The organism is Quatrionicoccus australiensis, from assembly GCF_020510425.1.
GTDB lineage: Bacteria > Pseudomonadota > Gammaproteobacteria > Burkholderiales > Rhodocyclaceae > Azonexus > Azonexus australiensis_A.
The window spans coordinates 2,277,149-2,392,491 of sequence record NZ_JAHBAH010000001.1 but is presented as its reverse complement, the minus strand read 5'-3'; the positions used below and the strand labels follow the sequence as shown (position 1 = coordinate 2,392,491).

98 protein-coding genes and 1 riboswitch (2 of these 99 running past the window's edge) are annotated in these 115,343 nt (G+C 62.3%); of the genes, 34 read left to right on the top strand and 64 right to left on the bottom strand.

The features are described from left to right. A protein-coding gene (gene lipA, locus KIG99_RS11460; RefSeq protein WP_226460288.1) for a lipoyl synthase crosses the window boundary here: on the top strand, positions 1-896 show its 3' portion. It extends 76 nt beyond the left edge of the window; 896 of the gene's 972 nt are visible here — the last part of the coding sequence; its start codon lies off the left edge, out of view; it ends in the stop codon at positions 894-896. A 22-nt stretch (positions 897-918) separates the two neighbouring features. Here the strand turns inward: lipA and KIG99_RS11455 are convergent, their stop codons facing one another. The 7 genes from KIG99_RS11455 to KIG99_RS11425 all read right to left on the bottom strand — a co-directional run bounded on the left by KIG99_RS11455 (position 919) and on the right by KIG99_RS11425 (position 6,126). Beyond that, positions 919-1,455, bottom strand: a complete 537-nt coding sequence (locus tag KIG99_RS11455; protein WP_226460287.1) for a YMGG-like glycine zipper-containing protein — start codon at positions 1,453-1,455, stop codon at positions 919-921. A gap of 28 nt (positions 1,456-1,483) precedes the next feature. Continuing rightward, positions 1,484-1,831 (bottom strand): hypothetical protein, encoded by a 348-nt coding sequence (locus KIG99_RS11450; RefSeq protein ID WP_226460286.1) that lies wholly within the window; start codon positions 1,829-1,831, stop codon positions 1,484-1,486. 112 nt (positions 1,832-1,943) lie between these two features. Further along, positions 1,944-2,270, bottom strand: coding sequence for a hypothetical protein (locus tag KIG99_RS11445; protein ID WP_226460285.1), 327 nt, complete (start codon positions 2,268-2,270; stop codon positions 1,944-1,946). A 16-nt stretch (positions 2,271-2,286) separates the two neighbouring features. Then, positions 2,287-3,582 (bottom strand): acetyl-CoA hydrolase/transferase family protein, encoded by a 1,296-nt coding sequence (locus tag KIG99_RS11440; protein WP_226460284.1) that lies wholly within the window; start codon positions 3,580-3,582, stop codon positions 2,287-2,289. 104 nt (positions 3,583-3,686) lie between these two features. After that, on the bottom strand, positions 3,687-4,835 hold the full coding sequence (locus KIG99_RS11435) for a THUMP domain-containing class I SAM-dependent RNA methyltransferase (RefSeq protein WP_226461822.1): 1,149 nt from the start codon (positions 4,833-4,835) through the stop codon (positions 3,687-3,689). Beyond that, complete coding sequence (locus KIG99_RS11430; RefSeq protein WP_226442068.1) at positions 4,832-5,248, bottom strand: CopD family protein; 417 nt, start codon at positions 5,246-5,248, stop codon at positions 4,832-4,834. Before KIG99_RS11430 ends, KIG99_RS11435 begins: the two co-directional genes overlap by 4 nt. Beyond that, positions 5,242-6,126: an SDR family oxidoreductase gene (locus KIG99_RS11425; RefSeq protein WP_226461821.1), complete on the bottom strand. Its 885-nt coding sequence runs from the start codon at positions 6,124-6,126 to the stop codon at positions 5,242-5,244. The genes KIG99_RS11430 and KIG99_RS11425 overlap by 7 nt, the downstream gene beginning before the upstream one ends. A 33-nt stretch (positions 6,127-6,159) precedes the next feature. Between KIG99_RS11425 and KIG99_RS11420 the strand changes: the two genes are divergently transcribed. Beyond that, positions 6,160-7,176, top strand: coding sequence for a CDP-6-deoxy-delta-3,4-glucoseen reductase (locus KIG99_RS11420; RefSeq protein WP_226460283.1), 1,017 nt, complete (start codon positions 6,160-6,162; stop codon positions 7,174-7,176). A gap of 21 nt (positions 7,177-7,197) precedes the next feature. Here KIG99_RS11420 and KIG99_RS11415 read toward each other — a convergent pair whose 3' ends face one another. Both KIG99_RS11415 and KIG99_RS11410 read right to left on the bottom strand, forming a co-directional pair. Next, positions 7,198-9,189 carry a sensor histidine kinase gene (locus KIG99_RS11415; protein ID WP_226460282.1) on the bottom strand — a complete coding sequence of 664 codons (1,992 nt, stop codon included), beginning with the start codon at positions 9,187-9,189 and terminating at the stop codon, positions 7,198-7,200. Next, a complete protein-coding gene (locus tag KIG99_RS11410) occupies positions 9,189-10,547 on the bottom strand; it encodes a sigma-54-dependent transcriptional regulator (RefSeq protein ID WP_226461820.1) in 1,359 nt (452 codons plus the stop codon). The genes KIG99_RS11415 and KIG99_RS11410 overlap by 1 nt, the downstream gene beginning before the upstream one ends. Positions 10,548-10,934: 387 nt before the next feature. Between KIG99_RS11410 and fdnG the strand changes: the two genes are divergently transcribed. From fdnG to KIG99_RS11385, 5 genes are all read left to right on the top strand, one after another. Beyond that, positions 10,935-13,991, top strand: a complete 3,057-nt coding sequence (gene fdnG / locus KIG99_RS11405; RefSeq protein ID WP_226461819.1) for a formate dehydrogenase-N subunit alpha — start codon at positions 10,935-10,937, stop codon at positions 13,989-13,991. A gap of 12 nt (positions 13,992-14,003) precedes the next feature. Continuing rightward, entirely contained in the window at positions 14,004-14,906 is a 903-nt protein-coding gene (gene fdxH, locus KIG99_RS11400; RefSeq protein ID WP_226460281.1) for a formate dehydrogenase subunit beta, read from the top strand. Continuing rightward, on the top strand, positions 14,903-15,523 hold the full coding sequence (locus tag KIG99_RS11395) for a formate dehydrogenase subunit gamma (RefSeq protein WP_226460280.1): 621 nt from the start codon (positions 14,903-14,905) through the stop codon (positions 15,521-15,523). Before fdxH ends, KIG99_RS11395 begins: the two co-directional genes overlap by 4 nt. A 73-nt stretch (positions 15,524-15,596) precedes the next feature. Beyond that, positions 15,597-16,478, top strand: coding sequence for a formate dehydrogenase accessory sulfurtransferase FdhD (fdhD, locus tag KIG99_RS11390; RefSeq protein WP_226460279.1), 882 nt, complete (start codon positions 15,597-15,599; stop codon positions 16,476-16,478). Between the two features lie 20 nt (positions 16,479-16,498). Next, entirely contained in the window at positions 16,499-17,389 is an 891-nt protein-coding gene (locus KIG99_RS11385) for a formate dehydrogenase accessory protein FdhE (RefSeq protein WP_226460278.1), read from the top strand. A 77-nt stretch (positions 17,390-17,466) separates the two neighbouring features. On the opposite strand, the gene KIG99_RS11380 is transcribed toward KIG99_RS11385, so the two are convergent. The 5 genes from KIG99_RS11380 to KIG99_RS11360 all read right to left on the bottom strand — a co-directional run bounded on the left by KIG99_RS11380 (position 17,467) and on the right by KIG99_RS11360 (position 22,483). Further along, positions 17,467-18,171: an ABC transporter ATP-binding protein gene (locus tag KIG99_RS11380; RefSeq protein ID WP_226460277.1), complete on the bottom strand. Its 705-nt coding sequence runs from the start codon at positions 18,169-18,171 to the stop codon at positions 17,467-17,469. After that, entirely contained in the window at positions 18,164-18,925 is a 762-nt protein-coding gene (locus KIG99_RS11375) for an ABC transporter ATP-binding protein (RefSeq protein ID WP_226460276.1), read from the bottom strand. Before KIG99_RS11375 ends, KIG99_RS11380 begins: the two co-directional genes overlap by 8 nt. Continuing rightward, positions 18,922-19,983 (bottom strand): ABC transporter permease subunit, encoded by a 1,062-nt coding sequence (locus tag KIG99_RS11370; RefSeq protein WP_226460275.1) that lies wholly within the window; start codon positions 19,981-19,983, stop codon positions 18,922-18,924. The genes KIG99_RS11375 and KIG99_RS11370 overlap by 4 nt, the downstream gene beginning before the upstream one ends. 121 nt (positions 19,984-20,104) lie before the next feature. Next, a complete protein-coding gene (locus tag KIG99_RS11365) occupies positions 20,105-21,028 on the bottom strand; it encodes a branched-chain amino acid ABC transporter permease (protein ID WP_226460274.1) in 924 nt (307 codons plus the stop codon). Between the two features lie 69 nt (positions 21,029-21,097). Further along, entirely contained in the window at positions 21,098-22,483 is a 1,386-nt protein-coding gene (locus tag KIG99_RS11360) for a branched-chain amino acid ABC transporter substrate-binding protein (protein WP_226460273.1), read from the bottom strand. A gap of 121 nt (positions 22,484-22,604) precedes the next feature. Here KIG99_RS11360 and KIG99_RS11355 point away from each other — a divergent pair, with 121 nt between their 5' ends. From KIG99_RS11355 to KIG99_RS11335, 5 genes are all read left to right on the top strand, one after another. Next, positions 22,605-23,993 (top strand): FAD-binding oxidoreductase, encoded by a 1,389-nt coding sequence (locus KIG99_RS11355; RefSeq protein WP_226460272.1) that lies wholly within the window; start codon positions 22,605-22,607, stop codon positions 23,991-23,993. Positions 23,994-24,014: 21 nt separating this feature from the next. Continuing rightward, positions 24,015-25,880, top strand: coding sequence for a HAMP domain-containing sensor histidine kinase (locus KIG99_RS11350; RefSeq protein ID WP_226460271.1), 1,866 nt, complete (start codon positions 24,015-24,017; stop codon positions 25,878-25,880). A 121-nt stretch (positions 25,881-26,001) separates the two neighbouring features. Then, entirely contained in the window at positions 26,002-29,502 is a 3,501-nt protein-coding gene (locus KIG99_RS11345; RefSeq protein WP_226460270.1) for an indolepyruvate ferredoxin oxidoreductase family protein, read from the top strand. An 88-nt stretch (positions 29,503-29,590) separates the two neighbouring features. Then, positions 29,591-30,391: an autotransporter outer membrane beta-barrel domain-containing protein gene (locus tag KIG99_RS11340; protein WP_226460269.1), complete on the top strand. Its 801-nt coding sequence runs from the start codon at positions 29,591-29,593 to the stop codon at positions 30,389-30,391. Positions 30,392-30,413: 22 nt separating this feature from the next. Further along, positions 30,414-30,905 (top strand): hypothetical protein, encoded by a 492-nt coding sequence (locus tag KIG99_RS11335; protein ID WP_226460268.1) that lies wholly within the window; start codon positions 30,414-30,416, stop codon positions 30,903-30,905. A 266-nt stretch (positions 30,906-31,171) separates the two neighbouring features. Here the strand turns inward: KIG99_RS11335 and KIG99_RS11330 are convergent, their stop codons facing one another. Next, positions 31,172-32,821: a methyl-accepting chemotaxis protein gene (locus tag KIG99_RS11330; RefSeq protein ID WP_226460267.1), complete on the bottom strand. Its 1,650-nt coding sequence runs from the start codon at positions 32,819-32,821 to the stop codon at positions 31,172-31,174. On the opposite strand from KIG99_RS11330, the gene KIG99_RS11325 reads away from it, so the two are divergent. After that, positions 32,820-33,005 (top strand): hypothetical protein, encoded by a 186-nt coding sequence (locus KIG99_RS11325; protein ID WP_226460266.1) that lies wholly within the window; start codon positions 32,820-32,822, stop codon positions 33,003-33,005. The genes KIG99_RS11330 and KIG99_RS11325 overlap by 2 nt on opposite strands. A gap of 51 nt (positions 33,006-33,056) precedes the next feature. Here the strand turns inward: KIG99_RS11325 and KIG99_RS11320 are convergent, their stop codons facing one another. The 3 genes from KIG99_RS11320 to KIG99_RS11310 form a co-directional block, all read right to left on the bottom strand. After that, on the bottom strand, positions 33,057-33,974 hold the full coding sequence (locus tag KIG99_RS11320; RefSeq protein ID WP_226460265.1) for a VTT domain-containing protein: 918 nt from the start codon (positions 33,972-33,974) through the stop codon (positions 33,057-33,059). Positions 33,975-34,044: 70 nt separating this feature from the next. Further along, positions 34,045-34,923, bottom strand: coding sequence for a pirin family protein (locus KIG99_RS11315; RefSeq protein WP_226460264.1), 879 nt, complete (start codon positions 34,921-34,923; stop codon positions 34,045-34,047). Between the two features lie 58 nt (positions 34,924-34,981). Beyond that, positions 34,982-35,581: an FMN-dependent NADH-azoreductase gene (locus KIG99_RS11310; protein WP_226460263.1), complete on the bottom strand. Its 600-nt coding sequence runs from the start codon at positions 35,579-35,581 to the stop codon at positions 34,982-34,984. Positions 35,582-35,714: 133 nt separating this feature from the next. Here KIG99_RS11310 and KIG99_RS11305 point away from each other — a divergent pair, with 133 nt between their 5' ends. The 3 genes from KIG99_RS11305 to KIG99_RS11295 all read left to right on the top strand — a co-directional run bounded on the left by KIG99_RS11305 (position 35,715) and on the right by KIG99_RS11295 (position 39,551). Beyond that, on the top strand, positions 35,715-36,617 hold the full coding sequence (locus KIG99_RS11305) for a LysR family transcriptional regulator (RefSeq protein WP_226460262.1): 903 nt from the start codon (positions 35,715-35,717) through the stop codon (positions 36,615-36,617). A gap of 97 nt (positions 36,618-36,714) precedes the next feature. Further along, positions 36,715-37,464, top strand: a complete 750-nt coding sequence (locus KIG99_RS11300; protein WP_226460261.1) for a class I SAM-dependent methyltransferase — start codon at positions 36,715-36,717, stop codon at positions 37,462-37,464. After that, positions 37,464-39,551, top strand: a complete 2,088-nt coding sequence (locus KIG99_RS11295) for a sensor histidine kinase (RefSeq protein WP_226460260.1) — start codon at positions 37,464-37,466, stop codon at positions 39,549-39,551. The genes KIG99_RS11300 and KIG99_RS11295 overlap by 1 nt, the downstream gene beginning before the upstream one ends. On the opposite strand, the gene KIG99_RS11290 is transcribed toward KIG99_RS11295, so the two are convergent. Further along, on the bottom strand, positions 39,521-40,183 hold the full coding sequence (locus KIG99_RS11290; RefSeq protein ID WP_226460259.1) for a response regulator transcription factor: 663 nt from the start codon (positions 40,181-40,183) through the stop codon (positions 39,521-39,523). The genes KIG99_RS11295 and KIG99_RS11290 overlap by 31 nt on opposite strands. Before the next feature lie 87 nt (positions 40,184-40,270). Here KIG99_RS11290 and KIG99_RS11285 point away from each other — a divergent pair, with 87 nt between their 5' ends. Continuing rightward, positions 40,271-40,732 (top strand): PhaM family polyhydroxyalkanoate granule multifunctional regulatory protein, encoded by a 462-nt coding sequence (locus KIG99_RS11285; RefSeq protein WP_226460258.1) that lies wholly within the window; start codon positions 40,271-40,273, stop codon positions 40,730-40,732. Here the strand turns inward: KIG99_RS11285 and KIG99_RS11280 are convergent, their stop codons facing one another. After that, positions 40,733-41,629 carry an AEC family transporter gene (locus KIG99_RS11280; RefSeq protein WP_226460257.1) on the bottom strand — a complete coding sequence of 299 codons (897 nt, stop codon included), beginning with the start codon at positions 41,627-41,629 and terminating at the stop codon, positions 40,733-40,735. A gap of 97 nt (positions 41,630-41,726) precedes the next feature. Between KIG99_RS11280 and KIG99_RS11275 the strand changes: the two genes are divergently transcribed. Both KIG99_RS11275 and KIG99_RS11270 read left to right on the top strand, forming a co-directional pair. Continuing rightward, positions 41,727-42,170, top strand: a complete 444-nt coding sequence (locus KIG99_RS11275) for an NfeD family protein (RefSeq protein WP_226460256.1) — start codon at positions 41,727-41,729, stop codon at positions 42,168-42,170. A gap of 12 nt (positions 42,171-42,182) precedes the next feature. Then, a complete protein-coding gene (locus KIG99_RS11270) occupies positions 42,183-43,043 on the top strand; it encodes an SPFH domain-containing protein (RefSeq protein ID WP_226460255.1) in 861 nt (286 codons plus the stop codon). 29 nt (positions 43,044-43,072) lie between these two features. On the opposite strand, the gene KIG99_RS11265 is transcribed toward KIG99_RS11270, so the two are convergent. The 12 genes from KIG99_RS11265 to KIG99_RS11210 all read right to left on the bottom strand — a co-directional run bounded on the left by KIG99_RS11265 (position 43,073) and on the right by KIG99_RS11210 (position 54,090). Then, on the bottom strand, positions 43,073-43,402 hold the full coding sequence (locus KIG99_RS11265; RefSeq protein ID WP_226460254.1) for a DUF4124 domain-containing protein: 330 nt from the start codon (positions 43,400-43,402) through the stop codon (positions 43,073-43,075). A 127-nt stretch (positions 43,403-43,529) separates the two neighbouring features. After that, positions 43,530-43,793 (bottom strand): hypothetical protein, encoded by a 264-nt coding sequence (locus tag KIG99_RS11260; RefSeq protein ID WP_226460253.1) that lies wholly within the window; start codon positions 43,791-43,793, stop codon positions 43,530-43,532. A gap of 6 nt (positions 43,794-43,799) precedes the next feature. Beyond that, the gene (locus KIG99_RS11255; protein ID WP_319002374.1) at positions 43,800-44,957 is read right to left on the bottom strand and encodes a CaiB/BaiF CoA transferase family protein; all 1,158 of its coding nucleotides are present in this window, start codon (positions 44,955-44,957) and stop codon (positions 43,800-43,802) included. Next, entirely contained in the window at positions 44,954-45,454 is a 501-nt protein-coding gene (locus KIG99_RS11250) for a hypothetical protein (protein ID WP_226460251.1), read from the bottom strand. The genes KIG99_RS11255 and KIG99_RS11250 overlap by 4 nt, the downstream gene beginning before the upstream one ends. Positions 45,455-45,467: 13 nt before the next feature. Then, on the bottom strand, positions 45,468-46,697 hold the full coding sequence (locus tag KIG99_RS11245) for a phenylacetate--CoA ligase family protein (RefSeq protein WP_226460250.1): 1,230 nt from the start codon (positions 46,695-46,697) through the stop codon (positions 45,468-45,470). 157 nt (positions 46,698-46,854) lie between these two features. After that, positions 46,855-47,682, bottom strand: coding sequence for an ABC transporter ATP-binding protein (locus KIG99_RS11240; RefSeq protein WP_226442030.1), 828 nt, complete (start codon positions 47,680-47,682; stop codon positions 46,855-46,857). 112 nt (positions 47,683-47,794) lie between these two features. Further along, positions 47,795-49,117 carry an ABC transporter substrate-binding protein gene (locus KIG99_RS11235; protein WP_226460249.1) on the bottom strand — a complete coding sequence of 441 codons (1,323 nt, stop codon included), beginning with the start codon at positions 49,115-49,117 and terminating at the stop codon, positions 47,795-47,797. Between the two features lie 42 nt (positions 49,118-49,159). Continuing rightward, the gene (locus KIG99_RS11230; RefSeq protein WP_226460248.1) at positions 49,160-50,236 is read right to left on the bottom strand and encodes a branched-chain amino acid ABC transporter permease; all 1,077 of its coding nucleotides are present in this window, start codon (positions 50,234-50,236) and stop codon (positions 49,160-49,162) included. A gap of 29 nt (positions 50,237-50,265) precedes the next feature. Then, positions 50,266-51,180, bottom strand: coding sequence for a branched-chain amino acid ABC transporter permease (locus KIG99_RS11225; RefSeq protein WP_226442027.1), 915 nt, complete (start codon positions 51,178-51,180; stop codon positions 50,266-50,268). A gap of 12 nt (positions 51,181-51,192) precedes the next feature. After that, the gene (locus KIG99_RS11220; protein WP_226460247.1) at positions 51,193-51,975 is read right to left on the bottom strand and encodes an ABC transporter ATP-binding protein; all 783 of its coding nucleotides are present in this window, start codon (positions 51,973-51,975) and stop codon (positions 51,193-51,195) included. Continuing rightward, entirely contained in the window at positions 51,972-52,121 is a 150-nt protein-coding gene (locus tag KIG99_RS11215) for a hypothetical protein (RefSeq protein WP_226460246.1), read from the bottom strand. The genes KIG99_RS11220 and KIG99_RS11215 overlap by 4 nt, the downstream gene beginning before the upstream one ends. Position 52,122: 1 nt before the next feature. After that, the gene (locus KIG99_RS11210) at positions 52,123-54,090 is read right to left on the bottom strand and encodes an AMP-dependent synthetase/ligase (RefSeq protein WP_226460245.1); all 1,968 of its coding nucleotides are present in this window, start codon (positions 54,088-54,090) and stop codon (positions 52,123-52,125) included. Positions 54,091-54,267: 177 nt separating this feature from the next. Here KIG99_RS11210 and KIG99_RS11205 point away from each other — a divergent pair, with 177 nt between their 5' ends. Beyond that, on the top strand, positions 54,268-54,942 hold the full coding sequence (locus tag KIG99_RS11205; protein ID WP_226460244.1) for a Crp/Fnr family transcriptional regulator: 675 nt from the start codon (positions 54,268-54,270) through the stop codon (positions 54,940-54,942). 34 nt (positions 54,943-54,976) lie between these two features. On the opposite strand, the gene KIG99_RS11200 is transcribed toward KIG99_RS11205, so the two are convergent. After that, positions 54,977-57,763, bottom strand: a complete 2,787-nt coding sequence (locus tag KIG99_RS11200) for a cache domain-containing protein (RefSeq protein WP_226460243.1) — start codon at positions 57,761-57,763, stop codon at positions 54,977-54,979. 248 nt (positions 57,764-58,011) lie between these two features. Between KIG99_RS11200 and KIG99_RS11195 the strand changes: the two genes are divergently transcribed. Continuing rightward, a complete protein-coding gene (locus tag KIG99_RS11195) occupies positions 58,012-59,130 on the top strand; it encodes an extracellular catalytic domain type 2 short-chain-length polyhydroxyalkanoate depolymerase (protein ID WP_226460242.1) in 1,119 nt (372 codons plus the stop codon). A gap of 25 nt (positions 59,131-59,155) precedes the next feature. Here the strand turns inward: KIG99_RS11195 and KIG99_RS11190 are convergent, their stop codons facing one another. Together KIG99_RS11190 and icmF are read right to left on the bottom strand one after the other, a co-directional pair. Then, positions 59,156-60,481: a M48 family metalloprotease gene (locus KIG99_RS11190; RefSeq protein ID WP_226460241.1), complete on the bottom strand. Its 1,326-nt coding sequence runs from the start codon at positions 60,479-60,481 to the stop codon at positions 59,156-59,158. 152 nt (positions 60,482-60,633) lie between these two features. Continuing rightward, positions 60,634-63,897, bottom strand: coding sequence for a fused isobutyryl-CoA mutase/GTPase IcmF (gene icmF / locus KIG99_RS11185; RefSeq protein ID WP_226460240.1), 3,264 nt, complete (start codon positions 63,895-63,897; stop codon positions 60,634-60,636). A 194-nt stretch (positions 63,898-64,091) separates the two neighbouring features. Here icmF and KIG99_RS11180 point away from each other — a divergent pair, with 194 nt between their 5' ends. Together KIG99_RS11180 and KIG99_RS11175 are read left to right on the top strand one after the other, a co-directional pair. Further along, entirely contained in the window at positions 64,092-65,105 is a 1,014-nt protein-coding gene (locus KIG99_RS11180) for an AraC family transcriptional regulator (RefSeq protein WP_226460239.1), read from the top strand. Positions 65,106-65,208: 103 nt separating this feature from the next. Further along, a complete protein-coding gene (locus tag KIG99_RS11175) occupies positions 65,209-66,552 on the top strand; it encodes an NAD(P)H-dependent oxidoreductase (RefSeq protein WP_226460238.1) in 1,344 nt (447 codons plus the stop codon). 13 nt (positions 66,553-66,565) lie between these two features. On the opposite strand, the gene KIG99_RS11170 is transcribed toward KIG99_RS11175, so the two are convergent. The 3 genes from KIG99_RS11170 to KIG99_RS11160 all read right to left on the bottom strand — a co-directional run bounded on the left by KIG99_RS11170 (position 66,566) and on the right by KIG99_RS11160 (position 72,168). Then, positions 66,566-67,453 (bottom strand): YihY/virulence factor BrkB family protein, encoded by an 888-nt coding sequence (locus KIG99_RS11170; protein WP_226460237.1) that lies wholly within the window; start codon positions 67,451-67,453, stop codon positions 66,566-66,568. A 154-nt stretch (positions 67,454-67,607) separates the two neighbouring features. Next, a complete protein-coding gene (gene gpmI, locus KIG99_RS11165) occupies positions 67,608-69,248 on the bottom strand; it encodes a 2,3-bisphosphoglycerate-independent phosphoglycerate mutase (RefSeq protein WP_226460236.1) in 1,641 nt (546 codons plus the stop codon). Between the two features lie 85 nt (positions 69,249-69,333). Beyond that, the gene (locus tag KIG99_RS11160; RefSeq protein WP_226460235.1) at positions 69,334-72,168 is read right to left on the bottom strand and encodes a response regulator; all 2,835 of its coding nucleotides are present in this window, start codon (positions 72,166-72,168) and stop codon (positions 69,334-69,336) included. A 184-nt stretch (positions 72,169-72,352) separates the two neighbouring features. Between KIG99_RS11160 and minC the strand changes: the two genes are divergently transcribed. The 5 genes from minC to KIG99_RS11135 are packed head-to-tail and all read left to right on the top strand — an operon-like array spanning position 72,353 to position 76,165. Continuing rightward, complete coding sequence (gene minC, locus KIG99_RS11155) at positions 72,353-73,144, top strand: septum site-determining protein MinC (protein ID WP_226460234.1); 792 nt, start codon at positions 72,353-72,355, stop codon at positions 73,142-73,144. A 33-nt stretch (positions 73,145-73,177) separates the two neighbouring features. Continuing rightward, positions 73,178-73,993, top strand: coding sequence for a septum site-determining protein MinD (gene minD, locus KIG99_RS11150; protein ID WP_226460233.1), 816 nt, complete (start codon positions 73,178-73,180; stop codon positions 73,991-73,993). Position 73,994: 1 nt separating this feature from the next. Continuing rightward, entirely contained in the window at positions 73,995-74,252 is a 258-nt protein-coding gene (gene minE, locus KIG99_RS11145) for a cell division topological specificity factor MinE (protein ID WP_226441999.1), read from the top strand. Between the two features lie 42 nt (positions 74,253-74,294). Then, a complete protein-coding gene (gene clpX, locus KIG99_RS11140; RefSeq protein WP_226460232.1) occupies positions 74,295-75,290 on the top strand; it encodes an ATP-dependent Clp protease ATP-binding subunit ClpX in 996 nt (331 codons plus the stop codon). Then, complete coding sequence (locus KIG99_RS11135) at positions 75,287-76,165, top strand: alpha/beta fold hydrolase (RefSeq protein ID WP_226460231.1); 879 nt, start codon at positions 75,287-75,289, stop codon at positions 76,163-76,165. Before clpX ends, KIG99_RS11135 begins: the two co-directional genes overlap by 4 nt. A 2-nt stretch (positions 76,166-76,167) precedes the next feature. Here KIG99_RS11135 and KIG99_RS11130 read toward each other — a convergent pair whose 3' ends face one another. The 8 genes from KIG99_RS11130 to KIG99_RS11095 all read right to left on the bottom strand — a co-directional run bounded on the left by KIG99_RS11130 (position 76,168) and on the right by KIG99_RS11095 (position 86,797). Then, the gene (locus KIG99_RS11130) at positions 76,168-77,367 is read right to left on the bottom strand and encodes a methyl-accepting chemotaxis protein (RefSeq protein WP_226460230.1); all 1,200 of its coding nucleotides are present in this window, start codon (positions 77,365-77,367) and stop codon (positions 76,168-76,170) included. Between the two features lie 53 nt (positions 77,368-77,420). Continuing rightward, positions 77,421-77,511, bottom strand: a riboswitch (cyclic di-GMP riboswitch). 154 nt (positions 77,512-77,665) lie between these two features. Then, the gene (locus tag KIG99_RS11125; RefSeq protein WP_226460229.1) at positions 77,666-79,339 is read right to left on the bottom strand and encodes a cation acetate symporter; all 1,674 of its coding nucleotides are present in this window, start codon (positions 79,337-79,339) and stop codon (positions 77,666-77,668) included. After that, entirely contained in the window at positions 79,336-79,650 is a 315-nt protein-coding gene (locus KIG99_RS11120) for a DUF485 domain-containing protein (protein WP_226460228.1), read from the bottom strand. The genes KIG99_RS11125 and KIG99_RS11120 overlap by 4 nt, the downstream gene beginning before the upstream one ends. A 120-nt stretch (positions 79,651-79,770) precedes the next feature. Next, positions 79,771-81,408 carry an electron transfer flavoprotein-ubiquinone oxidoreductase gene (locus tag KIG99_RS11115; protein ID WP_226460227.1) on the bottom strand — a complete coding sequence of 546 codons (1,638 nt, stop codon included), beginning with the start codon at positions 81,406-81,408 and terminating at the stop codon, positions 79,771-79,773. Positions 81,409-81,477: 69 nt separating this feature from the next. Beyond that, positions 81,478-83,256 (bottom strand): acyl-CoA dehydrogenase C-terminal domain-containing protein, encoded by a 1,779-nt coding sequence (locus tag KIG99_RS11110; RefSeq protein ID WP_226460226.1) that lies wholly within the window; start codon positions 83,254-83,256, stop codon positions 81,478-81,480. 27 nt (positions 83,257-83,283) lie between these two features. After that, on the bottom strand, positions 83,284-84,213 hold the full coding sequence (locus tag KIG99_RS11105) for an electron transfer flavoprotein subunit alpha/FixB family protein (RefSeq protein WP_226460225.1): 930 nt from the start codon (positions 84,211-84,213) through the stop codon (positions 83,284-83,286). Positions 84,214-84,331: 118 nt separating this feature from the next. Beyond that, positions 84,332-85,087, bottom strand: a complete 756-nt coding sequence (locus tag KIG99_RS11100) for an electron transfer flavoprotein subunit beta/FixA family protein (RefSeq protein WP_226460224.1) — start codon at positions 85,085-85,087, stop codon at positions 84,332-84,334. A 69-nt stretch (positions 85,088-85,156) separates the two neighbouring features. Then, positions 85,157-86,797, bottom strand: coding sequence for an acyl-CoA synthetase (locus tag KIG99_RS11095; protein WP_226460223.1), 1,641 nt, complete (start codon positions 86,795-86,797; stop codon positions 85,157-85,159). 158 nt (positions 86,798-86,955) lie between these two features. On the opposite strand from KIG99_RS11095, the gene KIG99_RS11090 reads away from it, so the two are divergent. Next, the gene (locus KIG99_RS11090) at positions 86,956-88,974 is read left to right on the top strand and encodes a PAS-domain containing protein (protein ID WP_226460222.1); all 2,019 of its coding nucleotides are present in this window, start codon (positions 86,956-86,958) and stop codon (positions 88,972-88,974) included. Further along, on the top strand, positions 88,971-89,726 hold the full coding sequence (locus KIG99_RS11085) for a response regulator (protein WP_226460221.1): 756 nt from the start codon (positions 88,971-88,973) through the stop codon (positions 89,724-89,726). The genes KIG99_RS11090 and KIG99_RS11085 overlap by 4 nt, the downstream gene beginning before the upstream one ends. Before the next feature lie 71 nt (positions 89,727-89,797). Here the strand turns inward: KIG99_RS11085 and fusA are convergent, their stop codons facing one another. From fusA to KIG99_RS11055, 6 genes are all read right to left on the bottom strand, one after another. Further along, positions 89,798-91,849 (bottom strand): elongation factor G, encoded by a 2,052-nt coding sequence (fusA, locus tag KIG99_RS11080; RefSeq protein WP_226460220.1) that lies wholly within the window; start codon positions 91,847-91,849, stop codon positions 89,798-89,800. Positions 91,850-91,887: 38 nt separating this feature from the next. Continuing rightward, positions 91,888-92,190, bottom strand: a complete 303-nt coding sequence (locus tag KIG99_RS11075) for a hypothetical protein (protein ID WP_226460219.1) — start codon at positions 92,188-92,190, stop codon at positions 91,888-91,890. Then, positions 92,190-93,548, bottom strand: a complete 1,359-nt coding sequence (gene glmU, locus KIG99_RS11070) for a bifunctional UDP-N-acetylglucosamine diphosphorylase/glucosamine-1-phosphate N-acetyltransferase GlmU (protein WP_226460218.1) — start codon at positions 93,546-93,548, stop codon at positions 92,190-92,192. The genes KIG99_RS11075 and glmU overlap by 1 nt, the downstream gene beginning before the upstream one ends. Before the next feature lie 42 nt (positions 93,549-93,590). Beyond that, the gene (locus tag KIG99_RS11065; protein ID WP_226460217.1) at positions 93,591-94,325 is read right to left on the bottom strand and encodes a YEATS-associated helix-containing protein; all 735 of its coding nucleotides are present in this window, start codon (positions 94,323-94,325) and stop codon (positions 93,591-93,593) included. Between the two features lie 110 nt (positions 94,326-94,435). Continuing rightward, a complete protein-coding gene (locus KIG99_RS11060; protein ID WP_226460216.1) occupies positions 94,436-95,902 on the bottom strand; it encodes a glutamate synthase subunit beta in 1,467 nt (488 codons plus the stop codon). Then, complete coding sequence (locus KIG99_RS11055; protein WP_226461818.1) at positions 95,902-100,470, bottom strand: glutamate synthase-related protein; 4,569 nt, start codon at positions 100,468-100,470, stop codon at positions 95,902-95,904. Before KIG99_RS11055 ends, KIG99_RS11060 begins: the two co-directional genes overlap by 1 nt. Here KIG99_RS11055 and KIG99_RS20760 point away from each other — a divergent pair. Beyond that, positions 100,387-100,707, top strand: coding sequence for a hypothetical protein (locus KIG99_RS20760; RefSeq protein ID WP_226461865.1), 321 nt, complete (start codon positions 100,387-100,389; stop codon positions 100,705-100,707). The two genes, KIG99_RS11055 and KIG99_RS20760, sit on opposite strands and share 84 nt — an antisense overlap. 15 nt (positions 100,708-100,722) lie before the next feature. Here the strand turns inward: KIG99_RS20760 and aroB are convergent, their stop codons facing one another. From aroB to KIG99_RS11015, 7 genes are all read right to left on the bottom strand, one after another. After that, positions 100,723-101,805 (bottom strand): 3-dehydroquinate synthase, encoded by a 1,083-nt coding sequence (aroB, locus tag KIG99_RS11045; RefSeq protein WP_226461817.1) that lies wholly within the window; start codon positions 101,803-101,805, stop codon positions 100,723-100,725. After that, positions 101,805-102,332 (bottom strand): shikimate kinase, encoded by a 528-nt coding sequence (locus KIG99_RS11040; RefSeq protein ID WP_226460215.1) that lies wholly within the window; start codon positions 102,330-102,332, stop codon positions 101,805-101,807. Before KIG99_RS11040 ends, aroB begins: the two co-directional genes overlap by 1 nt. Before the next feature lie 76 nt (positions 102,333-102,408). Next, a complete protein-coding gene (gene pilQ, locus KIG99_RS11035; protein WP_226460214.1) occupies positions 102,409-104,586 on the bottom strand; it encodes a type IV pilus secretin PilQ in 2,178 nt (725 codons plus the stop codon). Beyond that, the gene (locus KIG99_RS11030) at positions 104,583-105,128 is read right to left on the bottom strand and encodes a pilus assembly protein PilP (RefSeq protein ID WP_226460213.1); all 546 of its coding nucleotides are present in this window, start codon (positions 105,126-105,128) and stop codon (positions 104,583-104,585) included. Before KIG99_RS11030 ends, pilQ begins: the two co-directional genes overlap by 4 nt. Next, entirely contained in the window at positions 105,125-105,790 is a 666-nt protein-coding gene (locus tag KIG99_RS11025) for a type IV pilus inner membrane component PilO (protein WP_226460212.1), read from the bottom strand. The genes KIG99_RS11030 and KIG99_RS11025 overlap by 4 nt, the downstream gene beginning before the upstream one ends. After that, positions 105,787-106,356 (bottom strand): PilN domain-containing protein, encoded by a 570-nt coding sequence (locus KIG99_RS11020; protein WP_226460211.1) that lies wholly within the window; start codon positions 106,354-106,356, stop codon positions 105,787-105,789. Before KIG99_RS11020 ends, KIG99_RS11025 begins: the two co-directional genes overlap by 4 nt. Further along, entirely contained in the window at positions 106,353-107,438 is a 1,086-nt protein-coding gene (locus KIG99_RS11015; protein WP_226460210.1) for a pilus assembly protein PilM, read from the bottom strand. The genes KIG99_RS11020 and KIG99_RS11015 overlap by 4 nt, the downstream gene beginning before the upstream one ends. A 227-nt stretch (positions 107,439-107,665) precedes the next feature. Here KIG99_RS11015 and KIG99_RS11010 point away from each other — a divergent pair, with 227 nt between their 5' ends. After that, positions 107,666-109,906: a penicillin-binding protein 1A gene (locus KIG99_RS11010; RefSeq protein ID WP_226460209.1), complete on the top strand. Its 2,241-nt coding sequence runs from the start codon at positions 107,666-107,668 to the stop codon at positions 109,904-109,906. Here the strand turns inward: KIG99_RS11010 and cyaY are convergent, their stop codons facing one another. After that, positions 109,907-110,224 (bottom strand): iron donor protein CyaY, encoded by a 318-nt coding sequence (gene cyaY, locus KIG99_RS11005; RefSeq protein WP_226460208.1) that lies wholly within the window; start codon positions 110,222-110,224, stop codon positions 109,907-109,909. 230 nt (positions 110,225-110,454) lie between these two features. Here cyaY and lysA point away from each other — a divergent pair, with 230 nt between their 5' ends. Further along, the gene (gene lysA, locus KIG99_RS11000) at positions 110,455-111,714 is read left to right on the top strand and encodes a diaminopimelate decarboxylase (RefSeq protein WP_226460207.1); all 1,260 of its coding nucleotides are present in this window, start codon (positions 110,455-110,457) and stop codon (positions 111,712-111,714) included. A 162-nt stretch (positions 111,715-111,876) separates the two neighbouring features. Next, positions 111,877-112,248 carry an RNA-binding S4 domain-containing protein gene (locus tag KIG99_RS10995; RefSeq protein ID WP_226460206.1) on the top strand — a complete coding sequence of 124 codons (372 nt, stop codon included), beginning with the start codon at positions 111,877-111,879 and terminating at the stop codon, positions 112,246-112,248. 39 nt (positions 112,249-112,287) lie between these two features. Here the strand turns inward: KIG99_RS10995 and KIG99_RS10990 are convergent, their stop codons facing one another. The 4 genes from KIG99_RS10990 to KIG99_RS10975 form a co-directional block, all read right to left on the bottom strand. Then, entirely contained in the window at positions 112,288-113,175 is an 888-nt protein-coding gene (locus tag KIG99_RS10990) for an AEC family transporter (RefSeq protein WP_226460205.1), read from the bottom strand. Positions 113,176-113,271: 96 nt separating this feature from the next. Beyond that, the gene (gene hslU / locus KIG99_RS10985) at positions 113,272-114,612 is read right to left on the bottom strand and encodes an ATP-dependent protease ATPase subunit HslU (RefSeq protein WP_226460204.1); all 1,341 of its coding nucleotides are present in this window, start codon (positions 114,610-114,612) and stop codon (positions 113,272-113,274) included. Next, positions 114,609-115,145, bottom strand: coding sequence for an ATP-dependent protease subunit HslV (gene hslV, locus KIG99_RS10980; RefSeq protein WP_226460203.1), 537 nt, complete (start codon positions 115,143-115,145; stop codon positions 114,609-114,611). Before hslV ends, hslU begins: the two co-directional genes overlap by 4 nt. Positions 115,146-115,156: 11 nt before the next feature. Beyond that, on the bottom strand, positions 115,157-115,343 hold the 3' end of the coding sequence (locus KIG99_RS10975; protein ID WP_226460202.1) for an STAS domain-containing protein. It continues 995 nt past the right edge of the window; the window shows 187 of its 1,182 coding nt (coding positions 996-1,182); its start codon lies off the right edge, out of view; its stop codon occupies positions 115,157-115,159.

Sequence of the window (115,343 nt, the reverse complement as noted above, 5' to 3'; positions counted from 1 at the left end):
TCCCGATCAAGATCGTGCCGGTCGACACCCCGCTCAAAAAACCGGACTGGATCCGCGTCAAGGCCGGCAACAGCGCCGGCCGCTTCGGCGAGATCAAGACCATGCTGCGCGAGAAGAAGCTGCACACCGTCTGCGAGGAAGCGACCTGCCCGAATATCGGCGAATGCTTCGGCCGCGGCACGGCGACCTTCATGATCCTCGGCGACATCTGCACGCGGCGCTGCCCGTTTTGCGACGTCGGTCACGGTCAACCGCTGCCGCCCAACCCGGACGAGCCGCGCGAACTGGCCGAATCGGTCGCCCTGCTCAAACTCAAATATGTCGTGATTACCAGCGTCGACCGTGACGACCTGCGTGACGGCGGCGCCCAGCATTTCGTCGATGTCATCCGTCACACGCGCGAACTGTCGCCGACCACGACCATCGAAACCCTGGTGCCCGATTTCCGCGGCCGCATGGACGTGGCGCTCGACGTGCTCGGCGGCGCCCTGCCCGACGTGCTCAATCACAACATGGAAACCGTGCCCCGCCTCTACAAGCAGTCACGCCCGGGCGCCGATTACCAGCACTCGCTGGACTTCCTCAAGCAATTCAAGGCGCGCTACCCGAAGGTGTCCACCAAGTCCGGCCTGATGGTCGGCCTTGGCGAAACCGACGAGGAAATTCTTGAAGTCATGCGCGACCTGCGCGCCCACGATGTCGAGATGCTGACCATCGGCCAGTATCTGGCGCCGTCCGGGCATCATCTGCCGGTGTCACGCTACGTGCATCCCGACACCTTCAAGATGTACGAGGAAGAAGCGAAAAAGATGGGCTTTACCGGCGCCGCCTGCGCCCCGATGGTCCGCTCCAGCTACTGGGCGGACCAGCAGGCACACAGCGCCGGCGTCGCCTGAGCGAAGCCCGGCTGCCGCCGACCTATCGGGCTGGCGGCGGCGGGGGCAAACCCGGCGGCGGCGGAGGAATGCCGGCATCGGCGGCACGCACCGCCGTGGGGGATGGCGCGGAAGCTGACGCACGCGGCGTCGCCATACTGGCCGGCACCGGGACACGATGTCCCTGGGCATACATGCACTGCACGTAGGCATTGTCGTACTGGCGCTGGGTACCGACGCCGGAAGCGCGCGCCGCATCGGAACCCGCCGCACTGCCGAGCAACAGGCCGGCACCGGCACCAATCGCCGCACCGCGCCCATCGCCGCCAATTGCCGCACCGGCCAGCGCGCCGACCGCCGTTCCGACCGCCGCACTGGTCACCGCCGACTTCTGCGCCGCCTCTTCGGCCGTCTTGCCGCCGATCTGGGTATGCGCAAACTGGCGGCAATAAACATCATCCGCACGGAAGCGCTCGATCGACTGACCACTGCCGGGCAGGGCCATCACACTCGGCCCGGTCGGCATGACGGTACAGGCACCGAGTGCCAGGAAACCGGCGAGCGGCAAAAGTCGCATCATGGAATTTTTCTGCATGTTCATGATTTGCTCACTTTTCCGGCTGCGGCAGAACCTTCTGCCAGCCACCCGGACATTCCTTGACGTAGGGGTAATAGCCCTTCTTGGCTGCGCAGTAATGCCAGTATTGCTGGGCAGGTGCCTGCGCCGGCTCGGGCGCAGCGGCTTCCTGCTTCTCGATGTAGACGGTTGGCTCCGGCGGCGGCGCCGGCTGCACGACAATCACTTCCTGCCGGTAATAAGGGGGATAGAACCAGGGCGACGGATAGCCCCAGTAAGGGCCGACATAAACGCCGACCCGACTGCCATGCGCCCAGGCACTGCCGGCTCCGGCGATGACCAGAAATGCCAGCAAGGACAGAGATTTCAGTAATTTCATGGGAACACCCGATCTTCCAGACTCACGCTTACAAGATAGCGAATTATCGGCAGATCGGGCGGACTCAATTGCAACAGTATGTAATGGCCGGCGGCTTGCACCGGCAGACCGCTCAGTCGTCGCGATCGAGCATTTCCGCACGCTTGCGGCGCAGGCCTTCGGGCATTTGCAGCGTCGTCCGGTCCCAGCCCTCGAGCTCGAGCACCTGATCAAGGCAATCCTCCATCAGCGCATAGGCCTCTGCCGTTGCGGCAGCGATGGCCTGGTGCACAGCCGGGATGTTGCCCGGCTCGATTTCGCAATTGCCCTGGTAGCGGAACAGTTCGCGCAGGCTCCGCAACTGCACTGCCACCTGACCAGGACAGGCGCACATGTAGATGGTCGCCTCCTCGATGATCTGCTCGAGTTCCTGGTCGGAAAAGCGGCGTTGCAATTGCATTGGAGCCCCCCGGAACTCAGAGCAGCTTCATCTTCTTGGCCGCTTCGCGCAGTTCGCCGCGGAAGTCCGGATGGGCAATGCCGATCAGGGCTTCGGTGCGCTGCTTGGCGGTCTTGCCGCGCAACTGGGCGACGCCGAACTCGGTGACGACGTAGTTGATGTCGTTCTTGCTGGTCGTCACGTGCGTACCGGCCGACAGGGTCGGCACGATGCGCGAGATGGTGTCGTCCTTGGCGGTCGACGGCAGCACGATGAAGGATTTGCCGCCGTTCGAACGATTCGCCGCGCGCACGAAGTCGGCCTGGCCGCCGGTGCCGGAATACGGCGCCGAACCGAGGCTTTCCGAGCCGCACTGGCCCATGAAGTCGATCTGCATGGTCGCGTTGATGGCGTGCAGGTTGTCGTTCTGGCCAGCCAGATACGGGTCGTTGGTGAAGTCGACCGGGTGCATTTCGAGCGCCGGGTTGCGGTTCATGAACTGGTACAGCTTCTTCGAACCGAGGGCAAAGGTGGCGAGGATCTTGCCGCGCCCGTAGTTCTTCTTGCTGTTGGTGATCACGCCGGCTTCGACCAGGGTCATGATGCCGTCGCCGACCATTTCGGTATGGATACCGAGATCGTGCTTGTGGGTCAGCTGCATGACCACCGCATCGGGAATGCCGCCGTAGCCGATCTGCAGGGTTGCACCATCCGGGATCATGTCGGCAACGTACTTGCCGATGGCCTGCTGGACCGGACCGATCTTGGGCAGACCGACTTCGAGGATGGGATCGTTGCTCTCGGTCAGCGCCGCCACCTGCGAGATGTGGATGTGGCAATTGCCGTTGGCGAAGGGCACGTTCGGATTGACTTCGAGTACCACGGCACGGGCCTTGGCGATCGCCGCCATGGTGTAGTCCGGGGCCAGCGACAGCGAGAAATAGCCGTGCTCGTCCATCGGCGAAACCATCGTGAACACGACATCGGCCGGGCTCAGGTTGTTGTTGATCAGCGACGGCAGCTCGGAGAAATAGGCCGGAATGAAGTCGATCCAGCCCTCCTGGCCGCCCTGACGCGAGGCGCCGCTGAAGAAGTAGGCGGTGTGGCGGATGTTCTCAACGGTTTCCGGATCGAAATAGGCGTACTTGCGCACCGGCAGGATCTGCGACACGGTGACATCGCGAAAATCGCGGCGCGCTTCGGACAAGGCCGTCAGCAGCGAAGGCGGTTCGCCGACCGCGGTCGGGACGACGATGGTGTCGCCATTCTTGACGACACGAATGGCATCGGCGGCCGACATGCGCTTTTGTTGGTATTGGGCCTGAACTGACATTGCTTTCTCCTCCGGATATTGTTTTAAAAAAGCTGATGCTCGCATATTGGTCGGACCAAAAGGCTGACCAGGATCAAAAAAAATCGATGCCTAAGGCATTCCTCTCACGCCGGCTTGCGGTTGCTGCCGGCCACCATGCGGATCTCGAACAGGCGACATTCGAGCGGTCCGTTGAACAGCGGCGTCTTGCGGCTGGGGCGCAGACCGACCAGCTTGGGCAAACGCAGGTCGGCGGTGAAGAAGAAACAGTTCCAGCCGGCCCAGTGCTTTTTCAGGGCCGAACCGAGTTGCGGGTACAAACAGGCGAGTTCGTCCTGCTCGCCGATCCGCTCGCCGTAAGGCGGGTTGGTCACCATGATGCCATTCTCGGTGAGCGGCTGGGTTTCGAGGATATCTGCACGGTCGACCGTCACGGCATTGGCAAAACCGGCTTCCTGCAGATTGCGCCGGGTGGCGCGCACGGCGGTTTCGTCGAGATCGTAACCGCGGATGTCCATCGGCTCGACCGGCTTGACGCGCGCCATGGCGGCCTGCCGGATGTTGGCCCAGTTCATCGCCTCGAAGCTCGACAACAGCTCAAAGGCAAAACCGCGATCCAGGCCGGGCGCGCGATCGAGCGCCATCTGCACGGCTTCGAGCAGGAAGGTGCCGCTACCGCACATCGGATCGACCAGGGCCATGCCGGGCTGCCAACCGGTCATTTTCAGGATGCCGGCGGCGAGATTTTCCTTCAGCGGCGCTTCCACGCTGGCCTTGCGGAAACCGCGCTGCCACAGCGGTTGGCCGGAGGTGTCGAGATACAGCGTGCATTCGTTCTCGGTCAGGAAGACGTGCACGCTGACATCGGGATGCCGCGTCTCGATATTCGGCCGCTCGCCCTTGTCCTCGCGGAAGCGGTCGCAGACGGCGTCCTTGACGCGCAGGGTGACGAAATCGAGCGACTTGAGCGGGCACTTGATCGCCGTCGTGACGACGCGCATGGTGCGGGTCACCGCGAAATGATTCGGCCACAACTGACGCACGGCGAGGCGGTAGATGTCCTCTTCGCTGGCGTACGGTCCCTTCACGACATGCTTGAGGATGCGCGTCGCCAGGCGCGACTCGAGATTGGCCCGGTAGCAGACGCTCCACTCGCCGGAGAAGAAGACGCCGCCATGAATCGCGTGCAGGTCCTCGCCGCCGACGGCGCGCAGTTCTTCAAGCAGCAGTTCTTCGAGGCCGCGCGGGCAGATTGCGAAATATTTATTCATCAGAAGGGCTTCAGGACGGCAAGAAAGACCACGGCAAACAGCACCAGCACGGGCATTTCGTTATAAAAGCGGAACCAGACGTGACTGCGGGTATTGCGCCCGAGGCGGAAAGCCTTGAGCGTCATGCCGCAATGCACGTGGTAGACGACGAGCAGGGCGACCAGGAAAGTCTTGGCATGCAGCCAGCCGCCGGAAAAATTATAGGCGAACCACAGCCACAGGCCGAGCAGTACGGCGAGGATGCCGAGCGGCGTCATGAACTTGAACAGCTTACCGGCCATCAGCAGCAGGCGGTCGCGCTCGGCCGGACTGTCGTCCGGCACCATCGCCAGGTTCACGAAAATGCGCGGCAGGTAGAACAGCCCGGCAAACCAGGCAACGACCAGCGATATATGCAGGGCCTTGACGATCAACATGCGTTTCTCCTTGCAAGCGCCTCTGCTATCCCGGCATCGACTGTCGGGTACGCGAGACGCAGTTTGAATTCTTTTTTGAGCCGCCGATTGCCGATCCGGCGCGATTCGCGCATGAAGGACATCTGCACCGGCGAGAGCTGGCGGGCGGCTTCGGCACGACTCAGACGCGGCGGCCGGGACAGCGCGAAGGCATCCGCCACCCGATCGAAATAGTCGGCCATTTTCAGGTCGGAATCATCGACGACATTGTAGGCGCGATTGGCCCGGCCGTGGCGCAGCGCGGCAACACAGGCGCTGGCCAGATCCTCGGCATGAATGTGGTTGGTATACACGTCGTCAGCGGTACACAGCGCCGGCAGGCCCTTTTTCAGGCGCTCGAACGGCAGGCGATCGGCGGCGTAGATGCCCGGAGCACGCAGGATGGAAACGCTCACGCCGTTGTGCCGCCCCCAGGCGCGCAGGCAGCGTTCGGCATCGACCCGGCGCGCGGCACGGCTGCTTTCCGGCTGCAGGCGACGCGTTTCGTCGATGACCTCGCCAGCGCAATCACCGTACACCCCGGTCGTACTAACGTAGATCAGGCGGCGTGGTAGACTTTTGCCCTTGCTCAAGGCAGCCAGCAAATGCCGGGTGCGCGAGTCGTGGAGGCCTTCGCCGGGCGGTGGTGCGAGATGCAGCACGGCATCGGCCAGACCGGCCAGGCGCTGCAGGCTGGCCGGCTGGTCAAGATCGGCCAGTAGCGGCCGGGCCCCGGCCAGGCGCCATTCGGCGGCACGACCGGGATCGCGCAACAAGGCATGGACGCAACTGCGCTGGGCAAGGCGGGAAAGAATGCGGCGGGCAATGTCTCCGCTGCCGACGATCAGTATTTTTTGCACGGCTGCATTGTAGCCGACCAACAAGGGGAACCGATGAGCCACCAGATTACCGTCCAGCCGAGCGGCCGCCAGTTTGCCGCCGAAACCGACGAAACCATCCTCGAAGCCGCCCTGCGCCAGGGCCTGACCATGCCCTACGGCTGCAAGGACGGCGCCTGCGGCGCCTGCAAGGGCAAGGTCGTCGACGGCAACGTCGACCACGGCAAGTCGCAGGCGCATGCGCTGAGCGATGCCGACAAGGCCGCCGGCCTGACCCTGTATTGCTGCGCCACAGCGAAGAGCGACCTGGTCATCGAATGCAAGCAGATGAGTTCGGCCAACGACTTCCCGGTCAAGATCCTGCCGGCCCGCATCGAGAAGCTCGAGCGCCTCGCCCCCGACGTCATCGACATGCACCTGCGTCTGCCGGGCAGCGAGCAGTTCCAGTTCCTCGCCGGCCAGTACATCGACTTCCTGTTGAAGGACGGCAAGCGGCGCAGCTACTCGCTGGCCAATGCACCGCGCAGCGACGGCATCATCGAATTGCACATCCGCCTGGTGCCGGGCGGCCTGTTCACCGAACAGGTATTCAACAGCCTCAAGGTACGCGACATCCTGCGTTTCGAAGGGCCGCAGGGCGGCTTTTTCCTGCGCCAGGACTCGAAAAAGCCGGTCGTCCTGCTCGCCGGCGGTACCGGTTTCGCGCCGCTCAAGGCGATCGTCGAAAAGGCCATCGCCGACCAGTCGGAACGCCCGCTGCACATCTACTGGGGCGCCAAGGCCAGGGCCGACCTCTACATGCATGCCCTGCCGGAGAAATGGGCGGCCGAACATCCGCACATCAAGTACGTGCCGGTTCTCTCCGAACCGGCGGCCGACGACGCCTGGAGCGGTCGCACCGGCTTCGTGCATCAGGCCGTGCTGGCAGACTTCCCGGATCTCTCGGGCCATCAGGTCTATGCCTGCGGCTCCCCGGTCATGATCGATGCCGCCCGGCGCGATTTCATCGAGAAGTGCGCGCTGCCGGAAGAAGAGTTCTTCGCCGACGCCTTCACCTTCGCGACCCACTGATCGCGAACTGGCTGCGTCGCGCTACAGCCCCTGCGGCTCGAGGCGCAGCCAGACGACGAAGCGGGCGCCCTGCCCGGGCTGGTTCTCGATCGTGATGCGCCCGCCGTAGCGCTCGACCAGCGATTTGCTGACCCACAGCCCAAGGCCGTTGCCGCCCGGCTTGCGAGCCGTGTAGAAGGGCTGGAACAGGCGCTCGCGGTCGGCTTCGCTGACCCCGTGCCCGGAGTCGGCGACGATCAAGCGGATGCCGAGCGGCATGTCGGCGGCGTCCCAGTCCTCGACCGCAATGGTCAGCAGACCACCGTCCGGCATGGCCTGGATGGCATTGACCAGCAGATTGACCATGACCTGCTGCAACTCGTTCTTGTTGCAGGTGATCTGGCGTTGAGAATCGACATGCTGCTCGATGGCGATCTTGTTCGTCTTGAGCAACTGGCGGACCAGGATCAGGCTGTCCTGGATCAGGGGCGCGGCCGCCACCGGCTCGAGATAACCGACATAGTCCTGCGGCCGCGCAAATTGCAGCAGCTTGGCGACAATCAGGCGAATGCGATGGATCTGCTCCTGGATCAACTTGATCTCGGGCTCGACCGGCTCGGCCTGCGGCCCGAGCAGATCGCGCAACACGTCGAGGTTGCCCTGGATGACGGCGATCGGATTGTTGATTTCGTGCGCGACGCCAGCGGTCAACTGCCCGATGGCGGCCAATTTCTCGTTCATCACCAGTTGCGACTGCGCCGCCTTGAGATCGGCCACCGCCTGTTCGAGCGCCGCGGTGCGCTCCGCTACCTTGGCATCGAGCGACTCGCCCCAGCGCTTGAGCGACGAGGCCTGCGACTGCAGACGATCGAGCATGCGATCGAAGTGGGCAGCAACGATGCCAAGGTCATCCGGCGTGGACAGCGGCCCGACGCGGGCATCGACATTGCCCCGCTCGATGGCGTGCATGGTCGAATGCATGCGCTCGATCGGCCGGAACACACTGCGCGCCCAAAAGATCGCAAAAACCCCGGCGATCAGCATGGCGAGCAGGAAGACGCCGGCAATCGCGGCAAAGGCGTGCTGCCGGGCGGTCACGAAAGGGCCTTCGAGGAAGCCGACATAGAGCATGCCGATACGCTGCTGCCGGCTGTCGAGCAGGGGCTCATAGGCCGAGACATACCAGTCGCTGACGACGAAGGCGCGGTCCAGCCAGGTCCGCCCCTCGCCGAGCACGGCCGCATCGACCGCGGCCGAAACGCGGGTGCCGATGGCGCGCGTACTGCCGAACAGGCGCACGTTGGTGGCAACCCGCACGCTGTCGAGGAACAAGGTCGCCGTACCGGCACTGCCGAACGGCAGGGCGCCCTCGGGATAGACGATGGCATTCAGGCGATCGATGAAACTCAGGTTCTTGTTGAGCAGGATGCCGCCGCTGAGCACCCCGAGCAGTCGTCCGCTCGCATCGCGCACCGGCGCAGCAGCGTGGATGACCAGGCCGCGCACTTCGACCTCGCGCTGATCGGCACGCGCGTTGGCGGTAGCGAGCACCGGCGTGCGCGCCCGCTCGGCCAGCGCCGGACTGATCGCAAAGAGCTGGGCGCCGGAAAAAACTTCGGTCGCGGTGCGCGCCTGACCATTCAGCGCCGCCGCGACGACCGGCCAGGCCCGCGCATCGGCCCGGCTACGGTCGACGTCGAGAAAATAGAGAAAATCAAGTTTCTGCTCCTGCTGCACGGCATTGAGCACGCCGGCGACCGCCTTGTCATGCTGTCGCGGCAGCGCTCCCAACACGCGCGCCAGGCGCGCCGAGTCGGCCAGACTGGCCACCGAACCGCCAACCCCCTCGCTGACCCGCTCGTAATACCCGTGTGCGATCGCCAGGTCGCTGCGCACCTTGGTCACCAGCAACTGGTTGAAGTAGTCGCCACCCCAGTAGGCCAGCACCGAGATGGTCAGGGGCAGCACGAAGCCGAGCGGGATCAGCGCCAGCAACAGCAGGCGAACGCGGATCGAGCGCCGGCCAAAGCGCATCAGACGCCCCAGGCCTGGCACTTCCTGTCCATCGTCTTGCGCGAGATGCCAAGCCGCCGGCTGGCTTCCGACTTGTTGCCGTCACAGGCGGCGAGCACCGCGAGGATGTGCGACTTCTCGACCGCCTCGAGTGTTTCGTCGGCACAGGAAAAGGCAGCCGGCGCAACCTCCGGTTCATGGCCGATGTCGAACCAGCCGAGAATCAGCGAACGCTCGATCAGGTTGCGCAATTCGCGCACATTGCCCGGCCAGTCGTAATCGGCCAGACGGGCCAGGGTGCGCGCATCGAGATGCAGCGGCGGCACCCCCAGGCTTGGCGCCAGCTGGGCGACGAAATGATCGAACAGCAGCGGAATATCTTCCGGACGCTCGCGCAGGGGCGGCAGCATGACCTCGAAGACCTGCAGGCGGTAATAGAGGTCCTGCCGGAAGCGCTGCTCGCCGACCTCGAGCTTCAAATCCCGGTTGGTGGCGGCGATGACCCGCACGTCGACGGCGATTTCCTGCTCCGAACCGACCGGCCGGATGCGTTTTTCCTCAAGCACGCGTAGCAGTTTGGCCTGCGCAGACAAAGGCAACTCGGAAATTTCGTCGAGGAAGAGCGTGCCTCCGCGCGCGTAGTAGAACAGACCCTCGCGGCGCTGCTGCGCGCCGGTGTAGGCGCCCTTGATGTGGCCGAACAGTTCCGACTCGATCAGTTCGGCCGCAATTGCCGCGCAATTGACCGGCACGAACGGCCCGTCGGCGCGCGCACTCAACGCATGCAGGGCACGCGCCGCGACTTCCTTGCCGCTGCCGGACTCGCCGCTCAGCAACACGGTCGCTGCGCTCGGCGCGATTTTCTTCAGGCGCTCGCAAACCTTGAATATCGCCTCGGACTGGCCGATCACGCCCGCGACATCCGCAGCGCGCGGACCGACCTCACGGCGCAGGACAAAATTCTCGCGCGCCAGCCGCGAGCGCTCGAAACAGCGCTGGATGGCATTGAGCACCAGGGCCAGCGAAAAAGGCTTGAGCAGGAAATCGGCGGCACCGGCACGCAGGGCTTCGATTGCCGTGTCGAGATCGGCATAGGCGGTCATCAGCACGACATCGCCGGCATAGCCTTCCTCGCGCAATTCGTGCAGCCAGTCGACGCCGGAACAGCCGGGCAAGGCGATATCGAGCACGATCAGGTCGTAACGGCTGCGCTCGAGCAATGGGCGCGCGGCCTCGACACTGCCGGCACTATCGACCACGCCACAGCGGCTGCTCAGCGCCCGCTGCAGGAAGCTGACCATGCCGACCTCGTCATCGACGATCAGCACGGAATATTGCTGCCAGGGAGATTTGCTTTCGCTTGCCGGGAGTTCGTTCATTGCCGTGAAAAGTTGTGCGTAATGGGGGCGCGGCAATTCTCGCACGCTTTCCCGCCCCGTCCATGCCAGGCCGTCCGCCGCACAGGCTTTGGCGCTCCGCTGGCAAGCCGCACCGGCTCTGCCACCTGGGTCAAATTGTCCCGCACCGGGACATTTTGACCCACCCGCTGGCAGGGTCATTTTTTCAACTCATTGCTTATTAAGGAATTGAGCAGCAGGCACGCAGCTTGCACATGTAGCCGCCATCAGTTGCATCGTCGCCGTCCATCAAGCCGGCGGCACAAGGGGAAATGCCGGCGCCACACCGGCCATTGACAGGGGTTCCCGGCGGGCAAGCCGGGGCAAGAGGAGATCTGAATGGAAAGCAAGGAAAAATCAGGAACCGGCCTGCGGGTTAACCGCCGCCAGTTCTTCAAGATATCCGCCGCCGGTCTCGGCGGCTCCGGCCTCGCCGTGCTCGGCATGGCACCGGAAGCGGCACGCGCCGAAGTGCGCCAGTACAAGCTGAGCCGCGCCCGCGAAATCCGCAACACCTGCACCTACTGCTCGGTCGGTTGCGGCGTGCTGATGTACAGCCTGGGCGATGGCGCCAAGAACGCCAAGGCCGAGATCATCCACATCGAAGGCGACCCGGATCACCCGGTCAGCCGCGGTGCGCTGTGCCCGAAGGGCGCCGGCCTGCTCGACTTCATCCACAGCCCGAACCGCCTGAAGTATCCGGAAGTGCGCGAGGCCGGCAGCAAGGAATGGAAGCGCATCAGCTGGCATGAGGCCATCGAGCGCGTCGCCAAGCACATGAAGGCCGACCGCGACGCCAACGTGATCGAGAAAAATGCCGACGGCGTGCCGGTCAACCGCTGGGTTTCCACGGCGATGCTGACCGCCTCGGCCGGCTCCAACGAAACCGGCATCCTGACCCAGAAATTCATCCGTTCGCTCGGCATCGTCGCCACCGACGCGCAGGCCCGTGTCTGTCACGGCCCGACCGTCTCAGCGCTGGCCTCGACCTTCGGGCGCGGCGCGATGACCAACAGCTGGGTCGACATCAAGAATGCCGATTTCATCCTGGTCATGGGTGGCAACGCCGCCGAAGCCCACCCGGTCGGCTTCCGCTGGGCGATCGAAGCGAAGAAGCAGCGCGGCGCCAAGCTGGTCGTGATCGACCCGCGCTTCAACCGCACGGCCGCCGTCGCCGACCTCTACCTGCCGATCCGCGCCGGCGCCGACATTCCCTTCCTGGGCGGCGTCATCAACTGGCTGATCGCCAACGACAAGATCCAGTGGGAATACGTCAAGGCCTACACCAATGCCAGCGCCATCATCGGCGAGGGCTTCGGCTTCGAGGAAGGCCTGTTCTCCGGCTACGACACGGAAAAAGGCAAGTACGACAAATCCAGCTGGAGCTACGAGCTCGACGCCAAGGGCCAGATCAAGACCGATCCGACGCTGCAGCATCCGCGTTGCGTCTGGAACCTGATGAAAGCCCACTTCGCGCGCTATACGCCGGATGTCGTCAGCAACCTGACCGGCACGCCGAAGGAAGGCTTCCTCAAGGTCTGCGAAATGCTTGGCGAAACGGCTGTGCCGAACAAGGTCGGCACCATCCTCTACGCGCTGGGCTGGACACAACACACCGTCGGCGCGCAGAACATCCGCACCATGGCGATGATCCAGCTGCTGCTCGGCAACATCGGCATGCCCGGCGGCGGCGTCAACGCCTTGCGCGGCCACTCCAACATCCAGGGGCTTTCCGACGTCGGCCTGCTGTCGACCGCCCTGCCCGGCTACATGACGCTGCCCAACGAGAAGACGCATCCGACTTTCGACGACTATCTCGCCAAGACGACGCCGAAGACACTCAGCGAAGGCCAGTTCAACTACTGGTCGAACACCCCGAAATTCTTCGTCAGCCAGATGAAGTGGTTCTGGGGCGACAAGGCCACGAAGGAAAACAACTGGGGCTTCGACTGGCTACCCAAGTGGGACAAGATGTACGACGTCCTGCAGGTGGTCGACATGATGCACCAGGGCAAGATCAACGGCTTCGTCGTGCAGGGCTTCAACCCGCTCGCCTCCTTCCCGGATGCCAACCGCGTCACCGAGGCCTTCTCCAAGCTCAAGTACATGGTGATCATCGATCCGATCGCCACCGAAACCTCGACCTTCTGGCAGAACCAGGGCGAATCGCACAACGTCGATCCGAGCCAGATCCAGACCGAAGTCTTCCGCCTGCCCTCGACCTGCTTTGCCGAAGAAGACGGCGCCATCGTCAGCTCGGCGCGCTGGCTGCAGTGGCACTGGAAGGGCGCCGATGCACCGGGCGAAGCCAAGGCCGACCAGGAAATCATCGGCGAGCTGTTCGTCAAGTTGCGCGAGCTGTACCAGAAGGAAGGCGGCAAGGTCACCGAGCCGATCTTCAACGTCGCCTGGAATTACCGCGATCCGAAGTCGCCGAGCGCCGAGGAACTCGCCAAGGAACTCAACGGCAAGGCCCTGGCCGACATCGTCGACCCCAAGGACAAGACCAAGACGCTGGCCAAGAAGGGCGAACAGCTGCCCGGCTTCGCGCTGCTCCAGGACGACGGCTCGACCAGTTGCGCCTGCTGGATCTTCTCCGGCTGCTGGACGCAGGCCGGCAATCAGATGGCCCGCCGCGACAACACCGATACCGGTCTCGGCAACACGCCGGGCTGGGCCTGGTCGTGGCCGGCCAACCGCCGCATCCTGTACAACCGCGCCTCCTGCGACCCGGCCGGCAAGGCCTGGGATCCGAGCCGCAAGCTGATCGGCTGGAACGGTGAACGCTGGAGCGGGGCCGATATTCCCGACTTCAAGGCCGATGCCGGCCCGGAGACCGGCATGAACCCCTTCATCATGAATCCGGAAGGCGTCGGTCGCCTGTTCTGTGTGGACAAGCTGGTCGACGGCCCCTTCCCGGAGCATTACGAGCCGATGGAATCGCCACTCGGCACCAACCCGCTTCACCCCAAGGTGGTGAGCAGCCCGGCCGTGCGCATTTTCAAGGGCGACCGCGAGCGCCTCGGCACGCACAAGGAATACCCGTATGTCGGCACGACCTATCGTCTGACCGAGCACTTCCAGTTCTGGACCAAGTCGGTACGCCTGAACGCCATCGCCCAGCCGGAACAGTTCGTCGAAATCGGCGAAGTGCTGGCCAAGGAAAAGGGCATCGTCCAGGGCGACTGGGTCAAGGTCAGTTCGAAGCGCGGCTACATCAAGGCCAAGGCCGTGGTCACCAAGCGCGTCAAGGAACTGTCGGTGAACCAGCAGACCGTGCACCAGATCGGCATTCCGCTGCACTGGGGCTGGGAAAGCGTCGCCAAGAAGGGCTTCCTGACCAACTCACTGTCGCCTGGCGTCGGTGACTGCAATACGCAGACGCCGGAGTACAAGGCCTTCCTCGTCAACCTTGAGAAAATCTGAGGGGCTTAAGCCATGGCTCTCCAATCACTAGACATCCTCCGCCGCTCGGCGACCACCACGCCGTCCACGCAGATTCGCCAGACGGTCGAAGTCGCCAAGCTCATCGACGTCACCACCTGCATCGGCTGCAAGGCCTGCCAGGTCGCCTGCTCGGAGTGGAACGACATCCGCGCCGAAGTCGGTACGAACATCGGCGTCTACGACAACCCGACCGACCTCGCGGCCAACGCCTGGACGGTCATGCGTTTTGCCGAAACCGAAGAAAACGGCAAGCTGGAATGGCTGATCCGCAAAGACGGCTGCATGCACTGTGCCGATCCGGGCTGCCTCAAGGCCTGCCCGTCACCTGGCGCGATCATCCAGTACAAGAACGGCATCGTCGATTTCCACGAGGAAAACTGCATCGGCTGCGGCTACTGCGTGACCGGCTGTCCGTTCAACGTGCCGCGCATTTCCAAGGACGACGGCAAGGCCTACAAGTGCTCGCTGTGTTCCGACCGCGTCGCGGTCGGCCAGGAACCGGCCTGCGTCAAGACCTGCCCGACCGGCGCCATCCAGTTCGGCTCCAAGGAAGACATGAAGGAAGTCGCCGCCACCCGCGTCGCCGAACTCAAGACGCGCGGCTACGACCAGGCCGGCCTCTACGACCCGCAGGGCGTCGGCGGCACGCACGTGATGTACGTGCTGCACCATGCCGACAAGCCGGAACTCTACAGCGGCCTGCCCGCCAACCCGGCGATCAGCGCCATGGTCGGCCTGTGGAAGGGCTTCGCCAAGCCGCTCGCCACGCTGGCACTGGGTGCCGTCGCGCTGGGCAGCCTGTTCCACTACGTGACCAAGGGTCCGAACGAGGTCTCGAAAGAGATCGAGGATGAAATTGAACGAGAAGACAGCGAAAAGGAGGACGCACAATGATTCGCGATCCGAAAGACCTGAAGCGCTACAACGCTTCCGAACGCGCCAACCACTGGACGGTGGGCATCAGCTTCATCCTGCTCGCCCTCTCCGGTCTGGCCTTCTTCCACCCGGCCTTCTTCCCGCTGACGCAACTGTTCGGCGGTCCGGTCTGGGCACGCATCATCCACCCCTACCTCGGGGTGATCATGGCCGCCGCCTTCCTGGTCATCTTCCTGCGCTTCAAGCATCTCAACAAGATGACGCCGGCCGACAAGGAATGGCTGGCCAAGGCCAAGAACATGGTGGACGGCAACGACCACGACATGCCGGAACAGGGCAAGTACAACGGCGGCCAGAAAGTCATGTTCTGGGCGCTCGCCGCCTGCATGCTGCTGATGACCTTGTCCGGCCTGGCCATCTGGCGCGCCTGGTTCGGCTTCGACATCAACCTCGTGCGCCTCGGCGCCGTGGTGCATGCCGCGGCCGCCGCGGTGATGATCGGCCTGATCATGGTGCACGTCTATGCCGCGATCTGGGTCAAGGGCACGGTGCGCGCCATGTGGTACGGCACGGTCACCCGCGCCTGGGCCAAGCAGCATCATCGCGGCTGGTACCGTCAGGTCACCGGCAAGTAAAGCTTTACCTTGCGCTTTGGGGGCGCATGGCGGCGACGCCGTGCCCCCCGTCTTTTTGAGGAAGGACCGCAGCATGGCCGATTTCCTGATCCGCCCCGACCTGTCCGATGACGACGCCGTTCTGCCGCCAACCGCCGCCCTGCACGATGTCGTCCGCGTCTGCCGCGGCGTCGCCGCAGCCAGCGACGATGAAGTGATCGAGGAAGTCCCGGTCGCGCTTGTCTACAACGGCATTTCGCAGGCCGTGATGCTGGCCTCGCCGGCCGACCTCGAGGATTTCGCCCTCGGCTTCAGTCTCGGCGAAGGCATCCTGGCGCATCGTCGCGAACTGTACGACCTCGAAGTGCGCAACACCTGCAACGGCATCAGCATCGAAATGGACATCGCGCCGCAGCGCTTCCTGCAACTCAAGGAACGCCGGCGCAACCTGGCCGGGCGCACCGGTTGCGGCCTGTGCGGCGTCGAAAGCCTGGCCGACGTGGCGCGCATGCCGGCCGCGCTCGCAACGACGGGCGAGCAACAAGTCAGCCTCGCCGCCATCGACCGCTGCCTGCAACAGCTCAACGACTGGCAGCCCCTGCGCCGCCAGACCGGCTCGGCGCACGGCTCGGCCTGGGCCGATCTCGCTGGCAACATCCAGTGCTGCCGCGAGGATGTCGGCCGCCACAATGCGCTCGACAAACTGGTCGGCGCCCTCGCCCGCCAGCAAACGCCACGCGGTGCCGGCTTCGCGCTGGTCACCAGCCGCGCTTCCTATGAAATGGTGCAGAAAGCGGCCACCGCCGGCATCTCCACCCTGGTTGCGATTTCCGCACCAACCTCGCTCGCCATTCGCCAGGCCGAAGCTGCCGGTATCATGCTGCTCGGCTTCGCCCGCCCCGGCCAGCTCGTGGCCTACAGCCACAGCGAACGCCTCGGCACGCAGGCCGAAAACCTGCTCCACCCCGTCATCTAAGCACTCCCCAACCAGCCACCATGAACCTGCCGCCCCCGAATTTGCCACCCCAAGTCCTGCCTTCGACCGTCACCCCGCCCGCCCTGCTCGCCCCGGCCGCCGATCTCTTCGCCCGCCGTGCCGCCCGCCTGCGTCATCTCGCCGGCGGCCACAGCATGGCGCCCTGGCTGTTGTGGCTGGCTGACCTGGCGGATGCACAGCAACAGGCTTTGGCAGGCCTTGCCGACAGCGGCCTGCGCCAGAGCGCCACGCTCGATCCGCAACACCCCGTGCTGCATGCCGGGCAAGCGGCTCTGCGTGATACCTGGCCGGCGATCTGCGCCAGTCTGGCCGCAGCGGTCAACGTCGATTTGCAGGCCGAAACCAGCGCCAGTCTCGAACAACGCGCCGCCGCCTGCCTCGAGCTTGCTGCAGGACAGGCCGTCGCCGCCGGCCGCGACACGATCGACCTGATCGTCGCCGCCGCCCTGCAAGTTGTCTGGAGCGGTGCCGCCCGCCAGCTCGGCCTGCCCACCGCCAGCAATCTGGAGAGTGAGCCGGAAAACTGCCCCTGCTGCGGCAGCGCCGCGGTCGGCAGCATCGTGCGCGCCGGTGACGGCGTCGCCGGCCTGCGCTATCAGGAATGCAGCCTGTGCGCGACGCGCTGGAACGCCGTGCGCGCCCGCTGCACGCTGTGCACCGACGGCAGCGTGGTCAATTATCTCGGCCTCGAAGGCAGCAGCGGCGCCGTCCAGGCCGAAACCTGCGAGCACTGCCACGGCTATATCAAGACTTTCTTCCAGGACAAGGATATCAACGTCGATCCGCTCGCCGACGACCTGGCGACGCTGGCCCTCGACGTGCTGGTCGGCGAGCAGGGCTATGCGCGCGCCCTGCCCAATCTCTTCCTCGGCGAGGGCGAAGCGGCCTGAACGCCCTGCCTACAGGGCGCAGCACGGCGCCCTGAATAACGCCCGGGGATCGCGCCGGCAAACCTCAGAGGTGCGAATTACTCGCCGAGATAGGCGGCGCGCACTTTCGGGTCTTCGAGCAGGGCGACCGAGTCGCCGTGCAGCGTGATCGCGCCGCTTTCCATGACGTAGGCGCGCTGGCTGACCTGCAGCGCGAGCTTCGCATTCTGCTCGATGAGCAGGGTGGTCATGCCATCGGCGGCGACGGCGCGGACGACTTCAAAAATCTTCTGGACCATGATCGGCGCCAGGCCCATCGACGGTTCGTCGAGCAGCAGCAACTTGGGCCGGCTCATCAGGGCGCGGCCGATCGCCAGCATCTGCTGTTCGCCGCCGGAGAGGGTGCCGGCAAGCTGGGTTTCGCGCTCCTTGAGGCGCGGAAAATAGCCGTAGACCTTGGCCAGGTCGATCGCGATTTCCGCCTTGTCGTCGCGGATGAAGGCGCCCATTGCCAGGTTCTCGGCCACCGTCAGGCGCGGGAAGACGCCGCGCCCTTCCGGGACCAGCGCGATGCCCTTGCGGATGATGTCGTGCGGCGCAATGCGGCCGATTTTCTCGCCGCAGAAATGCACATTGCCACCCACCGCATCGATGACGCGGGCGATCGCCTTCAGGGTGCTGGTCTTGCCGGCGCCATTGGCACCGATCAGCGCGACCATCTCGCCCTGATTGACGTGGAAGGTGATGCTGCGCACCGCCTGGATGCCGCCATAGGCGACGTGGAGTCCAGTTACTTCAAGCACCTAGGTAAGCCTCGATGACACGTTGATCTTTCTGCACGACGGCCGGCACGTCCTCGATGACGAGGGCGCCGTAATCGAGCACCGCGACGCGGTCGCACAGGCCCATGACCAGTTTGACGTCGTGTTCGATGAGCAGCACGGTCGTGCCGTCCTTGCGGATGCCCTCGATCAGCTCGCGCAGCTCTTCGGTTTCGGTAGCGTTCATGCCCGCCGCCGGTTCGTCGAGGCAGAGCAGCTTCGGCTCGGTGGCCAGGGCGCGGGCGATTTCCAGACGACGCTGGTCGCCGTAGGACAGATTTTTGGCGAGGTCGTCGGCACGCTCGGCAATTTCGACGTAATGCAGCAGGTCGACCGCACGCTGGCGAATCGCCGCTTCCTCGGCCTTGTTGGCGGCGCTCTGGAAGATGGCGCCGAAAACGCCGGCCTGCGTGCGCACATGCCGCCCGACCATGACGTTCTCCAGCGCCGTCATGTTGCCGAACAGGCGGATGTTCTGGAAGGTCCGCGCAATGCCGCGCGCTGCCGCCTTTTGCGGCGCATCGGCGACGAGCGTTTCACCGGCAAAGGTGAAGCCGCCGCCGTCCGGCACGTAGAGACCGGTCATGCAGTTGAAGAAGGTCGTCTTGCCAGCGCCGTTCGGGCCGATCAGGCCGTAGATCTCGCCTTGGCGTATCGTCAGCGAAACGTCGCGCAGCGCCTTGACGCCGCCGAAATGCTTGGCGATGGCTTTGGCTTCGAGCAGGATTTCACTCATCGCGTCGCCTCCTTCAGCGCGCGTTTGCGCTCCGGCGACGGCCACAGGCCGGCCGGCTTGAAGCGCATGACGAGCACCAGCGCGAGGCCGAAGACGAGCAGGCGCAGGCTTTCCGGATCGAGCAGTTGCTTGCCGAACAGGGCCGTCTGCAACGGCCCGACGCCGTAGCGCAGCACTTCCGGCAGGATGCTGAGCAGCACCGCGCCGAGGATCACGCCGGGAATGTGCCCCATGCCGCCGAGCACGACCATGGCCAGGATCATGATCGACTCGTTGAGCGAGAAGCTCTCCGGCGACACGAAGCCCTGCATGGCCGCGAAGACGCCGCCGGCGATGCCGCCGAAACTGGCACCCATCGCGAAGGCGAGCAGTTTGAGGTTGCGCGTGTTGATGCCGACTGCCTTGGCGGCGATCTCATCCTCGCGGATGGCCTGCCAGGCGCGGCCGATGCGCGAATTCTGCAGACGCAGGTTGACGACGATGACCAGGCTGACCAGCGCCAGCAGCAGGAAATAGTATTTTTGCGGTCCACTCAGCGCAAAGCCGAAAATCTGCGTCGTGCCCGAAAACTTGAAAGCACCGATCGCCACCGGGTCGATCAGGGTGATGCCCTGCGGCCCGTTGGTGATATTGATCGGCGCATTCAGGTTGTTCATGAAAATGCGCACGATCTCGCCGAAACCCAGGGTCACGATCGCCAGGTAATCGCCGCGCAGCTTGAGCGTCGGCGAACCGAGCAGCACGCCGAACAAACAGGCGACCAGCGCCCCGATCGGCAGGATCACCCAGAACGGCAGATGCAGCCCGAAATGCGGACTGGCGAGCAGCGCCCAGCTGTAGGCGCCGACCGCGTAGAAGGCGATGTAGCCGAGATCGAGCAGGCCGGCCAGGCCGACCACGATGTTCAGGCCGAGCGCCAGGAAGACGTAGAGGATCGCGTAGTCGAGAATGCGTACCCAGGCCTGACCGGCCAGCGCGGCGGCAAACGGCAGGGCGAGCAGAGCCACTGAAATCAGGCCGATTCCGACGGTCGACCGCATAGAAAACAGGTTTTTCATGCAGCCTCCCATGCGAAGGCAAGACGAGGCGGCAAGCCGCCCGCCGGCGAGACAGTGCACGCGCACGGCGAGTCGGCGAGTGGTGCAGCCAACGACGTATTGGCGAGCAGGGGTAGCTGCATCATGCTCGGTCCCCTGTCTTCTCGCCAAACAATCCCGAGGGCTTGAACATCAAAACAATGATCAGCACGACGAAGGCAAAGATGTCCTGGTAATGGCTGCCGAGGAAGCCGCCGGTCAAATCGCCGATGTAGCCGGCGCCGAGCGCCTCGATGATGCCGAGCAGCACGCCGCCCAGCATCGCGCCGGCGAGGTTGCCGATGCCGCCGAGCACGGCGGCGGTGAAGGCCTTCAGGCCGAGCATGAAACCCATCTGGTAATGCGCGTTTTCGTAATAGGTGCCGACCATGACGCCGGCGAGTGCCCCGAGCGCTGAGCCGATGACGAAGGCGGCGGCGATGACGCGGTTGATATTGACGCCCATCAGGCTGGCCACCGGCATGTTTTGCGAGGTGGCGCGCATCGCCATGCCGAGCTTGGTGCGATAGACGAGAAGCAGCAAGCCGCCCATGGTCAGTGCCGAAACCAACACGATGATGACCTGCACCGAGGTGAAATTGGCACCGGCAAACTCGAAGTCGATCTTGGGCAGCAAGGGCGGGAAAACGAGGTAGTTGCGCCCCCAGATCATCATCGCCAGGTTCTGCAGCACGATGGACATGCCGATCGCGGTGATCAGCGGCGCCAGGCGCGGCGCATTGCGCAAGGGACGGTAGGCGATGCGCTCCAGCCCCCAGCCGAGCGCCATGCACACGGCGACGGCGGCGATCAGCCCGGCCAGACCGGCGAGGGCGACAGGCATGCCGACCTTGATCAACATGCCGGATACCGTGATGGTGACCAGGGTGCCGATCATCACCACTTCGCCATGCGCGAAATTGATCAGGCCCATGATGCCGTAGACCATCGTGTAGCCGAGCGCGACCAGGGCGTAGATGCTGCCCTGGACAAGCCCGTTGATGATTTGCTGGAGGAAAATATCCATTTTGTGTAAGTCGACCGCTGCATATGGAAACGGCACCTCGCGGTGCCGTTTCCCCAGGCCGGATTGGCCTTATTTCTTCTCGACTGCTGCCTTGGTGGCTTCTGCCGCGTTCTTGACCGCGGTTGCACCGGCCTTGACCGCATCCTTGCCCGCTTCGGCACCGGCCTTCAGCGCGTCCTTGCCGGCTTCGGCGGCGGCACCGGCGACGGCCTTGGCGGCATCCTTGACTTCCGCCACGGCTTCCTTGACTTCGGCCTGCGCGGTAGCGACAGCACCGCCACCCAGCGTCTCGACGTATTCGAGCTTGCCGCCCTTGTACTGATAGACGGAAATGGCGCCACCCTTCAGGTCGCCGAACTGGTCGAACTCAATCAGGGCGGTGACGCCGTCCAGCTTGGTCTGACCCAGTGCCGGCAGGTACTTGGCCGGTTCGACGGAGTCGGCACGCTTCATGGAATCGGCGACAACCATCACGGCGTCGTAGACATACGGTGCATAGAGCTGGATTTCAGCGCCGAATTTCTTCGTGAACTTCTCGCGGAATTCCGGACCCTTGGCCAGTTTTTCCAGCGGCATGCCCGGCAACGAGCAGAAATGGCCTTCGGCCGCATCGCCACCCAGCTTCATGAACTCCGGCGTACATACGCCGTCGCCGCCGAGGAACTTGGCCTTGATGCCGAGTTCCTTCATCTGCTTGGCCATCGGGCCGCCCTGGGCGTCCATGCCGCCGTAGAAGACGAGGTCGGCCTTCTTGCCCTTGATCTTGGTCAGGATGGCCTTGAAGTCGGTCGCCTTGTCGTTGGTGTATTCGTTGGCCACGACCTTGAGGCCGGAAGCCTCGGCAGCCTTGCGGAACTCGTCGGCCAGACCCTGGCCGTAGGCGGTGCGGTCATCGACCACGGCCACCGTCTTGACGCCCTGCTTGGCGGCAAACTCGCCGAGTGCCTTGCCCTGCTGCACGTCATTGGCCATGACGCGGAAGGCGGTATTGAAACCTTGTTGCGTGTATTTCGGATTGGTCGCCGAACCGGAAACCTGCGGGATGCCGCCGTCGAAATAGAGCTTGGAAGCCGGGATCGTGGTGCCCGAATTGAGGTGGCCGATGACGCCGTTCACCTTGGCATCGACCAGCTTCTGGGCAACGATGGCGCCCTGTTTCGGGTCGGCTGCATCGTCTTCGGCGAGCAGCTCGAACTTGATCTTGGCACCGCCGATTTCCATGCCCTGGGCGTTCAGCTCGTCGATCGCCAGCTTGGCGCCGTTTTCATTGTCCTTGCCGAGGTGAGCCTGCGGGCCGGTCATCGGCGCAACGTGGCCGAGCTTGACGACAACTTCGGGCTTGGCGGCGGGGACGGCCGGTACGGCGACCGGTTTCGCTTCTTCTTTTTCACCACAGGCGCCAAGGGCGAACACTGCGGCAACGGAGAGGGCAACTACGGAAAGCTTGGCTTGCATCGATGGATCTCCTGTTCGGTGGGGTGACGAGGAATGGGGGGCGACGCCATGATTCTCCCGATCGACTCTCGGTCCGTCAATCATGCTGCGCTATAGTCTCACGGATTAACGGAGTTTATTGATGCCTTTCCTGCCTGCCCCCCTGGTCGAAGCGCTCGACCGCCACTTTGCCCAACGCTTCTCGCGCGGCGAATCCGCCTGCCTTCAACACGGTCGCGACGAGTCCGTACACCAGCCGCAACCGCCGCAAGGCGTCGTGCTCGTGGAAAACACCGATGAAATCGTGTTGACCGTAAAACTCTGCGCCGAACACGGCGTGCCGATCATCCCCTACGGTGTCGGCAGCTCGGTCGAAGGCCACGTCCTGGCGCCACAAGGCGGCATCTCGCTCGACCTCTCGGGCATGAACCAGGTCATCGCCATCCATGCCGAAGACGGTGACGCCACGGTCCAGGCCGGCGTCACCCGCATGCAGTTGAACAACGCGCTGAAAGGCACCGGCCTGTTCTTCCCGATCGACCCGGGCGCCGACGCAACGCTGGGCGGCATGGCTGCAACCCGCGCCTCCGGCACCAACGCCGTGCGCTACGGCACGATGCGCGACAACGTCATGGCCACCAAAACCGTGCTTGCCGACGGCCGCGTCATGAACACCGGCGGGCGCGCCCGCAAGTCCTCGGCCGGCTATGACCTGACCCGCCTGCTGGTCGGCTCGGAAGGCACGCTCGGCATCATGGCCGAACTGACCGTCAAGCTCTATCCGATTCCCGAAGCCATCTCGGCCGCGGTGTGCACCTTCCCGGACATCGAGTCGGCGGTGCAGACGGTGATCCAGACCATCCAGCTCGGCGTGCCGGTGGCGCGCATCGAGCTGCTCGACACGCTGTCGCTCTCCGCCATCAACAAGTTCAGCAAGACGACGCTGGCGGAAGCGCCGACGCTGTTCTTCGAATTCCACGGCAGCCCGGCCGGGGTCGAGGAACAGGCGGCAACCGTGCAGGCCATCGCCGACGAACTCGGCGGCGCCAACTTCGAATGGGCAACCCGGCCGGAAGACCGCACGCGCCTGTGGCAGGCCCGTCACGACGCCTATTTCGCCTGCCTGCAACTGAAGCCCGGCTGCCGCTGCTTCCCGACCGACGTCTGCGTACCGATCTCGCGCCTCGCCGAGTGCGTCGCCGCGACCTATGAAGACATCGCCCAGGTATCGATTCCGATTGCGCTGTTCGGCCATGTCGGCGACGGCAATTTCCACCTCGTCGTCCTGGTCGACACCGACAACGCCAAGGAAATGGAAGAAGCCGCCTGGATCAGCAGCCGCGTCGTCGAACGTGCCATCGCCATGGAAGGCACCTGCACCGGCGAACACGGCATCGGCCTCGGCAAGCGCAAGTACCTGGAGAAGGAACACGGCGCCGTAGCGGTCGACGTCATGCGCAGCCTGAAAATGGCGCTCGATCCGCACAACCTGCTCAACCCCGGCAAGATCCTGCCGCCACCGTCACTTTAAGCAGCTCGCGTCAGACCCGCCGTGTCCCCGCTCAGCCTTCGCCTGAAACTCACGCTCGGCGCCATCTCGATCGGCATCCTGTTGCTGCTGGTCCAGTCTGTCGTGCAGTTTTACGCGCTGCGCGGCGAGCTGACGGTGCGCATCCAGGACGAGCAGTTCACGCTGCTCAGCACGCTGGCCGGCCATCTCGACGACAAGATCGAAGAACGCCTGCTGGCGCTCAGCCAGTCGGCCAGATCGATCCCCCCGGATAAAATCGGCGACCTTGCGGCACTGGAAAAGCACCTGCAAGGCAAGACGGCGCTGCTGACGCTGTTCGACGACCTCTACATCTTCGATGCCGAGGGCGTGCTGCTCGTCGACTGGCCGGTCAAACCCGGCCGGCGCACGCTCGACATGTCGGGCCGAGACTACATCCAGTGCGTGCGCAGCACCCTGCGCAGCTGCATCTCGCAACCCATCCTCGGCAAGGCCACCAAGCAACCCATCGTGGTGCTCGCCGCGCCGCTGCTGGACGGCAGGGGCAAGCTGCTGGCCATCGTCGGTGGCGTGCTCAACCTTTACAAACCCAACCTGATTGGCGAACTCAGCCAGCGCAAGATCGGCGAGAACGGCTACCTCTATCTGGTTTCACGCGAACGACTGCTGATTTCCCACCCCGATCGCGCCCGCATCATGCAAGCAGTTGCCAGCAAGACCGAGAACCCGGCGCTCGACAGGGCGGTGAATGGCTTCGAAGGCACCCAGGAAGGCGTTAACAGCTACGGCATGCAAGGCCTGTTTACATTCAAGCGCCTGCACAGCACCGGCTGGATTCTCGCCTCGGTCATCCCGAGCGAGGAAGCCTTCCGGCCGATCAGCCGAATCCGGCAGAACATGGCGCTGATCACCCTGTCCCTGATTCTCCTCAGCATTCCCCTGCTCTGGTCGATCTCGCGCCGCCTGGTCCAGCCCTTCGAGCAACTGGCGACGGCGATGCGCCAGCGCGCCGCCGCCATGCAGCCGCACCAGCCGGCCGAGCCGGTCATCGAATCGGGGAGCAGCGAAGTGCGTAGCGTGGCCGCCGCTTTCAACGAGTTTCTCGCCGCCCGCAACCAGGCCGAAGAAGCCCTCGCCGCAAGCGAGGCCGAGCGCACCCGCATCATGGAAAACCTGGCGCAGGCGAAGGATGCCGCCGAAGCCGCGAACCGCGCCAAGAGCCAGTTCCTGGCCAACATGAGCCATGAAATCCGCACCCCGATGAACGGCATCATCGGCACCATCGACCTCGCGCTGATGCACCCGCTCGACGACCAGACGCACGAACTGGTCAGCATCGCGCACCACTCGGCGGCGAGCCTGCTCGGCATCCTCAACGACATCCTCGATGTTTCGAAAATCGAAGCCGGCAAACTGCAGATCGTCGCCATCCCCTTTACACCGGGCGAGCTGATCGACGACATCCTCGGCCTGATGGCCGCCGGCATCAGCGAAAAAGGTCTGCAATACCACCTCGAGCTGCCGGCCAGCATCCCCGAAATATTGCTCGGCGACGCCCTGCGCCTGCGCCAGATTCTGCTCAACCTGATCGGCAACGCCATCAAGTTCACGCAACTGGGCAGCATCAATGTGACGCTGGAACTGCTCAGCCAGGCCAAGCAGGCCTGCGTCATCGCCTTCACGGTGGCCGACACCGGCATCGGCATTCCGGCCGACCGCCAGAAAGCCATCTTCGACGCCTTCGCCCAGGCCGATGGCTCGACCACCCGCCAATACGGCGGCACCGGCCTCGGCCTGACCATCTCGAAACAGCTGGTCGAACTGATGGGCGGTGAAATTTCGCTGCACAGCGAGGTCGGCGTCGGCAGTACCTTCCGCTTCACGCTGCCCTTCGCGCTGCCGGCGTAAACCCTGACTTGCCGGAACAATCGCCGGCCGGCACAATCCAATCTCCAACGCAGCCCGTGCCACCACCCCCGGCGCGGGCTGAACGCAACCGCCCACAAGGCGACAAAAAATGGAGACAAACATGGGTCATCCCCTGCCACCGGCTGCGCTCGCCGGTTCGTCAGCACTGCTCGACGAAAAATACAGCCGCAACACCGGCCGCGTCTTTCTGACCGGCACCCAGGCGCTGATCCGCCTGCCCATGCTGCAACGCGAACGCGATCTCGCCGCCGGGTTGAACACCGCCGGTTTCGTTTCCGGCTACCGCGGCAGCCCGCTCGGCAATCTCGATCTCGGCCTGTGGAAAGCGAAGGAACATCTCGCCAGCCACCACATCAGCTTCCAGCCCGGCATCAACGAAGACCTCGCCGCCACCGCCGTTTGGGGCAGCCAGCAGATCGGGCTGTTTCCGGGCGCGAAGTACGACGGCGTGTTCGGCCTGTGGTACGGCAAGGGGCCGGGCGTGGACCGCTGTGGCGACGTCTTCCGCCACGCCAATGCCGCCGGTTCGGCCAAGTTCGGCGGGGTGCTGGTCATCGCCGGCGACGACCATGCGGCCAAGTCCTCGACCCTGCCGCACCAGACCGAGCATGTCTTCAAGGCGGTGATGATGCCGGTGCTCTATCCGGCCAACGTCCAGGAATACCTCGACTTCGGCCTGCACGGCTGGGCGATGAGCCGCTATTCCGGTTGCTGGGTGGCGTTCAAGGCGCTGGCCGACACTGTCGAAACCTCGGCCTCGGTGAATATCGACGGCGCAGCGGTCGACATCAAGATTCCGGCCGATTTCAGCTTGCCGCCCGACGGCCTCAACATCCGCTGGCCGGACCCGCCGCTGGTCCAGGAAGCTCGCCTGCTCAACCACAAGCTGTACGCCGCGCTCGCCTACTGCCGGGCCAACCGGCTCGACCGCGTGATCATCGATTCGCCGGCGCCACGGCTCGGCATCCTGACCGCGGGAAAAAGCTATCTCGACGTGCGTCAGGCTTTGGATGAACTCGGCATCGACGCGGCGCTCGCCGCGCAGATCGGCATCCGCCTCTACAAAGTCGGCATGGTCTGGCCGCTCGAACCGGAAGGCGTGCGCCACTTCGCCGAGGGGCTGGAGGAAATCCTCGTCGTCGAGGAAAAACGGCAATTGCTCGAATACCAGTTAAAGGAAGAACTGTACAACTGGCGCGATGACGTGCGCCCGCGCATCGTCGGCAAATTCGACGAAAAAGGCGAGTGGACCGCTGGCGAGGCCGGTTACCTGGCGCACAGCGACTGGCTGCTGCCGGCCGCCGGCGAACTGCCGGTGGCGAGCATCGCGCGCGTCATCGCCGAACGCATCGGCCGTTTCTTCACCTCGCCGGCCATCGCGGCCCGCCTGAAGATGCTGGAAGCCAAGCAACAAGCCGCAAAAATGCCCGTCGTGCTCGCCGAGCGCAAACCGCATTTCTGCTCCGGCTGCCCGCACAACACCTCCACGAAAGTGCCGGACGGCTCGCGCGCCGTCGCCGGCATCGGCTGCCATTACATGGTGACCTGGATGGATCGCTCAACCTCGACCTTCACCCACATGGGCGGCGAAGGCGTGCCCTGGGTCGGCCAGGCGCCGTTCACCGAGGAAAAGCACATCTTCGCCAATCTCGGCGACGGCACCTATTTCCACTCCGGATTGCTCGCCATCCGCCAGTCGGTCGCGGCGAAAGTGGCTATCACCTACAAGATCCTCTACAACGACGCCGTCGCCATGACCGGCGGCCAGCCGGTGGACGGCGTGCTCAGCGTCGCCCGCATCACGCGCCAGCTCGAAGCCGAAGGCGTCGGCAGGATGGTCATCGTCGCCGCCGAGCCGGAGAAATACGCCGAGATCACGGATCTTGCCCCGAACGTGCCGGTCCGCCACCGCGACGAGCTCGACGCCGTGCAGCGCGAGCTGCGCGAATATCCCGGCGTTTCCATCCTGATCTACGACCAGGTCTGTGCCACCGAAGCCCGCCGGCGCAGGAAGCGCGGCAAGATGCCGGCGGTGAATCAACGCGTCGTCATCAACGAAGCCGTCTGCGAAGGCTGCGGCGATTGCTCGGTACAATCCAACTGCCTGTCGGTGGTGCCGGTCGAAACCGCCTTCGGCACCAAGCGCCAGATCGACCAGTCTTCGTGCAACCAGGATTTCTCCTGCCTCAAGGGCTTCTGCCCGAGCTTCGTCACCGTTGAAGGCGCGACGCTGAAAAAAGGCCGTTCCCAGACGGTCGACCGTACAGACTGGCCCGAATTGCCCGAGCCGCAACTGCCGTCCACAGAACGTCCCTACAACCTGCTGATCACCGGCGTCGGCGGCATGGGCGTCATCACCCTGGGCGCGCTGGTCGGCATGGCCGCCCACCTCGACGGCAAGGGCATCTCGACCCTCGACATGACCGGCCTGGCGCAGAAATACGGCGCCGTCTTTTCGCACCTGCGCATCGCTGACCGCCCCGAGGATATCCACGCCGCACGCATCGCCACCGGCGAAGCGCATGCCGTGCTCGGTGGCGACCTCGTGGTCAGCGCCAGCCCGGAAGCCATGGCCAGAATGCTTGAAGGCAGAACGCGCGCCGTGGTCAGCTGCACCGAGACGCCAACCGCCGACTTCACGCGCCAGCGCGACTGGCACTTTCCGCTCGCCGGCCTGCAACAGCAACTGCGCGCGGCGCTCGGCGACGAGCATGTCCGCTTCATCGACAGCAACCAGCTCGCCACGGCGCTGATGGGCGACGCCCTTTACGGCAACATGCTGCTCCTCGGCTACGCCTGGCAGATGGGTCTGGTGCCGGTCTCCGCCGCAGCGCTCGACCAGGCCATCGTGCTCAACGGCACAACCGTCGATGCCAACCGCCTGGCCTTCCTGTGGGGCCGCCGCGCTGCCGCGCAAGGCGCAGCGGTCGACGCCATCGTCGGGGCCAAAACCGCCCGCCCCAACCCGGCAGAGCAAACGCTGGACGAACTGATCGCCAGCCGCGTCGAACACCTCACCGCCTACCAGGATGCCCGCCTCGCGGCGCGCTACGCCGGCCGCGTCGAACGCATCCGCGAACTCGGCGATGCCGAACTGACGCGCGCCGTCGCCACCCAGTACGCCCGCCTGCTCGCCCCCAAAGACGCCTGGGAAGTCGCCCGCCTGTACGCGCAGACCGACTTCCTGAAGAGCCTGAACGAGCGTTTCGACGGCGACCTGCGCCTCAGCTTCCACCTCGCCCCGCCCGGCCTGAGCCGCCCCGGCCCCGACGGCCGGCCCAAAAAACTGCGCTTCGGCGCCTGGCTGCTGCCGATTCTCAAGGTCATGGCCAAGGCCCGCCGCTTACGCGGCAGCTGGCTCGATCCCTGGCAAAACAACCCGGAAAACACGGTCGACCGCCAACTGCTGGCCGATTACGAAAGCGATCTCGACTTGATCGTCGGCCATCGCACGCATCCTGAAGTTGCCGCACTGGCCAACTGGCCGGCCGAAGTACGCGGCTTCGGGCCGGTCAGGTTAAGCAGCTGGAAACGGATCGAGCCAAACTTGATAAAAATCCGCCAACAAATTGCCCACCTCTCCGGCACGTCATCCGTATAGATTCCAGAACAAGCAGAATATCTTTTTACCAACTTTGTTCTTTTTGGGATACTGAATGACAAATTCACCAACAGCGCCAAGGAAAAAAATGCACATCAAATCAACCCTTGTCTTCAGCACGCTCGCCTTCGCCTGTTGTGCGGCGCAGGCCGAAGACTGGACCGTATCCGCCGGTCTGCAAAACCGGGACGTGAAAATTTCGCGCTCCACCGGCAAGTACCATGACGAAGCCTGGAGTGCCAACACTTCGCTGATGAAGAAAGTCGACGCCTTCACCTACGTCGGTGGCAGCCTGTCCTATCGCAACGACAATGCCGAATCGAGCGGAGCGCTCAAGACCAGCGTGGACTCGTCCGCCGTGTTCGGCATGGCATTCCTGATGCGCGATCTCGGACAGGGTCGTCTGCTCAACGCCAGCCTTGGCTACGGCAATATCAACCTGGACAGCAATTCCGCCTTTCTGAGCTACGGTGCCAACAGCAACGTTCTGACCGCCGGTCTTGGCCTGTTCCAGACGCTGCCACTGAGCCCGAACCTGTCCGCGGTACTCGGTGCGCAATACACCTACATCCACAGTGACAACGACAGTTACCGGACCAGCGCCGGCACCGACATCGCCGGCATCAAGGGTGACAGCGGCTTGCTCGCCCTTTCCGGCAAACTGAGCTGGCGTATCGACAAATGGATACCAACCGTGAGCCTGGCCTGGAATCGCTCCGACAAGGCTTTCCTGCCGCAATCGACGGACAAGGACTATTTTTCGTACGGCATCGGTATCGGCTACCAGGTCGATCCGAACCTGAGAGTCGCACTAAATTACGGCAGCGTGGCCGCCAAGCAGGACGTCAAGGAAAACACCGTGGGCCTCAATGCGACGCTCCGGTTCTAATCAAGGCAAACGGACAACAATCATGCAAAAAATCCAATCCGGCAAATTCGCCACCCTGCGCAACCTCCTTCTGGTCGGCCTCATCGCGACCCTGACCGCTTGTGCATCAACCACTTCGTCGGACGGTTCGCGGCCGGCATCCGGGTCCGTTCAGATTAACTGGACAGACGATAGCGGCGAACATAGCAGCAAGTTCTACAAACATATTTTCAGCACCCCGATCGAGAACAAGATCGTCGTCAAGCCGGGCACCGTGGCCAGTGCAAGCTACCGCAACTCGGACAACGACCCGATTTTCGCGACCGACTCGCTGGTCTGCCCTTCCTCTTGCCCAACCGGCCAAACCTCGGTGATCACCCAGTCCTGCACCTACACCTGTTCGGCTTCCTGCGGCTGTGAAGCACCGCCAGCCCCGCCGGCCAACAGCACCACGACGCCAGACACAAATGCAATCGACAACGCAGTAGATAGCGTGATCGACAAGGCATTCAGCATGCCGGCCTATATGATCTAAGGGCAAAAAGACCCTACCTGGCGAGCCGGAGCCTGCGTGCTTCGGCTCGTGCCGGACCAAACCCGGCAGGCAAGAGTCACAAAAGGGACAGGTTGAATTGAAAAGGCTTAATGCCTCCGTCCCCTTCGGGCCGGCGCCAAGATCTGCGCAGGCCGCTTCTTGCAAAGCGCAGGACGATGCGACGGCGCGTGTACTGCTCGGCCCGCGTCACACGTCGAAGTCCGGCTGACGGCGCTCAAGGATGGAGACCGCCCCATCCTGGCGAACTAAGCCACGCGAAACTCCGCAACCGTCAATGCCAGGCGCTGCGAAAGCGAGCGCAGGTCATCGGTTGAGGCGCTGATGCTCTGGGCCGCCGCATTGTTTTCTTCCACCATGTTGGCGATGCGCTCCATGCTCTGCGCAATTTCGGTGGAGGCGACCTTCTGCTCGGTGACCGAATTGCTGATTTCGGTGACGCCGTGCCGCGACTGCATGACGGAGTCGCGGGAGTGATTGAGGACCCCCTCCACTTCGGCAGCGATTTGGCTACTGGTCTGTATGGATTTTTCCCCGGCATCAATCGCCGCCTGAACGGCACCGGACTGCGCCATGATCGTCTGCGTGACGGCATCGATCTCATTCGCCGAGAGGCCGGATTTTTCCGCCAGCTTGCGTACCTCATCGGCCACCACGGCAAATCCCCGCCCGGCCTCGCCGGCCCGCGCTGCCTCAATCGCGGCATTGAGTGCGAGCAGGTTGGTCTGGTCGGCAATGTCGCGCACTTCCTTGGTCATGCCGGTAATCGCTTCGGTGCTCTTGACGAAGGCATCGACCGTGCGGGCGATCTCGTTCATGTTCTGTTGAATGCGATCGACTTCGCTGACCAGTTGCGACACCTTGGCCGAGCCTTCATCCGTGCGTGCAACACTTTCCTGGGCGAGCGAATGCACATCGTCAGCCGTTTCCGAGACCGATGAAATGGCTACGGTGAGTTGCTCGATGGCAGCCGCGCTGCTCGCCACAGCATTCGACTGCTGTTCGGACACATCGGCCAGGGAGCGAGATGACCCGGCCAATTGCTCGGAAGCGACAGAAACCTGCTGGCTGGCACCAAGCACTTCGCCAATGATCTTCTGCAAGCGGCCCATCATGATGTTGAAGGCGCCAGCCATGCGGCCGATTTCGTCCTGATGCTGGATGACGGCCCGCTGGGTCAGGTCACCGTTGTCGGCAATCCGGGTCATCGTCGCTTCCAGGCTCGCCAGCGGACCCGTGATCGAGCGGACCAGAAAGATGGAGAGAGCGCAGAGGATAACGACCGCGCAGAATAGCGAAGCAAGAAGCCCGGTCTTGACGGCAGAAAAGGTCTCCGCTGCTTTTGCCGCTTCATCGGCGTTGAATTCCGTGGAAATCTTCTGCATCTCTGCCACCAGCTCGTCGATTGCCTTGCTCGGGCCGCGGTCCATTCCCTTGACCAGCTTGTCAACGGCAGCCGCCGGATCGCTGGCTCCCCGATCGTATTGCTTGAGGGCATCGCGGTAGCTCGGCCCGAGCTTTTCGAAGGTGGAGAGCACTTCATCGATCTTCAGGCGCCGCTCCACGCCCAGCGTCGTAGCCGCGACCCGGACCTGGGCAAGGCGTTCCTTCACGACATGCTCTTCTTCGTCAAACCCCTTCAGGTGCTTGTTGAAGGCTTCAACATCCTTGCCCCGCACCAGAATGTTTTTCCACTCCTGGACCTGGGTCTTGAAATGAACCTGGGCTGCGCGTGCCTTGTCGATTGCATCGACAACCACCGCATGACGGACGATGGCCTCATTCAGCGCATTATTGAGTTTGCTGGCTTGCAGGAAAGAGAACAGGCCGACGCTGAGCAGCGCCAACAAGGCAACGGCAACCAGAACGAGGAGCTTTTGTTTGATTTGGATGTTCATGGCCAAACAGACCTCTGTCGAGATGAAGAAGCAGAAAATTGACGAAGAACACAAGCGCCAAAAACAATTAATTTGCCAAAATCAGCAACTTTCACATTGTAGGCAATTTTTCCATTATGCTGCTGTCATCCAGAACGATCCGGGCGCTCTTGTCTCAACCAATATGGCGCAGCAGCACTTGTGACGATCGGAGCTTATCGGACATTCGCTCACCTGAATAGTTCAGATGCCACCCTTACCCGTTCGCCGCCTGCCACGCCGCGTAACCGCCCTGCAAGGGCCGCACCGACAAATAACCGGCCTTGAGCAGGTGATGCGCGGCGAGAATCGCGCCGGCGTCTTCCGGGCAATTGCACAGGGTGACAATCGGCTGATGCTTCGGCCAGCCGCCGACGGCGTCGAGCAGGTGGTCATGCTCGGCCAGGGTGGCGCCGCTGATCGGACCGCTCTCGGCGACCATGGCCGGGCCACGCAGGTCGAGCAGGAGCGGAGCTTGCCCGGATGCCATGGCGGCCAGCAGTTCGTCAGGGGTGATGTGCGGCACGACCGACAATTGCTGGAAGCGATATTTCTGCCACAGCTTCCATCCGAGCCAGACGACGACCACAACGGCTGCTGCAATCAGCGCGCTGCCGCCATTCCGGTCCAGCAGGCCAATCGTTGCCTGCACCTCATCGCGCAAGACCCACCCCGCCGCCAGCGCCAGGCCGGCCCACAAGGCAGCACCGGTGGCCGCCGCCAGCAAAAAGCCGGGCAGTCGCATGCGCAAGGCACCGGCAATCGGCGGTGCAACGGTGGAAAAACCGGGAATGAACTTGGCCACGACCAGTGAGCCCAGGCCCCAGCGCAGGAAACGCGCTTCCGTCTGGCTGACGCAGGAGCCGGGGTTGATCGACAGGCGGCACAGCCCGGACAGCACCCGGTAACCGAAGGCGCGGCCGGCCAGGTACCACATCCAGTCGGCAAGGACTGAGGCAAGGATGGCCGCGGCGAGGATGCTGGCCAGTTGCCCGGAGCCGAGGGCGAGACTGCCGGCCAGGAGCAAGGTGGGCACCGCCGGCACGGGCAGGCCAACCTGTTGCGCCAGCACGTTGAGAAAAACGACCCAGACCGCGTCGCGCTGCAGGGATTCGCTGAGTTGGGAGAAGTCCATCGCGTCGTTTTCCGTTTGTCTTCGGGCTGGCATTGTCGCATCCGGGAAGCATTCCCGGATGCGAGCCAGTTTACAAGGCCTGCACGACGGCCGCCTCGAACTTTCCGTCGCGGTAGTCACGCAACGTCTGCTCGATCTGCTCGGCGGTGTTCATGACGAACGGTCCGTACTGGGCGATCGCTTCGTTGAGCGGCCGACCGGCGACCAGGATCAGGCGGCTGTCCTCGGCCGCTGCGAAGCTCACACCCGCCGCACCGTCGTTGGCGAAAATGGCCATTTGGCGATCGTCGACCGTTGTCCCGCCAATCTCGGCGCGGCCGCGATAGACATAGGCAAAGGCGTTGTGTCCGGCCGGGATGGCCTGCTCGAAACGGCTGCCGGCCGGCAGATGGATGTCGAGGTAGAGCGGCTCGGTGACCGGCCGCTGTACGGCGCCGGCAACGCCCTGGCTTTCGCCGGCGATGACACGGACGTGCACACCGTTGGCTGCGCTGTATTCCGGAATTGCCGTGGCCGGGATGTCGCGGTAATTCGGCGCAATCATCTTGTCGACCGCCGGCAGGTTGAGCCAGAGCTGGAAGCCTTCCATCAGGCCGGACTCCTGTTCCGGCAGTTCGGAATGGATCAGGCCGCTGCCGGCCACCATCCACTGCGCGCTGCCCGGCCCGAGCAGGCCGTGGTTGCCGGCGCTGTCGTGGTGGCGCATGCGCCCGGCCAGCATGTAGGTGATGGTTTCGAAGCCGCGGTGCGGGTGGTCGGGAAAGCCGCCGATGTAGTCGTCCGGGTTCTCGTTGCGGAAGGCGTCGAGCATCAGGAAGGGATCGAGCCGGCGCTGCAGGTCCTGGGTCAGGACGCGGGTCAGGCGCACGCCGGCGCCATCGGAAGTGGCCTTGCCATGGACGAGACGTTCGACCTGGCGGAAGGTGCTTGCTGCATTTTGCGTGGTCATGGTGATACTCCTTGGGGTTGGCCGGCGGGCTGGTTTCCCTGCCCGTTCAGACCGGAAATCAGGCAAAAAGTTGGTCGAGATGCGCGTCGGCTTCGGCAAAGGCCTTGCTCGCTGATTCGGCGCCCATCGCCAGGCCTTCGGCGTAGATGAATTCGACGTCGGTCAGGCCGAGGAAGGCGAGCACGCTCTGCAGGTAGGGCACCTGCGAATCGGCCGGGGTGCCGCGATAGAGACCGCCGCGCGCCAGCGCAACGTAAACCTTCTTGCCTTTGAGCAGGCCTTCCGGACCGTTCGCGGTGTAGCGGAAGGTGACGCCGGCACGGGCGATGGCGTCAATCCAGGTCTTCAGTTGCACCGGCACGCCGAAGTTGTACATCGGCACGCCGAGCACGATGACGTCGCTGGCCTGGACCTGGGCGATCAGCGCATCGTCGAGGGCGACGCGCGCCGCCTGTTCCGGCGTGCGCTGTTCGGCCGGGGTGAACAAGGCACCGAGGGCCGGCTCGTCGAGCACCGGATGCGGCTGGGCGGCGAGGTCGCGCAGTTCGACGACGGCTTGCGGGTTGGCAGCAAGCAGACGGGCGGTCACGGCATCGGCCAGGCGGGTCGAGTTGGCACCGGCGGAACGGGCACTGGCGTTGATTTGCAGGATTTTCATGATCTTTTCTCCGTTGAGGTTGGTTTTCCGGGTCGGATACCGACACCATGGAGTGCATGGTATTGGCAACAATGGCACACCAGAAGCCGTCATAATGGGTATCATCGTTCCATTAATGAAACAATGAGCCACCATGAGCCTGGATGCCAACGATCTGCTGCTGTTCGCCCTGATCATGGAGACGGGCAGCTTCGCGCGCGCCGCCGAACGCGCCGGTCTGCCGAAATCGACGCTGTCGCGCCGCTTGACGGCGCTCGAAGCCAAGCTCGGCGAGCGCCTGCTGACGCGCAGCACACGTCGCCTGAGCATCACCGAATTCGGCGAGCGCATCCTCGACCACGCCAAGCGCCTGCTTGAGGAGACCGAGGCCGCCACCGCCATCGCCCAGCATCGCCAGGCGACGCCACGCGGTGTGTTGCGCGTCTCGATGCCGCCCGATTTCGTCGAGCTCGATCTGACCCGGCTACTCCTGCAATATGCCGCGGCCTACCCGGAAGTGCGCCTGGAGCTTGATCTGTCGCCGCGTCGCGTCGACCTGCTGGCCGAACGCTTCGACATCGCGATCCGCGCCGCCAGCCGCCTGCCCGACGACAATGCGCTGGTTGCCCGCCAGCTCTGCCAGATGCACAACGGCCTCTATGCCAGCCCGGCTTACCTGGCACGCTATGGAGAACCGGCCACCCCGGCCGATCTGGGCAGCCACGTCGGCCTCGGGCTGATTGGCGGCAACGGCGAAGCCGTACCCTGGCGCCTGACCTGCGGCAACGAGACCTGGGAAGGCACGCCGAACGGCCCGCTCGCCGCCAATTCGCCCGGCCTGCAGCGCGACCTGGCGGCACACGGCATGGGCATCGTCGGCCTGACCGAGCGTTTTGCCGAAAAGCTGGTCGCCCAGGGCCTGCTCAAGCGAATACTGCCCGCATGGCAATTGCCCGGCATCACCGTCTGGTGCGTGACGCCGGGTCGCCGCCTGCTGCCGGCCCGGACCAGTGCTTTCATCGACCTGCTGCGCAATGTCCTGAACGGTGGCGCATAAATCGATTTGGCCAACGGTTGACCGTCCAAAATTGGCAAAAACCACTTGCCGCGCGGCAAATCCGATTGCTTCGGCATATTTCCCTTAGAATCTCGCCATGTCTGCCACACCCCAACGCCAATTCGCCCTGCAAGGGGCCGCTGTCATCCTCGTGCTGTCGCTCGCCTGGCCCTATTTCGGCTGGCAGGTCGGCGCCATTCCCTGGCTCGAAACCAGTCTGGCAATCGGCGGCGTGGCTTTCATCTTTGCAACCCTGTCGCGCCAGCCCTGGTGGTGGCGCGCCATGCACGCCGGCTTCATGCCGCTGATCTGGCTGACACAGGGGCTGAATATCGAACCGGGCTGGTTCCTGCTCGCTTTTGTGCTCCTGCTGCTGGTTTACCGCGGCGCGCTGTCCGGCCAGGTACCGCTCTACCTGTCCAACCGGCAGACTGTGCAGGCGCTCGCCGACCTGCTCGCCGAACGCGGCACTAGCCGCTTCCTCGATCTCGGTTCCGGCCTTGGCAGCACCACGGTGCCGCTCGCCGACCATCTGCCGGAGAGTCATTTCACCGGTTATGAAAACGCACCGCTGACCTGGCTGGTCGGCCGCGTGCTCAGCCTCGGCCGGCCCAACATCTGCTGGCGCTGGGACGACCTCTGGCAGGCGAAACTCGGCGACTATGACGTGGTTTACGCCTTCCTCTCGCCGGCCCCGATGGAAAAGCTGTGGCACAAGGTGGAGGCCGAAATGGCGCCGGGCAGCCTGTTCATCAGCAACACCTTCCCGGTCCCCGGCCGTGCGCCTGACCGCATCATCGAAGTCGACTGCACGCCGCCCCGGCCGCTGTACTGCTACCAGCGCTGATGCTCAAGAGAAAGCCGGAAACCCTCGCGCTTATCGTTGCCCTGATCGGCACGCTGATCGTTCTTTTCGTCTTTCTCACCGACCTGCTGCTCGCCCGCCATCGCGACACCGAAGCCGGCGAACGTCGCCTGCAGCACTTCGGCATCATGATGGCCGAACACACGGCGCGCGCCTTCGAGGCCGTCGATGTGCTGCTGCGGGAAATGGCCGTCGATCTGTCGAACAACCGGCGCAACTGGGAAAAATGGGACCCCAGCCAGGGCTGGGAATATGTCGCCCAGCGCCACTCGCGCGCCATGCCGCAATTGCGCGACCTGATCATCTTCGATCGCAACGGCGACCAGCGCTTCATCTCGACCTATTTCCCGACGCCGCACGTCAATGTCCAGGACCGGCCTTATTTCGAGGCCATCGCCAAGGGTGCCGAGTCGGCCACCTACGGCCCTTACGTCGGGCGCAACTCGGGACGCTACATCTATGCCGTCGGCCATCGCATCACCGGTGAAAACAACAGTTTCAGCGGCATTGCCTTTGCCGCCATCGAACCGAGCTATCTGCAGGAATTCTGCTGGTCGAACCGGCTTTCCGATGACTTCGAGGCGGTACTGATCAATGCCAAAGGCCAGATCATCGCCTCCTGCCGTCCGACCGACCTGAGCCGCCTGTCGCCCATCCTCGGTTCGATCGCGGCCGATACGCTGTTCAACGGCCAACTGCGCGGCCTGGTGCCGGAAACCGGCCAGGCCAGAGGCAATGATCTGCTGGTTTCGGTTTCGCCGGTGCCCGGCTTTGCCGACCTGCGCATCCTCACCGCGATTCCGGAAAGTACCCTGCTCGCGAGCTGGAAGAGCCGCCTGATCGAGCTGAGCACGCTCGCCGTGCTCGTCGCCACCGTCCTTCTCGTCGGCGGCCTGCTGGTCCGGCGCCAGCTGCGCGAAATGGCTGCACTGACCGCCGAACTGGCGGCCGGACATGAACACCTGGAAGCGCGCGTGCGCACTGCGACAGTTGAACTGGCCGGACAAAAGGACACGGCGGAACGCGCCAATCGGGCCAAGAGCCGTTTTCTTGCTGCCGCCAGCCACGACTTGCGGCAACCGTTGCACGCGCTGTCGCTGTTTGCCGCCGACCTCCAGCGCCAGGTCCGCAATGGCACGACCGACGCGCTGCCCCGGCTGGCCGAACAGATCTCGACCTCGACGGCGATGCTCGGCGAACTGCTCGATTCGCTGCTCGACATTTCGCGCCTTGATGTCGTCGGCATCAAACCGGAAGTCCGCCTTTTCCCGCTCGGGCCACTTTTTGAACGCCTCGCCAATTCCAGCCGGCGGGCAGCGGTCGACCGCAAGCAGACGCTGCGTTTCCGGCCGACCCACCTGTGGCTGGAATCCGACCCGGTGATGATCGAACGGATCATTGCCAATCTGGTCTCCAACGCGCTGCGCTATACCCCGCCCGGCGGCCGGGTACTGGTGGCGGCCAGACAGCGGGGCGAAGAGGTGCTGATCGAGGTTCGCGACAACGGCATGGGGATCGCCCCGGAACACCAGGCGGCGATCTTTGCCGAGTTTTACCAGGTCGGCAACGCAGCGCGCGAGCACAACAAGGGGCTCGGTCTCGGCTTGTCCATCGTCGACCGACTGGCCCGCGTCCTCAACGCCAGCATCGCCCTGAACTCACGCCTGGGGGGTGGCACGACCTTCGCGCTGCGCGTCCGCGGCGGCCGCCCGGCCCATGTACCGGTCGAAACCAAGCCACAAACCGCCGGCAAGGTATTCTGCATCGGCAACTCCCCGGCCATGCTCGAATGCATCGCCCTGGCCGAACACTGGGATTACGAGATCACGCATACCGATGGCGGCGGCAACGATATCCTGCCGCGCCACTCGGTGATCATCGCCGACGCAGAACTGGCCGACGATGTTGCCCGGGAGCTGACCGCCGACACGCAACTGATTGTCTTGACGGGTGACGCGCCGGCCAGTGTGCCGCCCGGCGCCCACGCCCTGCCCCTGCCGGTTCGCCCGGCCAGGTTCAGGGCCCTGCTAGGCCAGCTTCAGAAGACGCTTTCGAAATCGACGCCGTAACGGGCCACGGCAACCAGCGCCTGCGTCCGGCTGGTCACGCCGAGCGCCTTGAAAACGGCGGTCGCGTGAATTTTCACGGTGCCTTCGGACAACAGCAACTGCTCGGCGATATCGCGATTCGACAGGCCTCGCACCATCAGCGCAAGCACTTGCGCCTGGCGATCGGTCAGACCGATTTCATCGGGGCGCACGCTGACCTTGGACGGCGGCACCGGCTTGGCATCGTCGAGACGGGCAGCAACCTGCCCGCACGGACGGAACAGGTTGCCGGCAAGGATTTCGCGCACCGCAGCGAGCAGGGCCTCGCCGGAAAAAGCCTTGGGAATGAAGCCGGAAGCACCGAGATTCATCACGCGCGTGATCGTCGGCGTGTCATCAAAGGCAGACACCACGGCCACCGGCATCGCCGGGTAGCGCCGGCGCAGGATGTCGAGACCGGCAAAGCCGTCGATACCGGGCAAGGCCAGGTCGAGCAGGACAAGATCGAATTCGCCTTCGCCATCGAGCACGTTGAGCGCCGACTCGAAATCGGCCGACTCGAAAACCTGTGCCCCCTCTTCAATCTGCCCGAGCAGGCGCACCAGACCTTCGCGCACCAGGGCATGATCTTCCACGACAAGTAACTTCAGCATTCTGACCCCCTTATCAACGGGCGCTAATTTAGCATTTTGCATGACGAAGTGGTTTAAGATGATGAAATCGACCCCGAGGAGAGAGACATGGCAAACGATCAAAACAACGACCCGCTCGGCTTCATGCGCAACATGTGGGGCAACATGGGCTTTTCCCTGCCCGGCATGGTGGCACCGACTTTCGACGTCGACGAACTCGACAAGCGGATCAAGGACATGAAGGCCGTTGAAGGCTGGCTGCGCATGAACCTGTCGATGCTGCAAATGACCATCCAGAGCCTGGAAATGCAGCGCACCACGGTGTCGACCGTACAAGCCATGGGGCAGATGGCCAGCGAAGCTGCCAAGTCGATGAGTGCTGGCGCACAGGAAGAAGCGCCAGCGGTCGACCCGGCCCAGGGCGGCTTTTCCGAAGCCGCGATGTGGCCCTGGCAGATGATGCAGCAGATGCGCGAGCAACTGCAGCAAACGGCCGATGCCGCCGCCCAGGCCACCGCCGAAGCCAAGCCGGCCGAAAAGCCGGCCAGCCGGCGCAGCAAGAAGGACTGATCAGCCGAGCAAATACGCTGCCCACAGGGGCAGCGTCAGCATGGAGCCGAGCGTCGTCGCCGAAATCAGCCAGGCAACGCTCTTGCCGTCCCCGCCCATGCGCATCGCCAGAATGTAGGCCGACGAAGCGGTCGGCAAGGCGGCAAACAACACCACCACCTGGTAATTGAGCCCGGACAAACCGAACTGCCGCCCGACCAGGACGGCAATCAGCGGCAGGGCGAGCAGCTTGACGGCGAGCAGCCACAAGGAAAGACCGCGCACGCCGGGGGAACTCTCCAGGCGCAGCGCCGCACCGACGGCAATCAGGCCGAGCGCGATCGAGGCATCGGCCAGACGACCCAGGAAGGCCTGCACCGGTGCCGGCGGCACGAAGCCGGCGAGATTGAGCAGGAAGCCGGCGAAGGTTCCCCAGATCAGCGGATTGCGCGCCACCTCCCGCCACAGGCCGGATTCGCCATGGCGGGCCAGCATCCACACCGAAACCAGATTGACCACCGGCACGGCGGTACCGACGATCAGCCCCATCGTGGCGATGCCCGGCGAGCCGAACAACATGCCGGCGACGGCCAGCGCGATGTAGGAATTGAAGCGGTAGCCGCACTGGAAGAGCGAGGCAAAGGTCAGCGGCGGCAGACGCGAGAACAGTTTTGGCAACAGGCCGAGCAGCATCGCCGCGGCCATCGCGATGAAAGCCGTGGCCAGCAGAGGCAGCGCCGCGCCGAGATCGAGCCGGGTCTTGATGATGGCGTTGATCAGCAGAGCCGGAAACAGGATGAAATAAACCAGCTTTTCGACCCCGTTCCAGAAATGGTCACCGAGATGCATCCAGCGCCGGATGGCAGCGCCAAGCAGGATCAGCGAAAAGTCGGGAAGCAGGAGCAGGGCAGTGTTCATGCGGTCATTTTATGGCTTGCCCCTCCCCGCGCCAAAACACTTTGCCGCTTGACCTGCCCTGGCAAACCCGAAATACTCGCCGCCACAGGAGAAAAAAATGACTTTCGAATGGTGGATGTGGATTGTTGGCGGCATCACGCTGATCATCGCCGAACTCGCGATACCTGCCTTTTTCGTTATCTGGTTCGGCCTCGGTGCGCTACTCGTCGGGCTGCTCATGCTGCTTTTCCCCGAGCTCTCGGCAACCGCCCAGGTCGCCACCTGGACGCTCGCCTCGCTGGCCCTGGTCGTGCTGTGGTTCAAGGTGTTCAAGCAGACTTTTCAGAAGACCCGCATCGGCACGGCCGATGGCGAAGTGATTGGCGAAGTCGGCCTGCTGGTCGGTGCGGTCGCCCCCTTTGCGCGCGGCAAGGTGCGTTTCCAGCGCCCCCTGCTCGGTTCCGAAGAATGGGTTTGCATCGCAGATACCGCCATCGCGGCGGGTGAACGGGTGCGTGTCATTGCCGTCGAAGGCAGTTTTCTCAAGGTCAGCAAGGCTTAAGGAGTCGGAAAAATGGAATTCAGTGCCGGTTTTGTCGTCGTTCTCGCCCTCCTCGCTTTTGTTGCCGTCACCATCGCCAAGGGCGTGCGCATCGTGCCGCAGGGCGAGGAGTGGATCGTCGAACGCCTGGGGAAATACCACGGCACGCTCAAACCGGGCCTCAACATCGTCATTCCCTATCTCGACAAGGTGGCCTACCAGTTGGTCACCAAGGACATCATCCTCGACGTCCAGGAACAGGAAGTGATCACCCGCGACAACGCGGTGATCCTGACCAATGCCATCGCCTTCATCAAGGTGACCGACCCGGTCAAGGCGGTCTATGGCATTACCGATTTCTCGGAAGCCATCCGCAACCTGATCATGACGACGCTGCGCTCCATCGTCGGCGAAATGGAGCTCGACGAGGCACTTTCCTCGCGCGACAAGATCAAGGCCCGGCTACGCGAAAGCATTGCCGACGAAGCGGTCGACTGGGGTTTGACGGTCAAATCCGTCGAGATCCAGGACATCAAGCCCTCGGAGTCGATGCAGCGCGCCATGGAAATGCAGGCCGCCGCCGAGCGCGAACGCAAGGCCGTGGTGATCCGCGCCGAAGGCGCCAAGCAGGCCGCCATTCTCGAAGCCGAAGCGCGCCTCGAATCCGCCAAGCGCGACGCCAACGCCCAGGTCATGCTGGCCGAAGCCTCGGCCGAGGCAATCCGCCGCATCACCGCCGCGATCGGCGACCAGACCGGCCCGATGTCCTACATGCTCGGTGAAAAATACATCCAGGCACTGGAGCGCATGGGCGAAAAGGACAACGCCAAGGTCGTTGTCCTGCCGGCTGATTTGCAGGAAGCGGTCAAGGGACTGTTCGGCCGCAGGAGCTGAACATCCACGAAATATCATTCACATGCAGATCAATGCGTCATCGTTGACGAAGGAGAAACAGGTCTTGGCGGCGGGAAGGACGACGGCGGATTTGATTCGTCGGGCAGGAAAGAAGCACCGGAAGTCTGTTGCCGCGTTGTCGCCTTCTGGGCCTCGCGGCTATTGATGTAGGCGCGCTGCCTATCAAGATCACTTTTGGCAACTGCCGGATCGGCGCCAGACTCACTTGGCCGCACCTTTTCAATGCGCTCGCAAGGTATATCCGAGAAAATCGTCTGCCCGGCAGGCCCTTGGCACTTGTAGGCATCGGCATGAACGCTCATTGAGCAAACCAGCAACAACACCAGACCGTAACGCATAGACACCTCCTTCTTCACTTCAATCTAGGTGCAGGCGGAAGTATTTTCAACCAGGATGCGTCTAAAGCAAGGGCTTTGCTAGACCAGGCTGACAAGCGCCAGCCAACAGGACAAAACGGCAGCTTGTTCAGCGCTCCGGCGACTGACAAGCCGGGTCTTTTTCCTGCCAGCGAAAGAGCAGCCAGATAGTCAGACTGACACTGGCCAGGACACTGAGTGGCCCGGCGAGAAAAACCAGCAGGATACCCAGGCCGTAGTCGTCGGCCAGTCCGGCGCGCGTTGTTGTTTGCGTCTGCCACATCTCGCAAAGTGCGAACATCTCACCAAGCAGCCACCAGAACACTGGCAGGCTGAGCAAGCCAAGCAGAACTGCAAGCAGCGCCCGGTTCATGCGCCTTCAGCCGAGAGCACCGCTCGCCCGCAAAGCCTCGATCTCGGCAGCAGAATAACCGGCCGCGGCAAGAATGCTGGCGCTGTGCTCGCCGGCCTTCGGTGCCGTCTGGCGAATCGCGAACTCGTGCTCTGAAAATTTTAGCGGCGGCGCAAACTGGGTCAGGCCGTGGGCATGTACAACCATGCCCCGCGCAGCAATCTGCTCGTTTTTCAACGCTTCTTCGGGTGACAAAACCGGCGTTACGCAGCAGTCGACCGTTGCGAAGCGACTGGCCCACTCTTCACGACTCCGGCTGGCGAACAGCTCATCCAGTTCGCCGCGCAAAGCCGCATCCCACTGGCGCCCCACCCACTCCGGCCGCTCAAGCACGGCACAGCAGCTTTGCCAGAACTTGCCTTCCAGCGCCCCCACCGCCATGTACTTGCCGTCAGCACAGCGGTAAGTGGCGTAACAAGGCAGGCCACCGGAAAGGAGATCGCAGCCGCGTGCTGCCGACTGCCCGGCATCGTTCAGGCGCAGCATGGTGAAATAGGTGTGGGCGAGCACGCTATCGGTCATCGCCACATCGACGTAACGGCCCAGCCCCGTGCGCTGGGCATCGACGACCGCAGCGAGAATGCCCATCACGCCGGTCAGCGCACCGCCGAGCAGGTCAGCGATCTGAAAATTGGGGATGGCCGGATCGCCCCCGGCGCGACCGATCTGATCAAGTACGCCGGCATAACCGAGATAGTTGATGTCGTGGCCGGCAAAATCCTTGTACGGGCCATCCTGACCGTAGCCACTGATCGAGCAGTAAGTGATCTTCGGATTCAGGGCAGCGACGGTCGCATAGCCAATACCCAGTTTGTCGACCACACCGGGCCGGAAACTCTCGACAATGACATCGGCCGTTGCCGCCAGCTTGAGGAATATCCCTACTCCTTCGGGCTTTTTGAGGTCGAGCACCAGTCCCTGCTTGTTGCGGTTGATCATCCGGAAGTAGGCGCTGTCCTCGCCGGCCCCGGTACCCAGCGTGCGAGCATAATCACCGAGCTGCGGATCCTCAATCTTGATGACCTCAGCGCCAAGATCGGCCAGATGCAGCGTTGCCACCGGCCCAGGCAGCAGCCGGGTCAGATCGAGTATGCGGATACCGGCCAGCGGTGCCGGCCGGCTCACGGCTCGCAAACGCCGAGGAGGTCGGCTTCGAGTTCGATTTCCATGTCCTTCTCCAGCTTGCGATCGATGAAACTGCCGCGATAGAGACGACCGGCATTGGCCATCTTGACCGCATGCGGCGTCTCCCAGCTGTCAACGCGGATACGCACGACACCGATCTGCTCGTCGCGTTCGGGCACATTCGGCGAGACGCAGGGATAGGCCAGCGCGTGCCGGTTGAATTCCTCACGGCTGTATTGCTTCATGGTCTTGCCTGGCACTTGGGGGCAGACGCCGAGATGACGGGTGCGCACCTCGGCCGCGATGACCTTGCCCTTCAGGTAATAGAGCGGCTCGGTGACCACCCAGCCGCTGCCACCCTCTTCGTAGATGACGCAACTGCCAGCCTTCAGGAGTTCGGGCTGCTTGAACAGGAGGCGGGCCGACGGCCGCAGCGCCGTCTCTTCGGCCAGGGCCGGCGTTGCCAGCAGGGCCAGTACAACAAGGAATGATTTCATGGGGAAAGCCCGGTCAATAGACCCGGCTATCTTCAATCACCTTGCCGTCATTGGGCAAGCCCCCCGGCGCACTAAAGGCCACTTCGCCGCGCAACTTGGTGACTTCGCGCAGGCTGGCGACCAGCACCTTGTCCAGTTCGGAATTGCCCAGCGCGGTTTCGCAATGCAGCACCATGCGATCCTGGCCGCCCGGATTGTCCACCACAAGACGCATGCGGCCGATTTCCGGATGCCGTTTGGCGAGATCGGCTACCTGCTCCGGATGCACGAACATGCCCTTGATCTTGGTCGTCTGGTCGGCCCGGCCGAGCCAGCCCTTGAGGCGGATATTGCTGCGCCCGCAAGGCGAGCGACCGGGCAGGATGGCGGAAAGATCGCCGGTTGCGAAGCGGATCAGCGGATAGTCGGGGTTGAAGGTGGTCACGACGACCTCACCAACCTCGCCCGGTGCCACCGGGTCGCCGGTGCCGGGCCGGACGATCTCGACGAGCAGTTCGTCCTCGACCACCAGCCCTTCTTCTGCTTCGGTTTCGTAGGCGATGGCGCCAATGTCGGCCGTCGCATAACACTGCCGCACACTGATGCCGCGCTGGCGCAACCAGTCGCGCGTCACCCCGGGCAGCGCTTCGCCGGAGACACAAGCTTTACGCAGAAAGCTGATGTCCGCGCCCAGCTCCTCAGCCTTCTCGACGATGATGCGCAGAAAGGACGGCGTGCCGACATAGCCTTCCGGCTTGAGGTCGAGCATCGCCTGCACCTGCTGCTCGGTCTGGCCGGTACCACCGGGAAACACAGCGCAACCGAGCTTCCTCGCCCCGCCCTCGAAAATGAAGGCACCCGGCGTGAAGTGATAGGAAAAGCAGTTATGGATCAGGTCGCCATCGCGAAAGCCGGCCGCGTACAGCACACGTGCCATGCGCCACGGATCGATGTCCTTGCCCTGGATTTCGTAGATCGGCCCGGGCGAAGCAAAGACGCGCTTCGCCTTGTGCCGCGGCAGCGAATTGAGGCCACCGAAGGGCGGCGTCTTCTTCTGCAAGTCGATCAGGTCGCGCTTGCGGGTCAGCGGCAGTCTGGCGAGCGCCTCGCGCGTCGTGCATTCATAGGGATTCACCCCAGCCAACGCCTGGAAATAATAATGCGTCGTTTCCTTGGCATGCGCCACCTGGCGCGCCAGCTTGTCCATCAGATCGGCCTCGCGCTCATCCGGATCGCGGGTTTCCAGCGGATCGTAGTAACTCATTTTTCAAATCTCCCCGTTTTTCCCGGTTGACCGTGTGAACTTCCCCTTGGCGCAGCCCGAAATGGCAAAATAGCTGCTCAGGGCAAGGCGGAGGCGGGCGCCGTTTGCTCTTGCAAACAAGCCGGCCGACAACGCCGCCATGAGCGGCGCACTGCCATTACGACAGCCAGCGTTTTCTGCGGCGATAGTGCTTTACGTCCTTGAAGGATTTACGCCCGGCCGAACTGAGCCCCAAGTAGAACTCCTTAACGTCCTCATTGGTCCGGAGGTCTTCCGCATCGCCCTCCATCACCACCCGCCCGTTTTCCAGGATGTAGCCGAAATCCGCATACTTCAGCGCCACCATGGTGTTCTGCTCGGCGAGCAGGAAGCTGACGTTCTCGCGCGAATTCAGGTCCTTCACAATCTCGAAAATCTCTTCGACGATCTGCGGCGCCAGGCCCATCGACGGTTCGTCGAGCAGGATCATTTCCGGCTTGGCCATCAGCGCCCGGCCGATCGCGCACATCTGCTGTTCGCCGCCCGAGGTGTAACCGGCCTGCGAGGTGCGCCGCGTCTTCAGGCGCGGGAAGTAGTGATAGACCTTCTCCAGGCTGTCCTTCAGTTCGGCGCGCGAGATCGAGCGCGTGTAGGCACCGGTCAGCAGGTTTTCCTCGATCGAGAGGTGGCCGAAGCAGTGCCGCCCTTCCATGACCTGGATGACGCCGCGCTTGACCAGTTCGTTCGGGGTCAGCTGGTCGATGCGTTCGCCCTTGTATTCGACCGAGCCCTTGGTCACATCGCCGCGTTCGGCATGCAACAGGTTGGAGATGGCTTTCAGCGTCGTCGACTTGCCGGCGCCATTGGCGCCGAGCAGGGCAACGATTTTCCCCTTGGGGACATTCAGCGACACGCCCTTGAGCACCAGGATCACGTGGTCGTAGATGACCTCGATGTTGTTGATGGCAAGGTAGTTATCGGCGGCGGTAGTGGTTTGTGTGTTCATGGCAGTCCCGGTGTTCAGGATCGAGGATCGAGGGGCTAGAGCTGTTAGCTATGGTTCGCGCGCCAGCGGCGCGCAAGCTTTGGCTCGATCCTCGATCCTGAATCCTCGATCCTTACTTCTCCTTGGAGCAATCGCGCGGCGTGATGCCCTTTTCCTTGGCGTACTGCTTGGCAGAGGCCTGGAACAGCGGGTGGATCAGTGCCTTGTTGCCCTCGATCCAGCCGGAGATCGGCACCCACTTGGCGCCATCCCACTGCTGGATCTTCACCTTGCCCGAACCTTCATGGTTGTCGCAGGAGGTCTTGATTTCCGGCAGCAGGTCGGTGGCACCCAGCGCTTTCAGGCGCGCGTCGTTGATGTTGAGGTTTTCCAGCGCCCAGCGCGTCTGCTCACCGGTCAACGCCTTGCCCTTGCCATATTTCTCCTGGCCCTTGCGGATCGCCTCGACCGACAGCACCGCCGCCGACACGCCACGGTTGTAGAGAATGGTGCCGATCTTGGCCTTGTCCTGCAGGTTGCCCTTGCCGGCGCCATAGACCACCTTCTCGATGTCACTGATCACCGGCACCTGCTTGCCGGCGACGTTCCAGGTCGCTGCCATGTAGCCCTTGGCGGCCTCGCCGGCCGGCACGACGTCTTCTTCGGAACCGGTCCACCACGAGCCGATCATCTTGTCACGCGGGTAGGCCACCTTCTGGGCGGCCTTCAACGCCGTCTGGTTCATCACGCCCCAGCCCCAGAACACGACGAAATCCGGCTTTTCCTGGCGGATCTTCAACCACTGTGCGCCCTGCTCGTTGCCCGGGTGGGCGACCGGAATCTGCACCAGCTGGAACTTGTTCAGCGCGGCTTCGGCTTCCATCGCAATGATGGCTTCCTTGCCGTAGGCGGAGTCGTGATAGAGGTAAACGATCTTCTTGCCCTTGAGATCGCCGCCCATCTTTTCCTTGACGAACTTGACGATGGCCGAGGCCTGCATCTGGTAGGTCGTGACCAGCGGGAAGGCATAGGGGAAGACCGAGCCGTCGACGGCATCGGTACGACCGTAGCCCATCATGGCGAGCGGTAGCTTGTCCTGCGCCGACTTGTCGATCAGCGCGTAGGAAATGCCGGTGGACATCGTGTGAATCGGCCCGGCCGACTTGGCGGCCTTGCTCTTGAGGCGCTCATAGCACTCGACGCCCTTGGCGTTGTTGTACTCGGTTTCGCATTCCTCGTAGGTCAGCTGGACGCCGTTGACGCCCTTTTCCTTCAAATTGACGTAGTTCAGGTAGTCGATGAAACCACCGTAAAAGGACTGGCCGTTGGCACCGTAAGGACCGACGCGGTAGCCGGGAATCGGGAAGAACTGCTCTTCGGCAGCGGCTGCGCCTTGCGAGAGCATGGCCAGGGAAAGCGCAACAACACTCAGGGCGGGTTTGAAGCTTTTGATCATGGTTTTGTCTCCTCTAATTATTGAATTACAGACCTTCCCGCCTCAATGGGGGAAAGGCCACAGGCGCAACTTCTCCTTCGCGATCTGCCACAAGCGGGCCAACCCGTGCGGCTCGACGATCAGGAAAAACATGATCAGCGCCCCGAACACCAGAATCTGGATGTGCGACACGGTAGCGCTGGAAAACGGCAGGCCGAACAGTTCGGCAAAGAACGGCAGGGCAACGTCGAGAAAGATCGGCAGCAGCAGGATGAAGGCGGCGCCGAGGAAACTGCCCATGATCGAACCGACGCCGCCGATGATGATCATGAACAGGATCTTGAAGGACATGTCGAGCGAGAAGCCGTCCGGCTCGACCGAACCAAGGTAGCAGAAGGCATAGAGCGCGCCGGCCACGCCGCAGTAGAAGGAACTGATGGCAAAGGCGAGCAGCTTGGTCGGCATCAGCTTGATACCGATCACCGACGCTGCCACGTCCATGTCGCGCACCGCCATCCAGGCCCGGCCGGTGGTCGAGCGCACCAGGTTCTTGGCGGCCAGCGCCAGGACGACGACGATGCAGAGCACGAGCAGGTATTTCTCGACCGGCGTGGTCAGTTCGTGGCCGAAGATGATCAGTTGCTGTGTCGAAATCACGCCGGACGACGAGTTGTTCGACAGCCACGGGAACTTGGTCAGGCACCAGACGATGAAGAACTGCGCCGCCAGCGTCGCCACCGCCAGGTAGAAGCCCTTGATGCGCAGGGACGGCAGGCCGAACAGGATGCCGACGCCGGCCGCGGTCAACCCCGCCAAAGCGAAGGAAACCAGGATGGGAATCCCTTCGACGCGTAGCTGGAAGTTGTAGGCAGCGTAGGCGCCGACCGCCATGAAGGCGGCCGAGCCGAGCGACAGCTGGCCGGCATAGCCGGTCAGGATATTCAGCCCGAGCGCGGCGAGCGCAAAGATCAGGAAGGGAATCAGGATGGCCGAGAACCAGTATTCGCTGGCAAACATCGGCACCCCGAGAAAGGCGACGGCAAGCAGCACGAGCACGCCGATCCGGTCCTGGCGGATCGGAAAGAGCTGCTGGTCGGCGGCGTAGGTGGTCTTGAACTGACCGGCTTCACGGTAAAGCATGGTTTTTCCTCTTTTCTGACGGTCGACCGTTAGACCCGGTCAATGTGTTTTTCACCGAACAGACCCTCGGGCCTGACGAGGAGGAAGAGCAGCGCCAGCACATACGGGAACCAGCCTTCGATGCCGCCGAAATTGCCGCCGAACAGATCCTGCATGACCGGCGGAATGTAGATTTCCGCCAGCTTTTCCGAGGCGCCGATGATCAGGCCGCCAACGATGGCGCCCGGCACCGAGGTGAAACCGCCAAGGATCAGCACTGGCAGCGCCTTGAGTGCAGTGAAAGTGAGCGCAAACTGCACGCCATTGCGGGCGCCCCACATCATGCCGGCAACCAGGGCGACGAAACCGGCCACGCCCCAGACGATGGCCCAGATGTGCTGCAGCGGGATGCCGATCGACAGCGCTGCCTGATGGTCATCCGCCACCGCGCGCAGCGCCCGGCCGATGCGGGTGTACTGGAAGAACAGGGCGAGCGTCGCGACCAGCACCGCAGCCACACCGGCTGCCACGAGGTCGAACTTGGAGATCACCATGTTCCAGTTGTCGAGAATCCAGGGAATCGGTTCGTCGACGATGCCCAGTTCCAGCGCGCGCGGATCGCTGCCGAAAATCATCGGCGCCAGGCCCTCGATGAAGAAGGCGAGACCGATGGTCGCCATGAACAGCGAAATCGGCGGCTGGTTGACCAGTTTGCGCAGCACGAACTTTTCGGTGGCAATGCCGAACAGGGTCATGATCGCGAAGGCAAGAATGATCGCCAGCCACAGCGGCGCGCCCTTTTCGATACAGCCGACGACCGACAGCGCCGCCATGTAGACCATCGCGCCCTGGGCAAAGTTGAAGACGCCCGAGGCCTTGTAGATCATCACGAAACCGAGGGCGACCAGGGCGTACATGACACCGCTGAGCAGACCGCCGATCAAGACTTCAAGGAAAAAATTCATTTCGCCCGCCTCCTAGTGACCAGCGCCCAGATAGGCCTTGATCACATCTTCATTATTTTTGACTTCATCCGGCACGCCGTCGCCGATCTTCTTGCCATAGTCGAGCACGACGACGCGGTCGGAGATGTCCATGACGACGCCCATGTCGTGCTCGATGAGCACGATCGTCGTCCCGAACTGGTCATTGACGTCGAGGATGAAGCGGCACATGTCCTGTTTCTCTTCGACGTTCATGCCGGCCATCGGCTCGTCGAGGAGCAGCATCGACGGCTCGGCAGCCAGCGCGCGACCGAGCTCGACGCGCTTTTGCAGGCCGTAGGGCAGTCGACCGACCGGCGTCTTGCGGATGTGCTGGATCTCGAGAAAATCGATGACCTCTTCCACCTTCTTGCGGTGTTCGAGCTCTTCGTTCCTGGCCCGGCCAAACCACAGCGCATGCTCGATGAAGTTGGCTTTCATCTTGGTGATGCGCCCGGTCATGATGTTGTCGAGCACCGTCATGCCCTTGAACAACGCGATGTTCTGGAAGGTACGCGCGATGTTCTGCTGCGCCGCCATGTGTGGCTCCATGCGCTTGCGCTCCTGGCCGTGCCAGAAAATCTTGCCTTCCTGTGGGTGATAGACGCCGTTGATGACATTGAGCATCGAGCTCTTGCCGGCACCGTTCGGACCGATGATGGCGCGGATTTCGTGTTCGCGGACGTTGAAGGAAATGTCGGTCAGCGCCTTGACGCCGCCGAAGCGCAGGGAAATGTTCTGCAGGTCGAGAATGACCTCGCCAATTTTCTTGCTCATGCCGGCAACCTCACCACGAAATAGGTCACCGCGTAGATGAACGCCGAAACCAGGATGACCGAGGCGAACGAAAAAATGATCTCGCGCCGGCTGGCCTCGCTCTGCCGCTGTACGGCGCCAGCCTGGAAATTGTTGCGTGCTGTCATGTCAGGCCGCCTTTTGCACAATCGGGAAGGTCTTCGCATCGAGAATCTTCAGGTCGGCGGAAATCTTGCCGCGCCGGCCGTCCTCGAACTTGACCTCGGTTTCGATGAACTGGTTGCTCTTGCCCGTGTAGAGGGCGTCGATCAGCACCTTGTATTTTTCGGCAACGAAATTGCGCCGCACCTTGCGCGTGCGCGTCAGTTCGTCGTCGTCCGGATCGAGCTCCTTGTGCAGCACAAGGAAACGGTGGATCTGCGAATCGGCGACCATGCTGTCATGCACCAGGTCGGCGTTGATCTGCTCGACGCATTCGCGGATCATTTCGAGCACTTCCGGCTTGCCGGCCAGATCGGCATAGCCGGCGTAGGAAATGCCGCGCCGCTCGGCCCAGTTGCCAACCGCACCGACGTCGATATTGACGAAGGCCGTCACCATGTCGCGATCGTGTCCGAAACAGACGACTTCCTTGATGTGCTGGAAGAACTTCAGCTTGTTCTCGATGTAGTTGGGCGCAAACATCGCACCATTCGACAATTTGCCGACGTCCTTGGCGCGATCGATGATCTTCAGGTGACCATCCTCGTCGAGGAAGCCGGCATCGCCGGTCATGAAATAGCCGTCGGCGTTGATCGATTCGGCGGTGGCATCCGGGCGCTTGTAGTATTCCTTCAACAGCATCGGCCCCTTGACCAGCACCTCGCCATTGTCGGCAATCTTGATTTCGACGCCGGGCGCCGGTTGACCGACCGAGTCGAACTTGATGTGACCGTCCGGCTGCAGACAGACATAGGCACAGGTTTCGGTCTGGCCGTAGAACTGCTTCAGGTTGATGCCCATCGAACGGTAGAAACGGAACAGCTCCGGCCCGATCGCCGCGCCGGCCGTATAGGCGACACGGATGCGGCTCATGCCGAGCACGTTGCGCAGCGGACCGTAAACCAGCAGATTGCCCAGCCAGTACTGCAGCCGGTCACCGAGGCCGACCGACTTGCCGTCGAGGATGTCGGAACCGCAGCGCTTGGCCACCGCCATGAAGTGGTGGAACATTTTCTGTTTCAGCTTGCCGGCATCCTCCATGCGGATCATCACCGAGGTGAGCAGGCTTTCGAAGACGCGCGGCGGGGCGAAATAGCAGGTCGGGCCGATCTCGCGCAGGTCGGACATCACGGTGTCACCGGACTCCGGACAATTGATCGTGAAGCCGGCAACCATCGCCTGCGCGTAGGAGAACAGGTGATCGCCGACCCAGGCCATGGGCAGGTAGGAGAGGATGTCGCCATCCGGCCCCAGCTTGTCTACTTCGACACCGCCCTGCGCCGCGGCGATGAAGGCAGCGTGCGTCTGGCAGACGCCCTTCGGCTTGCCGGTCGTGCCCGAGGTGTAGAGCATCACCGAGACGTCGTCGTAATGGCCCTGCTCGACTTCGGCATTGAGGAAGTCGGCATGGTTGCGATCATGCACGCGGCCCATTTCCATGAGTTCGTGGATGTCGTGCAGGAAGGGCTGGTTGTAGTGGCGCATGCCGCGCGGATCGTCGTAGATGATGTGGGCGAGATCGGGCACCTGGTCGCGCACTTCGAGCATCTTGTCGACCTGCTCCTGATCCTCGACGACGACGAAGCGGATGCCGGCGTCCTGCAGCACGAACAGCATCTCGCCGGCCACTGCATCCTGGTAGAGCGGTACCGGCACGCCACCCAGGCACTGGGCAGCGCTCATCATCATGTAGAGATGCGGCCGGTTGTCGCCGATGATCGCCAGGTTGTCGCCGCGCTTGAAGCCGAGCGCCGCCAGGCCGCAGGCCAGCGCACGCACGCGCTCGGCGACGTCGAGCCAGGTCCACGTTTGCCAGATGCCGAGATATTTCTCGCGCATCGCCGGCGCCTGCGGACGGACCAGGGCATGATGAAACAACAGCCGCGGGAAGGTATGCAAACCGTCCACTGCGGCGAAATTCGCCTGCTTGGGCATTTCTTGTCTCCTCCGCCGCGACTCATTGTTCGCGGTCTAACGTTCGTTTGACTCATTGGGCTACTGCTGCCTTACGCAGACCTTGCAACAAGGCGGTCAGTGCTCCGATAGTCGCGAGCCAGTGTATGCAAGCCCCCGACGTATAATTGTCATCCTGCGGACAATCCGGAAAATAAATTGAAAAATGCCGAGGAACTGCTGCGCACCTCCGTCTGGGGGCCGTCGCTGAGTGCGGAAGAAATGGCCAAGGCACTTGCCGGCACCTTCGAACGTACCTTCGCTCCGGGCGCCTTCATCTGCATGAAGGGCGAACCGGTCGATTACTGGATGGGCATCGTCGACGGCCTGGGCAAGATGGCCAGCCACTGGACTACCGGCAAGACGACTTCGCTGACCGGCATCAGCAGTGGCGGCTGGTTCGGCGAAGGTTCGCTGCTCAAGAGCGAAGCACGTCGCTACGACGTCATGGCCATTCGCGAAACCCGTGTTGCCTTCATGAGCCGCAGCACTTTCCTGTGGCTGCTCGATCACAGCATTCCGTTCAATCGCTACATGATCGCCCAGTTGAACGAACGCCTCGGCCAGTTCATCGGCATGATCGAAAACGAGCGCATGCTCGATACCGACGCACGCATCGCGCGCGGTTTGGCCGCCTTGTTCAACCCGGTGCTCTACCCGGGTACCAACCGCCTGCTGCAGATTTCCCAGGAGGAACTCGGCTACCTGGCCGGCGTCTCGCGCCAGCGCGCCAATCAGGCGCTCAAGGTACTGGAAGATGCCGGTCTGGTACGCAGCGAATACGGCGGTATCAACGTGCTCGACCTCGAAGGCCTGCGCAGCTTCGGCGATTGATTCCCACCGGTCGACCGGCCCGAAAGGGCAAAAATCAGTTCTTGTCGAGCCAGTTCAACAAGGCGGTGTAAAGCACATCCGGATCAACCGGCTTGCCGATGTGGTCGTTCATGCCGGCATCGAGACAGGCCTGCCGGTCTTCGGCAAAGGCATTGGCGGTCATCGCCAGGATCGGCAAAGCCGCCCGGCCCGGCATCCGGCGAATCAGCCGGGTGGCGTCCAGACCGCCCAGAACCGGCATCTGGATATCCATCAGGACCAGCGCAAAATCCTCGCTGCGCACACGCTCGACGGCTTCCGCGCCATTGGCCGCCAGTTCGACGCGCAGGCCGGCAGTGAGCAGCAATTCCTCAGCCACTTCCTGATTGATCGGCTCATCCTCGACGAGCAGGACACAACGCCCACCATGACGCCGGGTGATCTGATCCTCAAGTGGCACCTGCGCCGCAGCACCATCCAGATTGGCCGGCTGCGACAGACATTTTTCCTGGCGGGCAGTCAGCCAGAACAGGCTGCCGCCGCCTTCGCTGCTGATCACGCCGACATCGCCCCCCATCAGCCGGGCCAGGTGACGGTTGATCGCCAGACCAAGGCCGGTGCCGCCGTAGCGCCGGGTAATCGAACCGTCCGCCTGGGTAAAGGCCTGGAACAACTGCGCCTGCTGCTCCTCGCTCATGCCGATGCCCTGATCCTGGACCTCCAGACGCAGCATGACGTGACTGCCTTCATCCCGGTCGACCGTCGCACGCAGGGCAATTTCACCATGCTCGGAAAACTTGATCGCATTGCCGACAAAATTGAGCAACGCCTGGCCAATGCGTACCGAGTCGCCGCGCAACAAGGCCGGCACGTCGGGAGCGATCGAGGAAGTCAGACGCAGCCCCTTGCTGCCCGCCCGCTCATCGAGCATGGACAGCGTCTGCGCCAGCACCTCGGCCGGCGAGAACTCGCGCTCTTCCAGCGCCAGCCGGCCCGCCTCGATTTTCGACAGGTCGAGAATGTCGTTGATGACATCGAGCAAATGCCGCGCCGAATCGCTGACCTTGGCCAGCCGGTCCTGCGCCTTCGGATCGGCAACATCGCGGCGCAACAGATGCGTCAGGCCGATGATGGCATTCATCGGCGTGCGGATTTCATGGCTCATGTTGGCCAGGAAGGAACTCTTCGCCCGGCTGGCGGCCTCGGCGGCATCCCGGGCCAGGGCAAGTTCGGCCGTGCGCGACTGGACCAGCGCTTCGAGATGATGGCGGTAGTGCTCAAGCTCGGCCTCGGCCTGCTTGCGAGGCGTGATATCGGTGGAAATGCCGCACAACGCATAGATACGCCCATCCGGCTCACGCAGCGGCACCTTGATCGAGAGAAAGGCGCTGGTGATTGCCCCGTCGACCGTGGTGTTAACCTCTTCCTCGACAACGCGCTCGCCATTTTCGAGCACCCGCTGATCATTGCTTCGAATATTGGCGGCCGTCGCTGCATCAAAAAAGCTCGAGTCATCGTGGCCGACAATTTCCTCCATCGACTTGCCGAACAACTGGCGCACCGAGCCGTTGGCGTACTGATAGCGATAGTCGGTGCCCTTGATGTAGATATAGGCTTCGACACTGTCGAGGATGACGCCCTGGCGATACTCGCTTTCCCGCAGGATCTCGGCCTGCAGCAGGTTTTGCCGGTGGTAGCTGAGGAACAGCTTGTTCGACCAGCGCGAGAACAGGAAAGAACCGATCACCCCGAGCAGCAGCGCCCCCAGGGTCACCAGCAGGAAACGCAACAGACGCTCGCTGCCACCTTCTTCATAACGGCTCTTTTCGCTGGCAACGATGGCCTGCAACTCGTCATCAAAGGTCGTGGCAACCAGCGTCCAGCCCCAGGGCTCGACGCTTTTCACCAACGCCGTCTTGGGTGCCAGAGCCCCGGTTTCCGGATTCAGCCATTCGTAATTGGCAAAACCACCGCCCGCCTGGGCCAACTGGTGCAGCTTTTCCAGGCTGGCGCCATGCGGTGCCGGCATGTCCTTGTAACTCAGGCCTTCCAGTTCGGGGTTTGCCGGCGACAGCAGGCTGCGCCCCTCCCGGTCGAGCACTCCGATGTAGCCACTGCTGCCGAAGCGCAGAGTACGCAACCGGGCAATCGCTTCCTTCTGCTGCAGCAGTTCCCATTGATAGGTGTAATCACCGGCGCCGATCAGCCAGCCGTAAGGTGCGAAATAACGGACATAGGCCAGCTTTTCCGCCATCTGCTTCGGATCATCGGGGCGATACCAGCGGTAGCGCGAGAAGCCTTCGCCGCGCGGCTTCTGGGCCGCCTCGATCAGGCCGCGCATGATGTAGTGCCCGGTATCATCACGATTGTCGAGCAGGGTCTTGCCCTCCAGCTGCGGCGCAGTCGGCAGCAGGATGAACTGGCCCTGCATGTCGTCGATGAAATAATAGCCACGCCCGTCATAGAAGCGCACCGGACGCAGCGCTTCTATGATCAGGCGTTTGATCTCGGCCGGCGAGCGGGTCTTCGATTCGCGGGCGTAGATCGCCTCGACCATCTGCATTGCCGTGTCGACCTGCTCGGTAATGCTCTTGCGCAACACCGCTTCAGTCCGCAAACGCGTGAACTCGATGAAGCTCTGGGCGCTCGCCATCTCCGCCGTCAAGCGGCCGTGCACCTGTGCCGTCGCACGCTGCTCGATGCGCCCCAGCGAGGCGCGCTGCTCACCAAGGTATTGCCAGGAAAAAAATGCACTCAAACCCACCGTCAGCACGAGGACGATCAGCAGAGTCCCCAGCAGATGGATACGCGGTACAGTCTTCTCGTCAGCGGTCAGTTGCAAGGTATCCTTGGCTAATACTTTAGTAATAGTTTCGCCATTGTAGGCGCCTTTTCCGCCCCCATCACGACTTGTGAAGATCTGGCGTGCGGCTTGTCCCCCATGCCTGGCAACGGCACTGCAAATACCAGCTCGACACGGAACTGGCCGCCGCCACCGAAATGACTTTGACATGAACACAGCGGACAATTAGGCTGCATGCAGCCGCCCCCGATGCGACCGCGTATCGGTAACGAGCACAGGAGAAACCCATGTCGCGTCATCTCGCCTTCACTCCCCTGGTCGCGCCCTTGCGCCGCGGCCTTCTCCTCATCCTGGCCGGCAGTACCAGCCTGACCATGGCAGCAGCGCCATTGCCGGCCCTGAATATCGACGTCAGCCAGACCTCGGTTTCCGGCATTTCCTCGGGCGGTTTCATGGCCGTGCAATTCCAGGTCGCGCACGCGTCGACCGTCAAGGGTGCCGGCATCGTCGCCGGCGGTCCCTATGCCTGTGCGCAGAACAACGTGCTGACCGCCGTTGCCAAGTGTTCATGCACCGGCGAGCCGAGCGTGCGCTGCCAGGTCGATGCCGACAGCGCCCAGGTCCCGGAACTGGTCGAAGCGACGCGGCGGCTGGCCGAACAGAACAAAATCGACCCGCCCGCACGGTTGACCGGTCAAAAGGTGCTGATTCTGGCCGGCCGCAAGGACACCCTCGTCCCGCTCGCCATCGCCGACCAACTCGCCGCCTATTACACAGCCCTCGGCCTGCCCGCCGCCAATCTGTCACGCGTCACGCTGGACAATGCGGCCCACACCATGCCGACGCCCGATTACGGCATCGCCTGCGCCAGGCAGGATGAGCCCTACATCGGCAAATGCCGCTACGACAGCGCCCGGAACATCCTGAGCTGGATCTACGGTCCGCTCAAGGCGGCGTCAACGAAGGCCAAGGGGCGCCTCATCGAATTCGACCAGCGCAGCTACCTGCCGGCCGGACAGCAAGGCCTGTTCTCCTGGCATGGCGGCATGGACAACAGCGGCTGGCTCTACGTCCCGAACAGTTGCGCCAAGGGCGAACCCTGCCGCCTGCACATCGCCCTGCACGGCTGCAAACAGGGTCAGAGTTACCTGCCATTGCAGGCGCCGGCCGGCGGCGGCCTCTATTACGGCACGACCTTCGTCAAAAACAGCGGCTACAACCGCTGGGCCGACAACAATCACCTGGTCATCCTCTACCCGCAGGCCGTCTCGATCCCGCTGCAGAATCCGAATGGCTGCTGGGACTGGTGGGGTTACAGCGGCGCCGATTACGCCAACCAGAATGGCGTGCAGATCCAGACCCTGAAGGCGATGGTCGATCGCCTGGGCGCCGGCGCCCGCCCCTGAACAGCGAGCCGGCCTGGCGAGCCGGCTACTTCAGATAACCCCAGCTCTGCAGGCGGCTTTGCGAATACTCGGCCGCCTTGCCCTGGCGGTTCTGGCGCAGGTAGGCCGCGTAGAAACGGGCCGCTTCCTGACGATTGCCCATGCCTTCCTGTGACACGCCTTTCAGGAAGGTGACGCCGACGTCACCCGGCAGCAGACGGTCGTATTGATCGAGATGCGCGTAGGCGCTTGCCGGATCGCGCTGCTGCAGCGCCAGCACGCCGACCAGCTTCTGCGCCTGCGCTTCCTGCGGATAGATCTTGGTTGCGGCGCGCGCATACTCCAGCGCCTGCGCATCCTTGTCCTGCATCGACAAGGATTTCGCCAGCAGCAGGTTGGCAGCATAGTCGCGCGGCGTCGCTTTCAGCGCCGTGCGGAACTGTTCCTCGGCCTTGCCGTACTGCTTGCCGGCCATCGCCGTTTCGCCCTTCTGGCACGCATCGATGCATGGCTTGATGCGGCGCAGGGCGGCCGTACTGTCCATGAAACGCTCGCGCCCCGGATCGCGCTTGTTGCTCGCGGCGTATTTTTCCTCGGCCAGCTGGCGGGCGGTGTCGCGCCGCTCGCTGCTCATCGGGTGCGTCGAAAACATCGTCTGCAACATGCCGGGCGAGCTTTTCTGCTGCTCGACCAGCAACTCCTGCAGACCGACCATGCCGCTCGCCGGATAACCGGCGCGGACCATGTAGTCCTGGCCGAGCTGGTCGGCCTCGCGCTCGTTGTCGCGCGAATAGCTCGAGAGCAGCACGCTGGCCCCGAGCTGCGTGCCGAGATCGACCAGGCCGCCATAGCCGGCTGCCGTACCGATCAGGTTGGCACCGCTCATCGCGACCTGCGCCACCATCGCCTTGCCCTGGCGCTGCGCCGCATGCCGCGCATTGACGTGGCCGAGTTCATGCCCGAGCAGACCGGCCAGTTCGGCCTCATTGTCGAGCTCGACCAGGATGCCGCGCGTCACGCCCATCGCCCCGCCCGGAAAGGTGTAGGCATTGACGTAATTGGCATTGAGCACGCGGTAGGAATAAGGCATCTGCGGCCGATGTACGTTGGCGTCCAGCCGGCGGCCGACGCTGACCAGATAGTCGTTGATCTGGGCATCCTGCACCGCCCCGAGATCCTGCGAGAACTGCTGCGGCGCGACCTTCTTGTCGACCGCCTTTTCCTCGTCCTCGTCCATGCCGACCAGGATGGAGCCGCCGCCGACCGGCGAACTGGCGCAACCGGACAGTGCCGCCGCACCGAACAGGCCGAGCACCTGGCGCCGGGTCAGGCGATTGCGTTGCAGGCTGAGGGCAAGTTCATCAATGTTCATGGCAGGCTCCGAAAAAGGACATTGACCCAATTTTCCGCCAAAACATCCGCGTCTGTCATGCCAATGAAAACGGCGGGGTCTTGGCCCCGCCGTCGTTTTTTCTCCTCCACCCTTGCGGGTTTGCGGGGTTGCTGTTCTCCCCTGAGAAGTCCTTACATGCTGCGCCGGTACTGGCCGCCCACTTCGTACAGCGCCGAGCTGATCTGACCCAGCGAGCAGTGGCGAACCGCCTCGACCAGCACGGCGAAGACGTTGCCGTCCTCGATCACGGTCTGCTTGAGCTTTTCCAGCATGGCCGGCGCGGTCGACGCGTTGCGCGCCTGGAAATCGCGCAGGCGGCTGATCTGCGACTGCTTTTCCTCTTCCGTCGAACGCGCCAGTTCGATTTCCTGCTGCGCCATGCCCTTCGGGTTGAGGAAGGTATTCACGCCGATGATCGGGTAGGAGCCGTCGTGCTTCTTGTGCTCGTAGTACATCGACTCTTCCTGGATCTTGCCGCGCTGGTAGCCGGTTTCCATGGCGCCGAGCACGCCGCCGCGTGAGGCGATGGCTTCGAATTCCTTGAGCACGGCTTCTTCCACGAGGTCGGTCAGTTCGTCGATGACGAAGGCGCCCTGGTTCGGGTTCTCGTTCTTGGCGACGCCCCATTCGCGGTTGATGATGAGCTGGATGGCCATGGCGCGGCGCACGCTTTCCTCGGTCGGCGTCGTGATCGCTTCGTCGTAGGCGTTGGTGTGCAGCGAGTTGCAGTTGTCGTAGATGGCGATCAGCGCCTGCAGCGTCGTGCGGATGTCGTTGAAGTCCATTTCCTGCGCGTGCAGCGAACGGCCGGAAGTCTGGATGTGGTACTTCAGCTTCTGGCTGCGCTCATTGGCGCCATACTTGTTCTTCATGGCGACGGCCCAGATGCGGCGGGCGACGCGGCCGATCACCGAGTATTCCGGGTCCATGCCGTTAGAGAAGAAGAAGGACAGGTTGGGCGCGAAGTCGTCGATCTTCATGCCGCGGGCCAGATAGCTTTCCACGTAGGTGAAGCCGTTGGACAGCGTGAAGGCGAGCTGGCTGATCGGGTTGGCGCCGGCTTCGGCGATGTGATAGCCGGAGATCGACACCGAGTAGAAGTTCTGCACCTGGTTGTGGACGAAAAATTCCTGGATGTCGCCCATCATCTTGAGCGCGAATTCGGTGCTGAAGATGCAGGTGTTCTGGCCCTGGTCTTCCTTGAGAATGTCGGCCTGCACCGTGCCGCGCACGGTCGACAGCGTCCATTCGCGGATTTTCTCGGCTTCGTCTTCGGTCGGCTGGCGACCGTTCTGCTGTTCGAACTTGACCATCTGCTGGTCGATGGCGGTGTTGAAGAAGCAGGCCAGGATGATCGGTGCCGGGCCGTTGATGGTCATCGACACCGAAGTGCTGGGCGCCAGCAGGTCGAAGCCGTCGTAGAGCACCTTGAGGTCGTCGAGTGTCGCGATCGAAACGCCGGAATTGCCGATCTTGCCGTAGATGTCCGGACGTTCGTCCGGGTCGCAGCCGTACAGCGTCACCGAGTCGAAAGCCGTCGACAGGCGGTGCGCCGGCATGCCTTCGGAGACGCGCTTGAAGCGGCGGTTGGTGCGGAAGGCGTCGCCTTCGCCGGCAAACATCCGGGTCGGATCTTCGCCCTCGCGCTTGAAGGCGAAGACGCCGGCGGTGTAGGGGAAGGAGCCGGGCACGTTCTCGCGCATCAGGAAACGCAGGGTTTCGCCGTCATCGCCGAACTTGGGCAGGATGACCTTCCTGATCTTGGTGCCGGACAGCGATTCCGAGACCAGCTTGGTACGGATTTCCTTGTCGCGGATTTTCACGACATATTCGTCGCCAGCATAGGCTTCGACGGTGGCCGGCCACATGTCGAGCAGCTTTTTGGCCTTCGGATCCTGTTGACCGTCCTTGAAGGACAGCATCTCGGCGAAATCAGCGGTCGACTTGTCGCAGGCGGCAAAAATGCCCTGCGAGATGCGCAGCGACTGGCGCTCGCGGGCAATCTTGACCTGCTCGTCGGTGTGCGCATGGTAGCCACGTACAGCATCGGCGATTTCGGCCAGATAGCGCACGCGCTGGGCCGGCACGATGGCACGCTGGCTGGAAGACTGTTTGACGGTAACCAGCGGCAGCTTGCCCTGGGCCAGTTTCAGGCCCTTTTCGCTGAGCGCCGGGACCAGCGCCTGGTACAGCGCGGTGACGCCGTCGTCGTTGAAGCGGGCGGCCTGCGTGCCGAACACCGGCATGTCGTCGGTCGGCGTCGTGAAGGCTTCGCGGTTGCGCTGGTACTGCTTGCGCACATCGCGCAGCGCATCCTCGGCGCCCTTGCGGTCGAACTTGTTGATCGCGACGAAATCGGCGAAGTCGAGCATGTCGATCTTCTCGAGTTGCGAGGCGGCGCCGAACTCCGGCGTCATCACGTACAGCGACAGATCGACGAAAGGCACGATCGCCGCGTTGCCCTGGCCGATGCCGGAAGTCTCGACAATGACCAGGTCGAAGCCGGCCAGCTTGCAGGCGGCGATGACCTCGGGCAGCGCCACCGAGATTTCGCTGCCGGTATCGCGGGTAGCCAGCGAACGCATGAAGATGTTCGGATGCTCGATGGCGTTCATGCGGATGCGGTCACCAAGCAGCGCGCCGCCGGTGCGTTTGCGCGACGGATCGATGGAAACCATGCCGATCTTGACGGTATCGCCCTGATCGAGGCGGAAGCGGCGCACGATCTCGTCGGTCAGCGACGACTTGCCGGCGCCGCCGGTGCCGGTGATGCCGAGCACGGGTACGCTCAGTGCGGCGGCGGCCTTGAGCAGCGGCTCCTTGAGGGCCGGCGCTTCGCCGTTTTCAAGCAGGGTGATGACGCGCGCCAGCAGACGCTTGTCGCCGGCCTGCAGACCGGCGAGAACCTGCTCGACGCCGGGCACGCCTTCATCGGCGACATCAAAGTCGGATTTCTCGACGACTTCGTTGATCATGCCCTGCAGGCCCATGTGCACGCCGTCTTCCGGCGCGTAGATGCGGGTCACGCCGTAGGCGTGCAGTTCCTTGATTTCGGACGGCACGATGACACCGCCGCCACCGCCGAAGACCTTGATGTGCTCGCCGCCATTGGCCTTGAGCAGGTCGATCATGTACTTGAAGAACTCGACGTGGCCGCCCTGGTAACTGGTGATGCAGATGCCCTGCGCGTCTTCCTGCAGCGCCGCATTGACGATTTCCTGCACCGAACGGTTGTGGCCGAGGTGGATCACTTCCGAACCGGTCGACTGCAGGATGCGGCGCATGATGTTGATAGAGGCGTCATGGCCGTCGAACAGCGAGGCGGCGGTGACGAAACGCACCTTGTTTTTCGGCTTGTAGGGCATCAGCTTCTTGGCAACGGAAAGATCGGTCATGACATCTGCCTCGGCAAAATACGGTAAGGCGCCCATGGTAGGCCGCTTTGCCGGCCCTGCCATTGCCGCGCCTGACGACTATCGTGCAAATTCCGCCAAGGTGATAAGCTGCAGCGGTCCACGCGCCAACAGCAGCCAAAATGCTGCAATGCACCATGCCAAATTCACCGGGTCGTACGCAAGCTACTGTTGCAATGGGTTTTGTTACCGGGATGCTGGCCGGCCTGGCACGGCGCAGCATCGACCCAGGCCCCTTGCTGGCTGCCGGCAACATCGATCTTGCAGACCCCGCCAGCCGGATTCCGGTCGCTGATTACGCCGCGCTCTACAATCTGCTCAACCGCCAGCTCGATGACGAAGGCTTCGGCCTGTTCGCGCAGCCGATGCGCGTCGGCAGTTTCGAATTCCTCTGCCGCGGCTGCCTGTCGGCACCGACGCTAGCCGAAGCACTGCAGCGGGCAAGCCGTTTCCTGCACGTCGTGCTGCCCGATCTGGCGGTCAGCGTGCGGCGTTCGCACGAGCATGCCGAGCTGGTGATCAGCGAAACGCGCAAGCTCGCCGAGCAGCCGGACGACCCCGGCCGCATCTTCGCCTTCGAATGGCTGCTCCGCCTGCTGCACGGGCTGGCCTGCTGGCTGGCCGGGCGCGGCATCGCCCTCGACAGCGTCATTTTTCCCTACCGCAAGCCGGCCCACTTTGCCGACTACGCGCTGATCTTCACCGCCGATTCGCGCTTCGCGCCGACCGTGCCGGGCGGCAACGGCACGCTGGTCGCCGCCTTCAATGCCAACCTGCTCGACCTGCCGGTGCGCCGCGACGAGGCAGCGCTCAACCGCTTTCTCGACGGTGCGCCGGGCAAGATCACGACCCTCTACCGGCGCGACCGCGAAATGGTCACCCGCATCCGCGACCTGTTGCGCGCCGCGCTGCCCGACACGCTGAGCCTGGATGCCGTCGCCGAGCGTCTCTATCTGTCGCCGCGCAGCGTGCATCGCCGTCTCGAAGAAGAGGGTTCGAGCTTTCGCGCGATCAAGGATGCGCTGCGCCGCGACATGGCGCTCGCCCGCCTGGCCAAGAGCGACGACGCGATCGCCCGCATCGCCGCCGACCTCGGCTATGCCGACACCTCGGCCTTCTACCGCGCCTGCGTCGAATGGACCGGCATGGCGCCGCTGCATTACCGGCAGCAACTGGTGCGCGGCAAGTAAATCCATTTAGCATTGACCGCCGGCGGTCGACTCGCCGATACTCTCCGAATTCCGCGCCCGCCGGCTCCTGCCCGGCAACAGCGCACAGCGGGAGGCAGACAGCATGCAAGTGGTCATTCTCGACGGCAGCGCCGACCAGCCGGCCATCGTCCAGCACATCGCCCTGGCCGGCCGGGCGCTCGGCGCCGACATCACGCACTACGCGCTGGCCGACATCGCCCTCGCCCCCTGCCTCGGCGACTTCGAGTGCTGGACGAAAACACCCGGCCGCTGCCGCACGCGCGACGCCGCACCAGACATCACGCAGGCCATCCACGACGCCGACCTGGTCGTCTTCCTGACGCCGGTCGTTTTCGGCGGCTACGCTTTTACCCTGAAAAAGCTGGTCGACCGCCTGATCCCGCTAACTGATTCCTTCTTTCACGAACAGGCCGGCGTGACGCGGCACCAACGCCGCTACGCACGCTATCCGGCGATGCTGTTCATCGGCCTCGCCGAGCAGCCGGACGCCGAAACGCGCAGCCTGTTCGCCGAGCTGGCCGGCGGCAACGCGATCAACCTGCAGACGCCGTGGTTCCGCAGCCTGCTGTTGACGCCGCAGGATGCGATGGCACAGCCGCAGATAGAAAGTGCCATCCGCGCCGGGTTGACCGCGACGGAGGGTGCAGCGCTGCCCGCACTCGACAGGCGCACCCTCGCCCGCGCCTGCGCGCCCGACCCGGTGACGGCAAACAGCCCGCCACCGCGCAGCGCCGCCATCCTGATCGGCAGCGCCCGCCCGAAAGGAACCAGCACCTCGGAATCGCTGGCCCGGGCGCTGGCCGCCGACCTCGAACGAGCCGGCATCGCCAGCAAACTGGTCTACGCGATCAGCTTCGTCAAGGACGGCCACATGGCCGAAAACGCGCTCGCCGAACTGGCCGGCGCCGAATTGCTGATCGTCGCCGCGCCGCTCTACGTCGACGCCTTGCCGGCCCTGGTCGGACGGGCGCTGGAGCAGCTCGGCGCGCACCTCGCGCACGATGTTTCACCGCTGCGCCAGGTGGTCGGACTGCTCAATTGCGGCTTTCCCGAGGCCGATCACAATCGCAGTGCGCTGCGCATCCTGCGCGCTTTCGCGCACGCCAACGGACTGGTCTGGGCCGGCGGTCTGGCGATGGGCGCCGGCGAAATCATCCACGGTCAGCCACTACACCAGGCGCGTTTCGTCGCGCGCGCCCAGATCCGCGCCCTGCGCCTGGCCGCCGCCGATCTTGCCGGCGGCTGCGGCATTTCGCAAAAAGCCAGCCGTGACATGGCGCGGCCGCTGCTGCCGGCCTGGCTGTTCCGCCTCGTCGCGCCGCTCAAATGGTGGTGGATGGCGCGCCGGCACGGCGTCGCCTGGCACCATCTGCACGCCCGGCCGCTCGCCGCGGCAGCCAGCAGCAAGGTGAACGAAGCCGGCTGAAAAATGCCCTTTCCTAGCGGTCGACCGCTGCGGCAGGCGGTTTTTCGTCCAGCCGCTCGTATTCGGCGATGACCTGCGCGCCGAGCAGGAAGACAGTGGCAGCGAGTTCCATGCTGAACAGCGCAACCACAGCCGTGCTCAGCGAGCCATAGACGACGCTGACTTTCGACAGGGTCGTGAAATACCAGATCAGGATGTGGCGCAGGATTTCCCAGAGTGCCGCCGCCGTGACGCCGCCGATCAAGGCGTGGCTGAGGCGCAGGCGACCGACCGGGATGACCAGGTAGAGCGTGGTCATGACCAGGGTTTCGATGGCAAAGCCGAACAGGTAGAGCAGGCCGCCGGAGATACCGCGCAGCGACCAGTCGTGACCAAGAAAATGGATGCTTTCGCGGGCCAGCGTCTGCAACGCGACCGACGCGAAGGTGAGCAGCAGCAGGCCAATACCGAGCAGCACGACGAAGCAGTAAGGCAGCACGGCCGAGACCAGGAAGTGCCGCTTGTCGTCGCAACCCCGGTGCTCGAAGATCACCGCCAGCGCCTTTTCCAGCACCGAGAAGGCGAGCGAACTGAAGAACAGCATCGTGCCGAGCAGCACGACCCCGAGGCCCAGCCCGTTGGTGAGAAAGCCCCGGACATCGGCGAGCACCGCCTGCGACTGGCTGGGCACCAGCCATTCGAGGTAGCGACCGACGGTGTCGAGCAAGCTTGCCTGCTCGACCAGGCTGGACAGCGCCATTACCGACAGGATGAGCAGCGGCACCACCGAGAGCAGCGCGTAATAGGCGATCGCGCCGGCCAGCAGCAGCCCCTGGTTGCGCCCGAAACCGCGCAGCACCTGCAGCGCGAAGCCGGCCGGGTGCAGCAGAACGTGACGCATCGATTCAGTCGGGTAGAACATGCTGCTTCCCTTGCTGTTCAGCGCGCCAGCGGTCGACGCCGGAAAACGGGTAAAAATGCCGGTCAACCGTTACCAACCCGGCAAAAGCGGGCGCCGCATGAAAAAAGGCGCCGGCCTTGCGGCCCGACGCCCCGGCGTGTCGGCAAAGCGCCAATCAGCGCACTTCCAGCAGACTCTCGTCCCAGGCCGCATGCTTTTCCAGCCCGAGCAGATTGGCGACGGTCGCCGCGATGTTCGACAGGCCGGCCTTTTCGGTCTGCTTGAGGGCCAGCTTGCCGCCGCTGACGTTGTCGTAAAGGATCAGCGGCACCGGGTTCAGCGTGTGCGCCGTCTTCGCCTTGAAGCTGCCGTCGGCATTCTGCGCCGGCGCCTTGGTCTTCTTGTCGAGTTCGTACATCTCGTCGGCATTGCCGTGGTCGGCGGTGATCAGCGCAACGCCGCCCATGGCATCAATGACCGGCAAAATGCGGCCGAGCGCGAGGTCGACCGCTTCGACCGCCATCGTCGCGGCGCGGAAATTGCCGGTATGACCGACCATGTCGCCATTGGCGAAATTGCAGCGCAGGGTCTTGTACTGGCCGCTCTTCAAGGCCGCGATCATCGCGTCGGCGATTTCGGCGGCCTTCATCCACGGCCGCTGCTCGAAGGGAACGACGTCGCTCGGCACTTCCAGCCAGGTTTCGCCGTCGAATTTGCCGGAGCGGTTGCCGTTCCAGAAATAGGTGACGTGGCCGAATTTCTGCGTTTCCGAGCAGGCGAACTGGGCGATGCCGGCCTTGCTAAACCATTCGCCGGTGGTGTCCTTGATCGCCGGCGGCGCAACCAGGAAGCGGGCGGGCAGCTTAAGGTCGCCGTCGTACTGCAGCATGCCGGCGTAGGTGACTTTCGGGGCGCGGACCCGGTCGAATTTGTCGAAAACCGCTTCCTCGAAGGCGCGCGTGATCTCGATGGCGCGGTCGCCGCGGAAATTGAAGAAGACGACCGAGTCGCCATCCTCGATGCTGCCGATCGCCTGCCCCTGATCGGCAATCACGAAGGGCGGCAGATCCTGGTCGATGGTGCCGGGATTCTGCTCGCGCAGGCCGTTGACCGCTGCGACCGCATCCGGGAACTGCTGGCCGAGACCGAGCACATGCGTCTTCCAGCCGGCTTCGACCATCGGCCAGTTGGCGTCGTAACGGTCCATGGTGATGTTCTGGCGGCCACCGCCGGACGCGATGCGGGCGTCGAAGCCATCAACGCTGACTTCCTTGAGGAAGGCCTCGAAAGGCACGACGTATTCCAGCGCACTGGTTTCCGGCACGTCGCGACCGTCGAGCAGGACATGGATACGCACGGTCGGCACGCCTTCGGCCCTGGCCTGGACGACCATGGCCTTGAGGTGATCGATATGGCTGTGCACGTTGCCGTCGGAGAACAGGCCGAGAAAATGGATTACACCGCGACCTGCTTTGGCGCCGGCGACGATCTGCTGCCAGGCCTCGCCCTGCCAGAGGGCGCCGTCGGCAATGGCATTGGCGACCAGCGCCGCGCCCTGGCTGTAAACCTGACCGGCGCCGATGGCGTTGTGGCCGACTTCGGAATTGCCCATGTCGTCGTCGGACGGCATGCCGACCGCGGTGCCGTGCGCGCGCAGGCGGATGTTCGGGTAAGCCGCGAACAGGCGGTCGAGCACCGGCTTGCGGGCGGCGGCAATGGCGCTGCCCGCCTCGGTCTTGGGCAGGCCGTAGCCGTCCATGACGATGATGACGACCGGGCCGGGGACTCCGGCGAATGAGGAAAGCTTCTCGAGCATGGCAAGGGTTCCGGCAAAGGATTGATCATGACGGGCAACTGGCGTTACCGGTCAGCAAAGGCGTAATTTTACTTTGAACGGCCGGCTACTGCAGCGCCAGCCAGCGTTGCAGGCAGGCGCTGAAAGCCTGGACATCGATCGGCTTGGCCAGGTAATCGTCCATGCCGGCCGCCAGCGCAGCCTCACGGTCGCTGTCGAGCGCCCCGGCGGTCATCGCGATCACCGGAACCGCGGCATCAACGCCCGGCACGCTGCCCGAACGAATTGCCGCCACCGCCGCAAAGCCATCCATGACCGGCATCTGACAGTCCATCAGGACCAGGTCGAAGCGGCTCCTGGCCAGGCTATCGAGGGCCTGCTGCCCGTTCTCCGCCACCTCGACCTGCATGCCCATGCGTTCGAGCAGTTTCAGCGCGAGTTGGCGGTTGACCGGATTGTCCTCGACCAGCAGGATGCGCCCCTGGCGTACCGACTCGGCCAGCGAATGCCGGGTGATCAGTTCGGACGGCGCCCCGGCCTGCTCCGGCTTGCCCAGCAACTGACGCAGGCCGCGTTCGAGCAGCGCCTTTTTCACCGGCTTGGTCAGGTAGGCATCGAAACCGGCTTCCTGCGTCAGGCGGGCATCGCCGCGGCTGGTCAGGGAGGTCAGCATCATCAGCGGCGTTGCCGCGAGCAGCGGATCGGCGCGGATGTGGCGGGCCATCGACAGGCCGTCGACCTCGGGCATCTGCAGATCGATGATCGCGACATCAAAGGCGGCACCGGCCGCCTGCGCGGCGCGCATGGCAGCCAGACCGGCGGCACTGCTCTCGGCAAAGACCGCATCGCAACCGTTGTCTTCGAGCTGCAACTGCAGCACGCGCCGGTTGGTCGCGTTGTCGTCGACGACCAGCACGCGCCGCCCGACCAGGTCACGCGCCGGCTGATAATCGTTGCCGGCGCCTTTCGGCTGGCGTGCCAGGCGCAGTTCGAACCAGAAGGTCGAACCCTTGCCCGGCGCGCTATCGACACCGATCTGGCCATGCATCAATTCGACCAGGCGTTGCGAAATGGCCAGACCCAGACCGCTGCCGCCAAAACGCCGGGTGGTCGAGGCGTCGGCCTGGCTGAACGGTTTGAACAGGCGTTCGAGCTGCTCGGGAGCAATGCCGATGCCGCTATCGCGGATCTCGCAATGCAGCGTCACGCCGGCATCGTCGATGGCGAGCTGACTGATCTGCAGACTGACCTCGCCCTGCGTGGTGAACTTGATCGCATTGCCGAGCAGGTTGGTCAGGATCTGGCGCAAGCGGCCCGGATCGCCCTTGAGCAAGGATGGCACATCCGGCCCGACCAGCGCGGCCAGCTGCAGGTTTTTCTCGACCGCACGATAGGCGACGATGGACATCACGTCATCGACCAGCGCCCGCAAGTCGAAGTTGATCACCTCGATGTCGAGCTTGCCGGCCTCGACCTTGGAAAAATCGAGAATGTCGTTAATCACGCCGAGCAGCGAGCCGGCGCTGCTGTTGACGACATTGGCGTACTCGCGCTGTTCTTCATCGAGTTCGGTATCGAGCAGCAGCGAGGTCATGCCGATCACGCCGTTCATCGGCGTCCGGATTTCGTGGCTCATGTTGGCGAGGAATTCGCTTTTTGCCTTGTTCGCGGACTCGGCGGCATCGCGGGCGAGCAGCAGGGCATGGTTGGTGCCGGCCAGTTCGCTGGTTCTTTCGGCAACGCGGCGTTCAAGGTGGCCGGTGTAATCGCTGACCGTTTCCGCCATGCGGTTGAAATTGCCGGCCAGTTCATCGAATTCGGCCGAACCGGCAGCCGCCACCCGCACCTTGTAATTGCCGCCGGCAATCGCCCGCGTTCCGGAAACGAGCTGGCGCAACGGCCGGATCACCATGCGCTCGAGCAGCACCAGCACGACCAGGATGGTGAGCAACATGGCGGCGCCGACCAGCAAGCCCAGCGTCGAGAATTCGCCACGGTTGACCAGTTGCGTCGTATCGACCACCGCCAGATTGACCCAGCCGATTTCCTTCAGATAGCTCATCGCCACCAGTTCCGGCTTGCCATTGACGGTCAGTTGTTCGACCTCGACGGCATGTGTGCCGGCGACCACACGTGCCAGGCTCTGGCGCAGGCGCTGCCGCTCGCCGTCATCGGCGAGCAGGTCGAAGATCGTGTGTCTTTCCTCGGCGCGTTTGGCGCGCGAATTGAAATCGATCAGCGCCGCATCCGGATGCACCTGGATCGCGCCCTGCGCATCGAGCAGGATGCCGTAGACGCCGGGCGTTGCCGAAGCGGCAACGGCGCGCGTAAACTCGTCGAGCTCGATGCCGGTTCCGGCCATCGCCACCACTTCGCCGTCAACGCGAACCTGGACATTGATCCAGACCTTGGTCGAAGCGAGCACCGGATTCGCATCGACGTTGAGCTGCAGGGCGTCCGGGCTGCGAATCGCGGCGAAGAACCAGGAGTATTCCTCCAGCCCGGCTTTCACCACCTGGCTGACCAGGCCATCCGGGTAACGATTGGCCTTGTCGTTGGTGTAGTAGTTGCCGGACTGCACCGGAATGAAAAAATAGCTGCCGTCGCGAAAGTGGGTGCGATAGCTTTCCAGCTCGTCCAAGGCGGCGCGCTTGAGTGTCGGATCGTTTTCAGCGACCGCCCATTTTTTCAGCAGCGGCGAGTCGGCCAGCTTGCGGGCCAGCGCGATTTCGGTGAGCAGGGGCGACAGGATGCGCTCGCGGTCGAACTGCGCCTGGCGCTCCGCAAAACCACGGCCCAGATGGTCGACGATGCGACCGGTCGAATATTCGAAAAAGACGTTGGACAGGCTGCCGATCAACACGAAAACAATGACCAGCCCGAGGACGAAACGCCAGCGCAGGGGGCGCGCCGAAGCAAACCATACGAATATCTTGTTCATGCCAATCAGGAACGACTTCAATCAGTCAACTATCCGCTCAGCGGAAGTCGATGTAAAGCCCGCCGACAGGGCTTTTTGCGGCATTTTTCCGGCCACCGGTCGACGCCGGAAAAGCAGCGGATTTCATTTCGCCGCAGCCCGCCTGTGGGATAATCCACACCCTTTCGCAAGACACGCAGCAGGCATGGCAAAAGACGCACCGATCCAGTTCAAGGGCACCTCGCTCAAGATCATCCAGACCCTTCTCCGGACGACCGACCTCGCTGCCCTGCACGCGGCGCTGGGCGAACTGACCGGCAACAGTCCGGACTTCTTCGAGAACGAACTGGCCGTCCTCGATTTCAGCAGCGCCGAGAACCTGGCCGAGAGCGCCGACTGGAAGGCCATCCGCGAATTGCTGCGCGGCTCCGGCCTGCATGCGGTGGCGACCCACGGCCTGCCCGAAACGCTGGCGGCCGAAGCCGCCAATGCCGGCCTGCCCGCCCTCGCCGACAGTGCGCTGAGCCGACCGCCGCGCGCCAAAACGGCCCCTGTCGCCGAACCCGCAGCAGCGCCTGCGCCGGCTCCCGAACCGGTTGCCCAGCCGCAAGCCGTTGCCGCCCCGGCGCCCGCGCCCGAACCGGCGCCGCGCACGATCACCCTCGACAAGCCGCTGCGCTCCGGCCAGCGCTTCTACGCCAAGGGCTGCGACCTGATCGTCACCGCCATGGTCAGCGCCGGCGCCGAAGTGATCGCCGACGGCAACATCCACGTCTATGCGCCGTTGCGCGGCCGCGCCCTGGCCGGCGCCAGCGGCGACAAGAACGCGCGCATCTTCACCACCAGCCTGGAGGCCGAACTGGTGTCGGTCGCCGGCCTGTATCGCACTTTCGAGGCCGGCGTGCCGGCCGACATGGCGCGCCTGCCGGCCACCGTCAGCCTGCTCGAAGAAGCCGGCCAGGCCCGCCTCAACATCGCGCCCCTGGCGCTGCGTTAAAATCATTCCAACATCATCCAGCGAGAAATCACCGTGACCAGAATCGTCGTCGTAACTTCCGGCAAGGGCGGGGTCGGCAAGACCACCACCAGCGCCAGCTTCTCCACCGGCCTCGCGATGCGCGGCTTCAAGACCGCCGTCATCGACTTCGACGTCGGCCTGCGCAATCTCGACCTGATCATGGGTTGCGAACGCCGCGTCGTCTATGACCTGATCAATGTCATCAACGGCGAAGCGACGCTGACCCAGGCCCTGATCAAGGACAAGCACTGTGACAACCTCTACGTGCTGCCCGCCTCGCAGACGCGCGACAAGGATGCTCTTTCCGAAGAAGGCGTCGAGAAGGTCATCAAGGAACTGGAACACCAGGGCTTCGACTACATCGTCTGCGACTCGCCGGCCGGTATCGAATCGGGCGCCGTGATGGCCCTGACCTTCGCCGACGAAGCACTCGTCGTGACCAATCCGGAAGTCTCCTCGGTGCGCGACTCGGACCGCATCCTCGGCATCCTGCAAGCCAAGTCGCGGCGCGCCGTCGAAGGCCGCGAGCCGGTCAAGGAACACCTGCTGATCACCCGCTACAACCCGAGCCGCGTCGAAGCCGGCGAAATGCTGTCGTACAAGGACATCCAGGAAATCCTGCGGGTGCCCATCATCGGCGTCATCCCGGAATCGGAAGAAGTCCTGCAGGCCTCCAACCAGGGCTCGCCGGTCATCCACCAGAAGGAAACCGATGCGGCCGAGGCCTATCACGACGTGATTACCCGCTTCCTCGGTGAAGACAAGCCGCTGCGCTTCGTCGATTACGTCAAGCCGGGCCTGTTGAAGCGCCTGTTCGGAGGCAAGTGACATGTCCTGGCTCCAGAAACTCTTCGGCAACCAGCCGAAAACCGCCCACCTGGCAAAGGAACGCCTGCAACTGATCATCGCGCACGAACGCGATGGCGGCGGCAGCAGCGCCAATTTCCTGCCCGACCTGCAGCGCGAACTGATCGCCGTGATCTCCAAGTACGTCAAGGTCAATCCCGACGACATCCGCGTCTCGCTGGAAAAGCAGGACCGCTACGAGGTCCTCGAAGTCAATATCGTGCTTCCCGAAAAGGGCTGACACGACTAGCATCACAGCCTTCGGCAATCCCCGGAGGCTGTGATGCCCACCCTGCTCAAACCCAGCGAAATCTTCCAGCGGCTCTCCGAGCACGTGGTCGGCCAGGACGCCGCCAAGAAGACACTGGCCGTCGCCATCTACGCCCACTTTCGCCGCATGGCGGCCAACACGGTCGACAGCGTCGAACTGAGCAAAAGCAACATCCTGCTGATCGGCCCGACCGGCACCGGCAAGACCCTGCTCTGCGAAACCCTGGCGCGCATCCTCGACGTGCCCTTCGTCACCGCCGATGCCACCTCGCTCGCCCAGACGCAGTTCGTCGGCGACGAGATCGAAGCCATCCTGCACCGCCTGCTCGACCGCGCCGGTGACGATCTCGAACGCGCCCAGCGCGGCATTGTCTTCGTCGATGAGGTCGACAAGCTCAAGGCGGCCGGCGGCGACGCGCGCGCCACGTCGGGCGAGAGCGTCCAGCATGCCCTGCTCAAGATCATGGAAGGCGCACCGGTGCGCCTGCGCGACGGCCGTCACATCGATACCACGCACATCCTGTTCATCTGCGGCGGCGCCTTCGTCGGCCTCGACAAGATCCTGACCAAGACGCACAGCTTCGGCTTCATCTCGACCTCGGGCGACGACGACCGCAACATCCTCGAGCGCCTGAATGCCCGCATCAAGCCGACCGACCTGCTCGAGTTCGGCCTGATCCCGGAATTCGCCGGCCGTCTGCCGATCGTCACCCGTCTGCAGGACCTGTCGCAGGAAATGCTGGTGCGCATCATGACCGAACCGAAAAACGCCATCGCCAAGCAGTTCACCGCCATGCTGCAGGCCGACGGCGTCTCGCTGGAAATCGCGCCGCTCGTCTTCGAGCAGATCGCCGAACTGGCGATCGAATACAAGGCCGGGGCGCGCAGCCTGCGCGGCATCTTCGAGGAAATGATGGCCGACATTCTGTATGCGATCCCGGACAACCCGGCGATCCGCAGCGTCAGCATCCGCTCGCTGTTCGAGCCGCCGCTGATCGCCAGCGCATGAGCCAGCTCACGGCCAACGGCATCACGCTGGAATTCGAGAGTTTCGGACCGTCGACCGCCCCCGCCGTGCTGCTCGTCATGGGTCTGGGCGGCCAGATGACGCGCTGGCATGGCGCGCTGTGCGAATTGCTGGTCGATCGCGGCTACCGCGTCATCCGCTTCGACAACCGCGACTGCGGACTATCGACGCATTTCAGCGAGCAGCCGGTACCCGACCTGCGCGCCCTGCAGCGCGGCGAGCCGGTTGCCGTGCCGTACACGCTCGATGACATGGCAGCCGACTGCATCGGCCTGCTCGACGCACTCGCCATCGAGCGGGCGCATCTGGTCGGTGCGTCGATGGGCGGCGCCATCGCGCAGATCGCCGCGGCGCGTTACCCGCAACGCGTGCTGTCGCTGACCAGCATCATGTCGAGCAGCGGCAACCCGGCCCTGCCGCCCCCGACGCCGGCCGCTGCCGCGGCGCTGTTCGCCCCGCTGCCCAGGGTGCGCGACCGCGACAGCATCGTTGCCGACAGCATTGCCCGCTACGCGACGCTGGAAAGCCCGGACTTTCCGACGCCACGCGGTCAACTGCAAAAAATGTTCGAAAATGAATTCGACCGCAACTTCGACCCGCGCGGCGTCGGCCGCCAGCTCGCCGCGATCATCGCCAGCGGCGACCGCCGCTCGCTGCTGCAAAGCATCAAGGTGCCCTGCGTCGTCCTGCACGGCGCTGCCGACCAGCTGATTCCGGCGGCCTGCGGCGAAGACGTGGCAGCCGGCATACCCGGCGCCGAACTGCGTATCATCGCCGGCATGGGGCACGACTTTCCGGTCGCACTCAGCGCGCGATTCGCTGACGCCATCTGCGCCGCGGCCAAACGAGCCGGCTGAAATCAGGCGGCGCGCAGGGCCAGTTTGCCCGGAAAACTGCTAGCCTCGGCCCTTGCGCCATAGGCATGGCCCGGCACCGGGCGCTCGGCTGAGCTCGCGGCCAGCTGTCCGACCTGAGCCGCCAGGTCATGCAACAGCGTCTCGACCGTGCCGACCTCGCCCTTGATCGTTGCCGCAAAGCCGATGCCATTCAACGCCTCGGCACAGTTGCCGGCGAGCATCCCGGTTGCCGCATGGATACGCCCGGCCATTGCGCGCTGCGCCGCCACCAGCTCGCTGTAGCTTTGCCCGAGACCGCTCAACTGACCGGCGAAACGTTCGAGCACGAGCTGTTCCTTGGCCGCCTGCTCGGTCGCAAGGCGCGAAGAGAATTCGCTCTCGATCGAATCGGCGACCCGGAAAATGCCGGCCGAAATCTTTTCGACAGCCTTGTCGGTGTCGCCCGACAGCTTGCTGACTTCGTCGGCCACCACCGAGAAGCCGCGCCCGGCATCGCCCGCCCGCGCCGCCTCGATAGCGGCATTCAGGGCGAGCAGGCGGGTCTGTTTGGAGATGTTGGAAATCAGCCCGGTGATCTCGTTGAGAGCACGCGTTTCGGCAACAACGCGCTGGATCTTGTTGTGACTCGCCGCATTGTCGGCAATCCGTTCCTTGACGTAACCGTGCATGGCGGCGATCAACTCGCCATTGTTGCGGGCCGAGTCTTCGGACAGGCTTGCATCATCGGTGGCGGCATCGAGCGAGGCCGTCACCACCTGATCCATCTCGCCCAGACTGGCATCGATGCTTGCCAACTGGCTGCCCAGGCGCTGCGCAGCAGCATCGGCCACCGTCACCACGTCGGCCAGGCGCGCGTGGGCATGAGAGAGCTGCGCCGGCATCGCCTGCAACTGGCGGCGCACATCGGCCTCGGCCTGCTCGACCAGGCGCATCCGCTCGTTCAAGGCCGCCTCGCGTCTGGCCTGACCGGCCGAGCCGTCACGAAAGATCACGAAGGACAGAATCTGCTGCCCGAAATAGACCGAAATCAGGATCAAGCCGATGCCTATCGTCGTGCCGGCCTGTTCGGACAAGCCAAGGGCGGGCAGCAGTTCGCGGATGAACCAGGGATTGGTGAAATAGATCAGCGGCAGGGTCACGACCAGCGTGATGCCGAACAACAGGGTGCTGTAAACGCTGGCTTTGTTGGCCGGGAGACTCATGGGACACCTTCACAACGGATGATCGGTTCGCGAAGATGCCAAAGCACTCCTGCTACGGCAGCCCCTCTTTCATGGTCTCGGCGAGACGTTAGACAGGTGGCTTTGCGCCCCCGGGCTTTCGCACCGGGGTTGCCTTTTTCGCGGCTTATTGCTCAGCGTATTTTACACTAATGTTACTTTTGTGAATTTGATGCAAATCAAGCAGTCCACCGTAGACAAAAAAAAAGGGAGCCCGAAGGCTCCCGAAAGGATAAAGACAACGGATTGCTGTTCTCCGAAGTCTTACCCGCAGAGTGGCTTAGTGATCCGATGCGGCCGAAGCGCCAAGACCGGTCTGGGCACGGATGTACTGCTCTTCGTAGGCTTCCTTCTCCTTGTTGGCACGCACGCTCTTGTCGGTAACCGACAGCAGCCAGGTGACAAAGAAGGCGAGCGTCATCGAAACGATGGCCGGGTGGTCGTACGGGAAGATCGCGGCCTTGTTGCCGAGAATCTTGACCCACACGGTCGGCGACAGGACAACCAGACCAACCGACGACACCAGGCCGGCAATACCGCCCCACAGCGCGCCACGGGTGGTCAGACCCTTCCAGTACATGGACAGGATGAGGACCGGGAAGTTGACCGACGAGGCGACGCCGAAGGCGAGCGCGACGAGGAACAGCACGTTCTGATCCTTGAAGGCGATGCCGAGCGCGATGGCGGTGAGACCCAGGCCAACGGAAGCAAAGCGGGTGACCTTCATTTCCTGCGCACTGGTCGCCGTACCCTTCTTGATCACGCGGGCATACAAGTCATGCGAGATCGCCGAGGCGCCAGCCAGGGCCAGACCGGACACAACGGCCAGGATGGTGGCGAAGGCGACAGCCGACAGGAAGCCGAGGAAGATGTCACCGCCGACGGCCTTGGCCAGGTGCATGACCGGCATGTTGTTGCCGCCGATCAGCTTGCCACCGACCTGGCCGCCTTCGAAGAAGGCCCCATTGGTACCGACGATGGTGATCGCCCCGGCACCGAGAATGATGGTGACGAGGAAGAACAGGCCGATGAAGCCGGTCGCGTAGAACACCGACTTGCGGGCTTCCTTGGCGTTCGGCACGGTGAAGAAGCGCATCATGATGTGCGGCAGGCCGGCAGTACCGAAAAGCAGGCCAAGCGACAGTGAGAAGGCAGAGACCGGATCAGCCATGAGCGAACCCGGCGCCATCATCTTTTCGCCCAGCTTGTGCGATTCAATAGCCTTCGAGAACAGGTTGTCCAGCGACCAGCCAAATTGCGACAAGGTCAGCAGCATCAGCGTGATACCGCCGCCGAGCAGCAGGCAGGCCTTGATGATCTGCACCCAGGTCGTTGCCGTCATGCCGCCGAAGGTGACGTACACCATCATGAGCAGGCCAACCACCACCACGGCATAGTTGTACTCCAGACCGAAGAGCAGCTGGATCAACTGGCCGGCACCGACCATCTGGACGATCAGGTAGAAGCAGACGACAGTCAGCGAACCGATGGCCGCGAAAGTGCGGATGCGGTTCTGGTCGAGGCGGTAGGAGGCGATATCGGCAAAGGTGAACTTGCCGAGATTACGCAGGCGTTCCGCCATCATGAACAGGATGATCGGCCAGCCAACGAAGAAGCAGACGGCATAAACAAAACCGTCGTAGCCCTTGAAGTAGACCATCGAGGTAATACCGAGCAGGGTCGCCGCCGACATGTAGTCACCGGCAATAGCCAGGCCATTCTGGAAGCCGGTGATGCCGCCGCCAGCCGTGTAGAAGTCAGCCGTTGTCTTGGTCTTGCCGGCCGCCCACTTGGTGATGCCGAGCGTGGCCAGCACGAAGATCATGAACATGGCGATGGCGCTGACGTTGATCGGCTGCTTTTCGACACCTTCGATGGCGCCGCCGGCAGCAAAGACGGTAAAAGAGACCGCCAGCAGGCTGCCGGCGATCAGTGCGATAAGGGAGCGCTTCATTTGCGGGCCTCCTTGAGCACTTCTTCGGTAATGCTGTCGAACTCGCCGTTGGCACGGTTGACGTAAACACCGGTCAGCAGCCAGCCGCCAACGATGATCAGTGCAGCAATCGGCCAACCAATGGTCATGACGCCGCCTTCAGCCAGCTTGCTCGCAAACAATTGCGGCTGGGTGGAGACGAGGAACATGAAGGTGTAGTAAGGCACCAGCACGATAAGCGACAGAATGATGGCGAAGCGGGTGCGCTTGCCGACAAGTTCGGCAAATTTCGGGTTGGCCCGAATCTTTGTCTGGATAGTATTTTGTGACATGACCCCTCCAGGGAACATAAGTGGTTGAAACGATGCTGAGTGCTGTTCTCGCGTTCGTATTTCATCTGGCTGCCGGGTCGCCTCAATGCGCGAAAGGTCGCCCGCCAGTCCAGATCACATTTACATGTTCGGGTAGTTCGGCCCGCCGCCACCTTCCGGCACCGTCCAGTTGATGTTCTGGGTCGGGTCCTTGATGTCGCAGGTCTTGCAGTGCAGGCAGTTCTGCCCGTTGATCTGCAGGCGCGGCTTGCCTTCATCCTCGCCGAGGATTTCATAGACGCCGGCCGGGCAATAACGCGTTTCCGGCGAACCGTACTTGGCGTAATTGACGCTGATCGCGACGCTTTCATCCTTCAGGCGCAGATGGCACTGCTGGTTTTCCTCGTGGTTGGTGGCCGAGAGGAAGACCGAAGAAAGGCGGTCAAAAGTGAGTTGACCGTCCGGCTTCGGATAGACGATCTTCGGCTGGCTGTTCTTGTCGGCGAGCTGCGTGTGGTCGTCGTGGTGATGCAGCGTCCACGGTGCCTTGCCGCCAAACAGGAAAGTATCGACGGCGCCATAGGCGAGCGCGCCGAACAGGCCCCACTTGAAGGCCGGACGGATGTTGCGCACCTTGTAGAGCTCGTCCCACAGCCACGACTTCTTGATCAGCTCCGAATATTCCGTGGCTTCGCTGCCGGCATTTTCCTTGCCGAGATGTTCGAAGACGGCTTCGGCCGCGACCATGCCCGACTTCATCGCCATGTGCGTGCCCTTGATCTTCGGCACGTTGAGGAAGCCGGCGGTATCGCCGATCAGCAGACCGCCCGGGAAGCTCAGTTTCGGCACCGACTGGAAGCCGCCTTCCGACAGCGCACGGGCGCCGTAGGAAATCCGGCGGCCACCTTCGAAGAAGCCGCGGATCGCCGGATGCGTCTTGTAGCGCTGGAATTCCTCGTAGGGCGACAGCCACGGATTCTTGTAGTCGAGACCGACCACCATGCCGATGGCGACCAGGTTGTTTTCCAGGTGATAGAGGAAGGAGCCGCCGTAAGTGTCCGAGGTCAGCGGCCAGCCTACCGAGTGCACGATCAGCCCCGGTTGGTGTTTCGCCGGATCGACTTCCCACAGTTCCTTGATGCCGATGCCGTAGGTTTGCGGATCGACGCCATCGCGCAGACTGAATTTTTCGAACAACGTCTTGGTCAGCGAACCGCGGCAGCCTTCGGCGAAGATGGTTTGCTTGGCGTGCAGTTCCATGCCCGGCTGGAAATTGTGGCCGGGCTGGCCATCCTTGCCGATGCCGAGATCGCCGGTGGCGACGCCCTTGACCGAGCCATCCTCGTGGTAGAGCACTTCGGCGGCGGCGAAGCCAGGATAGATCTCGACGCCAAGCGCTTCCGCCTGTTCACCGAGCCAGCGGGCGAGGTTGCCGAGGCTGATGATGTAGTTGCCGTGATTGCCCATCTGCGGCGGCGTCGGCAGCTTGTACGAACCGCTTTCGGTCAGGAACAGCAGGCGATCTTCACCGGCCGGCGTGTTGAGCGGCGCACCGCGTTCCTGCCAGTCCGGGAAGAGTTCGGCCAGCGCATGCGGTTCGAGCACGGCGCCGGACAGAATGTGGGCGCCAATCTCGGAACCTTTCTCCAGCAGACAGACCGAGACTTCCTTGCCGGCCTGCTCGGCCAACTGTTTGATGCGGATCGCCGACGACAGCCCGGAGGGGCCGCCACCAACAATCACGACGTCGTATTCCATTGCATCGCGATCAGTGCGCATGCTTTCTCCTTGCTTGTCGCCACCACCGCCCCGACCGCTGCTGCGGACGGGGCGAGGTGAAGCAGTTTCTTAGAACAGGTTTTCCGGCAGGGCGAAGACCGAGTCGCTGCCACCGGTCATTTCGGCCGAGTAAGCGGCGGCGAACGGCAGCTGGTGCGCGGCAAAGTAAGTCGCCGTGGCCAGCTTGGCCTTGTAGAAGTCATCCGTGCTGCCGGCAGCAATGTGCTTGACGGCAATCGCGGCCGACTTGGCCATCAGCCAGCCGCCGACGACAATGCCGGTCAGCTTCAGGAAGGGCACGGAACCGGCATGCACGGCGGCCGGGGCGCTCTCGTAGTTGGCGATGATCCAGTCGGTAGCGGTCGACAGTGCTGCAATGCCGTTTTTCAGATTGGCGGCAATGCCGGCCAACTGTGCATCACCTGCGATTTCTTCAACCGTTGCCGACATTTCGGCAATCAAGGTCTTCATCGCTGCACCCGGCACCTTTTCGCGGGCCAGCTTGCGACCGACCAGGTCGTTGGCCTGAATGGCCGTCGTACCTTCGTAGATGGTGGTGATGCGCGAATCGCGGTAGTACTGCGCGGCACCGGTTTCTTCGACGAAACCGACACCACCGAACACCTGCAGCGCGGTCGACGACAGCTCGACGCCCTGCTCCGTGCTCCAGCCCTTGACGACCGGCGTCAGCAGATCGACGCGCGACTGGGCGGCGGCATCGCCGGCGTGGGCCTTGTCGATATTGGCGGCGGCGTAGTAAGCCAGCGTGCGCATGGCTTCGGTACGGGCCTTGCATTCCATCAGCAAGCGACGCACATCCGGGTGATGCAGGATGGTCTTCTTGTCGGCCGACTTGTCGCCGATGATCTTGCCCTGGACGCGCTCACGGGCGTACCACAGCGCATGCTGGTAGGCGCGCTCGGCGATGCCGACGCCTTCGAGGCCGACATTGACGCGAGCATGGTTCATCATCGTGAACATGTAGCCGATACCCTTGTTCTCTTCGCCGACCAGGTAGCCGACGGCGCCTTCGTTGTCGCCATAGGACATGACGGCGGTCGGGCTGCCGTGGATGCCGAGCTTGTGCTCGATCGAGGAACAGATCAGGTCGTTGCGCTTGCCGAGCGAGCCGTCTTCGTTAACCAGGAACTTCGGCACGATGAACAGCGAGATGCCCTTCAGTCCCGGCGGCGCATCCGGCAGGCGGGCCAGCACGAGGTGAATGATGTTCTCGGCGACGTCATGCTCGCCCCAGGTGATGAAGATCTTGGTGCCGGTGACCAGGAAGCTGCCATCGCCAGCCGGCTTGGCCTTGGTGGAAATGGCCGCCAGATCGGAGCCGGCAGCCGGCTCGGTCAGGTTCATGGTACCGGTCCAGGTACCTTCGACCATCTTGTGCAGGTACTTCTGCTTCAGTTCTTCGGAGGCGTGGTGGGCGATCGCTTCAATGGCGCCGCCGGTCAGCATCGGGCACAGGCCGAAGGCCATGTTGGCGCCCTTCCACATTTCGTTGACCGCCATCGAGACGACAGCCGGCAGACCCTGACCGCCGAACTCGGGCGAGAAAGGCATCGAGTTCCAGCCGGTTTCGATAAACAGCTTGTAGGCTTCCTTGAAGCCGGGCGCCGTGGTCACGACGCCATCCTTGCAGACGTGACCGGTACGGTCGCCGACGCGGTTGATCGGGTCGAGCACGCCGGTGGCGAACTTGCTGGCTTCGTCGAGAATGGACTCGACCAGTTCGACCGAGCATTCCTCGTTGCCGGGCAGCGCACAGATCTCTTCGAGACCGGCGACTTCATTGAGGACGAACTGCATGTCGCGCAGCGGGGCGGTATAGATACTCATGGGTTTATCTCCTGGATATTTATTGGTTTAAACAGCAGCCGCCAGTTGCGGCACAACTTCAAACAGGTCACCGACCAGGCCGTAATCGGCGACCTGGAAGATCGGCGCATCCGGATCCTTGTTGATCGCAACGATCACCTTCGAATCCTTCATGCCGGCCAGGTGCTGGATCGCACCCGAGATGCCGACCGCGATGTAGAGCTGCGGCGCGACGATCTTGCCGGTCTGGCCGACTTGATAGTCGTTCGGTACGAAGCCGGCATCGACCGCGGCGCGGGAGGCACCGAGCGCAGCGCCGAGCTTGTCAGCAAGCGGCTCGAGCAGCTGGTGATAGTTCTCGCCGCTGCCCAGGCCACGCCCGCCGGAGACGATGATCTTGGCGGCGCCGAGTTCCGGGCGTTCCGACTTGGTCAGTTCGCGGTGGGTCAGTTGCGTCTGGTTGGTATCGGCGGCAGCAGCGATGCTTTCAATTTCGGCATTGTTTCCGGCGTTGACGGCGTCGAAGGCGGTGGTACGCACGGTGATCACCTTGACCGCATCGGCGCTCTTTACCGTGGCCAGCGCGTTGCCGGCGTAGATCGGGCGCACGAAGGTGTCAGCGGCTTCGACGCCGGTGATTTCCGAGATCTGGGCAACGTCGAGCAGCGCGGCGACGCGCGGCAGCAGGTTCTTGCCGAAGGTCGTGGCCGGCGCCAGGATATGGCTGTAGCCGGCGGCGTTGGCGATGACCAGCGCAGTCAGGTTCTCGGCCGTCTGGCTGGCGTATTGCGCGGCATCGGCGACCTTGACCTTGGCGACGCCTTGCAGGCCGGCGGCTTGCTGCGCGGCGGCGGCACAATTGCTGCCGGCGACCAGCACGTGGATGTCGCCACCGATCTTGGCGGCAGCGGCGACGGTGTTCAGGGTGGCCGCCTTCAGGCTTTGCTGGTCGTGTTCAGCGATAACTAATATTGGCATTCGATTCTTCCTCAGGCCGCCTCAGTGCGGCCAGTGCTTGATTGAAGACCAGGGGTTCGGCGGCGTATCGCGATTCGCTTTACGCGCATCCCCGCACGCGGGGCCCCTGCTTGGTAGCTCACGCGATTACCTTGGCTTCGTTCTTGAGTTTGTTCACCAGTTCGGCGACATCGGCGACCATCACGCCGGCGCTGCGCTTGGCCGGTTCGGCCACTTTCAGCGTGCTCAGGCGCGGGGCGACATCGACGCCGAGGTCGGCCGGCTTGACGGTGTCGAGCGACTTCTTCTTGGCTTTCATGATGTTGGGCAGGGTCGCGTAGCGCGGCTCGTTCAGGCGCAGATCGGTCGACACCACCGCAGGCAAGGAAATGGCCAGGGTTTCCAGGCCGCCGTCGATTTCACGGGTGACCGTGGCTTTGCCGTCGGCAATGACAACCTTCGAGGCAAAGGTGGCTTGCGGCCAGCCGGCGAGTGCGGCGAGCATCTGGCCGGTCTGATTGGCATCGTCGTCGATCGCCTGCTTGCCGCAGATGACCAGGCCCGGCGCTTCCTTGTCGCACAGTGCCTTCAACAGCTTGGCCACGGCCAGCGGCTGCAGGTCGACATCACCGCAATCGACCAGGATGCCGCGATCGGCACCGATCGCCATCGCCGTGCGCAGGGTTTCCTGGCAGGCGGCCACACCACACGACACCGCGATCACTTCCGTCGCAATGCCGGCTTCCTTCAGACGCACCGCTTCTTCAACCGCGATTTCGTCAAACGGGTTCATGCTCATCTTGACGTTGGCCAGGTCGACGCCTGAACCATCCGCCTTGACGCGGACCTTCACGTTGTAATCAACCACCCGCTTTACGGGGACGAGAATTTTCATGGGTATTCCTGTTCCGGACAAAAAAGCCCCCTGCCACTCGCCTATGTGGCGCGGCAGGGGGAAGACGGATTACTCGATGGCGAGCGCGGAGTTGGCGTGCTGGCGCAGGACGTATTTCTGGATCTTGCCGGTGGAGGTCTTCGGCAATTCGCCGAACACGACCTGCTTCGGCACCTTGAAACGGGCCAGATGCGCACGACAATGCTCGATGATCTCGGCCTCGGTGCAGACTGCACCGGCCTTCAATTCGAGGAAGGCTGCCGGGACTTCGCCCCACTTCTCGTCGGGCTTGGCGACAACCGCCGCAGCCACCACCGCCGGATGGCGATAGAGCACGTCTTCGACTTCCAGCGAGGAGATGTTCTCGCCACCGGAAATGATGATGTCTTTCGAGCGATCCTTGATCTTGACGTAGCCGTCGCTGTGCACCACGGCCAGGTCGCCAGTGTGGAACCAGCCGCCGGCAAAGGCTTCGGTCGTCGCCTTCTCGTTCTTCAGGTAACCCTTCATCACCAGGTTGCCGCGGAACATGATCTCGCCCATGGTTTCGCCATCCCATGGCACCGGCTCCATCGACACCGGGTCGAGCACGGCAATCGCTTCCTGCATGTGATAGCGCACGCCCTGACGGCCGTTGCGCGCCGCGCGCAGGTCGATCGGCAGCTTGTCCCATTCCGGATGCTTGGCACACACGGAAGCCGGACCATAGGTTTCGGTCAGGCCATAGACGTGGGTGATGTTGAAACCCATCTGCTCGCAGCCCTCGATGATGGCGGCGGGAGGCGCGGCACCGGCGATCAGGCCATTGACCTGGTGGGTGATGCCTTCCTTCAGTTCGGCCGGGGCGTTGATCATCATGCCGTACACGATCGGCGCGCCGCACATGTGGCTGACCTTGTGTTCCTTGATCAGACCGAAGATCAGGGCCGGATCGATCTTGCGCAGGCAGACGCTGGTGCCGGCATTGGCCGCCATGGTCCACGGGAAGCACCAGCCGTTGCAATGGAACATCGGCAAGGTCCACAGGTAAACCGCGTGTTGCGGCATGCCCCAGGAAATGATGTTCGACGCCGAATTCAGGTAGGCACCGCGATGGTGGTAAACGACCCCCTTCGGATTGCCGGTCGTGCCCGAGGTGTAGTTGAGCGCGATGGCGTCCCACTCGCTTGCCGGCAGTTGCCAGGCAAAGTCGGGCTCGCCTTCGTTCAGGAAAGCCTCGTAGTCCTTTTCACCCAGTGCTTCACCACCGGTGAACTCCGGATCGAGGGTATCGATGACCAGCGGCTTCGGACCTTCGAGCAGGGCCAGGGCCGGTTTGACGATGGCGGAGAATTCCGGATCGGTGATCAGCACCTTGGCTTCGCCATGGGTCAGCATGAAGGCGATGGCTTCGGCGTCGAGACGGGTGTTCAGGGTATTGAGCACGGCACCGGTCATCGGCACGCCAAAATGGCACTCGAACATCGGCGCCGAATTGGGCAGCATCACTGCCACGGTGTCACCCTTGCCGATACCGCGATTGGTCAGCGCCGAGGCAAGCTGGCGACAACGGTCGTAGGATTCCTTCCAGGTGTACTGACGCGCGCCCTGGATGACGGAAATACGCTTCGGATAAATGAAAGCCGAGCGTTCAAGAAAACTCAACGGGGAAAGCGGAACATAGTTGGCCTGATTCTGTTCCAGGCCAACTGCATACGGATTTGCAGCCACAACGATCTCCTCACGATGCTATTGAAAGTGCTGTTCTCTTTTTTGGGGCATCTTGTTTTTATGCAAGAATCGCAAAACACTCTTGCAAAACTATTGGTCGAATGTAACGAATCGTTACGTCGCGGAAGTCCGCTCCCGGCCTGCACTAGAATCGCTTGATGAATCTTTCTGCGCCACCTCCCGACACCGCACAACGTTACGAAATGCTGCAGGCCGGGCTCGACTTGCTTGACCAGGGCCTCACCGTGTTCGATGCCGGTCTGCGCCTGGTGGCGTGGAACGAACCCTTCCTGCGCCTGCTCGATTTCCCTGCCGCGATGGCTTACGTCGGTGCCCCCTTCGAGAGTTTCATCCGCTTCAACGCCGCGCGTGGCGAATACGGCCCGGGCGACAGCGAAAGTCAGATTACCGAACGGATTGCCGCCGCCGGCAGCTTTGCGGCGCATGTCACCGAACGCCAGCGCCCGAACGGTCGCGTTTTGCTGTTGCGCGGCGAGCCGCTCGCTGACAAGGGTTTCGTCACTTTGTACAGCGATGTCACCGAACAGCGCTACATCGAGAACCTGGCCGAATACCAGAATATCCAGCTCGAAGAACGCGTACGGCGCCGTACCGCCCAGCTCGAAAATGCCAACGCCAACCTGACCCGCGCCAACACCGAAAACACCCGCATCGCCGCCGCCCTGCGCCGCAGCGAGGAACGCCTGCGCCTGATCAACGACACCATTCCCATCCTGATCGGTTACGTCGACGCCAACGAGGTTTACCAGTACGCCAACAAGGGCTATTCCGACTGGTACGGCCACCCGGAAGGCGGCGTCACCGGCCGCGGGGTACGCGAAGTGATCGGCGAACAGGTCTATGGCCAAGTCCGCGACTCGGTACGCCGGGCGTTGGCCGGACAGCAGGTAACCTACGAATACCAGATGGACCGCCTGGGGCAGACGGTTTTTGCCCGCAGCACGCTGGTGCCGGAAGTCGGCCCGGAAAGCGAAACCCTCGGCTTCTTCGTCTTCTCGCACGAAATCACCGAGCAGAAGCGCATGCAGGCCGCCCTCGTCCAGGCCCAGAAAATGGAGGCTATCGGGCAGTTGACCGGTGGCCTGGCGCACGACTTCAACAACCTGCTCACCGTCATCATCGGCAATCTCGCCGCCCTGCAGGATCATCGCCCGGGCGACAGCGAAGTGAACGAATTCGTCGAACCGGCGCTGCAATCGGCCCGCCGCGGCGTTCAGCTGATCAAGCGCCTGCTCACCTTTTCGCGGCAACAGCCGCTGGAGCCGCAAGCCGTCGATATCGGCCAGCTGATCGTCAGCCTGGCCAAACTGGTGCGCCGTTCGCTGCCGGAGTCGATTGCCGTATCGACCGACCTGCCATCTGCCTTGCACGCCCTGGTCGACCCGGGACAACTGGAAAGCGCCCTGCTCAATTTCGCCCTCAATGCGCGCGACGCGATGCCGGCCGGCGGTCGCCTGCACATCGCGGCACGCCCGGTCGAGTTGTCGACCGATGCTGCTGCCTTTGACGTTCCGCCTGGCGCCTACGCCATGATCGAGGTGGTCGATAACGGCAGCGGCATGGATGCGGCGACCCTGGCTCGCGTCTTTGAACCCTTTTTCACGACCAAGCGCTTCGGACTGGGCAGCGGCCTGGGCCTGTCGATGGCTTATGGCTTTGCCAAGCAATCGGGCGGCGGCGTGCTGATCCAGAGCCAGCCCGGCCAGGGCACGACCGTGCTGATGGTGCTGCCGCTGACTGCGCCGGAACAGGACAGCGATGCGCCGCTCGACGATGCGCCGCTGTTGCTGGGCGGCGAACTGGTACTGCTGGTCGAGGATGAGCCGAATGTCCGCCGCGTCGTCCGGCAACAGCTGATCGATCTCGGCTACCCGGTGATCGAAGCCGAAAACGGCGCCCAGGCGCTGGAAATGATCGAACATATTCCCGACATCGCCATCATCGTCAGCGATATCATCATGCCCGGCGGCATCGATGGTCGCCAATTGGCCGAATGGGTCAGGCAACATCGCCACCCGATCAGGATCCTGCTGATGAGTGGCTATGCCGACGAAAACGACGATCAAGGCACCAGCGACCTGCCGCTGCTTGCCAAACCCTTTGTCCGGCAGGATCTGGCCCGCGCCCTGCAGCGCGTGAATCGAGGCAAAGCATGAAACCAGCGACCGATGCCGACTTGAGCAAACTGATCGCCATTGTCGAGGATGACCCGGATGTTGCCCGCATCATCGAACAGGTGCTCGGCGATTTTTCCTTCCGCACCGTCTGGTGCCGCAGTGCGGCCGATCTGCTGCGCCGCCTGCGCACTCTGACCCCCGACCTGTGCATCATCGACCTCGGCCTGCCCGATATGGACGGCCTCGAAGTGATGCAGCGCGTGCGCGCCCAGTCGGCGTGCGGCATCGTCATCCTGACCGGACGCGCCCATGTCAGCGACCGCGTCATGGGCCTTGAACTGGGCGCCGACGACTACGTGCTGAAACCCTTCGAGCCGCGCGAACTGGTCGCCCGCGTGCGCAGCATCCTGCGGCGCCGGGAAACCGGCCATGGCGCCGCCACGCCAGCCCGGGAAATTGCCGAATTCGGCAACTGGCGTTTCAACCTCGGCAATAACACGCTGCACGCCAGCAATGGCGAGGAGCTTCTGCTCAGCACCTCGGAAGCCGAACTGCTCAAGGTTTTTGTCAGCCATCCGAACCGCATCCTGCAACGCGAACAGTTGATGGGCACCCGCGATCTGGCACCGACCGACCGCAGCATCGATGTCCGCATTTCGCGCCTGCGCCGCAAGCTTGAACCCGACCCGCTCGGTCCGGCCTTCATCAAGACCGTCTATGGTGCCGGCTATCTCTTTCTCGCCACCGTCAAATGGCCGGCGGAAGAAAATACCGACACCGCTGCCGGCTGAACCGCGGCAAGGCTGGCGACACATGAAAAAAGGGGCTGATCAGCCCCTTTTTGATTCAGCAACGAAAGTGCTTACTCATCTTCATCATGCAACTGGAACTTGCTTGCCAGTTGCTGCTGCACGTTGGGCGGCACCGCCGAATAGCGGGCGAACTCGATGGTGTAGCTGCCCTGCCCGCCGGTCAGCGACTTCAGGCGCGACTGGTAGTCGTTGAGTTCGGCCAGCGGCACTTCGCCACTGATCGCGGCCATGCCATGCCCGCGACCGTCGGTACCGGTGATGTGACCGCGACGGCCGGCGAGATCGCCGGTCAGGTCGCCGATTGCCGTTTCCGGCACGACGATTTCGATATTGACGATGGGCTCGAGCACGATCGGCTTCGCGGCGCGGATCGCTTCGATGACCGCCTTGCGGCCGGCGGTGACAAAAGCCACCTCCTTGCCGTCAACGGCGTGCGTCTTGCCGTCGAAAACGGTCACTTTCAGGTCGTCGACCGTATAGCCGGCAACGACACCGCCTTCCAAGCCTTGCCGCACGCCCTTCTCGACCGCCGCCATGAAGACGCCGGGAATGACGCCGCCCTTGACCGCATCGACGAATTCAAAACCCTCGCCACGGCCTTTCGGCTCGATGCGCAGATGCACTTCACCGAACTGGCCGGCGCCGCCCGATTGCTTCTTGTGGCGATGGATGCCTTCGGCAGCACCGGTGATGGTTTCGCGATAAGGAATGCGCGGCGGCTTGGTATCGACTTCCAGCTTGAATTGCGCCGCCATCTTGTCGAGCTTGGCCTTGAGATGGATTTCGCCGAGACCGCGGATCACCGTTTCGTTGCTGGTCGGATGGCGTTCGACGATGAAGGTCGGATCTTCCATGGCCAGCTTGTTGAGAATGTCGAACAGACGCTGCTCGTCGCCCTTCTTCTTCGTCTCGACCGCCAGCCCGGCCATCGGCCTGGGGAACTCGAGCGGCACGAGGTGAATGAGATCTTCATCGTGCGAGTCGTGCAGCACGCTGTCGAAGTCGATTTCCTCGACCTTGGCAATGGCGCCGATGTCGCCAGCGACCAGTTCATCAACTTCGACACTGTCCTTGCCCTGCAACTGGTAGAGGTGGGCGACCTTGAACGGGCGCTTGCCGTCGCCGACAAAAAGCTGGGCATCCTTGCGAATCGTGCCTTGGTGCACGCGGAAGATGCCGATCTTGCCCATGTAGGGATCGGCCACCACCTTGAAAACATGCGCCAGCACATGTTTGCCGGCATCCGGCTCGGCCTGGAAAGGCTCGGTCCGGTCGCCCGGCTCGCCCTTGTAGAACGGCGGCGGGTTGCCTTCGGCCGGACTCGGTGCCAGGCTTGCCAGGACATGCAGGAGCTCCTTGATGCCGGCACCGGTCTTGGCAGAAACAAAGAGGATGGGAATCAGGTGACCGGCGCGCAGGGCCTTCTCGAACGGGGCATGCAATGCGGCAGCCGTCGGATCGGCACCGTCTTCCAGATACTGGGCGAGCAGATCTTCATCTTCTTCGACAATCTGGTCGATCAGCGCGCGGTGCGCGGCGGCAACCGACTCGAAATCGGCATCGCCGGCAGCGTGTTCGAGCACTTCGACGACCTCGGCCGCACCATGCGTCGGCAGGTCGAGCAACATGCACTGCTTGCCGAAACGTTCGCGAATGTCGGCGACCAGGCCGGGCAGGTCGAGATTATCGGCATCGATCTTGTTGATGACGATCATCCGGCACAGATTGCGTTCGGCTGCGTGACGCATCATGCGCTCGGTCATCAGCTCGACACCGCTCTGCGCATTGACCACGATCAGCGCCGTATCGACACCGGCCAGCGCAGCAACCGCCTGCCCGGCAAAGTCAGGGTAACCCGGTGTATCGATCAGATGGACGTGGCGATCTTCATGGCCAAAATTGACGATCGCCGAGTTCAGGGAGTGGCCGGCTTCCTTTTCCTGGACATCAAAATCGCAGACCGTGCTGCCACGCTCGATCGTGCCCTTGGCCTGGATGGCGCCGGTGGCAAAGAGCAATGCCTCGGCGAGGCTGGTCTTGCCGGCGGAGCCGTGACCAACCAGTGCAACGGAACGAATAGCCTCGGTGGTGTACTTGGACATCTTCTTCTCCCTGAGCTTATGAACGAATCTACAACAAGTTATTTCGCCCCCAGCGCCATGCGCTCGACAAAATAGGGGCCGGCACCGAAAAGCAGCGCCGCGGCGAGCAGGACCAGCAGCAGACCAGCCAGCAATTGCTTGCCCGGACGGGCGTATTCGGCATGCTGCCGGGCGAAGAGCAGCGGTCCGACGACCGGCAGGATCAGCGTCGGCAGCCAGACCCGCCAGCCGTATGAGAGCGAGGCGGGCAAGGTCTGGACATAGCCGACCAGCAACAAGGCCCCACCAACCGCCACCAGCAAGGCGGCAAGCATGACAAACAGCGTGAACCAGATATCCATTATTTTTTGACCTTCTGTGGCCGTACCCAGCCGCTGAGCGTGATCTGTTTGGCCCGCGATACGGTCAACGCATCCGGCGGGGCATTTTTGGTCAGGGTCGTACCGGCACCGAGCGTCGCACCGCGTCCAACCGTCACCGGCGCGACCAGTTGGGTATCGGAACCGATAAACACGTCATCTTCGATGATGGTCTTGAACTTGTTGGCGCCATCGTAGTTGCAGGTGATGGTGCCGGCCCCGACGTTCACGCGCTGACCGATCTCGGCATCACCGATATAGGCTAGGTGATTGGCCTTCGACTGGGCGCCGATGCGGCTCTTCTTGACCTCGACAAAGTTGCCGATATGCACCTCAGGCCCGAGTTCGGTACCAGGGCGCAGGCGGGCATACGGACCAAGCACGCCATCCGGGCCGATCACCGCGTCCTCGAAATGGCAAAAGGCGGCGATCCGCGTCCCGGCACCGACCTTGACGTTCTTCAGCACGCAGTAGGGACCGACTTCGACGGCATCTCCCAACTCAACCTGCCCTTCGAACACGCAACCGACATCAATGGCGACATCGCGACCATGCTTCAACTCGCCGCGCACGTCGATACGGGCCGGGTCGGCCAGGCGCACGCCGGCAACCAGCAGTTGGTCGGCAATATTGCGCTGATGCTGCCGTTCCAGTTCGGCCAGTTGCACCTTGCTGTTCACGCCAAGGACTTCCCACTCGCCCTCGGGCTGCGCTGTGCGTACGGGCAGGCCTTCGGCAACCGCCAGTGCAACGATATCGGTCAGGTAGTACTCGCCCTGGGCGTTGTCGTTTTTCAGACGCCCCAGCCAGTCGGCCAGGCGCGCCGTCGGCATCGCCATGATCCCGGTATTGACCTCGCGGATCGCCTTCTGCTCGGGTGTCGCATCCTTTTCCTCGACGATGCACTGAACGTTGCCGGCAGCATCGCGGACGATACGACCATAACCGACCGGATTGGCAAGGTCGACCGTAAGAATCGACAATCCATCCTTGGCTGCCTGCAACAGGCGCTTCAGGGTCGCAACACTGGTCAGCGGCACATCGCCGTAAAGCACCAGGGTCTGCGCGGCCGATCCCAATGCCGGCACGGCCTGGGCGACGGCATGGCCGGTACCCAATTGTTGTGCCTGCTCGGCCCAGGCGACATCGGGTGCTGCCAGCGTCGCCTTGACGATATCGCCGCCATGACCGTAGACGACGATCAGCTTTTCCGGCGCCAGGCAGCGTGCCGTATCGATGACATGCTGGGCGAGAGCCTTGCCGGCAATCGGGTGCAAGACCTTGGGGGAATTGGAATGCATGCGCTTGCCTTGGCCGGCAGCGAGGATGACGATATTCATGGATTTCTCTTCAGGTTGCGGCCGGCGCCTTGCCGGCGCGAATCAGCCGGCTTTCTTTTCGTCCTGACCGGTCAGGATTTCGCCGAGCAAGGCCTTGCCACGCCCGGAGACGCCCCAGTGCAGGACATTCTTGTCATTGATGCGGGTTTCGATGACGCCCATGGTTTTCATCACGGTCAGGCGCTGGCTGATGAAATCACGCGCCAGGCCGGTACGGTCGCAAAGGGCTGCCAGATTGCCGTAGACGAAACTTTCCTCGGCCAGGGCGCGCAGGATTTCGACGTCGTTGTAGGAAAGCACTTCCCGCGGCTCCGGGCGCTGATCATTGGCCACCGGAGTCTCTTCGCGGCTGGTCAGGACCATCTGCTCGGCCTGCTTCTGCTGTTTCAGATGACCGACTTCGCGTTTGACCGAATCGAGTTGTCCCATCAGGCGCTGCGCGACATTTTCCAGCAGACGGCGGGATGCGATCACGTAAATGAGGCAAAACCCGGCAAAGGTGAAGAAATCGACCGGCTTGGTACGTGCCCCTTCGAGCAAGGTACTGGCAATCATGTTCAGGAAGAGCGGTACGGTCAACGCCGCCACAATGCCCAAAACCGGATATTTGATCCAGTCGTGCCGGGAGGGCGCGGCCTGCCGGTCAGCGAGAAAGTAATTGGCTGCGCCGCCAAGCACACCGGCACAAACCATGATCAGCAGTATGAGCAGCATGTGCCCATCGAGCGCGCCGGTTGGCGAGGTGACCTGGAAAGCGGTTTGCAGTTCTGCCGACATATTGTTTCCCCCTGTAATACTGTTTATTTTCCCACGATCCGGCGCTTGGTGGAAAAAACAAAGGCCCTGCGGACTGTCGTCGGCAGGGCCTTTTTGCGCACGAGGGCGAATTAACGCGGCAGCGTCGTGCCACCCATCAGGAATGCATCGACTTCACGTGCAGCCTGACGGCCTTCGCGGATCGCCCAGACCACCAGCGACTGACCGCGGCGCACGTCACCGGCGGCAAAAACCTTGCCGACGTTGGTGGCGTAACAGCCGGCACCATCCGTCGTTGCCTTGGCGTTGCCGCGATTGTCCTTCTCGACGCCGAAAGCTTCGAGCAGGCCACCGACCGGGTTGGTAAAGCCCATCGCCAGGAAGGCGTTGTCGCACGGCAGCTCGAATTCCGAACCGGCGACTTCGCTCATCTTGCCGTCCTTCCAGTCCAGACGCACGGCCTTCAGGGCCTTGACGTTACCCTTGCCGTCATCGACGAAGCCCTTGGTCGCCACCGCGAAATCGCGGGTGCAGCCTTCGTCGTGCGAAGAGGAAGTACGCAGCTTGTACGGCCAGTACGGCCAGGTCAGCGCCTTGTTTTCCTGTTCCGGCGGCATCGGCATCAGTTCGAACTGGGTCACCGAGGCAGCACCATGGCGATTCGAGGTACCGACGCAGTCGGAACCGGTATCGCCGCCACCGATGACGATGACGTGCTTGCCCTTGACGTTGATCGGGTTGGCCTTGCCCTGCTGGACTTCCTTGTTCTGCGGAATCAGGAACTCGAGCGCGGCATGGATGCCCTTGAGTTCGCGGCCCGGCACCGGCAGGTCGCGCGGCACTTCGGAACCGGCGGCGAGAATCACCGCGTCGAACTCCTTGGTCAGCTGATCGGCTGAAACAAAGGCGGCAGCATCATTGTTGATACCCGCCGGCACATCCTTGTTGCCAACAACCACCTTGGTCTTGAAGGTCACGCCTTCGGCTTCCATCTGGGCGACACGGCGATCGATCACCGTCTTTTCCAGCTTGAAGTCAGGGATGCCGTAGCCGAGCAGGCCGCCGATGCGATCGCTCTTCTCGAACACCGTCACATCGTGACCGACGCGTGCCAGTTGCTGCGCTGCTGCCATACCGGCCGGGCCGGAACCGACGATGGCAATCTTCTTGCCAGTCTTCGCTTTCGGCGGCTGCGGCACGACCCAGCCCATTTCCCAACCCTTGTCGATGATGAAATGCTCAATCGACTTGATGCCCACCGGCGCTGCATTGATGCCCAGCGTACAGGCAGCTTCGCAGGGTGCCGGACAGATGCGGCCGGTGAAATCCGGGAAGTTGTTGGTCGAATGCAGCACGTCCAGGGCCTGCTTCCAGTTGCCGCGATAAACCAGATCATTCCAGTCGGGAATGATGTTGTTCACCGGGCAGCCGTTGTTGCAGAACGGGATGCCGCAATCCATGCAACGTGCGCCCTGGGTCTTGGCATCGTCGTCGTTCAGGGTATGAACGAATTCCTTGTAGTGCTTCAGGCGCTGTTCAACCGGATCGTAACCCTCGGACAGGCGCTCGAATTCCATAAAGCCAGTCGGCTTGCCCATTATGCGGCCTCCTTCTGTGCAGCGGCCTGCTCGGTGAGCGCCCGCTTGTACTCATGCGGATAAACTTTGACGAACTTCTCGCGGCTGACGTCCCAGTCGGCCAGGAGAGCCTTGGCGGTGGCACTGCCGGTGTATTCGGCGTGACGCGTGATCAGTTCCTTGAGCTGAACTTCGTCGGCGACGCCCTGATGCAGCGGCTCGCCAGCAGCCAGACGGCTGGCCGGCAGAACCTTTTCCAGGGCGACCTGGGCGAGGTTGGCACGCTGCTTGAAGCTGCCATCCTCGTCCAGCACGTAGGCGATACCGCCCGACATGCCGGCCGCAAAGTTACGACCGGTCATGCCAAGAACCACCACCGTACCGCCAGTCATGTATTCACACCCGTGGTCGCCAACACCTTCGACAACCGCCGTGCCGCCGGAGTTGCGCACGGCAAAACGTTCGCCGCCGACACCCGCAAAGAAGGCTTCACCGGTCGTCGCACCGTAAAGCACGGTGTTGCCGACGATGATGTTCTCCTGTGTATTGCCGCGGAAATCCGGGCTCGGCTTGATGATCAGACGACCACCGGAGAGACCCTTGCCAACGTAGTCGTTACCTTCGCCGGACAATTCCAGCGTCACGCCCTTGGCCAGGAAAGCACCGAAGGCCTGACCAGCGGTGCCGGTCAGCTTGACGTGGATGGTGTCGTCCGGCAGGCCATCGTTACCATAGCGCTTGGCAACTTCGCCCGAGAGCATGGTGCCGCAGGTGCGGTTGACGTTGATGATCGAGGTTTCGATCTGGACCTTCTGGCCCTTTTCCAGCGCCGGCTTGGCCTGCTCGATCAGCTTGTGGTCGAGTGCCTTGGCCAGACCGTGATCCTGCGTCTCGGTATGACGACGCGGCTCGCTGGCCGGAACGTTCGGCTGGTAGAAAATCTTCGAGAAGTCGAGACCCTTGGCCTTCCAGTGCTCGATGCCGGGACGGGTATCGAGCAGGTCAGCACGGCCGACCAGATCGTCAAAGTTGCGAATGCCCAGCTCGGCCATGATTTCGCGAACTTCTTCGGCAACGAAGAAGAAATAATTGACGACATGTTCCGGTTGACCGGTAAAGCGCTTGCGCAGCTCAGGATCCTGCGTCGCAACGCCGACCGGACAGGTGTTGAGGTGACACTTGCGCATCATGATGCAACCCTCGACGACCAGCGGTGCCGTGGCGAAGCCGAATTCGTCGGCGCCGAGCAGTGCACCGATGACGACGTCGCGACCGGTCTTGATCTGGCCATCGACCTGGACGCGGATACGCGAACGCAGGCGGTTCAGGACCAGAGTCTGCTGGGTTTCGGACAGGCCGAGTTCCCACGGCGTACCGGCATGCTTGATCGACGATTGCGGCGAAGCGCCCGTACCGCCGTCAAAGCCGGCGATCACCAGGTGATCGGCCTTGGCCTTGGAAACACCGGCAGCCACGGTGCCGACACCGACTTCGGAAACCAGCTTGACCGAGATCGAAGCGCGCGAATTGGCGTTCTTCAGATCGTGAATCAGTTGTGCCAAGTCTTCGATCGAGTAGATATCGTGGTGCGGCGGCGGCGAAATCAGACCGACGCCCGGTACCGAGTGACGCAGGAAGCCGATGTACTCGGAAACCTTGTGACCCGGCAACTGGCCGCCTTCACCCGGCTTGGCGCCTTGTGCCATCTTGATCTGGATCTGGTCGGCATTGACCAGGTATTCGGCGGTCACACCGAAGCGGCCGGAAGCAACCTGCTTGATGGCAGAACGCAGCGAATCGCCTTCCTTCATCTCGATGTCGCGCTCGATGCGGCTCTTGCCGATGATCTCGGAGAGCATCGTACCCGCCTTGACCGGCGCGAAACGCTTGGCATCCTCGCCACCTTCGCCGGTATTCGACTTGCCGCCGATGCGGTTCATCGCCAGGGCGAGCGTGGTGTGGGCCTCGGTCGAAATGGAACCGAGCGACATGGCGCCCGTTGCGAAACGCTTGACGATTTCCTTGGCCGATTCGACTTCTTCCAGCGGCACCGGCGCGCCTTGCGGCTTGAATTCAAACAGGCCGCGCAGGGTCAGGTGACGCTTGGTCTGATCGTTGATCAGCTTGGCGTATTCCTTGTAGGTCTCGTACTTGCCGGAGCGGGTCGAGTGTTGCAGCTTGGCGATCGAATCCGGTGTCCACATATGCTCTTCGCCACGCGTGCGGTAAGCGTACTCACCGCCGGCATCGAGCATGCTCGAGAGCACCGGGTCGGCCGAGAAAGCTTCGGTGTGCAGACGAATGGCTTCTTCGGCAACTTCGAACAGGCCGATACCTTCGACGTTGGACGGCGTGCCGGTGAAGTACTTCTCGATGAAGTCCTTCTGCAGGCCGATCGCTTCGAAAATCTGGGCACCGGTATAGGACATGTAGGTCGAGATGCCCATCTTGGACATGACCTTGTTCAGGCCCTTGCCGATTGCCTTGACGAAGTTCTTGACGTACTTCTCGGCCTTCTCGGCGTCGCCCTTGGCGAAACCTTCGATGGTTTCGAGCGCCAGGTAGGGGTGGACCGCTTCGGCACCATAGCCACCGAGCAGCGCGAAGTGATGGACCTCGCGTGCCGAACCGGTTTCGACGACGAGACCGGTGCTGGTGCGCATGCCCTTCTTGACGAGGTGCTGGTGAATCGCCGAGGTTGCCAGCAGCGCCGGGATGGCGACGTGATCGGCATCGAGCTTGCGGTCGGAGACGATCAGGATGTTGGCACCGGAACGTACTGCATCCTCGGCATCGGCCGCCAGGGAAGCGAGACGAGCCTCGACACCGGCCTTGCCCCAGCCCACCGGATAACAGATATCCAGTTCGAAGGACTTGAACTTGTCCGAGGTGTATTTGCCGATGTGACGCAGCTTCTCGATGTCGCCCTTGGTCAGTACCGGTTGCGAGACTTCGAGACGGATCGGCGGATTGATGTCGGCGGTATTCAGCAGGTTCGGCTTCGGACCAACGAAGGACACCAGCGACATGACCAGTTCTTCACGGATCGGATCGATCGGCGGGTTGGTCACCTGCGCAAACAACTGCTTGAAGTAGGTGTAAAGCGTCTTGTTCTTGGCAGACAGAACCGGCAATGCCGAATCGGTGCCCATCGAGCCGCTGGCCTCTTCACCGGTCTGAACCATCGGCTCCAGGATGACCTTGATGTCTTCCTGGGTGTAGCCGAAGGCCTGCTGGCGATCGAGCAGGGAAGCCGTGGCTTCGTCGCAGGTTTCGGCCGGCGCCGGAATTTCGTCGAGCTTGATGCGGATCTTTTCGATCCATTCGCGGTAAGGCTTGGCCTTGGCCAGCGAATCCTTGAGTTCCTTGTCGTCGATGATGCGGCCTTGTTCCATGTCGATCAGGAACATCTTGCCCGGCTGCAGGCGCCACTTCTTGACGATCTTCTTTTCCGGAATCGGCAGCACGCCGGATTCCGAAGCCATGACCACGAGGTCGTCGTCGGTGACCAGATAGCGGGCCGGACGCAGACCGTTACGGTCGAGCGTCGCGCCGATCTGGCGACCGTCGGTGAAGGCCACGGCGGCGGGGCCGTCCCACGGCTCCATCATGGCAGCATGGTATTCGTAGAAGGCGCGACGGTTTTCGTCCATCGTCGTGTGCTTTTCCCAGGCTTCCGGGATCATCAGCATGACGGCCTGGGCGAGCGAGTAACCGCCCCCCATGACGAGCAGCTCGAGCGCATTGTCGAAGGATGCCGAGTCGGACTGCCCCGGGTAATGCAGCGGCCAGACCTTCTTCAGGTCTTCACCGAGAATCGGCGAAGAAATCGCCTGTTCACGCGCCTTGAACCAGTTGACGTTGCCGCGTACGGTATTGATTTCACCGTTATGGGCGATGTAGCGGAACGGGTGCGCCAGATCCCAGGTCGGGAAGGTGTTGGTCGAGAAACGCTGGTGTACCAGCGCAAGGGCGGAAGTCGTGCGCTTGTCCTGCAGGTCGAGGTAGTACACACCAACCTGATCGGCGAGCAGCAGGCCCTTGTAGTTCACGGTACGCGCCGAGAAGGACGGCACGTAGAACTCCTGGCCGTGCTTGAGCTTCAGCGACTTGATGGCATTGGCAGCACGACGGCGGATGATATACAGCTTGCGCTCGAGGGCATCGGTCACGAAGACATCCGGACCGCGACCAACGAAGATCTGGCGAATCACCGGCTCCTTGGCGCGCACAGTCGGCGACATCGGCATTTCGGCATTGACCGGCACATCGCGCCAGCCGAGGACGACCTGGCCTTCAGCCTTGACCGAACGCTCGATTTCCTCGACACAGGCGTGGCGCGAAGCAGCCTCCTGCGGCAGGAAAACCATGCCGACACCGTATTCGCCAAGCGGCGGCAGGTTCACGCCCTGCTTGGCCATTTCTTCGCGATAAAACTGGTCGGGAATCTGGATCAGAATACCGGCACCGTCACCCTGCAACGGGTCGGCGCCCACGGCGCCACGGTGATCCAGATTCTTCAGGATCAACAAACCTTGTTCGACAATGCTATGACTTTTCTGGCCCTTAAAATGGGCTACAAAGCCCACACCACAAGCATCGTGCTCGTTCGCGGGGTCGTACAAACCCTGCTGCTCAGGTACTGCCGGTTCCATCACACGCATTCCTTAAATAACTTGGCCGGTGAACAAAGACCAATGATGAAAAAAGCCGCGCAGCATTATTTCTTGCGTCGGCCTGTACGAAAATTAGAGGCAACCATCAAATATACTGGTAAACCCCTGTCAATTCAAGATGCTGCAACGCACCAATACGGCCCAAAATAGCCGGGCCATCACTATTCAGGTGCATCTGGCGTCAATAGCGTCCGCCATCTGCGCCTCGCTTGCCTCGTCCGAAACAACTGCCCGACCGATATCCTTGAGCAACACCAGGCGCAACTTTCCATCCAGGACCTTCTTGTCGTGCCGCATCAACTCAAGATAACGCGCCGCACCAAGAGGTGCCCCCCGTACCGGCAAACCGGCCCGAACAAATATCGCCTCAACTCTTTGCATCGCTTCCCGCGACAACCAACCCAAATTGCAGGAAAGTTCAGCAGCAATTAGCGTGCCGGCCGCAACTGCTTCTCCGTGCAACCATTCGCCATAACCCAGGCCGGTTTCGATCGCATGTCCAAACGTATGCCCGAGATTAAGCAGAGCCCGCTCACCAGTTTCCCGCTCGTCAGCAGCAACCACTTCCGCCTTGTTGGTACAGGAACGGTGCACTGCATACACCAGAGCGGCTTTATCGCGCGCCAGAAGCTTGTCCAGATTATTTTCCAGCCAGACAAAAAATTCCGGATCACGAATCAAACCGTACTTGATCACCTCGGCCAAGCCTGCTTTCAACTCACGCTCCGGCAGGGTAGCCAGCGTCGAGATATCAGCCATCACCAATTTGGGCTGATAAAACGCCCCTATCATGTTCTTTCCCAGCGGATGATTGATTGCGGTCTTCCCTCCAACCGAGGAGTCGACCAGGGAAAGCAAGGTCGTCGGTACCTGGATAAAGGGCATGCCGCGCTGATAGCAGGCGGCGGCAAATCCACCCATGTCGCCGATCACACCACCACCGAGGGCAATCAATGTCGTGCTCCGCTCACAATGGGAGCCCAGCAAGGCATCAAAAATCAGATTCAGCGTTTCCCAAGTCTTGTATTGCTCGCCATCCGGCAAGATGACCGGGAGAACCGAAATTCCTGCTTTTTCCAGCGTTGACCGCAACAGATCAAGATACAACGGTGCCACGGTTGCATTGCTGACTACAACCACTTTTTTCTGCCGGATATGCGGCAAAAAAAGCTCGTGGCGGGACAACACGCCACTACCAATATGAATCGGGTAAGAACGATCACCCAGCGCCACCTGCAATGTCTGCATCATTTCTTGCATAAAAGACCAAACTCCCTCAGCAGATGCTGCACGATACCGGACGCGATCAGATGCGAGCCGTCCACCACCAAATGCGCCGTCTCGCGATAAAGCGGATCACGCAGGGCGTGCAACTCTTCCAGCCTGGCCAAAGGATCAGGCACTCGCAACAACGGACGATTCCTGTCATGCCGCGTCCGCTCGAAGAGCATGACCGGCGGGACATTCAGATAGACCACCCAGCCAGTGTCGTGTAACCGGCGACGGTTTTCGGGGTTCAGAACAACCCCCCCGCCCGTTGCCAGGACGATATTGTCATTGATCGAGAGCTCGGCAATGGTCTGCGCCTCTCTACGGCGAAAGCCATCCTCGCCCTCGATCTCGAAAATGGTGGGAATGGGCACGCCCGTTCGCTCGACTATCTCATGATCCGAGTCATAAAAGACCCGCCCGAGTCGTCGCGCCAACTGACGCCCAACAGTCGTCTTGCCAGCCCCCATCAAGCCGACCAGATAGATATTCGTACGATTATTCACCCGCCAATTTTATCCGAAGCCAGGTCGAAGCCGAAAAAAAAGCCGGCATCGCCGGCTTTTTTGCGCAGATAAGCACTTAATCGAAACGAACTTTTTCCGAGATGACGCGTGGCGTAATGAAAATCAACAACTCGCGGCGTTTGCCCACATCAGACTTATAGCGGAACAGCGCGCCGAGGTAGGGAATATCACCAAGCAACGGGACCTTCTCAACAGTGGACTGGTTGTTTGTGATGTACACGCCACCGACCACGACCGTGCCACCATTGTCCACTACGACATTGGTTTCCACAATTGAACTCTTGATAGGGGGATTACCCAGTACTGCATTCGTCCAGTCGGGATCTTCTTTCTTGATCAGCAACGCCATCTTCACAGTCCCCTCGGGCGTTATCTGCGGAGTTGCTTCCAGAGAAAGCTTTGCAGGCTTGAAGCTCACCGTCTGGGTCACTACGCCCCCACTATTTGTGGTCGTGACATAAGGAATTTCCGTACCATCCTCGATTTTCGCTTTCACATTGTTCGCTGTGATGACGCGGGGACTGGAAATAATCTTACCTATACCGTCAGCCTCAAGAGCCGCAATTTCCAAGTTAAGAATACGACTCAAAGCCGAGTTGAACAACGACAGTGCCACCGTCCCGCCCTTGGATGAGTAAGAAGGCAGATTCACCCCAATATTCGAGCTTTGCGTCAGAGTTGCGGGGGTGCTTGTTATGGTCGTAACCCCGCCGGTCGTAGTAGAACTACTTGTAGCAGGAGCATAACTTCCGCCCACCACATTCACGCCACCACCCAAATTTATAGACTTTGAGTTGATGAAATTAAGTTTCGCCCCCAACTGTTTGTTGAAATCATCAGTTGCTTCGACAACACGCGCCTCTATCAAAACCTGCCTCGCCCCAGTATCGATTGCCTTGATAAAATTACGAATCTCGTCAAGTTTCGAAGGAACGTCATTAACAAAAACAATATTCGACTGATCGTCTGCAATCACCGAACCGCGTTTGCTGAGCATTTTTAGCGCAGTGTTGTTATTCGTTCCAGTATTGACTGGCACCCCTGGCAAAGGTGACAAACCCGCCAACAACTTGGCGACGTTTACGGCCTTCTGGTAGCTGAGAATAAATTGTTCTGACTGAAGCGGCTCGAGGTCTCCAATCTGCTGCTTGGACTCAAACTCCAGTTTCTCGCGAGTCGATATCTCGTCACGCGGCGCAATCAGGATAATGTTTCCCTTCTTGCGCATATCCAAACCTTTTTGCTGAAAGATGATGTCAATCACCTGATCAGCAGGAACATCCTTAAGAACCAACGTCGTTGTGCCAGTGACAGTCTCGCTAATGACAGCATTCAAATTCAACTCTTCTGCCATCAGACGCAACAAGGCCCTTACATCGCCATTCTGATAATTTATGCTTACGCGCGGCCCCTGATAGCCGACTTTGCTACTTTGAACCAGTTTATTGGGATCTTCTATGATTTTTTTGACTTCAACAATAAATTGACTATCGCTCTGGTAAGCATTGTGCTCCCACAACCCCTTGGGGAAAATGGTCATGCGAACATTGTCACCGATGGCCTTTGTTTCAACCGAACTAACCGGCGTCGCGAAATCATTGACATCCAGTTTGCGACGCAAGTGATCAGGAACGCTTGTCTTGACGAAATCAACGATCAGATTCGAACCCTGCTGACGAATGTCAATGCCGGTCCCGGCATCACTCAGGTCAACAACTATCCGGCCTTCGCCATCCTTGCCGCGCCGAAACACCACATCGCGTACAGCATGCTTTTGACCAACAGCACTTTCCTCGGCAAAGCGAGTCACCTTCTCCGCAGCAGAACCACCAAGACGCGCAATCGGGGCAAGGACAACATACAGAGATTTGCCATCCAGACGCGTGCTGTAATTCATGGCACGGACAAGATTCAGGACAAGCCGCGTCCGCCCCCCGGCCTGAACAACATTCAAACTATGCAAATCACCAGTATTAACGACCTGAGTGGTCTTACCCAAGCCATTGACCGTTCCGGGAAAGTCAAACGCAACCTTCGCCGGATTGGCAACACTAAACCCGGCTGGCGGCAAGCTCAGCGCATCTTTCAAATCAATTTTTACAGCGATCTCCGTGCCCTGCTGGGCCACATTGATAGCATCAATCGAATTTTCTGCTGTCTGCGCTTGGACAGACGAAAAAAAGGCAAGGCAGGTCGCTGCTACGGCAACCGAGACATAGTTAACCAATTTCATTTTTTGCTTCCCTCCTTGCTCTGCAGGAACAACGAACTCTTTCGCTCGCTCCAGTCACCAGCAGAATCCTGAATCAACTCACGCAATTCGACGTCCTTGTCGGTAATTTTCGTAACCATCCCGAAATCCAGGCCAATGTAATCCCCCACCTTGACCTGCTTTACCTTGTCCTCAACCTGAATGACTGCAAGCGGCTGCTTGTTAACATTCAAATAGCCAATCATTTTCAGTGATTCAACGGGATATTTTTCAAGCAGACTATTGCGCAACTCCCTGGCTTCAAAGTCAGGCTGGAATGCACCTCCCTTGCCACCACCTTGCCGAGATTTCGACTCAGGCTCGATCTTGCTAGGCTTGAACGGATCCAGCAGCGCTTCAACATCGTAAGGAACAGGCTGATAAGGAAGCACTTCAGGCAATTTCGGGATATTCCCCCGCATATCCTTGGCGCTTTCTTCCATCCATTGCTTCAGGTCTTCGTGATCGCCACCCGAGCAAGCCGCCAAGGCTCCACACATGGCGATGAGAAACAGTCGTTTCACTTCGCGGCTCCTTTAGCAGGTTTCTTCTGCCTGGCTATTTCCTCTTCATCCAGATAGCGGAAGGTCTTGGTGGTTGCGTCAAGCGTCAACCCCCCGCCATCCTTGATTGGAGCAATGGAAATATTGTTCAGGGTAACGATGCGCGGCAACTTGGCAATGTCGGCAGCAAAAGCGCCCAGGTCATGATATGCCCCGTTGATCTTTACCGAGATCGGCAGCTCAGCATAGAAATCCTTCACGATCTCAGCCCCCGGACGGAAAAGTTCGAACTGCAGCCCTCGTCCCAAGCCAGCCTGGTTGACTTCAATCAGCAATGCCTCAACTTCAGATTTGTCAGGCAATTGCTTGAGCAGGGCACCAAACGAACGGTCAATCTCTGCCAGTTGCTGGGTATACAAATCCAGATTAATCGCCTGCCGCTTTTTTTCGAGATACTGCTGGCGCAGAGACTCTTCTTCGTGCTGCTTGGCTTCGAGTTCAGCCAACTGATCACTCCAGAAGAACCACCAACCACCGAGTAGCAGAAGCAACAGCATGCCGACAAGAACCGTGATTTTCGGAACCAGAGGCCAAGCCCCCGGATCATTCGGATTCATGTAACGGAAATCGTCAGCAATTGCCTGGAAATCGATATTGGGAAGACTTACGGATTTGGCGCTCATTTGCTCACCTTCACATCATCCGCTTTGGCTCGCGTCAAGACCACATTCATCGCAAACTCGTTGCTGCGGCGGCCATTAAGAACAATTGCCTTGACCTCAACCAGTTGCGGAGACTCCAACCAGGGCGAAGACTCCAAATTTCGCATCAATGCAGAAACTCGAGCATTCGACTGAGCATAACCGGTGATATTTACGCTAAGACCATCCTGCTTCAAAGACTTCAAGTAGATACCCTCCGGCACCTGCTTGACCATTTCACTCAGCAAATAGACGGTTTCACCTCGGTCGCGCTGCAGATCCTCAATCACTTGCTTACGCGCCAGAAGGGCCTGCGTCTGCTCCTTCAAGCGCTTGATCTGATCCAGTTGTTTGTCAAGAACGGCAATTTCCTTTTTCAGAAAATCGTTGGCGCCTTCCTGCGCACCAATGTAACCGGCGATTGACGTATAAACGGCAAAAACGATAAGCACCCCAAGCACGGCAACCAAGCCTGACAAGACAAAAAACTGCTGCCGTCTCTCTTTTTTTGCCTCTTCACGATGAGGCAGGAGGTTAATGCGAATCATGATGGATCAAACCTCCGCAGAGCCAGACCACACGCCACCATCAATGAAGAGGCATCAGCCAGCAGGCTCTTCGCCCGCACACGGTCAGAAAGCACCATGTTGGCAAAAGGATTGGCAATCAATGTATTCACCTGCGTACGCGTTGCCACAACTTCATCAATTCCGGGGATAACGGCACATCCGCCAGCCAGAATCAGATGGTCGACCTGATTGTACTGAGTCGAGGTAAAGAAGAACTGGAGTGCTCGCGACACCTCAAGGGCCAGATTCTCCATGAACGGGTTGAGCAACTCAGCCTCATAACCTTCGGGCAAATTGCCACTGCGCTTTGCGGCTTCGGCGTCTTCGTAGTTCATGCCGTAATGCCGCGCAATATCCTGAGTCAGCTGACCACCACCAAAAGCCTGCTCGCGCGCATAAACCTGCTGCCCGTTGCGCAAGACCGTCAGATTCATGACATGCGCACCCGCATCGATCAAGGCAATGATCTGATTCTTGCCGCCGTCAGGCAGCTGACGCTCAATCAATTCGAAAGCAGCCAGAGAGGCAAGCGACTCGACATCGACAACCACTGCCTTCAAGCCGGCTGCATCGGCGACCGCAACACGATCTTCAACGCGCTCTTTTTTTGACGCAGCGATCAATACCTCGATCTCATCAGGCACAGAAGGCGCGGGCCCCAAAACCTGATAATCAAGATTGACTTCTTCAATCGAAAAAGGAATGTATTGATTAGCTTCTGACTCGACTTGAACCTCGAGTTCTTCATCCCGCAAACCCGCCGGAACAATGATTTTTTTGGTAATGACAGCCGACCCAGGCAAAGCCATTGCCACGTTGCGCGTGGAAGTCCCCAAACGCTTCCAGGCGCGCTTTACACAATCGACCACACCATCCAAGTTGGCAATATTGCCATCGGAAACCGCATCCTTCGGCAACACCTCTATGGTGTAGCGCTCGACACGGTAGCCATCCTTCCCATTGGCGGTCAATTCGACCATCTTGACAGCGGACGAACTGATGTCCAGCCCGAGCAAGGAACGCGCCTTGGGATTTAATAAAGCAGAGATATCGAAGCGCACCAGACCCCCAAAAAGTCCTTACAGAATGCGAAGTTAGCTAAACAACCAATAATCCACTTGAAATCCTAGCAACAAGCCCCCGGCATGTAAAGCACTTTCGCAGAGGCATCCAGCGACAGCGTATAATCGAAACAACTCAAACCCGAGCGAATAACGCCTTGCCTTCCTTGCCCTTGCCGATCCGCATCCTTCTTTATCCGTTTCTCATAATCGCCGGTTTGATTGCCATGGGAATTGCCATCGGATTGATCATATTGGTGCTCGCCTACCCCAATCTCCCATCACTGGAAGTCCTCACTGACTATCGTCCGAAAATTCCGCTGCGCATCTTCACGGCGGATGGTTTCCTGATCGGCGAATTTGGTGAGGAACGACGGGCGGTGGTCAACATACACGATGTCCCGGATGTCATGAAGCAGGCGATTCTGGCGGCAGAAGACGATCGCTTCTACAAACACGGCGGAATCGACTATCTGGGAATCATGCGCGCGGCCGGGGCAAACCTGCTGGGCGGAGGCAAGCGTCAGGGCGCATCGACGATCACCCAGCAGGTTGCGCGAAACTTTTTCCTGACCGGTGAAAAAACTTACACCCGCAAGCTTTACGAGGCACTGCTCTCCTTCAAGATTGAAAACAATCTCTCCAAGGACCAGATTTTCGAGCTCTACATCAACCAGATATTCCTTGGCCAACGTGCCTATGGCTTTGCTGCCGCTGCACAAATCTATTTCGGCAAGCCCCTGAAAGACATTTCGATTGCCGAAGCCGCGATGCTGGCCGGCCTGCCGAAAGCTCCTTCCGCCTATAACCCGATCGTCAATCCCAAACGGGCCAGACTGCGCCAGCAATATGTCCTGCGCCGGATGCATGAACTGGGATTCATCACGGATACCCAGCAGGAGAGCGCACTAAAGGAGCCCCTGATCGTCAAACGGGAACTCGGCGACTATGCGGTCCACGCCGAATTCGCTGCCGAAATGGCCCGCCAGATCGCCGCCGAACGCTTCCCCGAGGACGTCTATTCACGCGGCATGCGCATCTACACCACCCTGATCAAGGCCGAACAGGAAGCGGCTTACACCAGCCTGCGCAAGGGCGTCATGGATTACGACCGGCGCCATGGTTACCGCGGGGCAGAATCCTATCTCGACATGCAGGACATGAAGTCGGATCAGGATGAAGCGATTGACGAAGCCCTGCAGGACATTGCCGACGCCGGCGACCTGATCCCGGCCCTGGTTCTCGCCGCCGACGCCAAACAGATTCGCGTCTATCGCAAAGGGGGTGAAAGCATCACGCTGACCGGCGATGCGATGAAATTTGCGACCAAAATGCTTGACGACAAGGCTCCGCCCAACAAGCGCATCAAACGTGGCGCCATCATTCGTGTGCAGAAGGACGATAAAGGTAGCTGGCAAATCGCCCAGTTGCCGGAGGTCGAGTCGGCATTCGTGGCGGTCGACCCAAGGGACGGGGCCATTCGCGCCCTGGTTGGCGGCTTCGATTTCAACCGCAACAAGTTCAACCACGTCACACAGGCGTGGCGCCAGCCGGGTTCCAGCTTCAAACCCTTCATCTATTCGGCCTCGCTGGAAAAGGGGTTCAGCCCGAACAGCGTGATCGCCGACGAGCCGATCGTCATTCCGGCCAGCCAGACTGGCGCACAGGCCTGGGAACCGCACAACTACGACGGCAAATACGAAGGGCCGATGAAAATGCGCACGGCGCTGGCCAAGTCGAAAAACATGGTCTCGATCCGCATCCTGCAGTCGATCGGCACGCACTACGCCCAGGACTACGCCGGACGTTTCGGCTTTGATCCGGAGAAGCATCCGCCCTACCTGACCATGGCGCTAGGTGCCGGCTCGGTGACGCCATGGCAGATGGTGACGGCTTACTCGGTATTCGCCAACGGCGGCTTCAAGATCAATCCCTTTGTCGTACGCGAGATTCGCGACGAGAAAAATCAGGTACTCGCCCGTTCAGCCGAAGTTGAAGCCGGCGACGAATCGATCCGCGCCATAGACCCGCGCAATGCCTTCATGATGGATGCCATGCTGCGTGACGTCACCATCTACGGCACGGCCGCGCGGGCATCCGTTACGCTGAAACGGCAGGATCTCGCCGGCAAGACCGGCACCACCAATGAATACATTGACGCCTGGTTCTGCGGCTATCAAATGACGGTTGCCGGCTGCGCCTGGATAGGCTTCGACCAGCCCAGAAAACTCGGCGACAAGGAAACCGGCGGTGCCGCCGCGCTTCCGATCTGGGTCGGCTACATGAACCGGGCGCTCAAGGATGTTCCCATCCAGACGCCACAGGCGCCGGAAGGCATCGTCAGCTACGGCGAGGGACGCGAGCGCAGTTACATCTACGCTGAAAATGCAGCCAAGGAACGCCCGGCCGAAGAAGCCGAGGCAACCCCCTTGCCCAAGCCGGAGCTCGACAAGCCGCCGAGCGACTGATCAGTTGAAACGAATGCTCTCACCTGCTTGCTGAGTGGCGAGAGCTGACAGCTTTTCCATCAGTTCGGTGCCATCTCGCGTATCGCGCCAGGCGGCGCCGTCCCAGCGAAAATGGAAACCGCCGGCACGGGCCGCGACCCAGATTTCCTTTGCCACACCATGCCGATTGACAATGATCTTGCTGCCATCGGCAAACTCGATTTCGAGCACGCCGCCGGCTGCAAGTTCACAATCGACATCTGCACCGCTGGCCTCAAGTGCTGCATCTATCGCGGTCAACGCAAGGTCGGCCAGCGCGTTAAATTCCTTGTCTTCCATCGTATGCTACCATCCCGCTCTTTGCTGACCGGTTCGTCACCAATGTCCAGAGTTGTCACCGTTTTGCTGACCTTGTGCCTCGCAGCCTGTGGCACGAAAGCCCCGCTCCGGATGCCGGACAGACCAACCCCGGAACCCTTGCTCGGCAACGCCAAACCCGCTGCCAGTCAGCCGGCAACGAATGCGCCGAATGTTAGCACGGCCACCAAAACCAACACCGCGAATCCCCAATGAGCTCCTTTAGCCTGAAGAACGGCGTCCTGCACGCCGAATCCGTCGCCCTGCCCGCCCTCGCCGAACAATTCGGCACGCCGGCCTATGTCTATTCGCGCGCCGCCCTCGAAGGCTCGCTGCGCGAATTCCTCGACGTCCTGACCGCTCACCCGGCCGGCGCTGGCGCGCTGGTCTGCTACGCCGTCAAGGCCAACTCCAACCTCGCCATCCTCAACCTGTTCGCCCGTCTCGGCGCCGGTTTCGACATCGTCTCCGGCGGCGAACTGCAGCGCGTGCTGGCCGCCGGCGCCGATCCGCAAAAGGTCGTGTTCTCCGGCGTCGGCAAGACGGCCGCTGAAATGAAGCTGGCGCTCGACGTCGGCATTTTCTGCTTCAACATCGAATCCGCCCCCGAACTGGAGCGCCTCAACGCGGTTGCCGGCCAGTGCGGCAAGAAGGCGCCGGTCAGCCTGCGCGTCAATCCGAATGTCGATCCGAAGACCCATCCCTACATCTCGACCGGTCTCAAGGAAGCCAAGTTCGGTGTTGCCTACGACGATGCGCTGGCCCTTTATCGCCGCGCCGCTGCGCTGCCGAACATCGAAGTCGCCGGCATCGACTGCCACATCGGCTCGCAACTGCTCGACCCAGCGCCCTTCGTCGAAGCACTTGACCGCGTTTTGGCCCTGATCGACCAGTTGACCGCCGAAGGCATCAACGTGCATCACCTCGACCTCGGCGGCGGCCTTGGCATCAAGTACAAGGACGACCAGGTCCAGCCGACCGTCGCTTCCTACCTGACGCCGCTGCTCGACAAGCTGGCCGGGCGCGGCCTCAAGGTCGTGCTCGAACCGGGCCGCCGCCTGGTCGGTAATGCCGGCCTGCTGCTGACCCGCGTCGAATTCCTGAAGCCGGGCGAAGGCAAGAACTTCGCGATCATCGATGCCGCCATGAACGACCTGATGCGCCCGGCGCTCTACGAAGCCTGGCACGACATCCTGCCGGTCGTGCCGCGTAGCGGTGCCACCCGCGACTACGACGTCGTCGGCCCGGTCTGCGAATCCGGCGACTTCCTCGGTCTGGCCCGGCCGCTCGCCATCGAAGCCGGCGACCTGCTCGCCGTGATGTCGGCCGGCGCCTACGGCATGGCGATGGCCTCGAACTACAACACGCGGCCGCGCGCCGTCGAACTGATGGTCGATGGCGAGACGGTGCACGTCATTCGCCAGCGCGAAACCGTCGAACAACTCTACGCCGGCGAGCAGGTTCTGCCGTAGTGATCTGTTTCGTCATTGGCGAAACGCAATGAAAGCGATGAATTTGTGGTCCTGGCTAGGCGCGAACCGCAGCGATAGCCATCGCTATCGCGAGGATGAGCAACAACCCCAGGGACGCAAAGGCAAGCTTCCATGTTTTGCCTGTTGCGAAGCAGACCACCGATGAACGGCATCCGCATCGACAAGTGGCTGTGGGCGGCGCGTTTTTTCAAGACGCGCAGCCTCGCCACCGATGCCGTCAGCGGCGGCAAGATCAAGCTGAACGGGGCGCCGACCAAGCCGGCGCGTGACGTCAAGATCGGTGACAAGCTCGACGTCTTCAATGGCGAGACGCGCTGGAGCGTCGTCGTACTGGCCCTTGCCGAAAAGCGCGGCCCGGCCGCCGAAGCTCGCCTGCTCTACGAAGAAACCGCCGAAAGCGTCGCCGCCCGCGAAGCCGAACAGGCCAGACGCAAGTTCGAACACGAACCCGCCACCGAAATCCACGGTCGCCCGACCAAGCGCGATCGCCGCCAGATGGATCGCTTGCGCTAGGCGTTTTTGCCTGTTCCGGACGGTCGACCGCTCAAAAACCTACAAAACCAGCGCCAGGGCGAGCGGCAGGAAAATCAGCGCTGCCATGTTGCCGACCAGAACGATAGAGGCGACCCGCTGCGGCTCCTGCTTGTAGCGCTCGGCAAACAGGAAGTTGAGCACGGCCGGCGGCAAGGCACCGAACACCAGCAGCATGGCCGCATCGCGTCCGTGCAGGCCGAGCAGGGCGATCACCCCGTAGGCCACCGCCATGCCGGCCAACGGCCGCAGCAGCGCGCTGCCCAGCGACAGCTTCCATTCGCCGAAAGTCACGTCGGTCATGCGCACCCCCAGCGAGAAGAGCAGCAGGGGCACCGAGACGTCGCCGAGCATCTTGATGGCGATCACCGCCGGCTGCCAGACCGGCACTTTGAGAAGCGCGACGGTCAACCCCGCAATGGCGGCAAAAACCACCGGAATGCGCCACAGGGTGAGCAAGCGCGTCGTCGGATCAAGCAGGCGCGCACCGAAGGAAAAATGCAGCGTGTTCTCGACCATGAACAGGATCACCGCCGCCGGCAGCGCGTTTTCGCCCCAGGCCAGCACCGCGAGCGGCAGGCCGATGTTGCCGGAATTGTTGAACAGCATCGGCGGCACCAGTGTCTTGGGCTGGATGCCGAACAGTTTGGCAATTGGCCAGGCGAGCAGGCCGCAGGTCGCCAGCACCAGGAAGCCGCCGAGGGCGAGCGGCGCGTAGGCGGCGAGATCGAAGGATTTGCCGGCCATCGCGGCAAAGACCAGGGCCGGCACGAAGACATCCATGTTCAGCCGGTTGGCGACGGCCATTTCCGGCTTGTGCTTGCGCGCGTAGAAAAAGCCGGCGGCAACGATCGCGAAAATCGGGAAAAGGATGGCCAGCAGGCGAAAACTCAGGCTTTGTTCGTCCACGCGGGCACCTTGAAAATTTGGAAATGAGGCGCCGATTATCGGCGCAGTTGGCGCGGCCGGGCGATCAGGGATGACCCTGAGCCCGGCCGCAGCCGCTTACAGCACGTAACGCGACAGATCCTCGTCGGCGGCGAGTTCGCCGAGACGTTCGTTAACCGCCGCCGCATCGATGACGATGCTTTGCGGCCCGGCCTTGCCGGCTTCGAAGGAGATTTCCTCGAGCAGCTTTTCCATGACCGTGTGCAGACGCCGCGCACCGATGTTCTCGGTCTTCTCGTTCACCTGGAAGGCGATCTCGGCCAGGCGGCGGATGCCGTCGTCGGCGAACTGCAACTGCACGCCCTCGGTTTCGAGCAGCGCCTGGTACTGCCGCGTCAGGCAGGCATCGGTCTGGGTCAGGATGCATTCGAAATCGGCCACCGACAGCGAATCCAGCTCGACGCGGATCGGGAAACGGCCCTGCAGTTCCGGAATCAGGTCGGACGGCTTCGACAGGTGAAAGGCACCGGAGGCGATGAACAGGATGTGATCGGTCTTGATCATGCCGTACTTGGTCGACACCGTGGTGCCCTCGACCAGCGGCAGCAGGTCGCGCTGCACGCCCTGGCGCGAGACGTCGGCGCCCTGTGCGTCGGAACGGCTGGCGATCTTGTCGAGTTCGTCGAGGAAGACGATGCCGTTCTGCTCGACGGCCTTGACCGCTTCCAGCTTGACGTCCTCGTCATTGACCAGCTTGCCGGCTTCCTCGTCGGTAAGCAGCTTCAAGGCTTCCTTGATTTTCAGCTTGCGCGACTTCTTGCGGCCCTGGCCCATGTTCTGGAACATGCCCTGGATCTGCTGCGTCAGGTCTTCCATGCCCGGCGGCGCGAAGATTTCGGCCTGCATGCTCGGCGCGGCGAGCTCGATGTCGATTTCCTTGTCGTCGAGTTCACCTTCGCGCAGCTTCTTGCGGAATTTCTGGCGGGTCGTGTTATCCGTAGCGGTCGACTCGCTGTTTTCGGCAAAAAAGCCCGGACTGCGCGCCGGCGGCAACAAGGCGTCGAGGATGCGATCCTCGGCGGCATCCTCGGCACGCGCCCGCATCAGCTTCATGGCGCGCTCGCGGTGCGACTTGATGGCCATCTCGACCAGATCGCGGATGATGGTCTCGACATCGCGCCCGACATAGCCGACTTCGGTGAACTTGGTCGCCTCAATCTTGATGAAGGGCGCGTTGGCGATGCGCGCCAGACGGCGGGCGATCTCGGTCTTGCCGACGCCGGTCGGGCCGATCATCAGGATGTTCTTGGGCGTGATTTCCTGGCGCAGCGGCTCGGCGACCTGCGAACGCCGCCAGCGGTTGCGCAGGGCAATGGCGACCGACTTCTTGGCGTTCTTCTGGCCGACGATGTGCTTGTCGAGTTCGGAAACGATTTCCTGCGGCGTCATAGTCGTCATTCGAGCGCCTCGATGGTGAAGTTGCGGTTGGTGTAGATACAGATGTCGCCGGCGATTTCCAGCGACTTGGTGACGATGTCGCGCGGCGACAAATCGGTATTTTCGAGCAGCGCCCGTGCCGCGCTCTGCGCGTAGGAGCCGCCCGAGCCGATGGCGACGATGCCATGCTCCGGCTCGAGCACATCGCCGTTGCCGGTGATGATCAGCGAAACATCCTTGTCGGCCACCGAAAGCATGGCTTCGAGGCGGCGCAGGGCGCGGTCGGAACGCCAGTCCTTGGCCAGCTCGACTGCCGAGCGCGTCAGGTTGCCCTGGTGCTTTTCCAGCTTGGCTTCGAAACGCTCGAACAGCGTGAAGGCATCGGCCGTGCCGCCGGCAAAACCGGCCAGGATGCGGCCCTGATAGAGGCGCCGGACCTTCTTGGCGGTCGCCTTGATGACGATATTGCCCAAGGTCACCTGGCCGTCGCCGCCCATGGCGACGACACTGCCCCGGCGCACCGACAGGATCGTCGTGCCGTGATATTGCTCCATGTTTTCCTACCTCAAGACTTGGGAACGATGATGCGCGCCTGCTTGTTGAGGCCGACCACGGCCATCAGCTCGGCGACCAGATGGTTCGGGCTACGCACGATGACTTCGCGCCCGGCCGCCTTGAACGGTGCCAGGCGGTTGACCAGTTGCCCGGCCGAGAAAAAATCCATGCGGCGCACGCCGGAGAAATCGAGAATC

What these genes read in the sequence shown, in the direction of transcription:
- KIG99_RS11455 (WP_226460287.1), bottom strand. Translation starts at nt 1,455, where the DNA reads ATGATGCGACTTTTGCCGCTCGCCGGTTTCCTGGCACTCGGTGCCTGT.
- KIG99_RS11450 (WP_226460286.1), bottom strand. Translation starts at nt 1,831, where the DNA reads ATGAAATTACTGAAATCTCTGTCCTTGCTGGCATTTCTGGTCATCGCC.
- KIG99_RS11445 (WP_226460285.1), bottom strand. Translation starts at nt 2,270, where the DNA reads ATGCAATTGCAACGCCGCTTTTCCGACCAGGAACTCGAGCAGATCATC.
- KIG99_RS11440 (WP_226460284.1), bottom strand. Translation starts at nt 3,582, where the DNA reads ATGTCAGTTCAGGCCCAATACCAACAAAAGCGCATGTCGGCCGCCGAT.
- KIG99_RS11430 (WP_226442068.1), bottom strand. Translation starts at nt 5,248, where the DNA reads ATGTTGATCGTCAAGGCCCTGCATATATCGCTGGTCGTTGCCTGGTTT.
- KIG99_RS11420 (WP_226460283.1), top strand. Translation starts at nt 6,160, where the DNA reads ATGAGCCACCAGATTACCGTCCAGCCGAGCGGCCGCCAGTTTGCCGCC.
- KIG99_RS11415 (WP_226460282.1), bottom strand. Translation starts at nt 9,189, where the DNA reads ATGCGCTTTGGCCGGCGCTCGATCCGCGTTCGCCTGCTGTTGCTGGCG.
- KIG99_RS11410 (WP_226461820.1), bottom strand. Translation starts at nt 10,547, where the DNA reads ATGAACGAACTCCCGGCAAGCGAAAGCAAATCTCCCTGGCAGCAATAT.
- fdxH (WP_226460281.1), top strand. Translation starts at nt 14,004, where the DNA reads ATGGCTCTCCAATCACTAGACATCCTCCGCCGCTCGGCGACCACCACG.
- KIG99_RS11395 (WP_226460280.1), top strand. Translation starts at nt 14,903, where the DNA reads ATGATTCGCGATCCGAAAGACCTGAAGCGCTACAACGCTTCCGAACGC.
- fdhD (WP_226460279.1), top strand. Translation starts at nt 15,597, where the DNA reads ATGGCCGATTTCCTGATCCGCCCCGACCTGTCCGATGACGACGCCGTT.
- KIG99_RS11385 (WP_226460278.1), top strand. Translation starts at nt 16,499, where the DNA reads ATGAACCTGCCGCCCCCGAATTTGCCACCCCAAGTCCTGCCTTCGACC.
- KIG99_RS11375 (WP_226460276.1), bottom strand. Translation starts at nt 18,925, where the DNA reads ATGAGTGAAATCCTGCTCGAAGCCAAAGCCATCGCCAAGCATTTCGGC.
- KIG99_RS11370 (WP_226460275.1), bottom strand. Translation starts at nt 19,983, where the DNA reads ATGAAAAACCTGTTTTCTATGCGGTCGACCGTCGGAATCGGCCTGATT.
- KIG99_RS11365 (WP_226460274.1), bottom strand. Translation starts at nt 21,028, where the DNA reads ATGGATATTTTCCTCCAGCAAATCATCAACGGGCTTGTCCAGGGCAGC.
- KIG99_RS11360 (WP_226460273.1), bottom strand. Translation starts at nt 22,483, where the DNA reads ATGCAAGCCAAGCTTTCCGTAGTTGCCCTCTCCGTTGCCGCAGTGTTC.
- KIG99_RS11355 (WP_226460272.1), top strand. Translation starts at nt 22,605, where the DNA reads ATGCCTTTCCTGCCTGCCCCCCTGGTCGAAGCGCTCGACCGCCACTTT.
- KIG99_RS11345 (WP_226460270.1), top strand. Translation starts at nt 26,002, where the DNA reads ATGGGTCATCCCCTGCCACCGGCTGCGCTCGCCGGTTCGTCAGCACTG.
- KIG99_RS11340 (WP_226460269.1), top strand. Translation starts at nt 29,591, where the DNA reads ATGCACATCAAATCAACCCTTGTCTTCAGCACGCTCGCCTTCGCCTGT.
- KIG99_RS11335 (WP_226460268.1), top strand. Translation starts at nt 30,414, where the DNA reads ATGCAAAAAATCCAATCCGGCAAATTCGCCACCCTGCGCAACCTCCTT.
- KIG99_RS11325 (WP_226460266.1), top strand. Translation starts at nt 32,820, where the DNA reads ATGGCCAAACAGACCTCTGTCGAGATGAAGAAGCAGAAAATTGACGAA.
- KIG99_RS11330 (WP_226460267.1), bottom strand. Translation starts at nt 32,821, where the DNA reads ATGAACATCCAAATCAAACAAAAGCTCCTCGTTCTGGTTGCCGTTGCC.
- KIG99_RS11320 (WP_226460265.1), bottom strand. Translation starts at nt 33,974, where the DNA reads ATGGACTTCTCCCAACTCAGCGAATCCCTGCAGCGCGACGCGGTCTGG.
- KIG99_RS11315 (WP_226460264.1), bottom strand. Translation starts at nt 34,923, where the DNA reads ATGACCACGCAAAATGCAGCAAGCACCTTCCGCCAGGTCGAACGTCTC.
- KIG99_RS11310 (WP_226460263.1), bottom strand. Translation starts at nt 35,581, where the DNA reads ATGAAAATCCTGCAAATCAACGCCAGTGCCCGTTCCGCCGGTGCCAAC.
- KIG99_RS11305 (WP_226460262.1), top strand. Translation starts at nt 35,715, where the DNA reads ATGAGCCTGGATGCCAACGATCTGCTGCTGTTCGCCCTGATCATGGAG.
- KIG99_RS11300 (WP_226460261.1), top strand. Translation starts at nt 36,715, where the DNA reads ATGTCTGCCACACCCCAACGCCAATTCGCCCTGCAAGGGGCCGCTGTC.
- KIG99_RS11295 (WP_226460260.1), top strand. Translation starts at nt 37,464, where the DNA reads ATGCTCAAGAGAAAGCCGGAAACCCTCGCGCTTATCGTTGCCCTGATC.
- KIG99_RS11290 (WP_226460259.1), bottom strand. Translation starts at nt 40,183, where the DNA reads ATGCTGAAGTTACTTGTCGTGGAAGATCATGCCCTGGTGCGCGAAGGT.
- KIG99_RS11285 (WP_226460258.1), top strand. Translation starts at nt 40,271, where the DNA reads ATGGCAAACGATCAAAACAACGACCCGCTCGGCTTCATGCGCAACATG.
- KIG99_RS11280 (WP_226460257.1), bottom strand. Translation starts at nt 41,629, where the DNA reads ATGAACACTGCCCTGCTCCTGCTTCCCGACTTTTCGCTGATCCTGCTT.
- KIG99_RS11275 (WP_226460256.1), top strand. Translation starts at nt 41,727, where the DNA reads ATGACTTTCGAATGGTGGATGTGGATTGTTGGCGGCATCACGCTGATC.
- KIG99_RS11270 (WP_226460255.1), top strand. Translation starts at nt 42,183, where the DNA reads ATGGAATTCAGTGCCGGTTTTGTCGTCGTTCTCGCCCTCCTCGCTTTT.
- KIG99_RS11265 (WP_226460254.1), bottom strand. Translation starts at nt 43,402, where the DNA reads ATGCGTTACGGTCTGGTGTTGTTGCTGGTTTGCTCAATGAGCGTTCAT.
- KIG99_RS11260 (WP_226460253.1), bottom strand. Translation starts at nt 43,793, where the DNA reads ATGAACCGGGCGCTGCTTGCAGTTCTGCTTGGCTTGCTCAGCCTGCCA.
- KIG99_RS11250 (WP_226460251.1), bottom strand. Translation starts at nt 45,454, where the DNA reads ATGAAATCATTCCTTGTTGTACTGGCCCTGCTGGCAACGCCGGCCCTG.
- KIG99_RS11245 (WP_226460250.1), bottom strand. Translation starts at nt 46,697, where the DNA reads ATGAGTTACTACGATCCGCTGGAAACCCGCGATCCGGATGAGCGCGAG.
- KIG99_RS11240 (WP_226442030.1), bottom strand. Translation starts at nt 47,682, where the DNA reads ATGAACACACAAACCACTACCGCCGCCGATAACTACCTTGCCATCAAC.
- KIG99_RS11235 (WP_226460249.1), bottom strand. Translation starts at nt 49,117, where the DNA reads ATGATCAAAAGCTTCAAACCCGCCCTGAGTGTTGTTGCGCTTTCCCTG.
- KIG99_RS11230 (WP_226460248.1), bottom strand. Translation starts at nt 50,236, where the DNA reads ATGCTTTACCGTGAAGCCGGTCAGTTCAAGACCACCTACGCCGCCGAC.
- KIG99_RS11225 (WP_226442027.1), bottom strand. Translation starts at nt 51,180, where the DNA reads ATGAATTTTTTCCTTGAAGTCTTGATCGGCGGTCTGCTCAGCGGTGTC.
- KIG99_RS11220 (WP_226460247.1), bottom strand. Translation starts at nt 51,975, where the DNA reads ATGAGCAAGAAAATTGGCGAGGTCATTCTCGACCTGCAGAACATTTCC.
- KIG99_RS11215 (WP_226460246.1), bottom strand. Translation starts at nt 52,121, where the DNA reads ATGACAGCACGCAACAATTTCCAGGCTGGCGCCGTACAGCGGCAGAGC.
- KIG99_RS11210 (WP_226460245.1), bottom strand. Translation starts at nt 54,090, where the DNA reads ATGCCCAAGCAGGCGAATTTCGCCGCAGTGGACGGTTTGCATACCTTC.
- KIG99_RS11195 (WP_226460242.1), top strand. Translation starts at nt 58,012, where the DNA reads ATGTCGCGTCATCTCGCCTTCACTCCCCTGGTCGCGCCCTTGCGCCGC.
- KIG99_RS11190 (WP_226460241.1), bottom strand. Translation starts at nt 60,481, where the DNA reads ATGAACATTGATGAACTTGCCCTCAGCCTGCAACGCAATCGCCTGACC.
- icmF (WP_226460240.1), bottom strand. Translation starts at nt 63,897, where the DNA reads ATGACCGATCTTTCCGTTGCCAAGAAGCTGATGCCCTACAAGCCGAAA.
- KIG99_RS11180 (WP_226460239.1), top strand. Translation starts at nt 64,092, where the DNA reads ATGGGTTTTGTTACCGGGATGCTGGCCGGCCTGGCACGGCGCAGCATC.
- KIG99_RS11175 (WP_226460238.1), top strand. Translation starts at nt 65,209, where the DNA reads ATGCAAGTGGTCATTCTCGACGGCAGCGCCGACCAGCCGGCCATCGTC.
- KIG99_RS11170 (WP_226460237.1), bottom strand. Translation starts at nt 67,453, where the DNA reads ATGTTCTACCCGACTGAATCGATGCGTCACGTTCTGCTGCACCCGGCC.
- gpmI (WP_226460236.1), bottom strand. Translation starts at nt 69,248, where the DNA reads ATGCTCGAGAAGCTTTCCTCATTCGCCGGAGTCCCCGGCCCGGTCGTC.
- KIG99_RS11160 (WP_226460235.1), bottom strand. Translation starts at nt 72,168, where the DNA reads ATGAACAAGATATTCGTATGGTTTGCTTCGGCGCGCCCCCTGCGCTGG.
- minC (WP_226460234.1), top strand. Translation starts at nt 72,353, where the DNA reads ATGGCAAAAGACGCACCGATCCAGTTCAAGGGCACCTCGCTCAAGATC.
- minE (WP_226441999.1), top strand. Translation starts at nt 73,995, where the DNA reads ATGTCCTGGCTCCAGAAACTCTTCGGCAACCAGCCGAAAACCGCCCAC.
- clpX (WP_226460232.1), top strand. Translation starts at nt 74,295, where the DNA reads ATGCCCACCCTGCTCAAACCCAGCGAAATCTTCCAGCGGCTCTCCGAG.
- KIG99_RS11135 (WP_226460231.1), top strand. Translation starts at nt 75,287, where the DNA reads ATGAGCCAGCTCACGGCCAACGGCATCACGCTGGAATTCGAGAGTTTC.
- KIG99_RS11130 (WP_226460230.1), bottom strand. Translation starts at nt 77,367, where the DNA reads ATGAGTCTCCCGGCCAACAAAGCCAGCGTTTACAGCACCCTGTTGTTC.
- KIG99_RS11125 (WP_226460229.1), bottom strand. Translation starts at nt 79,339, where the DNA reads ATGAAGCGCTCCCTTATCGCACTGATCGCCGGCAGCCTGCTGGCGGTC.
- KIG99_RS11120 (WP_226460228.1), bottom strand. Translation starts at nt 79,650, where the DNA reads ATGTCACAAAATACTATCCAGACAAAGATTCGGGCCAACCCGAAATTT.
- KIG99_RS11115 (WP_226460227.1), bottom strand. Translation starts at nt 81,408, where the DNA reads ATGCGCACTGATCGCGATGCAATGGAATACGACGTCGTGATTGTTGGT.
- KIG99_RS11110 (WP_226460226.1), bottom strand. Translation starts at nt 83,256, where the DNA reads ATGAGTATCTATACCGCCCCGCTGCGCGACATGCAGTTCGTCCTCAAT.
- KIG99_RS11105 (WP_226460225.1), bottom strand. Translation starts at nt 84,213, where the DNA reads ATGCCAATATTAGTTATCGCTGAACACGACCAGCAAAGCCTGAAGGCG.
- KIG99_RS11100 (WP_226460224.1), bottom strand. Translation starts at nt 85,087, where the DNA reads ATGAAAATTCTCGTCCCCGTAAAGCGGGTGGTTGATTACAACGTGAAG.
- KIG99_RS11090 (WP_226460222.1), top strand. Translation starts at nt 86,956, where the DNA reads ATGAATCTTTCTGCGCCACCTCCCGACACCGCACAACGTTACGAAATG.
- KIG99_RS11085 (WP_226460221.1), top strand. Translation starts at nt 88,971, where the DNA reads ATGAAACCAGCGACCGATGCCGACTTGAGCAAACTGATCGCCATTGTC.
- fusA (WP_226460220.1), bottom strand. Translation starts at nt 91,849, where the DNA reads ATGTCCAAGTACACCACCGAGGCTATTCGTTCCGTTGCACTGGTTGGT.
- KIG99_RS11075 (WP_226460219.1), bottom strand. Translation starts at nt 92,190, where the DNA reads ATGGATATCTGGTTCACGCTGTTTGTCATGCTTGCCGCCTTGCTGGTG.
- glmU (WP_226460218.1), bottom strand. Translation starts at nt 93,548, where the DNA reads ATGAATATCGTCATCCTCGCTGCCGGCCAAGGCAAGCGCATGCATTCC.
- KIG99_RS11065 (WP_226460217.1), bottom strand. Translation starts at nt 94,325, where the DNA reads ATGTCGGCAGAACTGCAAACCGCTTTCCAGGTCACCTCGCCAACCGGC.
- KIG99_RS11060 (WP_226460216.1), bottom strand. Translation starts at nt 95,902, where the DNA reads ATGGGCAAGCCGACTGGCTTTATGGAATTCGAGCGCCTGTCCGAGGGT.
- aroB (WP_226461817.1), bottom strand. Translation starts at nt 101,805, where the DNA reads ATGCAGACATTGCAGGTGGCGCTGGGTGATCGTTCTTACCCGATTCAT.
- pilQ (WP_226460214.1), bottom strand. Translation starts at nt 104,586, where the DNA reads ATGAAATTGGTTAACTATGTCTCGGTTGCCGTAGCAGCGACCTGCCTT.
- KIG99_RS11025 (WP_226460212.1), bottom strand. Translation starts at nt 105,790, where the DNA reads ATGAGCGCCAAATCCGTAAGTCTTCCCAATATCGATTTCCAGGCAATT.
- KIG99_RS11020 (WP_226460211.1), bottom strand. Translation starts at nt 106,356, where the DNA reads ATGATTCGCATTAACCTCCTGCCTCATCGTGAAGAGGCAAAAAAAGAG.
- KIG99_RS11010 (WP_226460209.1), top strand. Translation starts at nt 107,666, where the DNA reads ATGGGAATTGCCATCGGATTGATCATATTGGTGCTCGCCTACCCCAAT.
- cyaY (WP_226460208.1), bottom strand. Translation starts at nt 110,224, where the DNA reads ATGGAAGACAAGGAATTTAACGCGCTGGCCGACCTTGCGTTGACCGCG.
- lysA (WP_226460207.1), top strand. Translation starts at nt 110,455, where the DNA reads ATGAGCTCCTTTAGCCTGAAGAACGGCGTCCTGCACGCCGAATCCGTC.
- KIG99_RS10995 (WP_226460206.1), top strand. Translation starts at nt 111,877, where the DNA reads ATGAACGGCATCCGCATCGACAAGTGGCTGTGGGCGGCGCGTTTTTTC.
- hslU (WP_226460204.1), bottom strand. Translation starts at nt 114,612, where the DNA reads ATGACGACTATGACGCCGCAGGAAATCGTTTCCGAACTCGACAAGCAC.
- hslV (WP_226460203.1), bottom strand. Translation starts at nt 115,145, where the DNA reads ATGGAGCAATATCACGGCACGACGATCCTGTCGGTGCGCCGGGGCAGT.